This is a genomic window from Streptomyces sp. MK7, assembly GCF_032658145.1.
GTDB lineage: Bacteria > Actinomycetota > Actinomycetes > Streptomycetales > Streptomycetaceae > Streptomyces > Streptomyces spiralis.
This window is the reverse complement of sequence record NZ_JAVACL010000010.1, coordinates 54,795-165,211: the sequence shown is the minus strand read 5'-3', so window position 1 is coordinate 165,211 and position 110,417 is coordinate 54,795. Positions and strand designations below refer to the sequence as shown.

The window sequence follows — 110,417 nt, the reverse complement described above, 5'->3', positions numbered from 1 at the left end:
CATCGGTCCAGTCGCCGCCCGCGCCCGAGTGCACCCAGTGGTGTGCCGCCCGCACCGCGTCCGGGGTCGGGAGGTCCCGGGGCAGCAGACCGCGTTGCAGCGACAGCACGGTGTTGCGTTCGCGCACATAGCGGCGGGCGTTGTCCAGGGCGACGGCGGCGCGGGCGGCGAGGTCCTGGGCCAGGGTGAGGTCGTCGTCCTCGAACGCGCCGCGTGCGGTCCACCGGTAGAAGGTGACGAGGCCCAGCGCGCGGTCCCGGACCAGCAGCGGGACCGCCAACAGCGAGTGGACCCCCTCCTCGCGCATCCGCCGGCCACGGACCGGATCGCTCAGCAACCACGCGCTGTCCTCCCCGACGACAGGCACCAGACGGGGTTCGCGGTCGGCCAGGAGCTGGGCGGCGGGCGCATCGCCGGCGGCGGTGCTGACCTCACCGATCCCGTACGCACCGGAATCGCCGTCGCTGCGGACGGACCGCGACGCGGCGCGCCGCAGGCTCCAGCCCGCCGAGCGCGGCCCGTCGGGCACGTCCTCGCCGGTCAGCACCGGCTCGAGGAGATCCACCGTCGTACTGTCGGCCAGCCGCGGCACCGTCACATCGGCCAGTTCCCCCGCGGTGTCCAGCACACCGAGGGTCGTTCCGATCCGGGAGCCGGCCTCGGCGACCAGAGCGAGGCGCTCCCGGGCCCGGTGCCGCTCGGTGTTGTCGACCACCACGTCGGCCACTCCGAGGATGCGGCCGTCCGGGTCCTCCAGACGGAACGCGGACGCCGCGTAGACGTGCTCACGGCCGGGGTCACCGGGCGGACGACCGCGCTTTTCGAAGGAGAGGACCGGCTCCCCGCTCTTCAGGACGTCGGTCATCACCCGCTCGGCCAGCTCGGCGTTGAAGTCGGGCCACACCTCGGTGGGCCGCAGGCCCAGCCCCTCGGTCACCCGGACACCCTGCATGCCTTCCGCCGCGCCGTTGTACCGCATCAGACGCAACTGAGGGTCGAGGACGAACAGGCCGATCGGAGAACGGGTGAACAACGCCTCCAGCAGCGCCCGGTCGACAGCGGAAGCGGGCGCTTCGTACGCCTCGCTCGGGATCACGTCGACCCTCCAGCAGGCCGCCGCCCGACCCCGCTGTCCGGCACGCACCCGCACCCGGCAGCCGACGTGGTGCCCGTCGTGGTGGCGGAGCACCACCTCGGCGGCCCCTCCGTCTCCCGGCGCGCCGGTGACCAGCAGTTCCGTGGCCGGCCGGCCGACGATCCGCCGCGCGGGATAGCCCAGCAGGCGTTCGGCGGCCGGACTCCACTCGACGACCATGCCCCGGTCATCGACCAGGACAGACGCCATACCCGTCGTGCCCTGCGCGGATCCACCTGTCCGGTGGGTGGCGCCTGTCGACTCGCTCATGATCGTCCCACCGTTCTCGGGGTCCGGTGCGGTCGTCCCTTCCCTCTCACCCGGGGTGAACCCTCACCGGGGGTGAACCGGCGTGAACCGGCGTGTCAGAGCAGGTCTTCGACGGTGACGGGCGCCTCGCGGACACGGCGCCCCGTCGAGTGGTGGACGGCATCGGCGACGGCCGCGGCCGCGCCGATCTGACCGACCTCCCCGACGCCCTTGACCTCCAGCGGATCGACGGCCTCGTCCTCCGCCTCGAGACACGGACATACCACCTCCACATTCACGTTTCATCGTGTTGCACCTGTGAACGCACCGCCAGTCGGCGTGGCACCGGCCGCCCCCGGCGCCTCCGGGGAGTCGCCTCCCACGCCGGGTCCGGGCACGCCCTGGCGCCCGTCCGGTCCCTGATGTTCGCAACGGCGAGCGCCGCCGGCTGGACGACACCTGCCTGATCCCGTCCGCCGTCACCCGCGGCAGGAAGGCCCTCACGATCACCCTGACACCGCCGGCGGGCGCACCCGACTGGTCGGCGGCTTCGTACACCGCGTACAGCCTGAGCTGAGCCGTTCCCCATCCGGACGGACGAGCGGCCCCGGAGACGGAGGCCGCCCGTCCGGTCAGCGCGGAGAACCGGTCCCCCCGTTCAGCGTTCGAACGGGCTCCTGATCGGGAAGTACGCCGGCAGGAACGAGGCGATGATGCGGGCCTGTTCCTGGGCCGGGACTTCGGCGTCCTGGGACTCGCCGAGACAGAAGACGTCGTGCCCGCGGATCGTGAGCAGGCGGGTCAGCTCCGGATGACGTGCGTAGGTGCCCACGTCGATGTAGGCGCAGCGGATGCTGCTGGGCACGGCGGTGCCGGTGACATAGCCGTAGTGATGGTGAAGGGAGGCCGCCATGGAGATGTCCTGACGGCCGCGCACCGGGTTCGCCGCCGTACGGGCCACGTCTTCGCCGAAGTCCGCTTCGATCCGCTCCAGTACGCTCTTGCGGAGTGGGCACGGCGCATGCGCGAATCCGTTGGTCACCGTCACCGCGAAGCGGTCCTGAAGCAGTCTGCGGTTGTTCTTGGCCGCGGCGAAGTAGCCCTCGTCCGCTTCGGTCGGCTCGCCGACCGGTACGGATGTCGGGGTCCAGAAGAAGCGGCTCATGCCGTTCGGCAGGAAGAACTTCTGGGCACTGAGCGGTCTGCCGATGAAGACGTCGTCGTTGAGGTACAGGAAGTGCTCGGACAGGCCGTCGATGTGGTGCAACTGCGTCTCGATGGCGTGGGAGTTGAAGGTCGGCAGGTAGCCGGGGTCGGAGAATATGTCGCGGTGTGACACGACCTCCAGGCCCGGGTGCGTGGTGTCCAGCCACTTCGGGGTCTGGTCGTCGGTGACCACGTAGATCTTCCGCACCCAGGGGGCGAACATGGCGAGCGAACGCAAGGAGTAGCGCAGCTCGTCCCGGTTGCGGAACCTGGCGGATTCGTCGCCCAGGGCCTCGGGCCCGAGCCCGAGGCCCTCGCGTCGCTCGGCCCGCCGCTGCTGCCACTGGGAGTCGGAGTCGTCGACCCACGTGTACACGATGTCGATCGGGAAGGTGATGTCGTTCACCAGCGTCTTGGTGAACGGTTCCAGCGTCGGGTATTCGCGCTCGCGCACCCTCAGCGTGGCATCGGCGGTCAGAGACGGCAGCTTGGGGCCCACGGCGCTCGGGCGCAGCGGCGCGACGAACTGCTCGTCCCCGCCCTCCTGCGCCGGCACCCGGCGCCAGAACTCCACGTCGCAGCCGTAGGCGGGCCCGAAGCGCAGCGTGCGGCTGGAGGTCACGACAGGGCGGAAGACGCGCAGACCGGCGACCTCCCCGACGGCTTCGAGACGTTCGGCGAGGAGCACCCCCGGGGCGTGCGTCCGGGGCTTGAGCAGTTCCGCGTACACCGCCTTGCCCTCGTACGTCGCGGCCAGCGCCTTGTGGACCAGCACCTGGTGCTCGGTGTCCACGGCCACACGGGACCTCGGGGCGTCGTCCTTGTCGCGCAGGACCACGAAGGGGATGCCGTGCTCCCGCAGTGCCGTGACGACGGTCTCGAAGTTGCGCTGGATGACGTCCGCGGCCTGAAGGTCGTCACGGACCTCCGACAGTCTGCCGCCGGACCGGACGAGGGAGCGGTGGGACGCCCCGATGACCACCTCCCGGGCCCGCTGGTCGCCGGAGGACGGTGCGGTGCGGTCCGCCGCGACCGCGGGGTGGAAGCGGCCCGCCCCGCCGTGAGCGAGGCGGTGGGCCATGCGGTCCGCCCGTTCGGTCAGCCGCTCGGGGGAGTCGCGCCGCCCGACGAGGTCGGTGAAGAGCTCCTCCCACTGCTCGACGATCACGTCGGCGGCGAAGCGCGCCGATCCCTCGTAGGCCTTCTCGCCGAAGGAGCACAGGAGCTCCTCGTTCTCCATCAGCTTGGAGATCGCTTCGGCGAGACCGTCGATGTCGTTGGGCGGGACGAGCAGGCCGTCGACCCCGTGCCGGATGATCTCCGCGGGGCCGGTGACGATGTCGTAGGCCACGGCCGGCACGCCGGCGGCGAAGGCCTCCAGGAGGACGAGGGGGAAGGCCTCGCCGTCCTGTGACGGCAGCATGGTCAGGCTCGCCTTGGCCCACTCCTCGGTCATGTGCCGGCTGGGGCCCAGGATCTCCACGGACTCGTGCAGGCCGAGGCCTTGGACCAGGTTGCGCAGCCGGGACATCTGCGGGCCGTCGCCGAAGATGCGCAGCCGCCAGCCGGGGTGCCGGGGCAGCGCCTTGGAGAAGGCGACGATGGCGTGGTCGACCTGCTTGTCGGGGACGAGCCGGCGGGGCATCACGATGCTCTTGCCGGTCAGGCTCGAGCGGGGGCGGAAACCCTCGGGGATCGCGTTCGGGATGGCCGCCAGACGCGGTGCCGCCTGGCCGAGCGACTCCTCCAGCCACTGCCTCGTACGCTCCGTGAGCACCACGACGGCGTCGAACTCGGGAGCCCGCGGCAGCAGCGGCTCGCCCGTGGGCCCGCGCAGCTGCGACGGGCGGTGCTCCTGGTGGACCGTGATCACACGGGACGGCACCAGATCGGCGGCGGCGGACATGAGCGCGGGCGACGTGGTGACGAGGACGTCCGTGTCGAGGGTCCGCAAGGTGCGGTGCATCTCGATGTCGGAGAGGGCGTCGAAGGTGGCCTCCCACCTCGGGTTGATCAGCTCGCTCGGCAGGCCGGCCAGGCGACGGCACTCCTCGGCCCGCAGTTCGCTCTGCCGTACCGGGCGTTCCGTCCGGCCCGTGCGGTCCACCAGGTAGCGCACGGCGACCCGCTCGTCCACGGTGAAGAAGGGACGCTCCCGCGTCCTGAACACGCTGACCACCTCGACGGTGTGCCGGGGCGCCAGGTGTGTCGCCTGGGTGTAGACGGCCTGCTCCGTGCCGCCCATCTCGTCGCCCCAGGTGAGCAGAAAGGTGATCTTCATTGGTGTCAACGTCCCGTTGCGAGGTGGGCGGCGCGGAATGCCAGGCTGCCGATGGGCGTGTAGTAGGGGTGGATGCGGAGCATGGTGCCGTCCTCCGCGGTCAGCAGCCGGTGCGGCATGCGGAAGACGTCTCCGGGGCTGCGTACGTCGGTCCGCCGCCGTGAGATCTTCAGTGGTCTGTGCCGCCCGCGGTGCAGGCGTACGTCCCAGATGCGCTCCTTGTCGCCGAAGGCGCCGAAGTCGGCCACCTGGATCGAGCCCACGAACGTGTCGCCGTGCCAGGTGGCCGGGACGACGCGGGTCGTCCTGCCGCCCCTGCGGGCCAGTTCGACACCGCCGTGGCACTCCTCCGCCGGTGCGTTGAGGAGGCGGCCCTCCAGGGTCAGCTCGGACCAGCCGATGGTCAGGGACACGATCTCCGCCTGGAGGCCGTCCCGGCCCAGGGACACGTAGGCCCGGCCGGTGCCCGACGCGATGAGCCGGCAGTAGGAACCGTCCTCGCGCACCGGCTGCGGATCGGTGGGTCCGTCGGGCATCAACTGCGGTGCCCTGGCCAGGGCGCGGCGGCGGTCCTGTCCGGACGCGTCGGTGAACGCGACCGACAGCGGCCACTGGCCCTCCTTCAAAAGGCGTGCGTGCACCCCCGCGGGCACCGGCACGGCCGTCGCGGCGTCCGCCTCCCGCAGGCCGAGGAGGACGGTGCCCCGGGCCTCGGTCCCTCCGTCGCCGCACCGGACGAGGGCCAGCGGAACGGCACATGACGAAGAGCCCGAGCCCAGCACCAGGGCAGGAACCGATGCCCCGGGCGGCAGGCGGACACAGACGTTGAGGGTCCGGCCGTCCAGGACGGAGAGGTGCTGGGCGCTCAGGCGGGGCCAGTCGTCCGTGCGCGGCCCCACCAGAACCAGAGCGTCCAGGGACGACCGCGCCGAGCGCAGCGTTTCGTAGCCTTTGCGCATCACCTTGTGCGGGGTGGGAAGTTGCCTCATGCGTTGTCCGCCACGCGCTCGAAGGGGCTGGGCACGGGGAAGTACTCGTCCAGGAAACGGGACATCACGCTCTGCTGGTGGCCCTGTTCGTCGTGCGTGGAGGTGGTGTCGTTCAGGCAGAAGACGTGCACGTCCCGGTTGGCCAGCAGCCTGCCCAGCATCCGCTGCACACCTGGTCTGCCGACGTCGCAGTACCGGTAGACCAGTCCCTCCCCGGGGAAGGAACGCCCGGCGTGGAACGCGTAGTAGTGATGCAGGGACGAGGCGACGGAGATGTCGTCGACGCCGCGGAACCGGTTCGCCGCGGTGCGCCGGTGCTCCTCGGGGAACTCCGTCTCGATCTCCCGCAGGATGCTGCGGTGCAGTGCGTGGGGCACGTGCTTCATCTTCCGGACGATGTGGTCGCCGAAACGCTCGGCGATGAGTCTGCGGTTGTTCTTGCCGGCCGCCGCCACGGGCGGGTCCTCGGCGGACAGGTCGCCGAAGGGAACCAGTGCCGGGGAGAGATAGAACTTGCCCAGGCCATTGGGCAGGAAGAAGTGCTGCGGCAGGATCTCCTGCCCGAGGATCACGTCGTCATTGAAATAGAGGAAGTGCTCCGACAGCCCCTCGATGTGGTGGAGCTGGCTCTCTATGGCATGTGAGTTGAACGTCGGCAGGACTTCGGGATCACGGAAAATGTCCTTGTGGCTGACCACCTTGATGCGTGGGTGATCCGTGTTCAGCCACTGCGGAGTCTGATCGGCTGTCACCAGGTATATCGTGCGTATCCAGGGCGCGTACAGATGGAGTGAACGCAGGGAGTAGCGCAGTTCGTCCCTGCTGAGATATCGGGCGGCATTGGCCGCCTCTTCGTGGTACGGCAGGTCGGAGAACCGGGCTCGCTGACGCAGCCAGTGCGGGTCGGAGCCGTCGACCCATGTGTAGACCGCGTCGACGGGGAAGGAGCGGCGTCCCACGGCTTCCACGGCGAAGGCCCGGCGGGTCCGCACCGGTGTCGGACCCCGCTCCTCGGGCAGGGGAGCGAGGTCGGTGAACAGGCTCTCGTCGGCCTCCACCGCCGCCTCGTCCGCCGGGACGGACTCCGCGACCCCGTTGCGTCGCGGGGAGACCAGCCGGTCGTCCTCCTGGCGCCAGAACTCGATGTCGCAGCCGTAGCGCAGGCCCAGGACCAGACGGCCCGAGCGGTCGGTGCGGTACCAGGCGCACCGGAAGACGTCCGAGCCGGAGACGCGCTTCCACTGCCCCGGACCATGGCCGGTCACGGCGGACTCCTTCCGGGCCGCGTTCCCCCGCACCGGCACCACGTATCCCGGCCTGACCCTGCAGGCCTCGCGCAGTGCGCTGAACACGGCCTGCCGGTCCTTCTCGCGGACCGCGACCGCGGCCGAGGTCTCGGACGGCGAGCGCACGCAGAAGTAGTCGACGCCCGCGGCGCGCAGCGCGGCCGCCACCTCGTCGAGATTGGATCTGCGGGCCCGAAGCGGCGTGGCCTCCGGCATGACACGGGCGATGCGCACCTTGCCGTTCACACTGACGACCAGGCTGTCCCGCGCCGCCAGCAGTTGCCTGTGGCGGCGGGCCACGCGGCCGCGTCGTAACTGCCCCCTCATCTCGGTCATGGCGGCGATCCCCGACTTGAACTGCTCCCGCAGATCGGTGTCCACGTGCTCGGCGATCACTCGCCGCGCGCCCACCGGTACCACCCGACGGTATGCACTGATCAATCGGGATGCTTCGGGGTTCCGCATTGCCGGTAAACCCGCTCGGACCGTTCGTGCTTTCACAAGCCCCCCTTCAGAAGGTAACGGCACTATGGCCGGCATCTGAACGCTGACTTTCATGACCGTTCTCGGCTCCGAAAGGTTGTAGGGCGCGAAAGGATCACTGACCGCCGCCTTGCCGGTATTCGTGATACGCATGATTCATGTGTTCTGGATGCTAAATTCGCCGTCATGAGGATGACTCTGTCGGAACGTGTCCGATCAGCGGTGGCGGCGCTGCTGCACGCCACCGGTGAGTCGCAGACCGACCTCGCGGCCGCTCTGGGGGTGAGCCAGGCGCAGGTGAGCCGCCGTCAGTCGGGCGGTGCCGCGTGGAGTCTCGACGACTGCGACGCCGTGGCGGTGCACTTCGGGATCGATGCGCTGGACCTGATGGCCGGCCCGACCCGGGCCGCCGAGGCACTGCCGGACACCCGCCGCCGGGCGGCCGGCCGGCGCGTCTCCCCGCCCGACCGGGCAGTGCGGGAGGAGGCCGCGCGATGACGGACTTCGACGCGATCGACGCCCTGCCGGCCGGGCCCGACAGGAGGTCGCCGCTGCCGGCGGCGGGGGAGCGGCGCGCCCTGCGCGAGGGGCTGAACCTGTCGCGCACGCAGGTGGCGCAGGCTCTCGGGGTCAGTCCGCTGAAGTGGTCGGCCGCCGACCGCTCGCAGGTGGCCGACCCAAGGCCTGCCTGACACGGATCGTGACGAACCTGCTCATGGAGCGACTGCGCTCCACCCGCCACCGACGCCGAGACCTACGCCGGCCCCTGGCTCCGAAGCCGCCGTACGGCGGTTCTTCGCCACCGCGACGGGCGGTGACGTCAACACCCTGATGGAACCGCTGTTCCCGGACGTCGCCCTGTGGACCGGCGGCAGGATCCGCCAGGCGCTGCGCCCGGTCGTCGGCGCCGTCACCGTGGCCGGCTGGTCCGGGGGTCGGCACCGTCACCCGGTGCCGCAGCGGGGCATCGAGCCCGCCGGCATGAGCGCCGCACTCGTCGTCCGGGCGAACTCCGGGCCGTCGCCGTCGAAACCACCCGCAGTATCAGCACCGGCTGAACAGCCTGGCGCAAATACGCCCTAGCTCCTCACCCACCGGGGTGATCGAATCGGTCATCGACTGGACTCGATCAGTGGGGAGCTCGGGTGGCGGCGGTGTCATACGAGGATCTGCATCGGCAGACGGCCGCGCAGATCGAGGCGGAGAGGAGCGCCGCACTCGACCTGCTCGGTCCGGCGGCACCCTCGATTCGCGCTGCGGTCGCCCGCCTCCTGGAGCACCGCACCTTCAAGTACCCGCTGTCCGTTCTGCCGTTGATCGTGCACGCCGCCGAGACGGGCACCGTCCGGCCGGCCGTCCCGCTGGCCGTCGTGCACGAGCTGTGGTGGACCGCGGCCTGCTGCCTGGACGACCGCGCCGACTCGCAGGGCACCTGCACCGCCGGCGATTTCGACGAGAGCGCGGCGCTGCTCGCCACCTTCGTCGCGGGGAGCTCCCTGCCCCTTCTCGTCGTGCAGTCGGAGAGGATTCCGCCGGCGCTGCGCCCCGTCCTGTCGGCCGAGATCCTCAAGTGCTGTGTCGCCGCGGCCGAGGGCCAGCTGAAGGACCTCCACGGACGGGCGGCCACCGCCACCCGCGCCTCGGTGATCGAGACCTACCTCGGCAAGTCGGGCGCCCCGTTCAGCATGATCACCGTCATGGCGGCGCGACTGGCGGGCGCGGACGAGCCGCGCGTGGCGCTGTGGCGCGAGTTCGGCGACGTGTTCGGCGTGCTGTGGCAGCTCTTCAACGACCAGGAGGACATCCTCTCCGGCCGCGACGAGGACCTCCTGAACGGAACCGTGACGCACTTGTTCGCCTGTGCCGTCGAAGAGGCGGCTCCCGATGCCACGGAGCATGTCGTGGCCCTGCACCGCGCGGCGAGCACCTCCGCGCACGCCCGCGCGGAGCTCTCCGGTCTGCTGCGGACGCCCGCGGTCCTGCGGCGCCTCGAGAAGGACATCGACGAGTTCCGCGACCGGGCCCACCGCATCCTGGACGAACTCGGCGGCCACGAGACGTACCTGCCCGTCCTGTGCGATCTCGTGGACCAGTCGTCCCGGATGCTCCTGCGGCCCGGACAGCCTGGGCCCTGTCGTCACATTCCCGCCTGCCCCGCGACGCCGTGCACGCTTCCCCACTGCCTTGACGGCGTGGGAGGTGCCCCCACTCGCCGCACCGGGCCCGGACCCGAGTACATCCAGTACGAGGGTCAGGGCCCGGCACTCCCCCCGGCCTTCGGCCGGGGGGACCCCCAGAGCACGCGCCTGACGCCGCGAGGCCGCCCCGCGGGCGGACGACGGGAATGTGACGACAGGACCTAGCGGAGCAGTGAGTCCGTGATCTCCTCCGCGGTGGCCGCGTCCAACGGCGCGTGGCCCAGCAGGAAGCGGTACCAGAAGAAGCCGTAGAACTGGTCGACGAGGAGGTCGATGTCCCGGTCGGCCGGGAGTTCGCGGCGGTCCCGGCCGCGTGCGAGGATCTGGCGCACGGCTGCCCGGCGCTGCTCCGTGAACGTCCGCATCAGTTCGGCCAGATGAGGGTCGCGGGCCGCCTCCCGGACGAGGGTGCGCAGCGCCGGCGCGGACGGCGGGCGCTGGGACGCGTCGAACGTGGCCGTGGCCAGCGCCCGCAGGTCGCCGCGCAGGCTGCCGGTGTCCGGTGCGGGTACGTCCTGCGCGGCGCGGTCGGTGAGCGCCTCCAGCAGGACGGCGCCCTTGGACGGCCACCACCGGTACAGCGTCTGCTTCCCGACTCCGGCGGCGCGCGCGATGGTCTCCACACTCACCGGGGCGCCGTCGGCGTCCGCGAGCAGGTCCAGGGCGGCGTCGAGGATCGCCCGGCGGGCGGCCTCGTTGCGCCGCCGGCCGGTGTGCGGGCGCGGTTCCTTGGTGTCCACAGGCACATCCTCTCTCAGGTTTTCGAACCCAGGTTCCCGGCCGAGTTCCGTCCGTCCTCCGCGGTCCCCCACGGGAAACGCTTGACGAGACTAGCGGTCTCGGCAATCATTTAACGAGACCGATGTTCTCGACAAGACGTCGGAACCCGGTGACGCATCAGGAGAGAAGCCACTCATGAGCACCCCGAACGCCCCTTTGAACGCCCTGGCCGGACAGCGCGTCGTCGTCATGGGCGGCAGCTCCGGCATCGGCGAGGCGTCCGCCGCCTTCTTCGCGGCGGACGACGCGGAGGTGATCATCACGGGCCGTCGCCAGGACCGGCTCGACGCGGCCGCGTCCCGCATCGGCGGCAAGGTGACGACGTACCGCCTGGACGCCTGCGACCGCCCGGCGATGGACGCCTTCTTCGCCGAGTCCGGCCGTATCGACCACCTGGTGATCGCGCTCAGCGGCGCCAAGGGCGGCGGCCCCTTCGCCGAACTGGACCTCGCGGAGCTGGCGGAGGGCTTCGACGGCAAGTTCTGGCCGCACGCGCACGCCCTCCAGGCGGCGCTGCCGGCCCTGCGCCGCGACGGCTCGGTCACACTCGTCACCGCCGGCTCCGCCCGCGCCGCCCTGCCCGGCACGGCCGGCCTCGCGGCGATCAACGGCGCCCTGGAGGCGATGGTCGGGCCGCTCGCGGTGGAGCTGGCGCCCCTGCGGGTCAACGCCGTCTCCCCGGGCGTCATCGACACGCCCTGGTGGGACTCCGTGCCGGCCGAGCAGCGTCAGGCCCTCTTCGACGGCTTCGCGGCCGTCACCCCCGTGGGCCGGATCGGCCGCCCCGAGGACGTCGCCCGCGCGATCCACATGTTCGCGGCCAACGGCTTCGTGACCGGTGTGGTCCTGGAGGCGACGGGCGGGGTGACCCTGGCGACGGGCCGCTGACACACCGGTCGGGCGCGCCGGCTCCCTCCAGGATCGCCGTGCGCGCCAGGTGGTGACGCGCCCTGCCACCCGTCGCCGTGCGGCCCATCGCCGAGGCGGCTACCGTCGTCGAAGGCGCGTCGACACCACGGGGAGGGCCGGTCACCCCCAGGGAGGCGATGTGAGCCCACGGGAGACACAGGAGCACACCGCGCCGGGGAACGCGCACGGTCCGGGTCCGGCGCGCAGGAGTTTCCTCGGTCTGTGCGCCGGCGCCGGACTGGCCGCCGCGACCGCCTGCGACGGCCCGACCGCGAGCAACCGGCGCCCCGCGCCGCAGAGCCGGCGCCCGGAGGCGGAGCGGGACCGGCCGGGCACCCTCGCCTGGCGGATCGGCTCTCTCGGCACACCGGACGCGGTGGCCGGCTACACCGACCGGGTCAGTGTCACGCCCGGTCAGGAGTGCGGTCTGCACGTGTCCACGACCGCGTCGTCCTTCCGCGTGTCGGCGTTCCGCGTCGGCTGGTACGGCGGGGCACTCGCCCGGCTCGTCTGGCGCTCCGGCCCCGTCGCGGGACACGCCCGGCCCGGCGGCCGGCCGGCGTCCGCCACACGCACGGTCCGCGCGGACTGGCCGCGCACGCTGACCGTGGCCACGGAGGGCTGGCCCGAGGGCGCCTACCTGATCCGGCTCGACGCCGACAGCGGCCACCAGCGGTACGTGCCGCTGATCGTGCGCTCCACGCACGGCACCGGTCGCACCGTGCTGCTGCACGCCCCGGCCACCTGGCAGGCGTACAACCGGTGGGGCGGCTACAGCCTCTACGCCGGTGCCTCCGGCGCGTACGAGACCCGCTCCCTCGCCGTCAGCTTCGACCGGCCCTACGACGCGAACGGCGCCGAGAAGTTCCTGGTGTACGAATGGGCCGCCGTGGTCCTGGCCGAACGACTCGGCATACCCCTGGCGTACACCACCGGGACCGACGTGCACCACGACCCGGGGGTGCTGCACGGCGCCAACGTGGTGGTCTGCCTGGGGCACGACGAGTACTGGACGCCCGAGCAGCGACGGTACGTCACCGCGGCCCGGGACGCGGGCACCAACGTGGCGTTCCTCGGCGCCAACGCCTGCTTCCGCCGGGTCCGCCTGGAGACCGGTGAGGCGGGGCCGGAGCGCACCGTGGTCTGCTACAAGTCCTCCTACCGCGCCGACCCGTGCTATCCGTCCCGCCCGGCCCTGGTCACCACCGACTTCCGGCAGGGCCCGGGCGCCGACCCGGAGTCGTCGCTGACCGGAGTGCTGTACGAGGGCTACCCGGTGGACGCCCCCTACGTGGTGCACGCCGCGGACCACTGGCTGTACGAGGGCACGGGAGTCCGCCCCGGCGAGAGCTTCGACCACCTGGTCGGGGTGGAGTACGACCGGGTCACCCCCGGCGCGCCCGTCCCCGGACCGGGTCCCCTGGAGGTCACCGCGCACTCGCCGCTGGTGTGCTCCGGCACCCGCAGCCACAGCGACTCCGCCTACTACACGGCACCCGGCGGGGCCGGGGTCTTCGCGACGGGCACGATGCGGTGGGTGGAGGCGCTCAAGGCCGGAACCCCCGACGGGGGCCGCGACCACGGCATGGACAGCCGCACCCGCGCCTTCGTCACCCGCACCACCGAGAACCTGCTGCGCGCCTTCGCCGAGGGCCCCGCCGCCCGGCACCGGCCGGCTCCCCGGCCCGACGCGGGGCAGCTGTACAAGGCCGGGTGAGCGGCCTCGACGCCATGAGCGGGTGCTGCGTAGGATCACGGGCACGGCATCGCGTGTCGGTCACCGGCTGGGTGAGGCATGGAGGTGCCCGTGAGATTGCCTTGCGGAGGCATTCCACATATGTCAGTCGAGTTGAATCACACCATCGTCCATGCCCGGGACAACCGGGAGTCGGCCGAGTTCCTGGCGCACATCCTGGGGCTCGAGGTCGGGACCGAGTGGGGCCCGTTCGTCCCCGTGGCCACCGGCAACGGGGTCACCCTGGACTTCGCCGCCATCCCGGCGGAGTCGATCGTCACGCAGCACTACGCGTTCCTCGTCTCCGACGAGGAGTTCGACGCGGCCTTCGCGCGGCTGCGGGAGGCCGGGATCACGTACTACGCCGATCCGCGGCTGAAGCAGCCCGGGGAGATCAACCACCACCACGGCGGGCGCGGTCTGTACTTCATGGATCCGGCCGGGCACGGGATGGAGATCATCACACGGCCCTACGGCAGCCACGAGCAGCGGCCGACGGGATCATGAGGCAGCGGAGGTGAGCCGGCTTCCGGGCGTCCAGGGCGGCGGCGACGTTGCCGCATCCGGCACCCGTGCCGTCACTCGTCCGGGTGTGCTCGCCGGCCGGTGAGAGACGGCTGCCGTCGCTCGGGTCAAGGGCCAACGGGGCGTTTTCCAGAAGCAGTCGGCCGGCCGGGGAGCCGGTGCGGCGGGAGGACGGCCGTCGGGGCTGGTGCGCCGTGCCCGCGGTCCGGTTCTAGGATGGCGTTCGCGGGCGCGTGAGCTGTCGGGCCGCCGCCGACCGCGGGCATGTCGAACGGGTGCTCGTGGACCGGGGCCCGGACGGGAATCCCGGCCCGATTACGGCAGGCCGGGATTCCGTGTCGTGCGCCTGGTTGCAGGGCCCCGGCCCGATTACGGCGGGCCGGGGTTCTGCGTCGTCGGCGAGGTGCGCGTTCAGTCGTCGTCCTTGTCGCCGCCGTAGCCGCCGCCGTAGCCGCCGTCGTAGTCGTCGTCGTGGCGGTCGATGACCCGGAAGCTGCCGACGACTCCGTCCTTGACGTGCACTCCCTTGACGTGCTTGGGGAACACGCCGAAGCTGGTGCTGTGGGGGCCGACGGTGGCGATGGGGGCGCCGTTGTCGCAGGTGAGCCCGCGGAAGACCTCGATGGTCTTGCGGCTGTCGTTGCGGATGTTCAGGCTGGTGGAGCCCAGGCCGCTGACGATGACGGCGCAGCCCCTGGTGTGGGCCGAGAAGGACCGCTCGTTGATGTGGATCCAGCCCTTGTCGAAGTCCCGGCCGCCGCGGCCGTGGTCGTTGCCGCCGTGGTCGTTGCCGCCGTGGTCGTTGCCCTCGTTGCCCTTGCCCCCGTTGCCGTTCTGGGTGCCACCGTCCATGGGGAGCTGGGCGGGGGCCTGCTGGGCCGCGGCGGCCGGGGCGGCCTGGGGCGCGGGGGCTGCGGTGGCGTAGGTGATGCCGGTCGCGGCCAGGGCCGCCGCGGCTGCGACGGCCGCGGTGATTGCGTTGGAGCGGGTCATGATCATGTCGCTTCTCCTGTCTCGACTCGGAGAGAGGGATCGGCTGTGCAGCCGACGCATGATCGAACGTACTGACAGCTCACATGGCTGTCATATCGGGCGTATCGGGCGGGCTGGTTTCCGGGGCCGATCGGGGTACCTGGCGAGCCCTCAGGCGGGATGCCTGACGGGTCGATCGCCCGTCAAATCCCCTGGTCCTCCAGTCGGATTGAATGGCAATTAGGCCTTAAAGGTGATCTTCTGACGCCCGCTCACTCTTCGCGGCAGCCGAGCACCGCAGATTGTCGGCGAGTCGCTGCTTGACATGCGGACAGCAGCCCTGGGCCGAGCGCGTCAGGCCGGTGGTTCCGGCGGCGCGGGCACGGTCGGTCCGCGCAGGCGATCAGGAACCACGATGTGCCCCGGCGGGCGCGGCCCGGCTCCCCGAAGCCCTACTTCGAGGAGACCGGCATCTCGGGTCTGTAGCCGACGAGCAGATTCCGTACCTTGTTCAGCTCTTCGGGGCCCGCGTCGCTGTGCCGGCGTGACGGATCGGCAGGGCGCCGGTCCCACAGCAGCAGATTTCGGGTGGCCGGATCGCTCTCGATCGTGGCCGGGCCTGTCGGCGCGTCAAATCCGATGTGTACGCCGGTCCGGTCGGCCGCGACGACGATGTCGTCGGTTCCGGGTGAGCGCAGCCGCCCTTCGATCCGCTCGTCCGGCCCGAGGCCCCGCAGGGAAGCGCCGAGTCGCAGGAGGGGGCTTGCCCACCTCGCGGACACTGTGCTCCGTCATCCAGGAGTGGGAAAGAGCCTCACGCGCCGTCGAGTCGTCCCCCGTGACATCCCAGCGGTGGAGGATGAGCTCCTCCCGCATGTGCTCCGCGAAGAAGGGAACCTTGACGGTCCTGCCCGTCCACTCGACCTCGGTGCCGGCGGGCAGGTCGGTGGCAGCCGTCTGCGTGACCTCCGCGAGCTCCTCGCATCGCGCCACGAACGCGGCCCACAGTTCCGCGTCGGACAGCTGCCTGTACGGATCCTCGCGTTCAAAACCACGAGTCCCGACGGGATTCCCGGCCAGCCGGGCCGCGAGAACCCGCGCGAGTTCCTCGGCGTTTCCAGCCTGGTGAATCAGGATGTCCCGGGCGGTCCAGGCCTCACACCACGTACCCGAGTCGGGCCGCCGAGCCTGCACGGCACGAACGAATGCCTCCCACTCGGGAAGCACTTCATGGACCCGTTGAGAAACCATGCGACGCAGAGTATGTGCAGGGCACCGGGAGACCGCGGAGCGCCCGGGCGTCGCTTCAAAGTATGAAGAACGGGCATCTGACGTCTGCCGGTGCGTCCCGGCGGGGCGCACCGATCCCCAGGTGCCGCTCACCGCGCGGCGCCTGCTGCTCGCTCGTGCCTGCGCGCACGGGCTCACGTGTGCGGTGTATAGCTGGAGGCGGACACTGGCACTTGACACTGCGATGCTCCGGGAGAACTCATGGCCGCGAAGCCTCCTGCTCCCCCCTTCACCCGGGAGAGCGCGATCGAGAAGGTCCGCCTCGCCGAGGACGCGTGGAACACCCGGGACCCCGAACGTGTTTCCCTCGCCTACACGGTCGACAGCCGCTGGCGCAACCGCGCCGAATTCATCGACGGACGTGAGGAGATCGTCTCCTTCCTCACCCGGAAGTGGGCCAGAGAGCTGGACTACCGGCTCATCAAGGAGCTGTGGGCCTTCGAAGGGAACCGCATCGCCGTGCGCTTCGCTTACGAGTGCCATGACGACTCGGGCAACTGGTTCCGCTCCTACGGGAACGAGAACTGGGAGTTCGACGACGAGGGCCTGATGCGAGTCCGCCTGGCATCCATCAACGACCTCCCCATCAAGGAAGAGGAACGCAAGTACCACTGGCCCCTGGGGCGTCGTCCCGACGACCACCCAGGGCTGAGCGACCTGGGCTTGTAGGTGGTGGAGTGGACATGACACGTTCACTCCTTGTTCGCATGCGGATCTTCTCCGTGCTCGATCCTCGCGATCATGAAATCTCCGAGAACGCTGAGACTGACCGTGCCCACGGTACTCGCCGCCCTCGTGCTCGCCGTCGCGGGCGCCATGTCCACCGCGTCGGCCACGACGTACTGGACGTTCATGAACGACTACGAGGGCAACTGCCTCGTCTCGTCGACCGTGAGCGACAAGGTCTGGTCGGACAGCTGCAACGACTCGCTCGACACCCGTAATTGGTACTACGGCGCCGAATCGGTCACCAATGTCGACGGCCAGGTGTTCCGCCGCCTGGTGAGCCGGGCCAACGGCGACTGCCTCACCACGGACAACAAGACCAATGCCAACGCTGTCTGGATGAGCCCGTGCGGCAGCGCCGGCGGTCAGTTCTGGAGCAACGACTACCACGTGCTGGAGAACTTCAACGGAAACCTGCTCCGTACCTCCGCCAACGGAGACGCGGTCTACACCACCTCGCAGTACGTGGCCGACCCGAACATCGAGCCCGCACGCTACACCTGGTGGGGCTCGCACAGCTGACGCGTGCGGTTGTTGCCCGTGGCGGGCCCGAAGGGTCCCAGCCGCCGCCCGTGGCCGGCCCCCCCGGGGCGGCCACGGGCGGCGGCGCTGCCCCTGCCGGGGTGCGGCCATGGCCGAGCCACGTCACTTCGGATCGATCACGGAACTGCTCCGCACCGGGTGCTTGCTCATCACGGAAACCCGGTTGAAGGCGTTGATGGTGATCGCGACCCAGATCACCGCGGAGATCTCGTCGTCGGACAGCGCCGACCGGGCGTCCGCGTAGGCCGCGGCCTGAGCGGCGGCGTCCGCGGGATGTGTGGTGGCCTCGGCGAGGGCGAGGGCCGCGCGTTCCCGGGGGCTGAACAGCTCGGTGTCGCGCCAGGCCGCCAGGACTCCCAGCCGCTGGGTGCTCTCGCCCGCCCGCAGGGCCGCGCGGGTATGCAGACTGAGGCAGTAGGCGCAGGCGTTGAGCTGGGACACGCGCAGGTTGATCAGTTCGACGGTGATGCGGTCCAGTCCTGCCGTCGCCGCCACGCCTTTCACGGTCTCCGCGGTGGCGGCCAGCGCCCGGTACGCGGCCGGGCTCTGCTTGTCGACGAAGACCCGGCTGTCGGGGCCCACCGCTGTCGTCTCTGTCACATGATCTCCTTGGTCGAGCGATCACCTTTTCTCCGGCTTATCATCGGCGAGTGAATGTTGAATGTCGAACATTTCCTCGTGCGGAGGTCCGGAACCGTGAGTAGCGCTGAAGCCCGTCCCGCCGGTCCGAGGTCGGGCGGGAGCTCCGCCGGCGACCGTTCCGCCGCCGTCGAGGTGCTCACGGCCCGGCAGGTCCCGCTCGGCGGCCCCCGGGCGATGCCGGTACGGCGCACGCTGCCCCAGCGGGCCCGGACCCTCATCGGAGCCTGGTGCTTCGCCGACCACTACGGCCCCGACGACGTCTCCCGTACGGGGGGAATGGACGTGGCCCCGCACCCGCACACCGGGCTCCAGACGGTGAGCTGGCTCTTCAGCGGGGAGATCGAGCACCGCGACAGCCTGGGCAGCCACGCCTACGTCCGGCCCGGCGAACTCAATCTCATGACGGGCGGCTTCGGGATCAGCCACTCGGAGGTGTCGACGGCCCGTACGACGACGCTGCACGGAGTGCAGTTGTGGGTGGCGCTGCCCGACGCGCACCGCAACGCCGAACGGGACTTCCAGCACTATGCACCGACCCCGGTGCCGCTGCACGGTGGCCGCGCCCGGGTCTTCCTCGGCTCCCTGGCCGGCGACACCTCTCCCGTACGCACCTTCACGCCGCTCCTCGGCGCCGAAGTGTCGGTGGATCCCGGCGCGGCCGTGACCTTCGACATCGAACCTGAGTTCGAGCACGGAGTCCTCGTGGACACCGGCGACGTCCGCATGAACGGTACGGCCCTGGCGCCGACGGAGCTCGGATACGCCGCCCCCGGCCACAGGACGCTCACCCTCGCGAACGAGGGGCCGGAACCCGCACGAACGGTGCTGCTGGGCGGGCCCCCCTTCGAGGAGGAGATCGTCATGTGGTGGAACTTCATCGGCCGCACCCACGAGGACATCGTCCAGGCCCGCGACGCCTGGCAGAACGCCACGGACCGCTTCGGCACGGTCGAGGGCTACCCCGGGGACCGCCTTCCGGCCCCCGCGCTTCCCCACTCCGTCCTCACCCCGCGCAAGAACCCCGTCTCCTCTGCGAAGGACTCGCGATGACGAACCCGGCTGCCCCGACCGTCAGGCACGTCCCGGACCGGTCCCGGTACGAGATCGAGGTGGACGGCACGACAGCCGGCTTCACCGCCTACCGCGACCGCGGCGAGCGTCAACGGGTCTTCTACCACACCAAGGTCTTCGAGCAGTTCGCAGGACGGGGGCTGGCGTCCCGGCTCGTGGGCGAGGCCCTGGACGACGTACGCCGTGCGGGCAAGCGGATCGTCCCCGTCTGCCCCTACGTCAAGGGATTCCTGGAGAAACACGGGGAGTTCGCGGACATCACAGACCCTGTGACGCCGGACGCGATCCAGTGGATCGAGGCGCAGCTCACGTAGTCCCGGAACGCCGGCGCCCCGTCCGCGTTCCCCCGTCCGCGTTCCCCCTTTCGCAGCCCCTGTCGAGGCAGGTCGATGCCCGCATGCCGCGAGGCCGTCATTCCGGGATCATCCGCCGTCCACACGGCCGGATCAGAGTCTGAAGGCCTCAGGTGCGCTCATCGCGCACTCATCGACCCTGCCGAGGACCACATGTGTCTTGACGGACATTGCGAGCACAACGCGGAGCTTCTCGCGTCCGACGTCACGAGCACGGACGCCACGAACACCGGTGCCACGAGCACCGACGCCGCGGGGGCCGGACCGGGACGGCGGCGGCTGCTCACCGCGGGGATGGCCGGCGCCGCCGCCCTCACCCTTGCCCCGGTCTCGTTCGCGCAGGCGGCCGACGGCTCCGCCGGCGGCACCGCCCCGACCGGTGGCGACGTGTCCCGGACCGTCACCGGGTTTCTGGAGACCGGGGCAGCGGACTTCGTCTACCTTCCTGTCGAAGTCCCCGAGGGCGTACGGAAGATCGCGGTGTCGTACGCGTACGACAAGCCGGCCGTCCCCGCCGGGACACCGGGCAACTCCTGCGACATCGGCGTGTTCGACGAGCGGGGGACCGCGCTGGGCGGGCGGGGCTTCCGCGGCTGGTCCGGTGGTTTCCGGACCTCGTTCGAGATCAGCAACAGTGACGCCACCCCCGGCTACCTGCCCGGCCCGGTCGACGCCGGAACCTGGCACATCGTGCTCGGCCCCTATCAGGTGGCGCCGCAGGGCATGCACTACCAGGTCCAGGTGACGCTGACCTACGGCGAGCCCGGGCCCGCCCGTGTGAACAAGTACCCGCCGCGGCGGGCCAAGGGGCGGGGCCGCGACTGGTACCGGGGCGACTGCCACCTGCACACCGTCTACTCCGACGGCAAGCGCCTGCCGAACGAGGTCGCGTCCGGCGCGCGCGCCGCCGGACTGGACTTCATCGTCTCCACCGATCACAACACGCCCGCCTCGCACGCGGTGTGGGGCGAGTACGCCGGTCCCGACCTGCTGATCATTCCCGGTGAGGAGGTCACCACCCGCAACGGCCACTGGCTGGCCCTCGGCCTGCCGCCCGGCGAGTGGATCGACTGGCGCTACCGCTCGCGCGACGACGCGTTCGGTCGCTTCGCGCGCCAGGTGCACCGCGGTGGCGGACTCGTGGTTCCCGCGCACATGTACTGCGCGTACGTGGCCTGCCAGTGGAAGTTCGGCTTCGACGACGCCGATGCCACCGAGGTGTGGACCGGACCGTGGACCTACGACGACGAGCACGCGGTCAGCACCTGGGACCAGAAGCTCGGTGAGGCCGTCCGCACCGGCAAGCGCTGGCTGCCGGCCATGGGCAACAGCGATGCGCACAGCGATCCGCAGGTCATCGGCCTGCCGCACAACGTCGTCCACGCGGACGACCTGGCCACGGACTCCCTCATGGAGGGGATCCGCGCGGGCCGCAACTGGATCGCGGAGTCGTCCGCCGTCACGCTGACGTTCACCGCCACCGGCCACGGCAGACAGGCCGGCATCGGCGAGAAGCTGAACGTTCCCGCCGAGGCACCGGTGGACGTCCGCCTCGACGTCCAGGGCGTGCCCGACGGCACGGTCCGCTTCATCACCGACGAGGGCCAGATGCACCAGGAGTCGGTGGGCGCCTCCGGTTCCGGCACGGTGGTGTGGCGGACGACCGCCTCGCTGGCGGCGTACGTGCGCGCCGAGGTGCGTCACCCGATGCCGGACGGCAGCCCGGGGCAGGGCAACACCATGGGTGAGGCGCTGATGTTCGGTCCGATGGCCGCCCTGACCAACCCCGTCTTCCTGGAAGCGACACCTGCACCGCGAAGCTGACCGCCGGCGAGGACGTCGGTGGTGCTGTCTTCAGCGGTCCCGTCTCAGGGGCCGCAGGACGGCGGCCCCTGCGCGCACGAGTGCGTACAGGGGCTGGCCGACCCACTGGCCGAGGTCACGTTGCAGGGCGGGATCCAGTTCGACGACCACCTTGATGTAGCGGGTGGCCAGCGGCGTGAGAGTCGTGGGAGCCGGGGCGGGGGCGGAGGCTCCGGCCGGGGCGGAGGCGGGGGTGTCCGGCCGGCGCTGGAGTGCGGCCCGGTAGGTGTTCTTGCGCTGGTTCACACCCTGTCCTGACGGTTGATGAGCTCCTCGGCGAGGTCCATGTACGCCGTGCCCTTCGCCTCCACGGGGCTGCCGAACGACTGGGCGTACAGGTCGAGCCGCGGAATGTGCGTCGACAGCACGTCGAAGCCCCGCTCGGTGAGGGCCTCGCGGGCGTCGGCGTCGGGGCCGGTGCGCGTGGCGTCGGGACGGTTCGTGCGGTTCAGCAGGACGGCGGCGCGCGCCTGGTGGGCCCGCAGGGACTGCATGTCGTCCATCTCGCGGTCGATGGGTGCCATGCGGTCGAGCTCGATGGGGGCCGGTGTCACGGGCACGATCCACTCGTTCGCGTACCTCATGATGCTCCGGGCGATGGGGGCGTGGTCCTCCAGTTGCGGGGCGTCGAACACCACTGCCTGCCGGTTGTCGAGGAAGTCGTTCACCCGCCGATGCACGTCGCCCACCGGAAGGGCGAGCACGGGAAACGGGAAACCGCCCGCCAGTTCGCTCCAGCGCAGCGCCGAGGACGCGGGATCACTGTCCACGAGCAACGGAGCGAGGCCCGATGCGTGCAGTGCGTGGGCCAACCAGACGGCGCTGGTCGTTTTCCCCACTCCGGGCTTGAGGTTCACGAATGCATAGCTCAGGGGCACGGGAGCCGACGCTAACGGCCCCGCGCCGGCCGCTTTCGTCGGCGCGGAGCCACCACGCACGGTTCACCCTGTGGCGCCGGTGAATCATTCCCACGGGCTAACGGGGAGCGCCCGCCCGTGTCCGGTGCCCGGCGCCGTCAGCGCACGGTGATGGTGACGGTGGCCGTGCTGGTCGCGGCGGCCGGCTTGGCGGTGTCCACGGCCAGGTCCTCGCCGTCGTCCTGCCGGCCGCCGGGCAGGATCACGGCGGACGCGGGGGTGGACCGGTCTGCCGGGGGGATGGGTGGTCGTGATCATGGAAGCGGTGCGCCTCGCCGTCACCGCCGCGGTGTGCGGTCTGGCACTGGCCGGCTGTACCTCGGGTGGCGGCGAGCCGCCCGGACCGGCGCCGCGATCGAGCGGGACAGGCCGGAGCCGCGCACCGGCACGAAGGGCGAGCGCCGATGACCGAGAAGCTCACCCCCTCCGACCCGGCCCGGCGCCGGCGGCATGGGCGTGGTCCACCTCGGCCGCGCCGAGACGGGCGAGCCGGCCGCGGTCAAGGTGATCCTGCCCGAGTACGCCGACCGGCCCGAGTTCCGCTGCCGGGGTCGGTGAAGGGGGTGCCGGACACCCAGTCCTGGCCCGCGGTTCCGGCCTGCTCGCGGACGCGGACCAGGACCCCTGGTGCGCGCCCCGCCGCAACAACTGCCGACCGGGCGGGGCGCGCGACGAGCGCGAGGGGTCTCGGCGGCGCTACGCCGTCGTGCAGGCGCCGAGATCGTCCCAGGGGCCCCACTGGTCGGCGGCCCCGGGCTCCTGGCCCTGCACCCACCACTTCGCCCGCCAGGTGTGGCCCTTCCAGGCGACCTTCTCGCCGCCCGTGTAGATGGCGGCCGAGTCCCAGGTCGGCGAGGTGCACTGGTCCGGGTCGCCCGGGTCGCCCGGGTCGCCCGGGTTGCCCGGGTCACCGGGGTTGCCCGAGCCGCCGATGTTGACGTCGATGCAGGCGTAGAACGCGTTGGCGGTGTCGGCGATGTTCCAGACCGCGAGCACCTTCTGCCGGCCGGTGAAGCCGCCGAAGTCCACCTGGTGGCTGACGGTCGCGGGGGGCTGGGCACCGCCGCCGTCGAACTGCGCCACCTTGGTGCCGCCGATGAAGTACTGCCAGTTGCTGGTGGCGTGACGGGCCGTGAAGTTCCACGTGAAGGTGGTCGAGCTGCCGACATCGGTGGCGCGCCAGGGCTTGCTGTCGTCGTCGAGTTCGGCGAAGTCCGCGTTGCCGCCACTGCAACTGTGCAGGCCCTTCGGCCCCTCGACGCTCTGGGGCTCGTACTTGATGGGGCCGCAGTCGACGATTCCCGCGGCGCACTGGGCCTGGCGGCTCATGGGTGCCGAGACGTAGCCGTGCGCGCCGGCCGTGGCGGCCGGGAGGCTCACCGCGAGGAAGGGAGCGAGCCCTGCCCCGATCACGGCGGCCAGTCTTCGTTTCGTGCGCATGTCAACTCCTTCGCTGGGGGCCGCGCCGAGCAGGGCGGTTGCGGTCGGCCCACCGCAACCCGTGCCGGTGCTCCTGCCACGGCCTCCTCGGTGGGGGCAAGGTCGAGCCGAGGGGACCCCAGGGCCGGATTCGTTGGTCTAGACCTTATCCGCTGCCTGCATCCCGTCAAGAGGGTGGGACGGCTGCTGTCGACGCGAACCCGGCCGGGCGGCCCGGTGTCCGGGCATGACGAAGTCGGCGATCCGGCACGGCGGTTGAGCGCGCCGGGCGCGGGGAGCGCCTGGTGGGAGGGTAGGGCCGCGGGCGGTCGCGGGCATGGGTGTGCCCGACCTCGGTGGTCCGGTCGAGGTGTCGCCGCTATCCGTTCTTCGGGCAGCCCGGTTCGTCCGGCAGGTGGTGCTTGGCCCAGTCGCCCAGTTCCTTCAGGGCGGGCTCCAGGGCGGCTCCCGCCCCGGTCAGCCGGTAGGAGACCCGCAGTGGCGGTCCCTCGTCGACCTCGCGCAGCACCAGTCCCGCGGCGCCGAGTTCGGCGAGCCGGTCGGAGAGCATGCGCTCACTGATGCCGGGGATGGCCCGGCGCAGGTCGGTGAAGTAGGCGGACTGTGCCTGCAGCACCGACAGGATCGGGCCGTTCCAGCGCTTTCCGAGCAGTTGGAAGACGCGCGTGATGCCGTCGTCCACGCGTTTGCACGCCACCACGTCATGGGTCTGCTCCGCCGCCATGCGCCCATGGTACTACCCGGCCGTAGGGGGGTGAAAAAAAGTAAGTCCCTATGTTAGAAATAGTGATGTACGAATCCTCAGCCCGTCGTCCGCGGGCTCGTCCTGTCTGGAGACAGCCATGGCCACCCTCCTCCACATCGACTCCTCCCTCTTCCCCGGCGAGGCTTCCTCCTCCCGCTCCGTGACGGACGCCTTTCGCCGGACGTGGCAGGAGCAGCACCCCGGCGGTGCGGTGATCTACCGGGACCTGGCGGTGAACCCGGTTGCGCACATCACCGCCGACGCCCACACCGCCGGCTTCGCGGATCCGGCCTCGCGCACGCCCGAGCAGGCCGCTGCCTTCGCCGAGCGGGTGCGGCTGATCGAGGAACTGGAGCAGGCGGACGCGGTGCTCATCGGGGCGCCGATGTACAACTACACGATCCCCTCGACCCTCAAGGCGTGGCTGGACAACGTGATCCTGTTCGGCCGCACCGCGGGCGAGAACCCCTCCGCCAAGGGCACCCCGGTCACGGTCGTGGCCAGCCGCGGCGGCTCCTACGCCCCGGGCACCCCGCGCGAGTCGTACGAGTACGTCCAGAACTATCTGACGGCCGTCCTCGCCGACGCCCTCGCGCTCGATGTCGACTTCATCGTTCCGGAGCTGACCATGGCCCCGCACAACCCGGCGATGTCGGAGCTGGTGCCGCTCTTCGAGGCCTCCCGCGAGCGTGCCTTCCAGGACGCGGCGACCAAGGCGAAGGCCCTCGCCGAGCGCCTCGCCGCGTAGGCGGAGACCGGCCGCGGGCATACGGCCACGGTGCGCCGCTGTGCGCACCGTGGCCGTTCGGCCGTCATCCGCCGCGCACCGACCCGCCGCGTCGCCGACGACGCCGGCCCCGTCGTCCTGCCCCGCCGGAACGCCGCTGTGACGTGAGTCATACCCTGCGAATGACCGGAGCCTTGTGACGCATCAGCCGCATCGTGGACATCCCCGACGCCTGCCGCACCCTCTGTCTCCCCACGGGATCTTCGACTTCGACGGCCGCCCCACGGCGGAAGGCCCGAAGACCGCCGACCGGGGCAAGTGCGCCGTGACGTCGGGCTGAGGACCCGGTCCGGTCAACCGCGGCGCCCGGCCGGCGCCGACGGCCCCTGGCCGCCCGGCGTGGGGGGCGCGGGGGAGGAGCCGGTGGGTGTGCGCCCGCTCTTCGGCGGCGCGGTGGCCAGGCCGAACTGCGCCGCCTCGAGGGCGCCCGTGCCGGTGCCCGAGACGCGGGTGGCGGCCACGGAGAGCCGGAGGTCGTTCGTGGTGGCGTAGCGCGTGTACCAGGTCTCGTCGATGCCGAGCCTGTCCAGGGCCGCCTTCTGGGTCTGGGCGGGGTCGGTGACGTACTGCCTGGTGAAGATCAGGTGGTCGGTGTCGGTGAACGTGAAGTCGGCCCCGTCGTCGCCGTCCCGGTACATCCAGTGGACCTTGCTGTAGTAGTCCTTGGCGTAGGCGTCGTCGGGGTGCGGCCGGGGGTCGGACTCCGTGGCCGTCACGGTCCTGGGGTCGAACGCCCCGACCAGACGCCGCCGGTTCCTGGTGTCGTCGACGAGGAAGACCGGGACGACGGCGGAGTCGTACTCCTTGCGCAGGTGGAGGTCGGAGCCGATCACCGAGTACTGCCCGACGCTGCCGCGTGCCCAGCGCCAGTGCTCCACGGCGTACGGGAAGGGCCGGTTGCCCCAGGTGTGGTCGTGGTAGCCGCGGCCGGTGAAGGGCCGCTTCCGTCCGCCGACGGTGACCGTCCCGGTGACGGTTCCGGACGGCACCGCGCACAGCCAGCCGAAGTGGTCCTCCGTGTCGCCGAGGTAGACGATGCCGGTGCCCGGCCGGAACGGAGGCACCAGGCCGGTCAGCGTCAGGTCGACGCCGACATCGCCCGACCGGCCCTTCATGCGGTACGTCTTCAGGTCGCCGGTGCAGGTGAAGAGGCCGAGCCGTATGTCGCAGCGGTCCTTCGCGCTGGTGAACTCGTTCCAGGCACAGATGTGCTCGCCTCCGTGAGCGGTGCCGTCGGGGTCGGTGACGGTGACGGTGGCCTTGGGCCTGCGGCGGGCCTCGCCCGGATCGGGGACGAAGCCGTCGTCGAGCCGGGTGCTCAGGGCGAAGGCCACGGTAGTGCCGTCGTCCCCGGTGAAGGCGGAGTGCCACCCCTCGAACACGTTCGGATCGTCGTTGCCGGCTGCGGTGCGGAAACCGTCCTCCCAGGCCTCGACCATGTCGCGCCTCAGGTTCGCCCGGGCGTGGTCGGCGTTGCTGTGCCCGTAGGCGTTGGAGGTGAGATCGCCCGCGGCGCGGGGCCTGTCCGACCCGGTCGAATCCGGCGCGTCCTCCGTCCGGGTGGGTGGTGTGCACGCCGTGACCGCGAGGCCGGGCACGGCGGCGATCAGTCCGGCGGTGGCGGCGTCGCGCAGGAACGCGCGCCGGGACGGAGCGGGACCTTCGTGCATGGGGCTGCCTTCACGGGTGCGGAGGACTGCCTACAGTCGATCGCTCGCCGACGGGCGCCGCACTCCGGTGCGGTCGAACGAGTGACGTCCTCCCCTCGACGGTGTTGCATGAAAATGCGAACTGGTGCATAGTCTTGCTATGTCCAAGGTCCTCACTTCCCTCCCCGTCGGCGAGCGCGTCGGCATCGCCTTCTCCGGTGGTCTCGACACCTCGGTCGCCGTCGCCTGGATGCGTGACAAGGGCGCCGTCCCCTGCACGTACACCGCCGACATCGGCCAGTACGACGAGCCCGACATCGCTTCCGTGCCCGGGCGTGCCACGGCGTACGGTGCCGAGATCGCCCGGCTCGTCGACTGCAGGGCCGCGCTGGTCGAGGAGGGGCTGGCGGCACTCGCCTGCGGCGCGTTCCACATCAAGTCCGGCGGGCGGCCGTACTTCAACACCACCCCGCTGGGGCGCGCCGTGACCGGCACGCTGCTGGTGCGGGCGATGCTCGAGGACGGGGTGCAGATCTGGGGCGACGGCTCCACGTTCAAGGGCAACGACATCGAGCGGTTCTACCGCTACGGCCTGCTTGCCAACCCGCACCTGCGGATCTACAAGCCCTGGCTGGACGCCGACTTCGTGACCGAGCTGGGCGGCCGCAAGGAGATGTCCGAGTGGCTGCTGGCCCACGGGCTGCCGTACCGGGACCCGACCGAGAAGGCGTACTCCACGGACGCCAACATCTGGGGCGCCACGCACGAGGCCAAGACCCTGGAGCACCTCGACACCGGCGTCGAGACGGTCGACCCGATCATGGGCGTGCGGTTCTGGGACCCGGCGGTGGAGATCGCCACCGAGGACGTGACGATCGGCTTCGACCAGGGACGCCCGGTCACCGTCAACGGCAAGGAGTTCGCCACCCCGGTCGACCTCGTACTGGAGGCCAACGCCATCGGCGGCCGGCACGGGCTCGGCATGTCCGACCAGATCGAGAACCGGATCATCGAGGCCAAGAGCCGCGGCATCTACGAGGCACCCGGCATGGCCCTGCTGCACATCGCCTACGAGCGCCTGGTCAACGCCATCCACAACGAGGACACGGTGGCCGCCTACCACACCGAGGGCCGCCGCCTCGGCCGTCTCCTCTACGAGGGCCGCTGGCTGGACCCGCAGGCGCTGATGGTGCGCGAGTCGCTGCAGCGCTGGGTCGGCGCGGCGATCACCGGCGAGGTGACCCTGCGGCTGCGGCGCGGCGAGGACTACTCGATCCTCGACACCCGTGGCCCGGCGCTCAGCTACCACCCGGACAAGCTCTCCATGGAGCGCACCGAGGACTCGGCGTTCGGCCCGGTGGACCGGATCGGTCAGCTCACCATGCGGAACCTGGACATCGCCGACTCCCGCGCGCGGCTGGAGCAGTACGCGGGCCTGGGCATGGTCGGCACCGGCCACCCCACTCCGATCGGCGCCGCGCAGGCGGCCTCGACCGGCCTGATCGGCGCCATGCCCGAGGGCGGCGCCGAGGTGATCGCCTCGCGCGGCGAGGCCGCGGACGAGGAGACGATGCTGGACCGCGCCGCGATGGAGTCCGGCACGGACTGACACCGCACAGGTCCTGGCCGTACGCCCCGGGGTGGCAGCGCAGCAGCCCCGGTGTACGGCCGGGACCTCGCCCCCCGCTCCGAACCCGCGTTCAGCCGTTCCGGCGCACTGCTCGGCGCGGTGGGAGAGTGAAGGCCCCGGGCGGGTACGCGTAGGGGAGCAAGGGGCCGGCCTGGTCGCCGAGCCCAGGAGCGATGGGTCAGGGCACTGTCCTGAGGCCCGTGCCCGGTGGCCTGGTCGAGGAGAGCCAGGTGACGACCCGGCTGACGTCGGCGCTGGTGACGATGCCGACGACACGGCCCTCCGCGAGCACCAGGGCCCGGCGGGCGGGGCTGGCGTCCAGGGCCGGCAGCAGCTGGTCCAGGGGATCGTCGGGGCCGGCGGTCGGGATCTCGCCCAGGGGCACCATCACGGCTTCGAGCGAGGTCGAGTCCCGGTCCTCCACCGGCACCTGCCCCGCCCGCCGTACGGTCACCAGCCCCACCGGGGACCCCGCGTCGTCCGTGACGGGGAAGGCCGAGTGCCGATAGCGCCACGGCGGACTGCCGAGGAACTCCTCGACGGTCGTGCCGACGTCGGCGGTCACCGGATCCGGGGTCATCGCCTGCCGGACCGGTACGGAGCGCAGCAGTTCCCGGAGCCTGGCCTGGCTGCCCTCCAAGGTCGCCATGGCCACCATGAACCAGCCGATGAGCACCAGCCACAGGCCGCCCGAGAACCCGCCGGTCAGGACCTCGTACAGGCCGACCGCCACCATGATCCAGCCCAGCACGCGCCCGGCCCCGCCGGCGACCTCGGTGGCGCGCAGCCGGCTGCCGGTACGCCACCACACCAGTGCGCGCAGCAGCCGTCCACCGTCCAGGGGCGCGGCGGGCAGCGCGTTGAACGCCGCCAGCAGGATGTTGATGCCCGCGAGCCAGGCCAGTGCCTCCACCACCAGCACCGGGCCGTGCTGCACATGGGCCCACCAGGTGAACAGGGCGAAGACCCCGCCCAGCACGAGGCTCACCAGAGGTCCGACGCCCGCGATGCGCACCTCGGCCGCCGGAGTCGGCGCCTCGCTGTGCAGCCGCGCCACACCGCCCAGCAGCCACAGCGTGATCTCGTCGCCGCCGACCCCGTTGCGGCGGGCCACCAGCACATGACTGATCTCGTGGGCCAGCAGGGACAGCAGGAACACCACGGCCGTCACCAGCCCCGTCAGCCAGTAGGCCCAGAGCGCACCGCCCGGGTGGGCACGGGGCAGGCGCCCCTCGGCCAGCCCGAAGGCGATCAGCGCGAAGATGACCAGCACACTCCAGTGCACGCCGACGCGGATGCCGGCCACCCGGCCGAGCCAGAAGGTCGCGCCCACGGCCGACACCTCCTTCGTCGCCCGTGCACGGGTACCCGGCGGACGGGCACGTACCCGGCCGGAGGCCGTCGGCCGTCCCAGCGGTACCGGCCCGGTGTGCCGCGGCCGTCCCCGCCGGACCCGGCCCCGTGCGCCGGGGCGCTCAGTGCTGCCGACGCGAGGCCACGGTGAACTGGGCGCCGTCCGGATCGCGCAGTACGGCCTCCTGCTCGCCCTCCTCCAGCATGCTGCCGCCGTGCTTCTCCGCGGCCCGGGTGCACGGTTCCACGTCGGCCACCGTGAAGTGGACCTGCCAGTGCGGCCGGACCGAGGGATCGGGCGGCATGTCCACCGCCCCCGACTCGATGCGGGCCACCACGTCGCCCCGGCTGCGCAGCAGGACCTGGTCCCGCGCGTACTCGACCTCGCAGCAGCCGGGCAGGCCCGAGGCCCAGTCGAGGATCTCGCCGTAGAAGATGGCGGCTTCGAAGGCGTCACGGGTGTGCAGGCTGATGAACGTCAGGGCCGCCTGACGCCACGCCTCCCACTCGGTGACGAGCTTTCCCTGCCAGATCCCGAACGCGGCCCCGTCTCGGTCCGCGAGCAGCGCCGCCCTTCCCGGAGGGAAGGAGATGGGCCCCACGGCCGCGGTCGCGCCGCGCTCCCGGACGCGGGCCACGGCCACGTCCGCGTCGCTCACGGCGAAGTACGGCGTCCAGGCCACGGCCATCTGCCACATGCTGGCCACCCCGGCGATCCCCGCGACGGGCACCCCGTCCACCAGCGCGGTCCGGAAGCGGTCGCCCAGTCTGGCGCCGCGCCACTGCCAGCCCAGGACGGCGCTGTAGAAGTCCTCCGTGGCGGTGAGGTCGCGACTGGTCAGGCTCACCCAGCACGGCGCGCCGAACACGGAATCCGTGTAGACGACGTCCGCACCGTCGGAGGAGGAGTGTGTCGTGCCGTGGTTCATGGTCATCGTGCCCTGGTCTCGTGCACCAACAGCCACTGCTCTGAGGTCAGTGTCCGACCTGAGTTCCGGTCCCGCACCTCGCCGCCCGCCGGGCCGGCCTCTGCCCGGGAACCGGCTCGGCCCCACGCCCGCACGCCGGGGTCTCCTCAGGGGCGGACGGTGGATTTATGGTGGTCGTGAAAGGAAGCCGTCCGGTCATCGCGCCGGGTGGGGGGTCCGCTCTTCGCCGACCACGCTGTTCCTGCTCGCGGGGGCCGCCATGCAAGTGGAACTGATCCAACGGGCCGCCGATGTGATCTTCGACGTGCCGGACGTGGCACACGAGGAGATCATCACGCTCATCGACGCCGTCACCCAGGACACCGACACCCGGGCACCGGAGCTGGCCGCGGCGTTCGGCGAGTGGTGCTGGCTGGTCTACACGATCCAGGGCGACGTGATCGAGGTGCTGGACGTCGGCTGCGCGCGCTGAGACCGGGCCTGGCCGCCACCGGGTCTCGGGCCGGAACTCACGGGGCGGCTGGTTGGGACTCACAGCGCGGCGGGCCGGGACTCGTAGTGCAGGCTGTGGAAACGGCCGTTCTCCTCGCGCCCGGCAGGGTCGCCGCCCAGCGCCCGGACCGCCGCGATCGCGTACTGCCGTTCCCTCTCTTCGGTGAAGAGCCGCTGCGGGTAGGTGCGGGAGACGTCGAGGACGGTGCGCAGACCGTGCGCGGCCAGCACCTCGACGATCGGCTCGTACGACACCGTGCGCAGCACGAAGGCGCTGACCCATACCGGTCTGCGGACACCGTCCAGCAGCGCCGCGAACGTCCGGGCGGTGACGTAGCTGCCGCCGCCCGTCAGCGTGACGAGGCCGACGTCGGCGAGCGCGCGGCCGAGCCCGGGACCGGGTGAGCCGCTCTCCAGGTCGTCGGTGAAGGCGGCGTCCAGGAGACCCACTTCGCGCGCGTAGTGCACGGCGTGCGCCGCGATGTCCAGGCCGAACACGGGCATCGCGTCCGGTCGGCGCCGCGCGGCGTAGAACTCCCTGTCCCGTGCCGCGAGTTCCTGCGCCGGCATCGCCTGGCAGGCAGGGGCGGTGTACCGCTCGTACAGGTCCGCCAGCGTGATCTCGTGGTTGAGCAGCGCGGCGTTGATCCCGTACGAGCAGCACACGTCCAGCACCGCCGGTCTTTGGGGCCGGCCGTCGTCGAGCGCGGCCCGTTCGGCGGCGGCGCGGCGGAAGGCCGGCTGGGCGTGGTGCGGTATCTCGTACTCCAGCGGCGCCATCCGCCTGAAGTACGCGCGCGGATCCGGCCGGTTATAGATGTCCTCGAACCGCGCCTTGCCGCCCGCCACGCCCTCGCCGCCACCAGCGCCCGACCCGGCCATGCCGCACTCCTCGCGATCCGTGCCTGTCGTGTCGCCGGTCAGGCCGGCTGGAGGAGCAACGCGCGGATGTCGTGCGGGACTTGCTCCAGCGCCGATTCCAGGTGACCGGGCGAGACATGATCGCGTACGACCGTGGTGATCGCGGGGGCGAACCGGGCGACGTCCTCGGCGGAGACCTTGGCCTCCTGCACGAAACGGTCCACATAGCCCTCGCGGCCGTACTTGACCGGTACGACGCTGGGATCCCAGCCGTCGTAGTAGCCGCCTCGCAGCAGCTCCGGGAGCTGGGCGGCGAAGTGGGCGGCCACGTCGACGGTGAGCCGGTCACGGAATGTGTGCAGCCAGGCGCGCAGGACCCGGTGGGCGAGGTGGCGGTCCTCCGTTCCCAGGGCCTCCGACACCGCTTTGAGCCAGATGTTCGCGCTGTGGATGGCGTGCTCGAAGTCGGGTGGGCGGGTAGAGGGGGGCATGGATCTTCCCTTCCGGTCTGCCTGCGGAATGCGGGATGTGGAATGTGGAACAACGGAATGCGAGAAACGGAATGTGGTACCGGGTGCTCCGCCGGATGCCCGGGGCTCCCCGGGATCCGGCCTCACACGCCCACGGGCCAGGTCTGCTCCTCCCGGCTCTCAGCGGCCACCGGGTGCAGCGGCGTGAGCGCGTGGGTGCGGTCGAGGTAGCAGAAGGCGTCGTAGCGCTGGGCCAGCACGGTGGGGACGTAGTTGCCCACTTGCTCGAACCGCGGCCGGTAGACCACGCCGATCGCGCGGTGCCCGTGCTCTTCATGGAACCACTCGCCCCGGCCGCCGTCCGGCGGCCGCTGGAACTGCACATGCGGGAAGACGAACAGCACCCGCCCGTCGGGCAGCGCCCGGTGCAGCAGATCCTCCAGGCTTCCGGCGTGCGCCGGCGGCACCTCCATGATCCTGGGCACACCGCCCCACGCGTCCGCGGCGATCACGGTCCCTGAGTGCGAGCCGAAGCCGACCAGCACCACGCCCCTGCCCATATGGCGTTCACGCACCAGCTGACCGACGTTGACCAGGCCCGTGTCGGCCATGTCCGTGGCTCGGGCGTCGCCGATGTGGGTGTTGTGCTCCCAGACCACCGCCTTGGCGTCGGGACCGTAGTGCTCCATGAGCCGGTCCAGGGTGTCGGCCATGTGGTGGTCGCGGATGTTCCAGGACTCCGGCCCGCTGCCGAGCATGGCCCGGTAGTAGAGCTCGGCACCGGCCAGCACCTCGGCGTTCTGCCGGGCGGCGAACTCCGCGAGCGAGCCGTCCGCGGTGACCGCCCGCGCGGCCCGCTGCCGCAGCTCCGTCAGCAGGGAGACGACCTGCGGCTCACAGCCCTCCGGCACATAGCGGGTGGCCAGCGCGTAGGACTGCGGATCCTCGGCGTACGGCTCGAAGCAGCGGTACGCCTCCAGCGCGTGCTCCACCCGGTCGGGGTCGTGCTCGCGCAGATGCGCGAGCACCGCGTCCAGCGACTCCCACAGGCTGTACACGTCCAGCCCGAAGAAGCCCACGCGCCGTCCCGGCGGCCGCTGCTCGTTGTGCCGGCGCAGCCACCGGGTGAAGGCGGCCACGTCGGTGTTGCCCCACAACCACGTCGGCCAGCGCCCGAAGCCCTCCAGCACCTCGACAGGATCCTCGGGCGCGCCCGGCGCGGCGACCACGGAGCAGTGCACCGCCTGACAGTCCGGCCAGTCGCCCTCGACCGCGACGAAGGAGAAGTCCTTCTCCTCGATGAGCCGGCGCGTCAGCACGTCACGCACCCGGTAGTAGTCGGCGGTGCCGTGCGACGCCTCGCCCAGCAGCACGTAGCGGGCGTCGCCGATGCGCTCCATCAGCGGGTCCAGGGACGCATCGTCCGTCAGGGGCAGCGCCTGTTCTCTGATGCGGGCCGGATGGATGTCGGGCACGGCGTCTTCCCTTCCGCTAAGTCCCCGCCGGGTTCCCGCCGCACCGCACCCGAAACCGTCCCCGAGCAGCCGTTTCGCCCGGCTGCGGGGCGGGTGGTGCCGTGCGGGCCGGGTACCCGCACGGGTGTCACCCGGCGACGGACGGAGAGTCAACCGACGGTGGTGCGGCATGAAACTGTCGTTCCTGCATCCGCTGGCCAGGGAACCCGGTCCCTGGGCCAGCGCCTACCTGGACACCTCCCGGGACGTCGACGACCCCGACCAGGCCATCAGCCTGCGCTGGCGGCACCAGCGCGACGCCCTGCGCGCCCAGGGCGCCGACCCGGCCACCGTCGCCGCGCTGGAGGCCGCGGTCGGAACGGACCGCGATCTTCCCGGCCCGCACGGACAGGCCCTCTTCGCCACCCACGGGCACATCGCCCTCACCGGCGAACTGGCCGAACCGCCCGCACGCGACACCGCCCGGTACGGCGGCCTGCCCGACGCCATGCCCCTCGCACTCCAGCGCGCGCCGGACATCGCGTACCTGGCCGTCGCCCTCACCCGCACCGTCCAGCCCCGCAGCACCAGTCAGGAGAACGGGCAGGGCCCGGTGGACCAGGTCCTGATCGCCTACGAGGCCGGCCGGTGGCCCACGAGCAGGACCACTCCGGGACAGCGCGCGACGTATCTGGTGCCGCTGGAGGAGTGGCAGCACGCGGCCCGCCGCTACGCCGCCGAGCTGGCGGACCTGGCCGACCGGAACCACGCCGAGGCCGTCGTGCTGCGCCGGGACACCGGTGACGCAGGGCTGTCCGGCGTTCTCGTCAACCGGCTGCCCATCGACCTCCAGAACAGTCTCACGGTCGTCGAGGACGATCAGGACACCGGGATCCGGGGCGGTGACGGCCGCGCTCTCGTCGAAGAGCATGTGGCCGATGTGCTGCGCGGGCGTCTGAGCAAGGACGACCGCCGTCAGGTGGACGTCTTCCACGCCCAGCGGGCCCGGCATCCCACGAGGTCGGAGGGCGCCGGAGCCGTCGTCAGCGCCTTGCAGCGAGGCCAGGCCCAAGCCGTGCTCGTCCGCCCGGCCACGGCACTGCCCGAGCGGTTCTGGACGGCCAGGGAGCCGAACCGGATCGCCTTGTCGGCAGCGGAGCTGGAGGTGTTCGGGGCGAGCGGGTTGCGAGAGGAGCCCGCCGACACGGCACTGCTGCACGCCGCCCTGCGCACCGGAGCCGAACTGGTCGTGCTGCCATCCGACGACGACACGCCCCTGGCCGACGGGGTGGGCGTCGTGCTGCGCTACCGCGATGTCGCGGACCTGATCCTCCTCTAGGCCCCTGTAGGCCGTGTCCTCCAGGTCCCGTCGGATGTCGGTGCGAAGGAGGACGGCATGGGAACGCAGCTCGGTCCGGGCACCCTGGATGTCGCCCCGACGCCGCGTTCCGCGGTGGCGTGGCTCCCGCCGCCGGAGCTGTGGCCGCCCGTCCAGGACATCCGCCGGGAGCACGACCCGCAGGTGCGACGGTGGCCTCCCCACGTCAACGTGCTGTTCGGATTCGTACCCGAGGAGGAGTTCGGGCGGGCGGCCCCGCTGCTGTCCGTGGCCGTGGCGGAGATCGCGCCGTTCGTCGCGCGGCCGGGCGGGGTGTGCTTCTTCCGCCACCGGGCGTACGCCACCGTCCGGCTCGACCCGGCCGCGGCAGGCATGGCGCCATGGGCCCGCCTCCACCAGGGCCTGGTCGAGCGGTTCCCGCGCTGCGCGGGCCGCTTCGCCGAGTTCACCCCGCACCTGTCCCTGGGCCGGACCCGGCAGCCCAGGCCGCTCGCCGCCGAGTGCACCGCCCGGCTGGGCGCGCTGTCCGCCGAGGTCACCGTGGTGGTGCTGCTCTCCCGCAGGGGGAGGGGCCGATGCGCGCCCGCGCGACCGTCGCGCTGGGCGGCGGCGTCCTCAGCCGCCGGTGACCGGGCCGTCGCTCCCCTCGCCCGTTCGGGCGTGGCCCATGGCCGGTGGAGGGACAGTGGCGATCGCTGGTGTCAAGCACCAACGGGGCGTGTTCCGGCAGAAATCGCCGGGTGGGTGAGCCGATGAGTGGGGAAAACGGCCGAAGCGGGCGCGCCGGGCCCGCTGTCCGGCTCTAGGATGGCGTTGCGGGCGCGAGAACGTCGGGCGTCGGCCGGGTCCGGGCATTCCCGAGCAGGGTCGCCTCCGAGCCGAGTCGCAGACGAGAACCCCGGCCCGATTACGGCAGGCCGGGGTTCCGTGTCATGTGCCCTGTCGCGGGGCCCCGGCCCGATTACGGCGGGCCGGGGTTCTGTGCGACGGACGTGGCGGGGTGGGTCTCAGTAGTCGTCCCTGTCGCCCTTGCCGCCGTGGTGGCGTTGCACGACGCGGAAGCTGGCCACGACGCCGTCCTTGACCTTCAGGCCGTCCCTGACGCAGCCGGGGTGCACGCCGTTGCTTTCGCTGTGGGGGCCGACGGTGGCGATGGGGGCGCCGTTGTCGCAGGTGACCCCGCGGAAGACCTCGACGGTCTTCTTGCTGTCGTTGCGGATGTTGAGGCTGTTGGATCCGAGGCCGCTGACGACGGTGATGCAGCCGCTCGGGTGGGCGGAGTAGGACCGCTCGTTGATGTGGATCCACCCGTAGTCGCGGTGGCGGTTTCCGCCGTGGTCGCCGTGGTCGCCGTGGTCGCCGTGGTCGTTGCCCTCGTTGCCCTTGCTGTTGTTGTTGTTTCCGCCCTCGCCGCCCATGGGCGCCTGGGCGGGCATCTGCTGGACGGCGGCGGCTGGGGCGGCCTCCGGCGCGGGGGCGGCCGCGGCGTAGGTGATGCCGGTCGCGGCCAGGGCCGCTGCGGCGGCGACGGCCGCGGTGACGGCGTGGGAGCGGGTCATGATCATGTCGCTTCTCCTGTCTCAACTTCAGAGAGAGGGATCGGCTGTGCAGCCGACGCGAGATTGAACGTACTAACGCCACCCATACCTGTCATATCGGGCGCATCCGCAGCTCTGGCTTCGAGGGCCGATCGGGGTATCCGAAGGGCCCCGCCGAAGAGCTGACTGAGGATCAAACTCGTGGCTGACCTGGCGGATTGAATGACAATTAGCCCTTAGAGGTGATCTTCTGACGGCGCCTCACCCTCCGCGACGGTCGGAGCATCGGCAACTGACGGCGAGTCGCTGCTTGACATGTGGTCAGCGAAGGTTCCAGCCGGGCGCCGCACGGCCGGAGCCATGGGTCTGCGCCGGCCACGGTCGGCGCACGGACGCCCCGGCGGCCCCGGCGCCCTCGTCCCGGCGCACTCTGCGGCCACCGGGGCGTCCGGGCGGGCCTCGGGCGCGGCAGCGCACTCGACCGGCGGGTCGAGCAGCGCCGGCGGCGACGTCCTCCGCGTAGTCGAGCGGCTGGACCGCCGTGGCGATGTCGAAGCGCCGCCCGAGGGGCCGCAGTGCGCGCACTTTGTCCACCTCGTAGCGCACCCCCGTCGGATCGCGCTCCTCCAACTCCCCTGCCAGGGCGGCCATCTCGCCGGAGATGTCGACGCCGAGCACGTCCGCGCCTCCGCGCCGCTTGAGCTCCCTCGGCAGAACCCGGTGCCGGAGGCCGGATCGAGCGCCGACTTGCCTCATATGTCCCCGTCCATGGCCAGGAAGCCGGGTGCCTCGGAGCAGTGCGCCAGCGGCAGGAACTTCAAGCCCTCGAACGCCTCGCCGATTGATCGAACAAAGGGTGAGTTCGCGACGGTGTCACGGAACACGGAATCGACCCCTTGTCGGATCGTTCAACAATCGTCTACGTTCTGGGTCGTGATCGACCTCAACGCAGACCTCGGTGAGGGCTTCGGCCGCTGGAGCCTCACCGACGACGAAGTCCTGCTCTCCGTCGTCACCAGCGCCAACGTCGCCTGCGGCTTCCACGCGGGCGACCCCTCGGTGATGCGCCGCGTCTGCGACCTCGCCGCCGAGCGGGGCGTACGGATCGGAGCCCAGGTGTCCTACCGCGATCTGGCCGGCTTCGGGCGACGCGCCATGGACGTACCCGGCGACGAACTGGCGGCCGAGACCGCCTACCAGATCGGGGCGTTGCGGGTCTTCGCCGAGGCCGCCGGCGCCGAGGTCGCCTACGTCAAACCGCACGGCGCGCTCTACAACCGCACCGTCCACGACGCCGAGCAGGCCGCCGCCGTGGTGGCAGGCGTCCGACTGGCGGGCGGGCGGCTGCCCGTGCTCGGCCTGCCCGGATCGCACCTGCTCGCCGCCGCCGAGGAGGCGGGACTCACCGGCGTACCGGAGGCCTTCGCCGACCGCGCCTACACGCCTCACGGCACGCTCGTGCCACGCCGTGAGGCGAACTCCGTGATCAGCGACGGCGACACGGTCGTCCGTCGTGCGCTGGAGTTCGCGGTGAAGGGCTCGGTCGAGGCCGTGGACGGTACGACCGTCGAGGTCGCCGCCCGCTCGCTGTGCCTGCACGGCGACACCCCCGGCGCGGCCAGGATCGCGGCCCGCGTGCGGGAGGCGCTCCGGACGGCCGGGGTCGGCGTAGGGGCCTTCGCATGACGGAAGACCGGTTGCTTCAGGTGCGGCCCGCCGGGCGGCACGCGCTGCTCGTCCAGCTGCCCGACGCCGAGCGCACCGCGGCCTTCCACGCCGAGCTCCTGCGGCGGCGCGCCGCGGGGACCCTGCCGCCGGTCGCGGAGATCGTGCCGGGGGCGCGCACCGTCCTGCTGGACGGAGTGCCCGACCCCGGGGAACTGGCCCGCCGTCTCGCCGACTGGGACGTGCCGCCGCGCGCCGCCGACGACGGGGGAGTGGTGGAGATACATGTGCGCTACGACGGCCCGGACCTGGCCCGCGTGGCCGCCCTGTGGGGGACCGGCCCCGATGAGGTCGCCGCCCGGCACTCCTCGTACACCTACCGGGTCGCCTTCTGCGGTTTCGCACCCGGCTTCGGCTATCTCACCGGACTGCCCCCGCACCTGCACGTCCCACGCCGCGACACGCCCCGGACCCGGGTCCCGGCCGGGGCGGTGGCGCTCGCGGGTCCCTACAGCGCGGTGTACCCCCGCGCCACGCCCGGCGGCTGGCAGCTCATCGGCACCATGCCGGACCCGGCACCGCTGTGGGACCTCACCCGGGACGAACCCGCCCTTCTCACGCCGGGAACGTGCGTGCGGTTCGTCCCCGAGGACGGTGCGGCGTGAGCGCCAAACTCACCGTCGTACGCTCGGGCGCCCTCACCACGGTCCAGGACTCGGGCCGCCACGGGCACGCCCACCTGGGCGTTCCGCGCTCCGGCTCCCTGGACGCGCCCGCGATGACCCTCGCCAACCGGCTGCTCGGCAACGACCCTGACGCCGCCGTCCTGGAAACCACCCTGACCGGCTGCGCCCTGCGGCCCGACCACGGCGTCACCGTCGTGGTCGGCGGTGCGCCCTGTCCGGTGACCGTCGACGGCCGTCCCGTGGCCTGGGGCGCGCCGGTACGGGTGCCCGCGGACGCGGTGCTGAACGTGGGTACGGCGACCGCCGGGGTGCGCTCGTACGTGGCGGTCGCCGGGGGCATCGCCACCGAGCCGGTCCTCGGCAGCCGTTCGACGGACCTGCTCTCCGGGCTCGGCCCGGCGCCCGTGCGCGACGGGGACGTACTCCCGCTGGGCGCCCCCGCCCGGCAGCCGGCGCTGCCCTTCGCCGCCCCCTGGCCCGCGCCGCCCGCAGCGCTGGTCCTGCCGCTCCGGCCCGGTCCCCGCGCCGACTGGTTCACCCCGGCGGCGCTGCGCACCCTCACCTCGGCGACCTACCGTGTGTCCCCGCACAGCAACCGCATCGGCCTGCGCACGGAAGGCCCGGCCCTGGAACGCCGCTCGACGGGCGAACTGCCCAGCGAGGGTATGGTCCTCGGTGCGGTTCAGGTGCCCCCGGACGGGCGCCCCGTGGTGTTCCTCCACGACCACCCCACGACAGGCGGCTACCCGGTGATCGGAGTGGTCGTGGAAGCCGCCCTCGCCCAGGCCGCGCAGGCCTGCGCCGGGACGCCCGTACGCTTCACGCCGGGATGACCGGCCGGCGGCCAGGACACCCACCGCCCGGCCGGACGGCCCTGCGGGCGGGGAGAGGACGTCACCCCATGCTCTTGGCGCCGTCCAGGGACTCCCGGATGATGTCGGCGTGGCCGGCGTGCTGCGCGGTCTCCGCGATGATGTGCATCAGCACCCGGCGGGCCGACCACCGCGCGTCCGGCTCGAACCACGGGGCCTTGGGCAGCGGCTGCGCGGCGTTCAGGTCGGGCAGGGTGCGGACCAGTTCATCGGTCCGGCCGGCCACCTCGGCGTAGTCGTCGAGCACGCCGGCCAGCGTCTCGCCGGGCAGCATCCGGAACTCGTCGACCCGCCGGGCCCAGTCGGCCTCGGTCATGGTGGTGAAGTCGCCCATCGCCGAGGGCCCCTCCACGATGAACCGCGCCCAGTTCCGCTCGGCCGCGGTGACATGCTTGATCAGGCCGCCCAGACACAGCTCACTGGCGGTGGTCCGGCGCCCGGCCTGCTCGTCGTCGAGGTCGCGGGTGGTGAGACGCAGGAAGTGCCGGTGCTTGGCCAGTGTCTCCAGCAGGTCGGCACGCTCGCCGGTGACGGGCTGTGCATCGCCGAGGTCGCGGGGGGTGGCGGGCTCGTGGACGGGCGTGGTCTCGGTCATCGTCGTCGCCTTCCGGGGTGGGTTCCTCTGGTGAGGAAGACGCTAACCGTGCTAGCGGTCAGATCTTGACCTAAAGACGAAAGATCGAGGAGGCCTTCTGCTCGCCGACCGGGCCGATCGATATGACCTGCGCCACACGTCTATGGGGCTTCCGTTCCGGCGGGCGGAGGGTTAGGTTCCGTTTACCCCGCGGCAGCGCCCACTGAGGCGTCGGTCCGCCGGTCCCGGGACGGCGGACCACGCGGGGGCCAATATCGCGCGGAACTCCCGCATGAGGGTGTCACTTACGGGTGTCACTTGGGACGGCCGGCCGTGGCGGGACTGCCGGCGGGCCGGATGCCGTCGGTCGCGGCCCAGGCGGCGAGGAGCCGCAGGGCGTCGTGGCCGGGTGTGCCGGGGGCGGCGCTGTAGGCGGTCAGGGTCAGGCCGGGCCGGGCGGGCAGCTCCATCGCGTCGAAGTCGAGGGCGAGAACACCGACGGCGGGGTGGCGGAAGGACTTGCGGCCGGTGTGGTGCAGGCGCACGTCGTGCCGGGCCCAGGCGATCCGGAACTCCTCGCTGCGGGTGACGAGTTCGCCGATGAGGCCGGTCAGCTCGGTGTCGTGCGGGGCGCGGCCGGCCTCGGTGCGCAGCAGGGAGACCGTGGTGTTCACCGACTCCTCCCAGTCGGGGAAGGAGTCGCGGCCGTCCGGCGTGCGGAACTGCGAGCGGGCGATGTTGACCGTCTGAGCGGTGCCGTCGGGGAACAGCGGGTCGTACAGCGCGCGGCCGAGGGTGTTGGTGGCCAGGATGTCCAGGCGGCCGTTGCGGATGAAGGCCGGGGAGTCGGTCATGGAGCGCAGGACGCGCAGCACGCTGTCCGGGAGCGGTCCGCGCAGGCGTCCGGTACGGCGGGCCGGGCGCCTGGCGGCGGCGCGGGCCAGGTCGTGGAGGTGGGCGCGTTCGGCGTCGTCGAGCCGGAGGGCGTTCGCGACGGCGTCGAGGACCTCCTCGGAGGCGCCGGCGAGATGGCCGCGTTCGAGGCGGACGTAGTAGTCGATGCTCACACCGGCGAGCAGGGCGACTTCCTCGCGGCGCAACGCCCTGGGCCAGGTCCTGCACATCACCGACGGTGTCGGCCTGGTCGGCACCCGCGACGGCAACGTCGTCCGCGTGAGCGCCGGCGAGACCGTCAGGTGCCCGGCCGGCGAGGAGCACTGGCACGGCGCCATCGACACCAACCTCATGGCCCACATCGCCATGGTCGTCGGTGCCGGCGACGGCGACGGCACCACCTGGCTGGAGCCGGTCACCGACGAGCAGTACGCCGCGGCCCTCACCGCCATCGGCCGCTGACGGCCACCGTGGTACCCCGGTGGTCCAGGGTCTGGTGATCCGGGTCCGTTGGTGCGGGCGACAGGCGCGGGTGATCCTGGGAGACGGACTCCTGAGGGAAGGCATGACCATGCACGCTCACCTAGGCGATCGACTGGTCGTGGAAAGCCCGGTCACCGGGGTCACCCGGCGCGACGGCGAGATCGTCGGCCTGCACCACGACGACGGCACACCGCCCTACGACGTGCGCTGGTCGGACACGGGCGAGGTCTCGCTGGTCTTTCCCGGACCGGACGCGCACGTCCAGCACCTGGGCCACGAAGCGGACCTCCGGGACACGGGCCACGAAGGCGGCGCCCGGCGCCCGGGCCGGGAAGGGACCCCGGCCGGTGGGCCGACCCCCGCCGAACCCGCCGTCGGCGTGCCAGGGAAGCCGGGGGACTTCGGACGACGTCTGGCGGCGGCCCGCCGGCGTCAGGGGCTCAGTCTGGAGGAGACGGCCGGCCGTGCCCGCATGTCGCCGCACTACCTCGCCTACCTCGAACAGCACCCGTCGGAGCCGGGCATCACGACCATCCTGCGCCTGGCCGACGCGCTCGGCACCACGCTCCTCGCGCTGCGGGGCGGCGACCAGGAGTTCCCGCCGGGACAGGGACGGGCGCTGCTGCACCCCCGGTTGACGGACCTGAGCCGGGACGAGTGCCGGGCGCTGCTGTCCACGCACGGAGTGGGGCGCATTGCGTTCACCGGCCCGGACGGGCCCGTCGCGTTCCCGGTCAACTACGACGTGCTGGGCGAGGCCCTCTACTTCCGCAGCGTGCCCGGCTCCGCCCCCGCCAGGGCCGTCGGCTCCGACGTCGCCTTCGAGGTCGACCACCTCGACGAGGCGATGAGCCAGGGCTGGAGCGTGCTCGCGGTGGGCCGTGCCGAGGTCGTCGACGATCCGGACATGGTCCGGCGGCTGGAGGAGCGGGCCTACTCCGAACCATGGGCGGGCGGCTCGCGCCTGCTCTGGGTGAAAGTGCCTCTCACCCGCCTGACAGGTCGCCGCATCACCGCCGCCGACCGGTGAGACCGAGGGCGGCGGCCGAACAGTGGGGACAGAAGGGGCACGGGCGTGTGGCCGGCCAGATTCTGGCCGGGAGGAGGCCGAGGTTCCGGCGGGGCGAAGGAGGACGTGATGAGTCACCCTGTGCTGGCGGGTGTCGACGGGTCCGAACGCAGTCTGGCGGCAGTCGGCTGGGCGGCGCGGGAGGCCGCGTCGCGCGGTCTTCCGCTCCGCCTGCTGCATGCTTCCCCGCCGCTTCCGGACCCTGCCGTGCCCGCCCCGGCCGCGGACCGGCTGCGTCACCTGGGGGAGCGGACGCTCCAGCGGGTGGCCGCCGACCTCGGCGACCGCTGTCCGGACGTGGAGGTGCTGTGCGAGCAGACCGATGACGACCCGGCCGCCGCCCTCCTCGCCGCGGCCCGCGATGCCGGGCTCCTCGTCGTCGGGACGCGCGGGACGGGCGGGTTCGACGGTCTGGCGGTCGGCCGGGTCGCGCTGCGCGTGGCGGCGGCGGCCCCCTGCCCTGTCGTGCTGGTTCCCGAACAGCCCGGCGCCTTCGGGGAAGGGCTCCGCGCGGCACTTGGCGCGGACCAGATCGTGGTGGGGTTCGACGCGCACCACCCGGTCGGTGAGGTGGCGGATTTCGCGTTCTCGGCCGCCGAGGCGCGCGGCGCGGGCCTTCGGGTGGTCCGGGCATGGGCGCTTCCCGCCGAGGCCGTCTCCGCGCGGATCCTGGTGGTGACCGAGGAGGACCGCGCCACCTGGGAGGACCAGGAGGTCCTGCGGCTCTCCGACGCGCTGCGCCCCTGGCGTGAGAAGTACCCGCACGTCGCGACCCGCACCGAGGTCCTGCTGCTCCACCCGGCGGAAGCGCTCCTCAACACGTCCCAGGGCGCGGCTCTGCTCGTCGTCGGCCGTCGCACCGACCCGCGGGCACGGGCGGCCGGGGGCCGACTGGGCCCGATCACGCATGCCGTGCTGCACCACGCCCGCTGCCCGGTGGCGGTCGTACCGCACGCCTGATGACAGCCGAGCGGTCGCACCTCGCCGGAGGGGGCCACGCGGAGGCCGCGTCAGCCGAAGAACACCTCGAACTCGTCGTACAGCGAAGGGTCGACCACCTTGGCCTTCGCGGTGGCCTCGGCCAGGGGGATGCGGACGATCCGGGTGCCTCGCAGGGCGACCATGGCGCCGAAGTCACCGTCCTTGACCGCCTCGATGGCGTGCAACCCGTAGCGCGTGGCCAGCCACCGGTCGAAGGCGCTCGGTGTGCCGCCGCGCTGGATGTGGCCGAGCACCGTGGTCCGGGCCTCCTTCCCGGTGCGGTCCGAGATCTGCCGGGCCAGCCACTCACCGATCCCGGACAGCCGCACATGCCCGAACTCGTCCAGCGACTGGTCCTTGAGGACCATCTGCCCCTCCTTGGGGACGGCACCCTCGGCGACCACGACGATGGGCGCGTAGTTGATCTTGAATCGGCTCTTGACCTGTTCACAGACCTGATCGAGGTCGAACGGCCGCTCCGGGATGAGGATCACATTGGCGCCGCCCGCGATGCCGGCGTGCAGGGCGATCCACCCCGAGTGCCGCCCCATCACCTCCACCACCAGCGTGCGCATGTGCGACTCGGCGGTGGTGTGCAGACGGTCGATGGCCTCGGTCGCGATACCCACGGCGGTGTCGAAGCCGAAGGTGTAGTCGGTGCCGGAGACGTCGTTGTCGATGGTCTTCGGCACGCCGACCAGAGGGACTCCCCGCGCGTTCAGCTCCGTCGCCACGCCGAGCGTGTCCTCACCGCCGATCACCACCAGCGCGTCGACGTCGTGTGCGGTCAGGGTGTCCCGTACGCGTCGCAGCCCGTCCTCGTGTTTGAACGGGTTGGTGCGCGAGGAGCCGAGGATGGTCCCGCCGCGGGGGAGAATGCCGCGGACGCCGGGGATGTCCAGCGGCACGACGGCGTTCTGGATCAGGCCCAGCCAGCCGTCCCGCACCCCGGCGAAGTCGAAGGCGTATTCCTGGACGCCTTTGCGGACGACACTGCGGATCACGGCGTTGAGGCCGGGACAGTCGCCGCCGCCGGTCAGCACTCCGACCTTCATGAGTTGCCTCCCTCGCGCTGGTCAGCCGGTTTGCTCACGGCCCTCTCGGCGATCGGGACCAGCTGCCGGACCACCTCGGTCGCCTTCCTCCAGCCTCCCTCCGTTCGATCCGCGGTGGCCACTCGCGCGGCCCCGTGGGCGGTGCGACCGTGGCAGTGCGGCCTCCTGCCGCACGAGGTGGCAGCCGGGCGCCGGTGCGGCGGGAGTGCGCCAGGAAGTGGGTGGTGAGGATGTTCTGGTTCCCGCACGGCGCGCCCGGTTGGGGCTGGTTCGCCATGAGCCTGGGGATGCTGCTGTTCTGGGTCCTGCTGATCGCCGTCGCGGTGCTGCTCTTCCGCGCACTGAACCGCGGCGCCGGACAGCCGGGGGCGCACGGCGGCACCGGACGCCCCACCGCCGAACGACTGCTGGCCGAACGCTTCGCCCGCGGCGAGATCGACGAGGACGAGTACCGGCGCCGGCTGGACGTCCTCCGGCAGGGCTCCGGATGGCCCGGGCGCTGAACCCCGACCGCACGCCCGCGCCGCCGGTCCGCACACCGATGGCACGGAACCGCGTCGGCAACTCGCCCGGCGGGGGAACCCGGCGACAAGGCCCGATGACAGGAGGCTGGTGATCGGTATGAAGGGCTACGTCTTCCACGGTCCCGGGCAGGCCGCCTGGGAGGAGGTCCCCGACCCGGACCTCCAGGACCCGACGGATGCCGTCGTGCGCGTCGACACCGTCACGATCTGCGGCACGGACCTGCACATCCTCCAGGGCGACGTGCCGGAGGTGCGTCCCGGCACGGTGCTGGGGCACGAGGCCGTCGGCGAGGTCGTCGAGGTCGGCGCCGACGTGCGCTCCGTACAGCCGGGGGACCGGGTGCTGGTGTCCTGCATCAGCGCCTGCGGCCGGTGCCGGTTCTGCCGGGAGGGCATGTACAGCCAGTGCCTGGGCGGCGGAGGCTGGATCCTCGGCCATCGCGTCGACGGCACACAGGCCGAGTTCGTCCGGGTGCCGTTCGCCGACCTGTCGGTGCACGCGCTGCCCGCCGCGGTCACCAGCGAGGACGCGGTGCTGCTGGCCGACATCTTCCCCACCGCCTACGAGGTCGGCGTCCTCAACGGACGGGTGCGGCCCGGGGACACCGTCGTCGTGGTCGGGGCCGGCCCCGTCGGTCTCGCGGTCATCGCCACCGCACGGCTGTTCGCCCCCGAGCGCGTCATCGCCGTGGACCTGGCCCCGGCCCGTCTGGAGGCCGCGCGGAAGCTGGGCGCCGAGGCCGTGGCCGACGCCCGCGAAGAGCCCGAGCAGCTGGTCGCCGACCTCACCGGAGGGTTCGGCGCGGACGTCGTCGTGGAGGCGGTGGGCGTGCCGGAGACCTTCGAGCTGTGCACACGCATGGTGCGGCCCGGCGGCCATGTGGCCAACGCCGGGGTGCACGGCAGGCCCGCGACCCTGCACCTGGAAGAGCTGTGGATCAAGAACGTGACCATCACCACCGGTCTGGTCGACACCCGCACCACGCCCACGCTGCTGAAGATGGCCGCCGCCGGCAGGCTGCCCGCCTCCCAACTGATCACCCACACGTTCCCCTTGGAACGCATCGAGGAGGCGTACGACGTCTTCGCCCACGCCGCCGAGACGGGCGCGCTGAAGGTCGTGCTCGGAGGGCCGCAGCGCGAGGTCGTGCCCGTGGCCGAGGCCTGAGGTCGTCACCGTGGCCGGGGCCTGAGGTCGTGCCGGTGGCCGGGGCCTGAGCCGTGCCCCTGCCCGTGGCCTGAGGCCTAGCGGTGCTCGGGGTTCTCGTAGTCGTTGCGGCAGCCGGCGTTCCAGGCCGTGCGCTGGTTGCCGTGGGCGGGGATGCCGCCGAGGTCCTTCAGCGCCCGGGCCAGGTGGAGCAGGTTCCAGGTCATGAAGGTGGTGTTGCGGTTGGTGAAGTCGTTCTCCGGCCCGCCCGAGCCGGGGTCGAGATACGACGGGCCGGGGCCCGCCTCGCCGATCCATCCGGCGTCCGCCTGGGGAGGGATGGTGTACCCCAGGTGCTGAAGGCTGTAGAGGACGTTCATGGCACAGTGCTTGACGCCGTCCTCGTTGCCGGTGATCAGACAGCCGCCGACGCGGCCGTAATAGGCGTACTGCCCCGCTTCGTTGAGCAGACTGGAACAGGCGTAGAGGCGTTCGATCACCCGCTTCATCACGGAGCTGTTGTCACCCAGCCAGATGGGGCCGGCCAGTACGAGGATGTCCGCCGCCAGGACCTGCCGGTACAGCTCGGGCCAGGCGTCCGACGCCCAGCCGTGCTCCGTCATGTCGGGCCACACCCCGGTGGCGATGTCGTGGTCCGCCGCCCGCACCACGTCGACCTGCACCCCTTGGGCCTCCATGATGGTGGTGCTGCGGTGGATCAGCCCCTCGGTGTTGCTCGGCTCCGGTGAGCGCTTCAGGGTGCAGTTGAACACCAGCGCGCGCAGGTCGTCGTACCGGGCCGGCGGCGCGTCCGTGGCGGGCGAGGGGGCAGTCACACGGTCCTCCAGGAGCCTGCCGCCGCACGCGGGGCGCGGCGGAGCGTTCACATCCGGCTCCAGCGTGGGAGCGGCGCTGGGCAGGCGCTACCGCAACGCATCCGAATGGCCCTGTCGATGCTCCGGGTGGCACTCGGGCTCAGCCGCGGTCGCCGGCCTGCCGTCCCGAGTCCTGGTCCGGTCGTCGGTGCACGGCGTCGGCGATGACCGATGTCACGAACCCGTCGACGACTGCCGTGGTCGGCGGGCCGGGGTCGCGGTCCGCGAACAGGAGATGCCCGCCACCGACGAGGGAGAGGGTGAGCACGTCGATGTCGGCGTCGGCCGCGATGCGGCCCCGAGCACGCTCGTCGGCCAGATAGGCGGAGATCGCGGTGGTGGCCTCGGCGAGGATGGCGATGCCGCCGCCGGACCGGGCCTGCCGCAGCCGTGCGCGCAGCTCGTCCCTGAAGGTGATCAGCGGGATGATCGCCACGGGAACCGGGCCGAACAGGGTGGTCAGCGCGCTGGTGAGGTTGCCGGCCACCGTGCCGGTGCCCGCGGACCCGCGCAGCGCGCTCGCCTGCGCCTCGATCCGCGCGGCCCGGTCGAGCACGAGCTCGGTGAGGAAGGCGTCGAAGTCGCTGAAGTGCCGGTGCAGGACGCCCTTGGCGCAGCCTGCCTCGTCGGTGACGGCCCGGCTGGTCAGCCCGCTCGGCCCGGCGCGCAGAAGCACGCGTTCGGCCGCGTCGAACAACTGCTGTCGCGCATCGCGCAGGTGCACCCCAGTCGGCACTCGCAGATCCTCTCGTGCGTCGCCCCGGCATCGTATCCATGGTCCAGTGGGCGCTTGCCCACTAAGGTGGGCGCATGCCCACTTCATCGCGAGGACCTTCTCCTGCGCAGCCGCACGAAGCCCGCCGGATGGCCGAGTCGTTCGGCGTGGACGCCCAACGCTACGACCGGGCCCGGCCCGGCTACCCCGACGCTCTGGTGGCGCGGATCGTCGCCGGGAGCCCCGGGCCCGACGTCCTCGACGTCGGCTGCGGCACGGGCATCGCGGCCCGCCAGTTCCAGGCCGCGGGCTGCGCCGTGCTCGGCGTCGAGCCCGACGCGCGCATGGCCGACTTCGCCAGGGCCCGTGGCCTGCGGGTCGAGACGGCGGCCTTCGAAGCCTGGCAGCCGGAGGGCCGGACGTTCGACACGGTCGTCGCCGCCCAGTCGTGGCACTGGGTGGATCCGGTGGCGGGAGCCGTGAAGGCGGCACAGGTGCTGCGTCCGGGAGGACGGCTGGCGATCTTCGGGCATGTGTACGAGCCGCCCGCCGAGGTGGCCGGCCCGTTCGCCGCCGCCTTCCGGCGGGTGGTGCCCGACTCCCCGTTCAACGGCGGGCCGGCCCGCCGGCCGCTCGACGCCTACCAGGCGGTCTACGCGAAGTGCGCGGACAAGATCCGGGAAACCGGCGACTTCACCGATGTCGAACAGTGGCGATTCGACTGGGAGCAGTCCTACACGCGCGATCAGTGGCTGGACCTGCTGCCCACCACCGGCGGCCTCACCCGGCTCGGCCCCGATCAGCTGGCCGGGATACTGGGCGCGGTCGGGAGCGCCATCGACGCCCTGGGCGGACGCTTCACGATGACCTACACCACCCTGTCCGCGACCGCCGTACGCACCGGGCCCTCCTGAATCCGCGTCCGACGGAACCGTATTGCGGCATGAGCACATCCGGAACACCGTTCGGCCACATGACGACACGGCCGGCCCGTCAGCGGGGACCGTGTCGTCATGCTGGCATGTGGATGCATGAACCCGATGGGCGTCGTGGCGACCCTGGCCGGATACGGCCTGCTCGGCCTCGCCCTGCTCGCAGTCGGCACGGTCTGCCTGGTCGGCCTGCTGCTCGGCGCGCTCGTCGCCCTCGGACACCTGATCCGCCGACGCCGGCACGACGACGACCCCGAACCGGAGAGACCCGGTGCACCCGGGCAGGGCTCAGCCCTCGCTTCCTTCCACTGGGAGGACTCGACGGAGTAGAGAGAGACCGGTTCTCGCCTTGACCGGCCTGCGGCGCGGCTGACCGCCTGCGACGAGGGGTCGGGGCGAACGGGGTGGTCTTCTTCACCCGGGCGGGGCGCTCGGCGGGCGCGATCGGGCGCGCTGATTTTAGCGTCGTAGTGCCTTGCGCTGTGACAGGACCGTGAGGCCCGGGCGGCCCCAGCACTCTGCGCCCTGGGCAGGGGCCGCCCGGCAGATCACCGGCCGGGGGAGGGCCGGCCGGCGTGTGCGTGCGTGCCTACTGCATGAACTGGGACGAGACGGCGTCCTCGGTGCCGGTCGCGGTGATGCCCTTCGAGGTGCCGCGCAGGCGCATGTAGTCCGTGAAGAGGTCGGCGTAGCCGTCGCGGTCGGAGTCGCGCAGTCGCAGGTGGTCGCCGAAGGATCCGTAGGCCTCCAGCTCTCCCGGCACCCCCGTGCTGGAGCGGTCGAAGTACTGCGATCCGGAGCCGGTCAGCCCGGAGGCGCTGCCCCGCAGGATGTGGACGGCGCCTGCGTCGACGCGTCCGTCGACGTCCTCTCCGGGGCTGGCCACGGCCAGGTCGGGGTAGCCGTCGTGGTTGACGTCTCCCACGGAGACGCGTGCGCCGAATCGGTCGCCGTACTCGGCGGCGCCGACGACGCCGGGAGAGGCCTGATTGATACGGGTGACGCTGCCGGGGCCGGTCGAGGTGCCGCGCCACAGGAGGACGCCGCCCTTGCCGGTGGCGTTGGGGTGGCCGAAGGCTATGTCGCCGTAGCCGTCCTTGTTGAAGTCGGCGATCTGGGTGTCGACCTCCCAGCTGGTGTCCTCGCCGCTGCCCAGCTTGAAGGTCGCGCCCCGGGCGAGCGTGCGGCCGCCTCGGAAGAACCAGGCGCCCGTGACGGTGTGCTCGCTGCCGTCGACCGCGCCGACGACCACCAGATCGGTGGCGCTGTCCTTGGTGACCTTCCCCGCGGCCAAGTGCTCGGCGAACATCTCGTCCTTGTGGAGTTCGGTGACGGTGCCGCTGAATCCCGACTTGGTGAACGATCCCAGATAGACGTAGGCGGTGTGGTGGTTGAGGGCGGCCAGGTCGGGTCTTCCGTCGCCGTTGAAGTCGCCGACGGCGAGGTCGAGGCCGAACTGCCCGAACTTCTGAGGTGCCTTGTTGGGGACGGAGGTGCCGCCCGACAGACCGGACGCGGACCCCCAGAGGATCATGATCGCGCCTTCCGCCGTGCGGGTTCCGACGTCCTCGCCGTACGAGGCCACGGCGAGGTCGGCGTACCCGTCGCGGTTGAAGTCCGCGCCGGCCATCGCGTTGCCGAAGCCGTCGTCCCACTCGTCGACCCCTGGAACGCCCGGGCTGTTCTGGGTGATGTCCTGTCTGTGGGTGCCGGGTCCGGTCGCGGTGCCGTAGATGATGCCGACCGTGCCGGAGCCGTCGTCGCCCGCTCCGGTGACGCTGGTGCCGTAGGCGTAGTCCCGGTACCCGTCCCCGTTGAAGTCGTCCGCGTACTTCGCGGGGGCGGCCGTGGCCGGGGAGGCGAGCGTGAGCGGAGCGAGAGCGCCGACGAGCAGGGCCGCCGAGACGGTGGCCGTGGTTCTGGTGTGCACGGTGCGTGTACTCCTTCGAGTCTCCCGAAGATCTTGATCAGGAGACCGTCCATGGGACGCGAGGGTTGTACGTCCGCAGTGGGATTCTCGCCCTCGCCGGTGTGTGACGTGTGCGGGCGGGTAGGCGCGCGGACCGGATGCTTTCCGGCCGAAGGAGGACGTACTCCCTGCCGCTGAGAAGCGGCTCGCTCATGAGGCAGTTCGCTCGCGGCCGCGGAGCGGTGGCCGCGGAAGGAGGGATCACCGTGAAGAAGCTGATGCGTCGGATCGCCACCGTGGGTGTGTCCGCCACGGTCGCCGGAGGGGCCCTGCTCGCCGCGGGCAGCTCCGCGACGGCGGCCACTGCTCACACCACCCGGCACGTCCCCGCCCGGATCACCACGGTGAACACCGGTGCCGGCCACGGCTGTCACCACCGTCACGCCACCCGCGCCACCCACCGGCTCCCGGATGCCTGGGTCGCGGGCCAGCTGGCGATGTTCGAGCCCGCGGCCGCGAGGCGGCTGGCAGTGTTCGACCCCTGGGTCAAGGACCAGCTGGCACTGTTCGCCGGTACCGCTCGGTAGGCGTGGGAACGGCCGGGCGCCGCGTCAAGCGGCCTCTCCGAGGAGACCGACCAGACGGTCCAGGACGTGGGGCCAGCCGTTGCCCATGCCGTCGTAGGCCTGTCGGCCCATCGGCGAGTCGAGGTCGAAGCCGGCGTGGGTCAGGTACAGGCGGGTGCCTTCGCCTTCCGGCTCCAGCCGCCAGGTGACGGTGGTGTCGAGCGAGCCCTCGGCGAAGCGGTAGGCCAGCAGCCGCCGCTCCTCCACCTCGGTCACCTCGCAGGGCTGCTTGCCGAAGTTGCCCATGTCGAGAGTGAAGCGGTGGCCCACGACGGGCTTGACGTCTCCCGCGGCCCACCAGCGGGCGTGGAGCTCCGGATCGGTCAGGGCGTTCCAGACCGCGGCTGGGGGATGGGGCAGAAACCTCTCGAGGTTGATCGTGTTGTCCTCGGTCACTTCTCGTTCTCCTCGTCCAAGAGATCGGCCAGCGCGTCCAGGCGCTGGTTCCAGTAGTGCTCGAACGGCCGCAGCCACTCGCTCACCTCGGCCAGCCGGGCCGCCCGCAGGTGGTAGAAGCGGTGCCGGCCACGCGGCTCCTCGCGCACCAGTCCTGCGGTGCGGAGCACCGCGAGGTGTTCGGAGACCGCCGGCCTCCCGAGCTCGAACATCCCGGCCAGCTCGCCCGTGGAGCGTGGCCCTTCACGCAGGCTTTCCAGCAGTTTGCGACGCACTGGGTTGGCCAGAACGCCGAACACGTCGGCAGGCATGACGAAATTATAGGTCGGAGATTCCCGACGCGTCAAAGATTTCCGACGGATTTGGACGAGGGGCCTCACGGAATCGAGGACCGCGAGCGCCGGCCGCTCCGTCCCGGCCGGCCGGCGAGGCGCGGCGTGGTCAGCCGCTGATCGTGTGACCGTGGTTCCGGCGCTTCACGTAGAGCCGATGCTGCGCCGGCCCGGTCCATTCCAGCCGTACGACGCCGGGCACGGCGGCCTGGCCGATGCGTGAGGCGTCCGACCAGTAGCCGAAGTTCGGGTTGCGGAAGAAGGTCGCCCACAGCCCGCCGTGATGGTCCGTGAAGAAGTTGTTGTGGCCGATGCCCACGCCCGCCGTCCACCGCTCGGAGTACGGGCCCTCCAGGGTGTCCGCGACGGCGACGACCGCGTCGTACTGGTACTGCGTCCGGCCCGGGCCGCCGGTGTCGTAGGCGTACCTCGAGCTGCCGTCGGGATTGACCGACGTCCAGTCCCATGCGGTCTGGACCAGGAAGTACTTGCCCGCGTGCTTGAACACGTACACGCCTTCGCGGTACGGCTCCGGTGAGTAGGGCGCCTGCTGGAACGTCGGCAGGTTCGTCGTCGGGACGATGTCCTCCATGTCGTCCCGGAACCTGGCGTACAGGTCGTTGTGCAGCACCAGCCAGGCGTCGTCGCCCTCGGAGTAGAGGCTGCCGTCGATGTGGTGGTAGGCGCCGGGCTCGATGAACTTGGGTCCCCCGATGAACGGGTCGCCGAAGGGCTTGTCGTGGTTGCCCTCGACGAGCCGGTACGGACCCTCGATCCCGCCCTCGCTCACGAGCAGGAACGAGCCGACCTTGCGGGAGTGGTCGCCCATGCAGGCCACGATGTACCACGTGCCGCGGAAGTAGTGCAGCTCCGGGGCCCAGACCTCGCCGCGCTTGCCGAACCGGTCGTCGTACCAGTACTCCTGCCACGGAGCCACGACCATGCGTCCGGGCCGGTTCTCACCGGCGAACTCGGGCGACCACACCTTGCCCCGCTCGGCGCCGGGCCGGATGCCGGTCGTGTCGGCCAGCCTCCACGGCCCCTTGAGGGAGGGGGACACCCAGACGAAGATGCCGTCGTTCCAGGGGGCGGCCGCCTGCAGTCCCGGCACGCGCGTGGTGCCGGTGGCGACGTAGACCGGGCGGCCGTCGACCACGAAGCAGTTGACGTAGGTGTCCCGCATCCAGACCTGGCCGCGCTCCTCGTCGCGGGGGCGCAGCTCGAGCGGGAGGACGAAGGAGTTGTCCTCACGCGGCCACAGGTCCAGCCGGGTGTCGGCGAGGCCGTAGGGCTCCGGGTCGGGCCAGTTCGACGGGTGGCGGCCCGTCGACGCGGCCTCCGCCGGCCCGGGCGCCGCCTGCGCGACGGCCGCGGGCAGGGCGGCCGCCGCTCCGAAGCCCGCGACGCCGGCCAGCAGAGTCCGTCGGTGCAATCCGCTCTCGGTGCTGGTCATCAGTCATCTCCTTCGCCGTCCGGGATGCCGGTGCCATGCCGGCGTGCCGTCCCTGGTCGGCACGCCGCACAGCATGTGAAGGGACATTTTTTCCGTCAACACCCCGAACAAATTGTCCGGGGGCCCGGTGGCTCGACGTCCGCGTGCGGCACGGTGTTTCCGCTGGTCCCGCCGGGACTCGGTCGACCGGCCGGGAGGGTCACGATTGGGTAACGCGTGGCTGGTGTGGCAGGTCGGGGACGTGCCGACGGCAGCACCCGGACTCGTCCTCAGCCGCCTCCCGGTCCGGGACGGAGGAGAAACGTACAGGCCAAGCGCCCTTCGTGGGCGACGATCCATGGCCAGGCGGCAAGAGCGGTCAGGTGCACCAGGGCGGGGCTCGCAAGTGTCCCCATCCCCGGCCCGACGCCGGCACCTCCCCGCACTTTTTTCTGTCGGAGTGTTGACGGAATTTTCCGGCCTCCCTACGTTGACCGCCATGCAGATGCCCACCGGAGTGCACGCACTGGTCAGGCGGACCCATGAGGACCGCGTGCTGCGCGCATTGCAGGAGAACGGAGCCATGAGCCGCGGCGAGATCGCCCGGGTCGTCGGCCTGTCCCGCACCACCCTCTCCGAGATCACCGGCAGCCTCCTCCAACGAGGCGCCATCGTCGTCGTGGACACCGACGCCTCCCGACGCGAGGGCAGCGGGCGGCCGGCCGAGCGGCTGGCGCTCGACCCGGCGTCGGCGCAGTTCATGGGCGTCGACTTCGGCCACCGGCGCGTCCACGTCGTCATCGCCGACGCCTCGCACGAGGTCATGGCCTCGGGGTCCGTCCGCTACGACGACACGGCGTCCTGGCCGACGCGGACCGAGCTGGCACTCGGCCTGGTCGACCGGTTGAGTGCCGAAGCCGGCGTCCACTTCGGGGCGCTCCAGGGCATCGGTATCGGCGTGCCGGGGCCCTACCCGGCGCCGGACGGAACGGCCTGGCCCCGCGCGGCGTCAGGGACCACCGTGCTCCGCCCGGCCCCGGACGGCGTCGACGTGGCCTTCGCCGAACGCTTCGACGCGCCGGTGATCGTCGACAACAACACCCGTCTCGCCGCCCTCGCCGAGGCCATCAGCGGCACCGACAGCGTGGCCGACCTGGTGTACGTACGCCTGTCCGACGGCGTCGGAGGCGGACTCGTCGTCGGCGGCCAGCTGGTCACCGGCTCGGCCGGGCTGGCCGGCGAGCTGGGCCACGTCACCGTCGAACCGGCGGGCCGGCCCTGCCGGTGCGGCAAGCGCGGCTGCCTGGAGACCGTCGCCTCGGTCCCCGGGATCCTCGCCGCCTGCTGGGAGTTCGGTCTCCGCCTGGAGAACCTCCAGCAGCTGGCGGCCGCCGTGGCCGGCGCACACCCGGTCGCCGACCGGGTGCTGCGGGAGGCGGCCGCCGCGCTGGGACGCGTCGTCGGAGCGGCGACGATGACCCTCAATCCGGCGAAGGTCGTCATCGGCGGCGAGATCACCCGGCTGGCGCCCGTCATCGTGGAGCAGGTCGCCGCCACCCTCGCCGGTGAGCTCTTCCCGATCGTGTCGGCCGGCCCCGTGGTCGAGGCGGCACGGCTCTCCGACGACGACGGCGCCCTCGGCGCGCTCGCCGCGGTCTTCCACAGTTCCCCCCTCCTGGCGAGGTATCCGGAAACCGCCGAAGTCAAGGGCGGTTCCCGCGTACGCAACTCCACCGACGAAGGAGCCGCCCATGTCCGTCCTTGACAAGCAGGGCGCCGGCCGGCGAAACCCCGTACCCGAGAAGACATCCGCAACGTCCGCCGACTCCGACGGCGCGGACGGCACCAGGACGGCACCGCGGCGTTCGCCGTCGGGCCGGCGGTGGCGGTCCGTGGCCCTGAACGCCGTGTCCGTCGCCCTGGGCATCGCGATCTGGTGGACCCTGGCCGCCGCGGGCTTCAAACTGCCGACGCCGCCGGAAGTCGTCGAGCGGGCCGGGACCCTGATCGACAACGGGACGCTCGGCAAGGACGTGGTCGCCAGTGTGACCCGCGTACTCATCGGCTTCGCCCTCGGCACCGCCGTGGCCGTCCCGGTCGGCTTCCTCATGGGCTGGTACGGCGTGCTGCGCAGTCTGATCGAGCCCTGGATCCAGTTCTTCCGGACCATTCCCCCGCTGGCGATCATCCCGCTGGCCGTCGTGGTCATGGGTATCGACGAGACACCGAAGATCTTCGTCATCTTCCTGGCCGCGTTCCTCGCCTGTGTCATCTCCACGTTCCAGGGCGTGGTCGACGTCGACCGCACGCTGATCAACGCCGCCCGTGTCCTCGGAGCCGGGGACGCGGTCATCTTCGCCCGGGTCGTGGTGCCCGCCTCCACGCCGTTCATCCTCGTCGGCATGCGGGTGGGCCTCGGCTCGGCCTGGGCGACCCTGGTCGCCGCCGAACTGGTCGCGGCACAGCAGGGCCTCGGCTACCGGATGCAGAACGCCGAGCTCTACTACGACCTTCCGACGATCTTCGTCGGACTCATCTCGATCGGGATCCTCGGTCTGCTCATGGACCGCATCCTCCTCCTCGCAGAACGCAAGCTCACCGGATGGCAGGAACGCCGATGACCACTACCGCGGCCAAGATATCCGTCCAGGGCGTCACCAAGACCTTCGCACTGGGACGCGCCACGTTCACCGCTCTCGACGACCTCTCCCTCGACATCGCGGACAACGAGTTCGTCACCGTCGTCGGCCCCTCGGGCTGCGGCAAGAGCACCCTGCTGAACGTCCTCGCCGGCCTGGAGGAGCCGACCACCGGCCGGGCCTTGGTCGACGGCGTGCCGGTCTCCGGGCCGGGACCCGAGCGCGGTGTGATCTTCCAGCAGTACGCCCTCTTCCCCTGGCTGACCGTCCGGCAGAACGTCGAGTTCGGCCTGCGGACCGCGGGCGTGCCCAAGGCCGAACGCCGCAGGCGCGCGGAGCACTTCATCAACCTGGTGGGGCTCGAGCAGTTCGCCGACGCACTCCCCAAGACGCTCTCCGGCGGCATGCGGCAGCGCTGCGCCATCGCCCGCGCCTACGCCGTGGGCCCCTCGATCCTGCTGATGGACGAACCGTTCGGCGCGCTCGACGCCCTGACCCGGGTCAAGCTCCAGGAGCAGCTCCTCGACACCTGGAGCAAGGAGAAGCGCACCGTCCTGTTCATCACGCACGACGTCGACGAGGCCGTCTTCCTGGCGAACCGCGTGATCGTCATGGCCGCCCGGCCGGGACGCGTGTACGACGTCATCGACGTCCGCTGGGACGGCGCGCGTGACGAGGAGTTCCGCCTCAGCCCGGAGTTCGCCGCCCTGCGCAACCGCGTGTGGCACTCCGTCTACCACCAGGACGGCCGCACGGCCGCCCCCCAGCCATCGACGACGATCTGACCGGAAGGACATCCCACCCATGCCGCTCACGACCTCCCGCAGAGGGTTCACCGCAGCGGTCGCAGGCCTTGCAGCCGCCGCTCTCCTGACCGGCTGCGGCAGCGACTCCTCATCAGGCAAGGGCGGTGAGAAGGTGCGCATCGGCTACATCGGCGACTTCAACGGCACCAGTCTGATCGCCATCGCCGACGCCAAGGGCCTGTGGGCCAAGCACGGCCTCTCCGCCGAGAGCAAGGTCTTCACCAACGGACCGCTGCAGATCCAGGCCCTGGGCACCGACAACCTCGACCTCGGCTACATCGGCCCCGGTGCGATGTGGCTGCCGGCCTCCGGCAAGGCCAAGGTCGTCGCGATCAACACCCTCGGCAACGCCGACCGCGTCATCGCCCAGCCCGGCATCACCTCGATGCAACAACTCAAGGGCAAGACCGTCGCCGTGCCCGAGGGCACCTCCGGCGACATGATCCTCACCCTCGCCCTGGAGAAGGCGGGGATGAAGAAGAGCGACGTCAAGACCGTGCCGATGGACCCGTCGACCATCGTCTCGGCGTTCTCCTCGAAGAAGGTCGACGCCGCCGGCTTCTGGTACCCCGCGGCCGCGACCATCAAGAAGCAGGTGCCGGGCATGGTCGAACTGGCGAAGAACTCCGACTTCGCCGACCGGGTCTCCTTCCCGACGGCCTTCGTCGCCGGCAACGGGTTCGTCTCCAAGCAGCCCGAGAAGGCGAAGAAGGTCCTCGCCGTGCTGCGGGAGGCGATCGCCTACCGCTCCGCGCACACCGACGAGGCCATCAAGCTCACCGCCGACAAGCTCGGCATCCCCGAAGCGCAGGTGAAGGCGGACGCCGCCAACGTCGAGCTGCTCGACGTGAACAAGCTGGACGCGCTGACCAAGGACGGCACCATCGACAAGTGGCTGAAGGGCATGAACGACTACTTCGTCCAGGCGGGCAAACTCGATCACCCTCTCGACCCGAAGGACTACTACACCGGCGACCTCTTCACGGGAGCGGGCCAGTGACCGCTGCCGACACGTCGAGCCGGTCCAGGAAGAACGTCCTCTTCCTCATGACCGACCAGCACCGGGCGGACACCCTCGGTGCCTACGGCAACCGCCTCGCGCACACTCCCGTCCTGGACGAACTCGCCGCCACGGGAACCCGCTTCGACCGCTGGTACACCCCCACCGCGATCTGCACCCCGGCCCGGGCCAGCCTGCTGACCGGTCAGGCACCCTTCCGGCACAGACTGCTCGCCAACCACGAACGCAACGTCGGCTACCTCGAGGACCTGGCCGAGGACCAGTTCACCTTCTCCCGGGCACTGCGGGAGCACGGCTACAACTGCGGGCTCATCGGCAAGTGGCACGCCGGCAACCGGCGCACGGCGGCCGACTACGGCTTCGACGGCCCCGAACTGCCCGGCTGGCACAACCCCGTGGACCATCCGGACTACCTGGCCTACCTCGCCGAACGCGGTCTGCCGCCCTACGAGATCAGCGACCGCATCCGCGGCGTCCTGCCCAACGGCGGCCCCGGCAACCTTCTCGCCGCCCGGCTGCACCAGCCGGTCGAGGCCACCTTCGAGCACTACCTGGCCACCCGGGCCATAGAGCAGCTCGAGCAGTACGCCGCCGACTCCCAAGAGCACGGCCGGCCGTTCTTCCTCGCGCTGCACTTCTTCGGGCCGCACCTGCCCTACATCCTGCCCGACGAGTACTTCGACCTGGTCGACCCGGCGGACGTGGAACTGCCCCGGTCCATCGCGGAGACCTTCCACGGCAAGCCTCCGGTGCAGCGCAACTACAGCGCGCACTGGACCTTCGACACCATGCCCATCGAGACGACCCGCAAGCTGATCGCGGTCTACTGGGGATATGTGGCGTTGATCGACCGGCAGATCGGCCGCGTCATGGAAGCCATGGAGCGGCTGGGACTCGTCGACGACACCGCCGTGTTCTTCACCTGCGACCACGGCGAGTTCACCGGCTCCCACCGGCTGCACGACAAGGGCCCGGCGATGTACGAGGACATCTACCGCACACCCGGCCTGCTCCGCGTCCCGGGCGCGCCCGGCGGTGTCGTACGGTCCGAGTTCGTCAGCCTGCTCGACTGCACCGCGACCATCCTCGACCTGGCGGGCATCGATCCGAAGCCGGCGACCGACTCGCGCAGCCTGCTCCCGCTCGTCCACGGCGAGGCGGTGGAGTGGGAAGAGGACATCGTCTGCGAGTTCCACGGCCACCACTTCCCGTACCCGCAGCGCATGCTGCGCGAGGACCGCTACAAGCTCGTGGTCAATCCCGATTCGGTCAACGAGCTCTACGACCTGCGGACCGACCCGGACGAACTCCAGAACGTCTACGCCCATCCCGAGCACGCGGAGGTCCGCTCACGGATGATGCGCCGTCTGTACGACGTCCTGCGGGAACGCGGCGACAACTTCTACCACTGGATGACGTCGATGTACGACGTCGGCGAGGTGGCTCACGACCCGACCCTGAGCGGGCTCGACGAGTCCACCTACCACAGGCAGCAGCCGTGACGGCCGGCCCCGCGATCGAGGACTTCGACCCATGACCCGCGAGCACCACTCCTGCTGCACGCCGTCCGGCGCACCGGCAGCCATCGCCGTGCCGTCTCCGGCAGCGCCGCCGGCGCCGGGCCCCGCCGTCGGCAAACGCTCGACACGCGGACAGGTCCGCCTGCCGGGCGGTGAGTTCGCCATGGGCGACGCGTTCGGCGAGGGCTACCCCGCCGACGGCGAGACACCCGTCCACACGGTACGTCTCCGGCCCTTCCACATCGACGAGACCGCTGTCACCAACGCCCAGTTCGCCACCTTCGTCAAGGCCACCGGCCACGTGACCGACGCCGAACGCTACGGCTCCTCGGCGGTCTTCCACCTCGTGGTCGCCGCCCCCTCGGCCGACATCCTCGGCACCGCCGCCGGAACGCCCTGGTGGATCAACGTCCGCGGTGCCCACTGGCGCCGCCCCGAGGGGGCCGGCTCCGACATCACCGGCCGCCAGAACCACCCCGTCGTCCATGTCTCCTGGAACGACGCGACCGCCTACGCACAGTGGGCCGGCAAGCGCCTGCCCACCGAGGCGGAGTGGGAGTACGCCGCACGCGGCGGCCTGCCCGGCCGCCGCTACGCCTGGGGTGACGAACTCACCCCCGACGGCCGGTGGCGCTGCAACATCTGGCAGGGACGCTTTCCCCACACCAACACGGCCGAGGACGGCTACGTCACCACGGCGCCGGTCAAGTCCTACCGTCCCAACGGCTTCGGCCTGTGGAACACCGCCGGGAACGTCTGGGAATGGTGCTCGGACTGGTTCTCGCCCTCCTACTACGCCCAGTCGCCCGTGGAGGACCCGCACGGCCCGGACACCGGCGCCGCACGGGTCCTGCGCGGCGGTTCCTATCTGTGCCACGACTCCTACTGCAACCGCTACCGGGTCGCCGCCCGGTCCTCCAACACCCCGGAGTCCTCCTCCGGCAACCTCGGCTTCCGCTGCGCCAACGACGCCTCTGGACGCTGACCGAAACAGCCGTTCCCGACAAGGACGTGACGAACGTCAGCCACGAGGCAGGAACAGGCGGGAGAGGCCGGTGGTGACCAGGAGGAGAGCCCCGACGGCGAGGAGGCCGACGCGCATGCCGGCCAGGGAGAAGCCGCCGCCGGGGCCGGCGAGCAGGCTGCCGAAGAGGGCGACGGCGAGCGCACCGCCCGTCTGACGAAGGGAGTTGAGCAGCCCCGACGCGGTCCCCGCGCGCTCCCCGGGGACGGCGTCCATCAGCAGCGCGGTCAGCGCCGGCACCGCCACGGCCCCGCCGACGCTCAGCGGCAGCAGCAGGACCAGCACCAGCCACAGCGGCGTGTGCGCGGCCAGCGGCAGCAGGGCCACCATCGCTCCGGCGAAGACCAGCTGACCGGCGACGATCACCGCCCGCCGCCCGATCCGCTCCGCAAGGCGCGGCGAGACCAGGTTGGTCCCCGTCACCACCGCCGACATCGGGACGAACATCAGCCCGGCCGCGACCGCCGACATCCCGCGCAGCTGCTGGTAGTACAGACCGAGGAGGAAGATCCCGCCGTAGAAGGCGGCGTTGACGGCGAATCCGACCGCGAGCGCGATGGCCACCCGGCGGTCCCCCAGCATCGCCAGGGGAACCATGGGCCGGCGGCGCCGGGCCTCCACCACGACGAAGGCGTACCCGGAACCGACGGCGAGCGCGGCGGCCGCCAGTACGGGGATGCTGGTCCAGCCCAGGTGGCCGCCCTCGATGCCCGCGAAGGCCAGCCCGGCCAGGGCCAGTACGGCCGTGAGCTGCCCGGCGCCGTCCAGCGCGGCCGGCCGGCGCGGGGAGCGCGGCACCCGGACCAGCAGGCCCAGAATCACTGCGCCCACCGGGAGGTTGAGCAGGAAGACCGCCCGCCAGCCGGCCCAGTCGGTGAGCAGTCCGCCCAGCACCGGGCCGGCGGCCATCGCCACCGAGCCGCCGACCGTCCACAGCGCGATGGCGCGGGCGCGGGCCCGGGCGTCGTCGTAGGCCTGCCGGATCAGCGCCAGCGAGGCGGGCATCACCACCGCGGCGGCCCCGCCCTGCGCCACGCGCGAGGCGACCAGCACGCCGATCCCGGGTGCGAGCGCGCAGCCGAGGGAGGCGACGGTGAACAGGGCGACGCCCCAGACGTAGGCACGGCGCGCACCGGTGCGATCGGCGAGGGCACCGGCGGAGAGCATCAGCGCCGCGAACATCAGCGTGTAGGCGTCCACCACCCACTGCAGTCCGGCCATGCCACCGCTGAGCGAGTCCCGGATGGCGGGCAGGGCGATGTTCACCGCCGAGACGTCGATGGTGATCACTGTGAAGCCGAGCAGCGCAGCGACCAGTTCGACGCCGCTGCGCCGCGGCGCGGCGGGGACGTCGCGGGCCGGCGCGGATGGTCGGGCTCGGCCCGGTCCGCGTCGCCGTGGCGCGGACGTGTGCGGCTCGGCGCCGCGCTCGTCGGCGGACACGGTGCCGGAGGACGGGCGGGAGGCGATCGGCATGGTGAGCTCCTCGGAGGCGGCAGGCCTGGTCGACGTTCGTCAGGGATCGTCGGGCGGGCGGTCGCGGCCGTCCGGGGCCGCGGTCCGGTGTCAGTCACCCCCTGGGCCCCGGCGGCCGGGCCGCCCGCTCCGGAATCAACTCTCCGCCCGACCGCGGCCACCCGGCAGACCGCGCCGTTCCCGGGTGCCGCGTTCCAGGCCCTGACACGGCCCCCCACGTACCTGGCGCGCCTGCGACAATGGGCCCATGGCAGCAGCGGACGCGCGGGGCACCGAGCTCGGCAGGTATCTGAAGGCCCGCAGGGCACAGGTGCGACCGGAGGAGGTCGGACTCCCCGCCGGCGCGGGCCTGCGCCGCACACCGGGTCTGCGCCGGGAGGAGCTGGCCGCGCTGGCCGGGGTGAGCGTCGACTACTACATCCGTCTGGAGCGCGGCCGGGAGACCAACCCCTCACCCGCCGTCGTGGACGCCCTCGGCCGCGCCCTGCGGCTGCGCGGCGACGGCTACGAGCGTCTGCACGAGCTGGCGGAACTGGCCTCCGGCCGGGTCTCCGAGCTGCCTGCCTGCTCGGACCATACGGTCCGCGGGTCCGTACTGCGGATGCTGGAGTCGGTGCGTCCCCTGCCCGCCTACGTGGTCAGCCGCTACAACCGCGTACTGGCCGCGAATCCGCCCGGCCGGCGGCTCCTGCCCGGCCTCTGGGACTGGCCGGAGGAGCAGCGCAATCTGACCCGCTACCTCTTCCTCCACCCCGTGGGCCGCACGCTCTACGAACCGTGGGAGGAGACGGTCGCCCACTCGGTGGCGCATCTGCGGGCGGTCGCCGGGGCCGACCCGGACGACCCCGAGCTGACCGCGCTGGTCGGCGAACTGGTCCTGAAATCACCTGACTTCGCGCGGCTGTGGGAGCGGTACGACGTCTGTGAGCGCGGAGGTGGGGAGAAGACGTTCCGGCATCCGAGGGCAGGGCGGATGACCCTGACGTACGAGGTCATGCGACTGGCCCGGACCGGCGGCCAGCGGATGGTGGTGTACCAGGCGGCTCCCGGCACCGCGGACGAGGAGGCCATGCTCCGCCTGGAGTCCGCGGACGCCCGGCCGGAGCTCCCCGCAGGCCACCCGCAGCAGCTCACCGAGCCACGCCCGGCCCCGGAGCCGTCCCTGTCGCCCACCGTGGTCCGCGCCGGATAAGGATCCGGGCGCTTCCTGGTGGCGCGGTGGCCGCCAGGACCGCATGCGGCCGCCGCGCTCGCTCGCGCCGGTGCCGGGTCAGTGAAGCGCGGGCTGCGCGTCCGCCGCGACGCGCGCGACCGACCTCCTGACCGCGTCCAGTGCCGCCGCTCGCTGCTGTTCGGTCATGTGGGCCGGCCCGTAGGTGACCACGGGGTCGAGGACCTGGTAGCCGACGAACTCCAGCATGCCGCGGTGGATGTGGAACAGGAACTCGTTCATGGGGCCGAGGGTGCCGCCGGGCCGGAACGACTCACTGGAGCCACCGGTCGTGAGCAGCAGCATCGCGCGCTTCCCGGCGAGCGCCGCGTCGTCGAAGAGACCGTGGTCCCCGCCGAAGACCCCGCCCATCACGAAGACCCGGTCGATCCACCCCTTGAGGATGGCGGGCAGCGAGAACCACCACATCGGGAACGACAGCACGAGCAGATCGGCGGCGAGCAGCCGGTCGAGATGTTCCCTGACGGTCGTGTCGAGCGACCCGTCCCTGACCGCACGCATCTGCGCGGCCTGCGGCTTGAAGGGGCCGTCCACCGGTGCGAACTCCCGGCGGTCGAGGACCGGGGCCCATCCCTCGGCGTAGAGGTCGAGGACGTCGACCCGGTATCCGGCCTCACGCAGGGTCTGAGCCGCGGTGGTCTTCTGGGCGGTGCTGAACGAGTGGGGCTCGGGGTGAGCGTGGACGATCAGGGCAACGGGAACAGCATCGAAGGTCGGCATGAGCCGATCGTATCGACATATTGCGATGTGTCAATCAGATGATGGCGCCGAACGCCTGCGCCACCTGCGCCAGCCGCTCCTCGTCGCGCCGGTAGTGCGTCCACTTGCCCACCCGGGTGGGCCGAACGAGCCCCGCCCGCTCGAGCGTGCTCATGTAGCTGGAGACGGTCGACTGCGCGAGCCCCGACTTCGCCTGGATGTGCGTGACGCACACGCCGACCGACCGGCGGTCCGCGATCGGCTCGTACGCACCGAAGTGCGCGTCGGGATCCTTCAGCCACTGCATGATCTGCAAACGGGCGGGGTTGCCGAGGGCCTTGAAAACCTCGATCAGATCACCCGCACCCGATTCCGCCGTCGCGGTCACGCGCCACCCCTCTCGCCCTGTACTCCGACACACCACGATATCTCGATATCGGATGGCGGCAGCGGCCGAGGAGGAGCGCCCGGCACCTGCCCGGTGGCGGCCGTGCTCCCCGGAAGGTGCGGGACATCCCGGGGGCAGCCTGTCAGCGGCCCCGGCGGGCGTTGAGCCGGGCGGCCTGGCGCGTCAGGTGGTCGCGCTCGGCCAGGTTGGGCGCCTTGTGGGCGGCCTCGGCGTACAGCCGTGCCGCCGTCGCCAGGTCGCCGTCGCGTTCGTGGAGGTAGGCCGCCACCGCGGCATGGCGGGGCAGTGTGGCGTCCAGCGCGGCGAGCGCCGCCAGCCCGGCGCGCGGCCCGTCGGCCTCGCCCACGGCGACCGCGCGGTTGAGCCGGACGACCGGGCTGTCGGTCAGGCGGGCCAGCTCGTCGTACCACTCGACGATCTGCACCCAGTCCGTCTCCTCGGCGGTGGGCGCGTCCGCGTGGAGAGCCGCAATGGCCGCCTGGGCCTGGAACTCGCCCAGCCGGTCGCGGGCGAGGGCCGCCTGGAGGATCCCGACGCCCTCGGCGATCAGCGCCGTGTCCCACCGGCCGCGGTCCTGCTCGGCGAGCGGCACCAGGCTGCCGTCGGGCGCGGTCCGGGCGGCGCGCCGGGCGTGGTGGAGCAGCATGAGGGCGAGCAGCCCGGCCACCTCGGGGTGGTCGATCGCGGCCGCGAGCTGCCGGGTGAGCCGGATGGCCTCGGCGGCGAGGTCGACGTCGCCGGAGTAGCCCTCGTTGAAGACGAGGTAGAGGACGCGCAGCACGGTGGCGACGTCGCCGGGCCGGTCGAAGCGCACGCCGGAGACGGTGCGCTTGGCCCGGCTGATCCGCTGCGCCATGGTCGCCTCGGGCACCAGGTAGGCCTGGGCGATCTGCCGGGTGGTCAGCCCGCCGACGGCTCGGAGTGTGAGCGCGGCGGCGGAGGAGGGTGTCAGCGAGGGGTGGGCGCACAGGAAGTAGAGCTGGAGCGTGTCGTCCACGGCGGGCGCGGGCCCTGGCGCCGGCTCCTCTTCCACGCGGTCCTCACGCCTACGGCGGGCGGCGTCCGAGCGCGTCGCGTCGAGGAACTTGCGCCAGGCCACGGTGACCAGCCAGCCCTTCGCGTCCCGCGGCGGGTCGGACGGCCAGACGCGCAGCGCCTCGACGAGCGCGTCCTGCACGGCGTCCTCGGCCGCCGCGAAGTCGGCTCCGCGGCGGACGAGGACGGTGAGCACGCTCGGCGTGAGGCTCCTCAGCAGGGCCTCGTTCATCAATGGCACTCGGCGATGCCGGGCGTCGCGGTCAGGAACGGGCGCAGCTCCAGCCACTCGTGGATCGGCTTGCCGCCCGCCCCGGGCGCGGCCGACAGCTCCCCGGCCAGCTCGACGGCGCGCTCGTAGCTGTCGACGTCGATCACCATCCAGCCGGCGATGAGGTCCTTGGTCTCCGCGAACGGGCCGTCGGTGACCGGCGGGCGCCCCTCACCGTCGTAGCGGACCCACGCGCCCTCGGGCGCGAGCGCCTGACCGTCGACGAACTCCCCGGTCTTCTCCAGCCGTGCCGCGAAGTCGTTCATGTACTGGATGTGCGCCGAGATCTCCTCCGGCCTCCACTGGTCCATCGGCACGTCGTTCACGGCAGCCGGGGCGCCGCGGTAGTGCTTGAGCAGCAGGTACTTGGCCATGGTGGTACTCCTCGGTCCTGGTGCGACCCATTGTGGCCGCGTTCACTCCGGGGACGGAGCCGGTCACGGATTCTCGACATCGCCGACCGAAGTTTTTTCGACCGGCAGGTTCCGGGGGCGTTCGGTTCCGTCGGTCGCGGCGCGCCCACTCGACGACATCGCGCTGACGCGGGCCCCGGCTGCCGGTCGACGGCGGCGAATCCGCGATCTTCGTCCACCGCGACGCCGCCCCGACGAACCCCCTGTCCGCACCCGGGCGCGACATCTACGGCTGACCCCCTCGAGGGCTCCTCGGGGCCGTCGTCGGGGGCGGGGTGCGGGCGCCCGGGATCTGTACGACGGCCTCGGTGCCCTGAGTCTCAGCGGCCCGCAGGGTCACCGTGCCACCGGCCTCCCGGACCGCTTTCGCCACGATGGCCAGCCCCAGGCCGCTTCCGGGAAGGCTCCGGGACGTAGGCGAGCGCCAGAAGCGGTCGAACACGTGCGGCAGTTCCTCGGAGGCGATCCCCGGCCCTTGGTCGCGTACCGTGAGCCGGCCGTTGCCGAGCCCGAGACTCACGACCGCTTCCGGCGGTGAGAACTTCACCGCGTTGTCGAGCAGGTTCACGACGGCTCGCTCAAGGGCAGCGGCATCAGCGATGACGTACCACTCTTCCAGGTCAGCGGTGAACCGGACCTCGTTTCCCCGCGGTTTGACCCGCTCCAGGGCCCGCCGGGCCACCTCGTGCAGGGGAACGACAGCGTACGTCGCCTTGCCCTGCCGAGCGTCGGACCGGGACAGCTCCTGGAGGTCGGCGATGAGGACGGCGAGTTCCCCGATCTGAGACTCCACGGAGTCGAGCAGGTCGTCCAGTGCCCCTTCGGGGAGTTTCCGGCCCGATCTGAAGCTTTTCGCCAGGAGCTGGACGTTCGCCCGGAGCGAGGTCAGCGGGGTGCGCAATTCGTGTCCCGCGTCGGCGATGAGCTGCTGCTGGCTCTCCCGGGAGGCCGCAAGGGCTTCCGTCATGTCGTTGAAGCTCCGGGACAGCCGGGCGATCTCATCACCGCCGTCGACAGGTATCCGCACCGTCAGGTCCTGAGTGTGAGCGATGAGCTCCGCCACTCGCGTCAGATGCTCCACCGGCCTCAGGCCGCCGCGGCTGATCGCGACGCCGGCGGTGGCCGCACCGACGACGCCGACCCCCGCGAAGCCCAACAGCGACAGCGCGAGATTGTTCAGCGGTTTGTCGACCACATCGAGAGGCTGCGCGATGGACACGGCGTACCCTCCGGAAAGCCTTGCGGAGATGGTGGGCCGGGTCGTCGAAACCCGCATTCTCTGTCCGCCCTCGGACACCGTGTCGTGTATCCGGCAGGCCGCCGCCCGGCTCGGCTACCGTCCCGACCCCGTGGCACGCGGCCTGCGTCGCCGCCGTACGGCCGTGATCGGCCTGGTCACCGACGAGATCGCCTCCTCGCCGTTCGCGGGACGGCTTCCTCAGCGGACCCCGAGGCGTTCGGTCAGCTCGGTGAGCGCCTCGCCGAGCGGCAGCGCCACGTGCGCGTGCGCCATGTCATCGCCGCGCGTGGGACCGAGGTTGATGATGGAAACGGGCTTGCCGTCCTTCGCGGCGCGCCGCACGACCCGCAGTCCCGACAGCACGGCCAGCGACGAACCGAGGACCAGGAGCGAGTCCGCGGCGTCGACCAGGTCGAAGCAGCGCTGCGTGCGGTGCTTGGGCACGTTCTCCCCGAAGAACACGACATACGGCTTGAGCACGCCGCCGCATCGCTCGCACGGCACGACGCGGAACATGCCGACGAGCTCGTCGGGCAGCTCGATGTCGCCGTCGGGGTTGACCGGCAGCCCGGCGGCACCCTGCGCGGAGAGGAACTCCCCGTTGGCGGCGAGCAGTCGGGCGTCGAGTTCGTCGCGGGGGCCGGTCGTCCCGCAGTCGAGGCAGACGACACGGTCCAGGCTGCCGTGCAGTGCGACGGCGTCACTCGTCCCGGCGGCCTGGTGCAGCCCGTCGACATTCTGCGTGATCACGGCGCCCACGTGCCCGGAGGCGCGCAGCGCCTGCACGGCGTGGTGCCCGGCGTTGGGCCGGGCGGCCGCGATGACGCGGCGCCCGACGTAGCCGCGAGCCCAGTAGCGGCGCCGGTTCGCCTCGTCCGAGACGAAGTCCTGGTACGTCATGGGGGAGTGCCGTCGGTGCCGCCCGGTCACGCCCCGGTAGTCGGGGATGCCGGACTCGGTGGAGATCCCGGCTCCGGTCAGTACGGCCACCCCGCCGGCGGCGAGTTGCCCGGCGATCTCGTCCATCCCGCCGGCGGGACGAACGCCGGTGTCGGGTAGCGGGCCGACGATCGGACGCATGCGCATACACGCAGCCTAGGCGTGTCCGGGTGCGTCGTCCTCGGTGGGGGAGTCGGCGAGCGGCGACAACGTCGCCGAGGGTCCCCGATGTCCTTGAGGCAGTGGGGGTGCATACCGCACCCCGCCGCTGCGCCGTGATCGACGAGACACCCCCTAGCATGGCCTGGCAGGCGCGTGGGCTCCTCCGGTCAGGGCCGGCTGTGGGCATCCCGGGCGGGGTGCTCCAGGGCGGGGTCCCGGGGGTGGGGCCCAAGACGAGAACCCCGGCACGATTACGGCGTGCCGGGATTCCGTGTCGTGTGTCTGCTTGCAGGGCCCCGGCCCGATTACGGCGGGCCGGGGTTCTGCTTGGCAGCCCTCGTGCGATGCGGCTGGATCAGTCGTTGTCGTTGTCGTTGTCGTCGCCGTGGTCGCCGCCGCCGCCGTGGTCGCCGCCGTGGTCACCACCGCGGTCGCCGCCGTAGCCGCCGTCGTAGTCGTCGTCGTAGTCGTCGTCGTGGCGGTCGATGACCCGGAAGCTGCCGACGACTCCGTCCTTGACGTGCACTCCCTTGACGTGCTTGGGGAACACGCCGAAGCTGGTGCTGTGGGGGCCGACGGTGGCGATGGGGGCGCCGTTGTCGCAGGTGAGCCCGCGGAAGACCTCCACGGTCTTGCGGCTGTCGTTGCGGATGTTCAGGCTGGTGGAGCCCAGGCCGCTGACGATGACGGCGCAGCCCCTGGTGTGGGCCGAGAAGGACCGCTCGTTGATGTGGATCCAGCCGCGGTCCTCGTGGCGCTTGTGGCCGTGGTTCTCGTGGTGGTTGTTGTTGTTGTTGCCTTCGTTGCCCTTGCTGTTGTTGTTGTTTCCGGTGTCGCCGCCCATGGGGACCTGGGCGGGGGCCTGCTGGACCGCGGCGGGGACGGCCTCGGGCGCGGAGGCGGCCGAGGCGTAGGTGATGCCGGTCGCGGCCAGGGCCGCGGCGGCCGCGAGACCCGCGGTGATCGCGTGGGAGCGGTTCATGATCATGGCACTGCTTCTCCTGTCTCCAAGTCAGAGAGTCCGGCATTGGCGGCCGGTGTGATCGAACGTAATGAGGCCCCCCGTGGCTGTCATTTCGGGCAGAGCGGAAGTGCTGGCGAGAGGGGGCTGATCGGGGTATTCCGGGCGCCCGCACATAGCTGGGTCGTGAACTGACGGGAACTCAAATACGCGAGGGATTTGGCAGATTGACTGATAATTAGCCCTTTGGGGTGATCTCCTGACGCGTCCTCATCCCTCGCCGAGGCGGGTCGCTGCTTGACACGTGGAGTGCCGTACGTCTCAGGAGGCAGCGCGCGACCGGCGGCCCCCCGCTCGCAGGCGGGCCGGGGGCAGCGGTGGGATTTTTTACTCGCTCTCGGTGCGGCATGGCCCCGGGACACCCGATTGAGCAGGTCGGCGAGGCGTTGGAGAATGTTCAGGAACAGGGGAAGGAGCGGCAGGGCCGGGCCGCCTTTGGCGGTGGGGCCCGACGGCGCACGCTCCCTCCGGCCGGCGCGCGGAAGGCAGCGGACATGACCGAAGCCGCCCCTCCGTCCGAGGAACTCGTCCGGGCCGTGCGAGAGGCCGGCGTCACCGACGGGCGTCTGCTGCGGGCCCTACGAGCGACGCCCCGCGCGGCATTCGTCCCCACCGGCCACCAGGAGCAGGCCTACGACGACGTACCCCTCCCCATCGGGCACGGGCAGGTGACCACCCAGCCCTCGCTCTCCGCCATGATGATCGAGGGCCTCGGCCTGAACGGGGACGAGCACGTGCTGGAGATCGGTACCGGCCTCGGCTTCCAGACCGCGCTGCTCGCCCGGTTGGCCGCGGATGTCGTGACCATCGAGATGTGGCCGGACATCGCGGAGGAGGCCCGGGGCAACCTCGCCCGGCAGGGGATTCGCAACGTCGAGCCGCGCGTCGGGGACGGCAGCGGCGGGGTGCCGGACCGCGCCCCGTACGACGCGGTCATCGTGTCCGCCGCGTTCCCGGAGGTACCCGTGCCGCTGGCCGGGCAACTGCGCCCGGGCGGCCGACTGGTACAGCCCATCGGGCCGGGCGGCCGCGACCAGGTCGTGTCCTTCCTGCGCACGGCGACGGGGCTGGAGCGCGAGCACCTCCTCACACCCGCGCATTTCGTCCGCCTGCGGGGGCGGTACGGTTTCCCCGCCTAGGCCCCCCGCGCCGTCATCATGGCCGCCCCGCGTCACGGGCCTGTGCGACAGGGCTGTGCGACGCGCGTGACAGCGGCCGACGGGCGGGTGCCCGGGCGGGACCGGGCACCCCGAAGGGTCATGCGGTGGCGGCGGGTATCCGTTCCCGGACCAGGGAGTAGAGCACCACCGAGACGGCCATCACACCGGCCGCGGTGAAGACGCCCGGGGCCCAGCTGCCGGTGGCGTCCCGCAGGACACCGCTGACCACCGGGCTCGCCACCGCCCCGATCTCGGCGACGAGGTTGAACAGGCCGAAGAGGGAACCGCGGTGCTCCTCGGCGGCCAGGTCGCCCAGCATGCTGTGCACGATGGGCTGCAGGGCGTTGAAGAAGAGGCCCGAGCAGAACAGGCACAGGCCGAGCAGCAGCAGGGACGGCTTGTCCGCGAGCAGACTCGCGCCGAACGCGCCGGCCAGCAGGGTGTGGACCACGGCGCACGTCACCGCGAGGGGCTTGCGGCCCTTGCCCGCGCGTACTCGGCGGTCGGCGATCCAGCCGCCCACGGGGAAGCCGATGATGCCGGCGCCCGCGTTGAACGCGGCGGTGAGGGCCGCGGAGGTCAGGCTGCTGTGCGCGGCCTCGGCGACGATCTGCACCGACCAGAACGAGAAGAACCACAGGTTCCACATGACCGCTATGAAGCCGATGTAGACCAGCCACACATTGCGGTTGAGCAGGGCCGCCGCATGGCCGGCCCGTACGATGCCGCGGACCACGATCGTGACCATCGCCGCGAAGAGCAGGCCCGAGCCGATCGCGGTGAGCCACGCGGACCAGCCGAACGCGTCGGCGGCCAGGAAGAGCGCGATGATCGCCACGGCGGCCGGTATCGAGTAGGCGATCAGCCGCCGCACGGGCGCCCCGAGCAGGAGCGGACTGTCGCCGCGGGCCCGGAAGAAGGCCCAGGTCGCCGCCGCCACGAGCAGGGAGCAGACGCCGAACACGTACAGCGGCATGCTCCATGCCCGGCCGCCCATGCCCCACGAGCCGGCGCCCCAGTCGATGAGATGGGGAGTGGCCAGTACGCCCACGGTCAGGCCGATCGACAGACCGGACAGGACCACGCCGAGACCCAGGGTGCGACGTGCGGGCGGGGTGTGGGTGATGATCAGCACCCGGTCGTTGGAGTAGAAGACGCCCTCGCCCAGCCCGGTGAGCACCCGGGCCACCACGAACCCGATCAGCCCGCCGGCCAGCCCCGACGCCAGGGTCATCAGCCCGGCCCAGAGCAGCGAGACGACCAGCATCTCCCGGTGCCCGTAGCGGTCGCCGAGGCGTCCGCCCGCGTACTGGGTGAGCATGTAGCCGGTGAAGAACATCGACCCGATCAGGCCGCCCAGCGCGGCCGGATGCGAGGTGTCGCCGATGAAGCCTGCCTTGTTCTCGATCATCCAGGAGATCACCGGGCCGGTCACCGTGCGGTCGGCGTAACTGACCACCCAGCCGAAGAGCAGGAAGCCCCACAGATGGGTGTGGTGCCCGGAGAAGAGCGGCCGGCGGTCGGTGTCGGCCGACGGGCGGGCCGGCGCGGCGGTGCCGGCGCCGTTGGGCAGGGTGGGATCCGTCATTGCGTCCCCCTTGACGCGGAAGTGCCGACCGTGCAACAGGGTCGGAAAGCGCTTGCTACGAGCTTGTTGCCCGCCAAGATTGCAGCAGTGACCCCGCAGGTCAACGGTTGACTTCACGGCCACACGGAGATAGGGCACACGGACGTGCCGGATGCGGAAAGCCCGGCCGCCCGTGCTTCCGCGTCGAACCAGTGGCGTCCCCGTGGCCGAACCGCATAGTTTGTGTGCTCATGCCCGGTGACCCGAAGACGCCGCCGAATCGACACGACCTCGGCCGGCTGTTCGACGAGGTGCCGGAGCTCTACGACCGGGTCCGGCCGGGATACCCCGACGAGCTGTTCGCGGACCTTGCCCGCGTCACCGGCCTGGACGAGACGTCGTCGGTGCTGGAGGCGGGCTGCGGTACCGGTCACGCGACGCGCGCGCTGGCAGCGCTCGGATGCTCGGTGACCGCCGTCGAGCCGGGCGTGGGAATGGCCGCACTGGCTCGCCGGAGGACCGCCGCCTTCCGCGACGTCCGCCTCGAGACGTCCACGTTCGAGGAGTGGGACGACCGAGGCCGGCGCTTCGACGTCCTGGTGGCCGCGTCGTCATGGCACTGGGTCGCCCCGTCGATCGGCTGGCGGCGAGCCCACGACGTGCTGCGTCCCGGAGGCTGGATGGCGCTGCTCGGCAACGTCGTCGTCCGCCGGCCGGGAGAGCCGGAGGTGTACGCCGAGACCGCCGATCTCCATGAGCGGTTCAGCCCCGGAAATCCGGGCTGGGGGCATCCGCCGCCGGAGGACGACGTGCGTGGCACCGACGAGGGCTGGGGACCGGTCGACGACCCCGGCGGCCTGTTCGGACCGACGATCGTGCGCTGGTACCCGACCGTCCAGTGGCTCGACGGAGCCGGCTTCGCCGATCTCCTCCGCTCGACGTCCCTGTACCGAGGACTCGACCGGGACGTCCGCGAGCCCCTGCTCGACGCCGTCGCCGAGCGGATCCGCACTCGGATGGGCGACCGGGTACCGCGTCGGTATCTGAGCGTCCTCCGTGCCGGACGGCGCGCCGGGTGAGCAGGGGCCGCACCCGTGCTTGGCGGGCCGGCCGCGTGACCACGCCCCTCTACGGTGTCAGGGCGGTGGTCCGGCGTTCCTGGGCCTGGGCGTAGGCCATCAGGCCGAGCAGGACGGCGAGCAGGACCGCGGACGATCCAGTGGTGCCGAGGTCCAGGCCGCCCTGGGCGGCCGGCTTGGTGAGGAAGTCGCCGGCGGTGGCGCCCAGCGGACGGGTGAGGACGAAGGCGATCCAGAACAGCAGCACGTTCGGGACCGCGGGCACTTTCATCAGTACCGCGAGGACGGCGAGCATCCCGGTCACGAGCAGGGCACCACCGGCGTAGCCGAGGCCGGAGCTGTCGGACAGATAATCGCCCATGGAGGTGCCGAGAGTGTTGGACACGAGGATCGCCGACCAGAACAGGGCCTCGCCCTTGAAGGTGACGATGTCGCGGATCTGGAACGTCATCCCGCTCAGCTTCCAGGCCAGGAAGACGGCCAGGAGGATCGAGACCAGGATCGCCGCTCCGGCCGGGTAGCCCAGGCCGAGGCCCTGTGGGCCCCAGCCGAGTGACGTGGCCCCCTCCCGCAGGTACTTCGCGCTGGCGTCGCGGTTCATGAAGTCGGACATCGTGGTGCCGGCCATGCTGGTCGACAGGATCACGGTCCAGTAGAAGAACGGGTTGTAGCGGCTCGAGCGCAGCTGGACCACCAAGGTGACCACGAAGATCAGGAACAGGGCGATCGTGGTGAGGAAATAGCCGAGCTTCAGGGTCTGAGCGAAGAGGTCGCCCGCCGTCTCGCCCAGGGTGGTCGCGGCGATCTTCATGATCCAGAACGCCACGGTGACCTCGGGCAGCTTCTTCATCACCGACTTGGCCGCACTCGACGTGCCCGCCGCGTCGAGGCCGGTGAGAACCTCCGGTTTCGCCACTTCACCAACTCCTGTCCGGTCGTACGGCGGACAGGGCACCCGCTCGCACGAGCGGATGCCCTGGGATGAACCGGCCGTCAGGTGCGGCCGGGACCGTCGCCCCCGGCAGAGCGGCTCTGCACGGTTCCTGAACGCCATTGTTCCCGCGGCTCAGGCCGCACCTTGCGTTGCTTGCTCCGGTCCGGTGACGTCCTTACGGGTGGTGGACACGGAGACGACGGCCGGTCGGCGCCGACCGTCTCTCCCCGGGTCGGTCCCCGGACGGAACGGGCCACAAAGCGCCGACCGTACGGCCCGGTGCGGCCCCCTGCGGCACTCTTCGTCACTCGCGGTCGATCTCCGGTCGTATCTCCACCGTGAAGACCGCATCCGCGTCGGGGCCCTCCTCGCCGCGCCAGACGAGGATCCGCACGTGCCGGACGTCAGGGGCGGCGTTCGTCTTCCACTCGGACACCAGGGCCGTGGCGACGAGGGCGGCGGCGTACTTGGCATCCTCGGCGGGATCGTCGGCGGTGATCCTCCCGCGCCATCGTTCGGGGTCGCGGCTGTAGGGGCGCCAGCCCTCCGAGCCGTGCGGTTCGTCCACCCGGTACACCCAGTCCGTCTCGGTGCCCATACACCGATCCTGCCACCGAGCCCGCAAGGCGGTGCCGGGGGTGGCCCAGGGGGTCGAGCGCCCGCCGGTGGCACCCGCTGTTCTCTCGCAGGCGGGTGCCGTCGTGTGTGGTCGGGTCCGCACGGGTCTAACCGGCCATGGACGGGGTGTAGGGAGACGGCGCCGGAGCGGGCTGCGCTCCGGGGGTCAGGCCGAGGGCGACGAGAGCATCGGGCAGGCCGCGTCCGACGCGGGCCGCGTCCATCGTTCCCGGTGCGGCCAGGGGACGGCAGCTGGCCGAGATGATGTCGAACAGGTGCTGCACCCGGCCCGGCCCGCGGGGCAGCAACTGGCCGTGGAAGTTCTCGTGGTGGGCGAGGACGAGGGCCGCGAGACCGGCGACGTGGGCGGAGGCCGTGCCGGTGCCGTCGAGGGCCGTGTATCCACCGTTCGGCGCGCAGGAGATGACCGCCACGCCAGGGGCGGCCGCGTCGACGCCGGGGCCGTAGCAGCTGAACGGGGCGGCGCACAGTCCTTCCGGTGTCAACTGCGGTCCGCAGTGGGTGGCTTGGGAGGTGTGCTGCGGGTAGGAGCCGTAGGCGCCCAGCGCGCCCACGGCGAACACGGTCGGCAGTGAGCCCGGGAACGTGGTCGGCCCGCCGGTGTCGCCCGCGGGAGCGACGCAGGCGATGCCCGCCGCGGCCGCGTCGGCGAGTTTGCGGGCGACCAGCGCCGAGGGGTACGGGGCCGCCACCGCGATGTGGGCGATGTCGACCTGCCGCTCGATGCAGTAGTCCAGGGCGGCGATCAGGTCGCTGAAACGCCCGTCGGGCAGCACCTGGCAGACCTCGATCTCCGCGTCGACCGCGATGCCGATGACACCCCTGCCGGTGTCCGCCCCGGCGATGACGCCCGCCGCGTGGGTGCCGCTGCCCACCCTGTCGTTCGCCCAGCCGTCGTCCGTCCCGCGGACGAAGTCGGCACCCGCGTGCACCCGCTCCTTGAGATCGGGGTGCTCGTCACTGACGCCCGAGCCGATGAGCGCGATCCTGATGCCGAAGGCGCGGAACGTGGGCGGCATCCGGTCGAGCCGCATGGCCTGCTGGCCCCAGCCGTACTGCTGCCGCTGCTCCAGCTCCGGGTACACCTCGGCCAACGGGGTGAGGGTGACCAGGTTCTCCTTGGTCGCCGAAAGGTCGGGCCGAGCGATCCAGCGGTCCGCGTACCCGCTCGCGGGGCGCACGTACAAGGACTGGACGGACTTCTCGGTCTCCGTCGCCAGTGAGACGGTGACCTTGCCGTCGGCCCCGGTGACGCCCTGGCCCGGCCAGGCCGACCCGATCAGGAACACCCCCGCACCGGCCAGTGGTTCACCGTCCGGGCCGCAGACCCGCATTGAGATCTCGACGGGCCGGTCCAGCGGCATGACCAGTCCCGGGTCGCCCAGCGGCAGCGTGCCCGGGATCTGCGTGGTGACGGGGCCCGTCGCGGACAGGGGCAGAGTCGCGGACAGGGGCAGATCGGGTTCGATGTGCACCGGCAGCGATCCGATCGCCGGCACCTGGGCCTCGGCCGCCTCGACGACCGCGATCTCCGGGCAGGAGGGGTGCACTCCGGCCGACCGGAGCTTCTCGGGCGTCCGGAGTCTGCGGACCACCGTGACCTCGGGCATCCGCTCCAGCGCGTCGCGCACCGCGTCCATGCCGAGTTCGGGGACCCCGGGTGGGAGCAGATGCTGCGGCAGCGGTGTCACCATGTACCGCTCCCGGCGCGGCCGCACCGCGATCGGTGGCGGCGCGCCCTTCTCACGTGGCCCTGCTTCTTTGCCCTCGGGTCCCGGCCCACCGGCCCCCGCGCCCCCGGACCCGCTCTCGCGGTTGTTCCCGGGCCTTTCCTTGACCATTGCGTCCACCTTCACCACGGCTATGTCGTCCTTGTGCTCCTGATCAGGTGCGGGGCGGCTCGCGCTTCCACGGTGATGCGGTGTGCCCGGGAACCGGTCCTGGGCACACCGCATCGCGCGCCGCCGGGTGTCAGCCGATGCCGAAGGGCTGGCCGCCCATCGGGCCCATGCCGTAGCCGGACTGCGGGTACTGCGGGAACGGCTGGCCGAAGGACTGCGGGCCGTACCCGCCGGCCCACGGGTGCTGACCGCCCTGCTGACCGCCCTGCTGGCCGTGCTGGCTCTGCTGGAGCAGAGTCACGATCGCGACCGGCAGCGCCTGCTGTACCGACTGCTCCACCGCGTGGCGGATACCGGTGTTCAGCGTGTGGTGCAGCGCGAGGGCGAGGTACGGGTGCGCCTGGTGGGCCAGGCCCTGCTGCTGCAGCTGCTGCTGGACCTGCTGGATCTGCTGCAGCGTCTGCTGCATGCGCTGTGCCACCTGCTGGCTCGCCTGCTGGCAGGCCTGCTGGATCGACTGCTGGACCACCTGCGCGATCTGCTGCTGCGGGCCGCCGATCTGCTGGCCGTACTGCTGCAGGGGTTGGCTACCGGTCATGACCGACATGAATGCTCCGTTCAATGCCTGGGATGGCCGACATAAGACCTATGTCGGCTTTGTCGGAGAACTCCGACGCCCTGAAGCTAAGTTGGCCGCGCCCGCTCCGCAATCGGATGGCCGCCTCTGTGGGCGACGGGCGGGCCCCCGACCTGCCAGGAGGCGGGGTCCGGCCTCCTGGGACACGCCGCCGGTCGGGTGAATCCGGGCCGGCCGCGCGCCGTACCGCGGAGGGCTGTGCCACTCCGCATCCGTCGCGTGATGCGTACGGTGAGCCATCCCTGGGAAATGTCTGGAACGTGACGGAAGTCCGTGAGGCGGCCGTACGGATGAGGCACGGGGCAGGAGAGGCTGACCACTCCCTGGGACGGAGAGGGTCGCCATGGTGGCGAGCGAGGAGAGCGGTGCCGCCTTGGGGCGATTCGACGTGGCGGATGCCGCGCCGCTGGTGCTGGACGCGCAGGCGGTGGTGGTCGGCTGGGGCCGGGACGCGGAACGGCTGCGTGGCGGATGCCGCGCCGCTGGTGCTGGACGTGCAGGCGGTGGTGGTCCGCTGGGGCCGGGACGCGGAACGGCTGCTGGGGTATGCGGCCGCCGAGGTGCTGGGCCGGAGCGCGGCGGAGCTGCTGGCCGGTGACGACGCCGCCCGTCTCCCGGAGTTGAGGGAGCGGTGCCGCCGCGACGGCGGCTGGGCGGGCCCGGTGTCGGTCCGGCGCCGGGACGGATGCCCCCTGGCGGTGATGGTGCGGGTGGTCCCGGTGCTGGAGAGGGGCGGGTCCCCGCGCCGGGTGGCGCTGGTCGCCGGCATGGCCGGCGCCGCGGGCTGGGACATGAGCCGCGCTGTGCTGGAGCGGATGGTCGAGCATTCGCCGCTGGGCATCGCCGTCGTGGACACGGATCTGCGGTTCGTGTGGTCGAACGCCGCCCTGGAGCAGTACGGCGGCGGCCCGGCTGCCGGCCGGATCGGACGGCGACTCGCGGAGATCCAGCCGGGTCTGGCCACCAAGGCGATCGAGGCGCAGATGCGGCGGGTGCTGGAGACCGGGGATCCGGTGGTCGCCCACGAGCACGTGGGGCGGATACGGTCCAGCCCGCACCGGGAGACGGCGCACGCGATGTCGTTCACCCGGCTCGACGACGACCTCGGCCACCCGATCGGAGTCTCGTACACGGTCGTCGACGTCACCGAGGGCTACCGGGCACGAACGCGGCTGGCCCTGCTGGACCGGGCAGGACAGCACATCGGCAGCACGCTGGACGTCACTCGGACCGCGCAGGAACTGGCCGACGTCGCGGTGCCCGAACTGGCCGACTTCGTGGCGGTCGACCTGGTGGAAAGCGTCCTCAGCGGGGGCGAACCGGCCCCCGGCGCGGGCACGGTGGCGTTGCGGCGTGCCGGGCACCAGTCGGTGAACGACGGCGTTCCGGAGGCCGTCGTCGCCGTCGGCGACGTGGCCCGGTACCTGGCGGGGTCACCCCCCCGTGCGCTGTCTGACCAGCGGCGAGTCGTGGCGTGCGGAACGCCTGGATCCGCTCGCGAAGGAGTGGGCGACCAACATACCGGGCGGCCGGGAAGCCACGTTCCTCGAACTCGGCCTGCACAGCGTGATGATCGTGCCGATGCGTGCACGAGGCGCCACCCTGGGAGTGGCCACGTTCTTCCGGCGCCGCCGCCAGGAAACCTTCGACGCGGACGACCTCAGCCTGGCGGACGATCTCGTGGCCCGTGCGGCCGTGTGCGTGGACAACGCCCGCCGCTACACCCGGGAACGGCACCAGGCCCTGGCGCTCCAGCGCGGCCTGCTGCCGCACCGCCTGCCCGACCTGAACGCCGTCGAGGTCGCCGCCTGCTACCGGCCGGCCGACGAACTGACCGGCCTGGGCGGCGACTGGTTCGACGTCATCCCGCTGTCCGGGGCCCGCGTCGCCCTGGTGGTGGGGGAGGTGCCCGGCCACGGCATCGACGCGGCCGCCGCGACGGGCCGGCTGCGCAGCGCCGTCCGGACACTCGCCGGCCTGGACCTGCCGCCCGACGAGGTCCTCGCCCACCTCGACGACCTGGTCGGCAGAGCCGCGCACGAGCACGGCAGCGGCACTCCCGGTCCCAGCGGCACTCCCGGCCAAGGACCGCAGGCGATCGGGACGAGCTGCCTCTACGTGGTGTACGACCCGGTCACCGGGCAGTGCGGGATGGCCACCGCGGGCCGTCTCGCTCCGCTGGTCGCCGCCCCGGACGGCACGGTCGCCCGCACCGGCCTCCCCCTCGGCCCGGCCCTCGGCACCGGCGGTCCGCCGTTCGAGGCCGTCGAGCTCACCCTGGCCGAGGGCAGCGTCCTCGCCCTCCACACCGACGGCCTGCCCGGCGCCGAGACGACCCGCCCCGGTGACATCGAGGCGTGCCTGGGCGCCGCCGTGGCACAGGCGGGGGAGTCCCTCGACGACCGGTGCCGGGCCGTGGTCGACGCCCTGGCCCCGGCGCGCCCCCGCGACGACGTCGTCCTGCTGATGGCCAGAACCAGGCGGCTGGACACCGGGCGGGTCGCCTCCTGGGATCTGCCGACCGATCCGGCCGCGGTCCCCGAGATGCGCAAGGCGGGCCACCCGGCAGCTGACCGCACGGGGCCTGGACGAGCTGTCCTTCGCCACCGAGCTGGTCGTCAGCGAACTGGTCACCAACGCCATCCGGCACGCCACCGGACCCGTGCGGCTGCGCCTGATCGTCGACAACGTTCTGATCTGCGAGGTCTTCGACGCCGGCGCCACCGCTCCGCACCTGCGCCATTCGAAGACCACCGACGAGGGCGGCCGCGGCCTGTTCCTGATCTCCCGGTTCACCCGGCGGTGGGGCACCCGCCCCACCCGCGACGGCAAGGTCATCCGGGCCGAGCAGTCCCTCACGGAGCCGGCCGGGTACGTCACCGGGTCCGCCGGGTCCCTCACGGAGCCCGCCGGGTAGCGTCCCCGTGCCACACCCTCTGCTCCCGCGTGCGCGGTCAGGGTCGGCACGTACGCGATCAGGCGGCCGAACAGGCCTGCCGCGAGGCGGCCTGTTCGGCCCGCGGCCGGCCACGGTCGCCCGCGAGAGCTGTCCGGCCCTGTCCCGTCGGCGGCACACTGGAGACACGGTGCGGCCGCCGCGCAGCCTCCGGGCGGGCCGAGGGCCGCCACCTGCAGGCAGCTTCCCGGTCGCCCAGCCGGGAGGCGGACCAGTACGGCGGGAGCGGAGATGGCTGAGGCTTCCCGAGCGGCCGCGCGGGACGGATCCACGAGTGCGGCCTGCCAGATGGACGAGGCCGGGTTGCACCGCCTGCTCGCCGGTCTCACCGCGGTCCGGGACGGCGACTTCCGCACCCGGATCCCCGAGGACGGCGGCGGGCTGCTCGGTGAGATCGCCACCGTCTTCAACGGCATGCTGGAGCAGCTGTCACGGTTCACCTCCGAGGTGACCCGGGTGGCCCGCGAGGTCGGCAGCGAGGGCCGCCTCGGCGGGCAGGCCCAGGTGACGGACGTGTCGGGCTCGTGGAAGGACCTCACCGAGTCGGTCAACGCCATGGCGGGCAACCTCACCACTCAGGTGCGGAACATCGCCCAGGTGGCCACCGCCGTGGCACGGGGCGACCTCTCCCAGAAGATCACCGTGGACGCCCGCGGGGAGATCCTCGAGCTGAAGGAGACCATCAATACGATGGTCGAGCAGCTGTCGGCGGTCGCCGACGAGGTCACCCGGGTGGCCCGCGAAGTGGGCACCGAGGGCGACCTCGGCGGCCAGGCCACCGTCCGCGGGGTCTCCGGCACCTGGAAGGACCTCACCGACAACGTCAACGTCATGGCGTACAACCTCACCGGCCAGGTGCGTTCCATCGCGCAGGTGGCCACCGCCGTCGCCCGGGGCGACCTCTCCCAGCGGATCGTCGTCGAGGCCCAGGGGGAGGTCGCCGCTCTCGCCGGGGTCATCAACACCATGGTCGACACCCTGTCCGCGTTCGCCGACGAGGTGACCAGAGTGGCCTGCGAGGTGGGGACCGAGGGCATCCTCGGCGGCCAGGCCCGGGTACCGCACGTGGCGGGCACCTGGAAGGACCTCACCGACAGCGTCAACTCCATGGCGAACAACCTGACCGGCCAGGTGCGCAACATCGCCCAGGTCACCACCGCCGTCGCCGAGGGCGACCTCACCCGCAAGATAGACGTGGACGCCCGCGGCGAGATCCTGGAACTCAAGACCACCATCAACACCATGGTCGACCAGTTGTCCTCCTTCGCCGCTGAGGTGACCCGGGTGGCCCGCGAGGTCGGCAGCGAGGGCCGCCTCGGCGGGCAGGCCGAGGTGGAGGGCGTCTCCGGCACCTGGAAGCGGCTCACCGAGAACGTCAACGAGCTGGCCGGAAACCTGACCCGGCAGGTCCGCGCCATCGCCGAGGTCACCAGTGCCGTGGCCGAGGGCGACCTCACCCGCTCCATCACCGTGGACGCCTCCGGCGAGGTCGCCGAACTCAAGGACAACATCAACGCCATGGTGAAGTCCCTGCGGCAGACCACCCGGGCCAACCAGGAACAGGACTGGCTCAAGACCAACCTGGCCCGGCTCTCCCGCCAGGTGCAGAGCCGCCGCGACCTGGACGACGTCGCCCGGCTCGTCATGGACGAGCTGGTGCCACTGGTCTCCGCGCAGTACGGCGCGTTCTTCCTCTCCGAGGGCACCCGCGAAGGGGTACGGCTGTGCCTCATCGACTCCTACGGACGCCCCGAGAACTCCCCTCGCCCCACGCGGTTCCGGCTCGGCGAGTCACTGGTCGGCCAGGCCGCCCGCAGCCGGCGCACCATAGCGGTGGACGACGTCCCGGCCGACTACGTCACCGTCTCCTCCGGTCTCGGCAGCGCGGCCCCCGCCAGCCTCATCGTGCTGCCCGTCACGGCGGAGGAGCAGGTGCTCGGCGTCATCGAGCTGGCCTCCACCGGGTGCTTCACCCCGCTGCACCGGGACTTCCTGGACCAGCTGATGGAGATCATCGGGGTCCACGTCAACACCATCATCGCCAACGCCCGCACCGACGAACTCCTGGGCGAGTCCCGGCGCCTCGCGGGCGAGCTCCGGGCCCGTTCGGAGGAGCTCCAGGCCCGCCAGGAGGAACTGCAGCGCTCCAACGCCGAGCTGGAGGACAAGGCCGCGCTGCTGGCCAGCCAGAACCGCGACATCGAGACGAAGAACCTGGAGATCGAGCAGGCACGGCAGGAGATCGAGGACCGGGCCCGGGAGCTCGCCCGCGCCTCCAGGTACAAGTCGGAATTCCTGGCCAACATGAGCCACGAACTGCGGACCCCGCTCAACAGCCTGCTCATCCTCGCCCAGTTGCTGGCCCAGAACCCCGGCCACAACCTCACCCCGAAGCAGGTGGAGTACGCGGAGGTCATCCACTCCGCCGGGTCCGACCTGCTCCAGCTGATCAACGACATCCTCGACCTGTCCAAGGTCGAGGCGGGGAAGATGGACATCAGCCCCGAACGCTTCCGCCTGCGTCAGCTGCTGGACTACCTGGAGACGACCTTCCGCCCCCTGGCCTCGCAGAAGGGCCTGGAGTTCCAGGTCGTCACGGCCACCGAAGACGCCTGCGAGCTGGTCACCGACGAGTCCCGGCTGCGCCAGGTGCTCCGCAATCTGCTCTCCAACGCGGTCAAGTTCACCGAGGCAGGCCGGGTCGAGCTGCGGATCGAACCCGCCGACACCGCCGACGCCGATCTGCCCGACTCCGTCCGCCACAGCGGGCCGGCCCTGGCCTTCCGGGTCAGCGACACCGGCATCGGCATCCCGGACCAGCATCTGGAGAGCATCTTCGGCGCCTTCCAGCAGGCCGACGGCACCTCCAGCCGCAAGCACGGAGGAACCGGACTGGGCCTGTACATCTGCCGCGAGATCGCCTACCTGCTGGGCGGCTCCATCCACGCCCGGAGCACCCAGGGCGAGGGCAGCTGCTTCACCCTGTATCTGCCGACCGTGCATCCCGCGGTCCAGGGCGCTCTCCACCTCACCGCGGAACCCCCCGCCGAGGGCACGCTGGTCCCCGCACCGGACACCGGTCCGGAGCCCACCGCCGAAGAGGCCGATCCGCTGGCCGGCCGCACCGTGCTGGTCATCGACGACGACGCCCGGAACGTCTTCGCCGTCACCGGCATCCTGGAGCTGCACGGCATGCGGGTCCTGCACGCCGAGAACGGCCGCGAAGGCGTGGAGACAGTGGCCGACGAGGACGTCGACCTGGTCCTGATGGACGTGATGATGCCGGAGATGGACGGCTACGCCGCCACCGCGGCGATCCGGGCCCTGCCCGGCCCCCGCCGTGTGCCGATCATCGCGGTCACCGCCAAGGCCATGTCCGGTGACCGGGAGAAATGCCTGGCCGCGGGAGCCGACGACTACGTGCCCAAGCCCGTCGACGCCCAGCAGCTGGTCCACTGCATGCGCCGCTGGCTCGACGTGTGATGTGCTGGTGGGGGGCACGCGGCGGGCAGTCGCCCGCGGCGTACCCGCCCGAGGAGCAGTGCCATGGCGGAGCAGCAGCACGAGCCCGAGCGGCAGCGGTCCCCCTCCGGACCCGCCGCGCCTCCCACGGGACGCGGTGAGACAGGGGTGGCCGGGCTGGCGGCCACCGTCCACCGGCTGAGCGCCGAGAACCGCGCCCTGCGGCAGGAGAGCGAGGCCCGGGTTCTGGTGGAACTCGCCCAGGGCGTCCTGGTGGAACGGCTCAAGTGCGCTCCGGCCGAAGCCGCGCGGCAGCTGCGACGGCTCGCCTCCGACGCCCGGACGGCCCTGCCCGAGCTCGCCGCCGACATCGTCGGGGAGGCCGCCTCGGACACCATCGCCTGCGCCGCCGCCGAAGTCCACGCCGCGCAGACCCCGGCCGGCACCGGCCGGACAGCGGAGGAAGCCGCGGAGCCTCAGAGCCAGGGGACCGCCCTGCGGCTGCGCACGACGGAGGCCGCGGCCATCCTGGCCGGTGACGACACCCGGGCCCTCGCCCGTGCCCTCCTCGACCGCGCCCTGAGGCCACTCGGTGCCACCGCCGCCGCCGTCTGGTCGGCCGCCCCCGACGGCTCGCTCACGCTCGCCGGAGAGGCCGGGTTCGGGCCCGCCGAGGCCGCCCGCTGGCGCTACGTCCCGCCCGGGGTCGGCACCCTGGCCCAGCGGGCCGTCACCGAGGGCCGAACCCTGTGGACCGCCGAGTCCGGCGGCTCGCTGCCGCCCACCCTCGGCGGTGGCACCAGTGGCACACGAGCAGTCGTGCCGGCCCGGGACGGCGGTCAGCGCGTCGGAGTCCTGGAGATCCACTGGCCCGGCCCCACCGGCCCCGGCACCTACCCCGCACTGCCCCGGCAGCTGGACGCCCTGGCGCAGCTGTGTGCCCTGTCGCTGTCCGGCCACGGTGCGGAGCCGGGCAGCCCGGCCGACGCGACGGCCGGCTGCCTCGTCGCCCTGCTCGACGGCGTGCTGGACTCCGCCGCCCTGCTACGGCCGTTGCGGGACCGCGACGGCCGGATCACCGACTTCGTCATCGAGCACACCAACGCGCGCTTCACCGACCCCGCCGGCCGTCCCCCCTCCTCGCTGACCGGGCTGCCGCTGCTGGAGGCATATCCTCTGTTCGCCGCGGACGGCGGGCTGTTCGAGCGGATCGAGCGGGTGCACGACACCGGGACCCCCTACCGCGACCAGAGCACGGTGCTCACCTTCCCGGGCAGTCCCGCCCCACCGCCCATGGTCGCCGCCGTGGGGCTGGCCCGCTTCGGCGACGTGGTGCTGCTCAGCTGGCGGCTCCCGGACGGCGACGCCCGGCGGGCCGACCTGCTTCAGCACGCCCAGCGAGTCAGCGGGATCGGCGCCTTCGAGGAGAACCTGACCACCGGTGAGATCACCTGGACCGAGCCGCTGTCCACCCTGTACGGGCTGCCGCCGGGCACCTCCCCGGTCGCGCTGCACCGGCTCCCCGGACACGCGCACCCGGACGACGCCGGCGCCGTGAGGCGCTTTCTGCGCACCGTGCTCCACCAGCGGGAGGAGAGCGCGGTCACCTTCCGGCTCCGGCGCGCCGACGGGGTGGTCCGCCACCTGCGCGTCGTCGCCGAACCCGTCTGCGACGCCTCCGGGCTCCTGGTCGCGGTACGCGGCGCCTACCAGGACATCTCCCGCCTCTCCTGGACCGAGGTCGCGCTGGCCGCCACCCAGGACCGACTGGCCAGCGCCGAGGAGCAGGCCGCGGAGCGGCGCCGCCTGGCCCGGCAGCTGCAGCGGGCGATCATGCCCCCGACGGTCCAGCCGGTCTCCAGGGCAGGCCTGCGGGTCGCCGTGCGCTACCGTCCGGCGGAGGAGGACCAGCGGGTGGGCGGAGACTGGTACGACGCCGTCGTTCTGCCCGACGACCGGGTGCTGCTCACGGTCGGTGACATCGCCGGTCACGGCATCGCCGGCGCGACGGGCATGGTCGTCCTGCGCAACGCCCTGCGCGGCCTGGCCATCACCGGTGCGGGGCCGGGCCGGCTGCTCTCCTGGCTGAACACCGTCGCCTGCTGTCTCACCGAGCAGGTCACCGCGACCGTCGTCTGCGGCCTGTTCGATCCCGTCGCCCGCACCCTGTGCTGGGCCAATGCGGGACACATGCCCCCGGTCCTGGTCGGCCGGGAGAAGGCCGAAGCCCTCACACCGCCGGACGGAGTGCTGCTGGGCGCCGTCGACGACGCCGCGTACGAGGAGACCCAGCACGAGCTGCGGCCGCAGGACATCCTGCTGATGTACACCGACGGCCTGATCGAGCGCCGCGACGGGAACATCGACCAAGCCCTCCGAACGCTGCTCACCGCCGCCGGCCGCGCGGTGGACGGCCTCGAGGACTACCTGGACCATCTGCTGTCCTGCGACATCGCCGACACCGACGACGACATCTGTCTGATCGCCGTCCAGCCGACCTGATCACGACGGTCACCGGTCCGCGGCGGCGGGCACAATGCCACCATGCATCCGAACCACCAGGTCATCGTCGCCCTGGACTGCGACAGCCGCGAGACGGCCGAGGAGATCGTCGACCGACTGGGCGACGCATGCCGCTTCTACAAGGTCGGCCTCGAACTGCTCACCGCGGCCGGCCCGGCCTTCGTCGAGCACCTTGTCGCCCAGGGCAAGGAGGTCTTCCTCGACCTCAAGCTTTTCGAGATTCCGAACTCCGTCGCCGGTGCGGTCCGGGCCGCGGGGACTTTGGGCGTCTCCATGGTGACCGTGCACAGCATGGGTGGTACGGGCATCATGACGGCCGCCGTCGATGCGGCGCGGGACTTTCCCCACCTGCGGGTCCTTGCCTTGACGGTGGTCACCAGCATGACCGACGAGGACCTGGCCGACATCGGCGTCGGCGAGTCGACCGAGGAGCAGGTGCTCCGCTTGGCCCGCCTGGCGGCCAAGGCCGGCTGCCACGGCGTGATCGCCTCGCCCCAGGAGGTCGCTGCCCTGCGCGGCGTACTCGGCAGCGACGCCCTGATCGTCACTCCTGGCGTCACGCCGCACGGTGATTCCCCGGCCGAGCACGCCCGTCCCGGCACACCGCGTGCGGCCATCGCCGCGGGCGCGTCCCATGTCGTCGTGGGACGAGCGGTCACACGTGCCACCGACCCGGCAGCCGCGTTCCGTCGGGTCCGGGCCGGTCTGGTCGTGTAGTCGACGCTGTACGTCCGCTGCGCGGAGCATCCTGGGCACGGCGAGGCCGCCCGCGGTCAGGTTCCTGACGGCGGGCGGCCTCGTCTGTCGTAGGGTCAGCGGCGCCAGTAGCGGTCACAGTCCCGGTAGTTGTGGTGGTTGTCGTACCGGTCCCAGTCCCGGTAGTCGCTGTACCGGTCCCAGTCCCAGCTGTAGTAGCGGCAGTTGTCGCGGTAGCCGTGACGCCAGTAGTCGTTGCGGTAGTTGTAGCAGTGCCTCCGCAGTTCACCGGTGTGGTGGTAGGTGTAGGCGCGGTGGCTGGGGGCGTGGTTGTGCATGCCCAGGTGGACGGCGGGCGCCACCGCCTTCACCGTCGGCAGCGGGGCGGCGGCTGCCTCCATGGAGAGGGGGGCCATGACAGCGCCGGCCGCCAGGAGCGTGCCTACTGCTGCCTTAGCAATGGTCTTCACCTGATCTCCTTTCGAACATCAGGGCCGGTTTTGCCCTGGTGCGGAACGTGACGCTACATCAAATTCGTCGCAATTCCGGGGCTGGATTGAGTCGTCGTCCATGCGTGAGAACTGAGCGTGAGACGTGAAAAGTTGCAGCTCAGCGGACGTTTCCGGGGAACTTTCACGGGAATGCGCACCGGTCTGTGAGTTCTGCATCCGACCAGGTGAATTCACGGCCGGCCAGGGGCGTTTGTAAGTACGCAGAAAAACAGACCCGACGGTGTTAATGCATTCTTTGAAAATGCCCCATTTCTTGTGGAGCGGTGCGGTGAGAAAGCGTGCCGTGGCCTTGCGGGCGGGAGCGAGGGGGTGTGTGGGTGCTGCCCTGGTTGTCGTGGAGCGCCTTTCTCGACAGGAGAGGGGTGCCGGCCGGCCGTGGTGGCGGTGGTGCAGAGCTGGTTGCGTGTCGCCCTGTGTCGGGTGCGCGGTGTGCCGTGTGCCGGCGGTCCTCGCGCCTGTTCGGTGATGGGAACGGGCGCACGCTTCTGAACGAATGTCGGAAATGGAAGGTTTGCGGTGACGGTTCCCTTTCGGCTACTGTCCAGAATCTCTGGACGAACCGTCCGGAGACTCTGAACGGCGGGGCCGGCGCAGCGACTTCCGCCCGTTTCCCATGACGGGCGTGGACGGACGCGACAGCGCGTGTTCCGCCCGTCCTTTCGGCAGTGTTCGTGAACGAGTGGGATCCGGTGAGCAGTTCGTATCCGGCGGCACTGCGTGTGCGTGCTGAGCAATTGGTCGGTGAGGGGCATTCGGTCCAGGAGGTGGCACGGCAGCTGGGCGTTTCCGTGCAGACCGTGTACCGGTGGCGGCGCGTGCGCGTGTCCGCATCGGAGCTGGCGCGGGCCCGTGCTCGTATCGGTGAGTTGGAGGGCGAGGTTGATCTGTTACGGGAGGCGATCGCCGTGATGAAGCAGGTGGTGCCCCCAAAAGGCGGTACGAGGTGATTGCCGGTGTGGTGGCGCGGGGCTTTCCGGTGCGCAGGGCGGTAGCGCTGCTGGATGTGTCTGAGTCCGGGTATTACGCCTGGCGGGCACGCACTCCCTCCGCGCGGGAACTGCGCCGGGCCTGGCTGACCGACGTGATCACCGACATCCACCGGGAATCCGGCGGCGCGTTCGGGTACCGCCGGATCGGGCAGCAACTGCTGTGCCGTTACGGCATCAGCGTCAGCCACGCGACCGTGGAGTCGTTGATGAAGCGAGCCGGGATCTGTGGGAGGACGGGACGGCTGCACGCACCGGACCGGCGGCCGGGACCCCGTAGTCCAGGAGACCACTGGATCGTCGACGTGCAGGCCTTCACCACCCGTCGGCGTCCCCTGTACTCGGCGGTGGTCCTGGACGCCGCGTCGCGCGGCCTGATGGGCTGGAGCACCGCGGAGTCGGCGGACCGGCCACTCGTCCACCGCGCTGTCATGGCGGCGATCACCCGGGCCGCCGGCACGGTAGGAGCCGACGGGAGTGACGGGACCGGCCTCAATGCCCAACGCTCCCCTCTGGCCTGCTCCTTCACCCAGCGTGCGCGTGCGCTGGGATGCGCACCCGCGCACGGAGCAGTGGGCAACTGGTACGACCACGCCGTCGTCAACGCCTTCTGGGACAGCGTCCACCGCGAACTCGACGAGGCGTCACCCCGGCCGGACCCAGGAGCCCTCGAGGAGCGGCTCGGCAAGACCTTCGACCACTTCGCCCGGCCAGCGTGAGCCACCGGCCGGCGCAGCTCCACCCACTTCAAAGGGGGGATCACTTGGACACGACATCATCTCTGCCCACCGATGGAGCCGGCCTCCACAGCGGGCAGCACGCCTCCACCACCCAGGCCCATCGGGTACGCCTCTACGGCGTGTTGGACTCGGTGTGCCGGCCGCTGGACGCCGCTGATGTGCAGGCCGTCTTCCAGCTGGCCGAGCTCGACGGCGTCACCGTGCAGGCGGTCATCGACTGGATCAACGCGGCACGGATGCTTCCGCGTCCGCTGTGACGTGCCTGACTGAAGGCACCCGCCCGCCCGGAACGCTCGCGCGCCCCTATCGGGTCTGGTCGGCGCGCAGCAGCGATTCGACGAGGACGGCCACATGCCGACGGTCGGTCCGGCTGAGTTTGTGGACGCTGGCGATGAGAATGGCCACTTCGGGGTCGGCGGCCTCAGGCGCGTCGTGGAGGTAGAGATTGACGCCGGCGGCTTCGGCGGCGGCCCGCTGCACCGGCGGGAGGGGGATGCCCAGGCCCTTGGCCAGGCCTTCCAGGGTGCTCTGCTGGGGCATCTGCGCCAGTCGCGCGGAGGTGGCCAGGTGGTGGACCGTTGAACGGGAGATGCCGCCGCGACGCGCCACATCGCTGTAGGACCAGCCGTTCTGGTCCAGCTTGTGTTTGATCATTTCCTGCAGTGTGTTGGGCACGCCGGTTCTTCCTGTGCAGAAGCAGTCACCGCCTGTCGTTGAGTCTAACGGCGCTGCCGCCGGGACGTTCTGCACCTTTTTCCGGTCCGGGACCGTGCGCTACCCTGCCGTCCGGCTGTGCCCCGTGGGGGGCGTGGGGGGTGTCTCGTGCTGTGATGGGTGTTCAGCAGCCGTTCGCCGTGTCCCGGTCCGCGGAGGCGGGGCTCGGGATGAGGGGCCCGTTGGCGGTCAGGATGGACGTCAGGGGGTAGGGCGGGCTGCCGGTGCCGTGGAGGGTGAGCAGGGGTGTGTCGTCCTCCTGGCGTTGGCCGTGGTACTGCCATGTCTGGCCGTGGCGGTCGGTGTGGGGGAGCGCGAGGTCGTAGACGCGGCCTGCCAGGCAGTACGGTTCGGTGGCTTTCCGCGCCGCTTCGTCCAGCAGACGGGGTACGGCGTCGGCGGTGAGGTGGATCTCCACGCCGTCCAGCTGCCCGGTGGCGGTCTGGGCCCCTCCGGCGGGGTGGGTGGGTGCGTTCACGGGTGCGCCGATCGCGCTCAGCCAGTACTCCCAGTCGGCCAGTGAGAGGGCCTCGATGTGGACGGTGACGCGGTCGTGATCCGCGGTGATCCGGGTGACGTCGAGGCGGCCGGCGTGTTCGGCCCGCAGGCTGGCCGCCGTTCGGGCGGCCGCCGACTGCTCCGGCTCCTCGCGGCCTGCCTGCTGCCCCTGCTCCTCGTGGCCGGCGCGCTGCCCTTGGTCTTCAGGGCCTGCTTGCTGCCCGTCGCCGTGGCCGTCGTGGGCCATGGCGCTCTCGTGAGTGCCGTGCGATTCCTCGGTGCCGGTGCCGTGTGCGGCGGCCGGGGCGTTGTCCGGGGCGTTGTCCCGCTCGGGCATGTGCGGGCTGTTGTGGGGGGCGTAGAGGAGGTGCAGCGGGTGGGATGCGTCAAGGGTGCTGGGTGGGATCCGGCTGGTGGCGGGCGTGGTGATCGCCTCCCACAGGGCGGCGGGTGCCCGCGGTACCAGGTGCGCCGCGGTGTCGGTGGCCTCCGCGCCACCGGGATGGGTCCGTGGCGGGGCCTGCCGCGTGTCGTGCTGCTCCCGCAGATGCCTGAGGGCTTCGGCGCCGCCGATCTCGACCAGGCGGCCCTGTGCGTTGAGGTCGGCGATGAAGGCGCGGGCGAGTTCGCCGAGCCGTGTCATCAGTTCCTGCTCGACGTCCATGTTCTTGCCGAAGGCGGGGCTCATGCGGCGGCTCCCGCGTAGGCCTTGCGGAGGGAGCCGAGGGCGCGCCATTGCAGTGTCTTCACGGCGGCGTCGGTGGTGCCGAGGGTGCGGGCGGTCTCGCTGACGGACATCCCGCCCAGGAACCGCAGCCGGATGACGGCCTGTTGGCGGGGTGTGATCTCGGACAGGGCGTTGTGCAGGTCGTCGAGGGCGAGCGAGGAAAGGACGGTGTCCTCGGGGTTGCTCACCAGCGGCGCCCAGGCGTCTGTCAGCAGGGTGATGTGGTCGACGAAGGTGAGGTGGCGTGCCGCGGCGGTCTTGAAGTGGTCCGCGACCACATTGCGCGCGATCGTGCACAGCCAGGCACGGATCGACTTACCGGTCCAGGTGAAAGTGGCGATCTTGGCCCATGCCTTCATGAAGACGTCCGCGGTGAGGTCCTCGGCCAGGGCGGAGTTGGATCTGACGCGCTGGCCGATGAGCGTGGCGATCAGTCCGTAGTGCCTGCGGTACAGCTCGGCGAACGCCTCGCGATCGCCTTGCTGGGCCCGGATGATGAGTGCTTCTTCCCCCGTGGTGCCGCCGTCCGGGGCGGGGTGAACCTGAGTGGTCAAGGGTGCTCCTGATCGTGGGTGCATGGGATTTCTCGGGCGGGCTGCGTCGGTGCGACGCCCCGTCTTCGGGCCGCCGGTGGCCGAGGGCGGGCCGGCGCCGGTCGCCGTCATGGCGGGGTCGCCGGTACGGCTGGGTCGGCGGGGCCGGCTCGCCTCCGGCTGCGGGCCGGCCGCTTTCCTGACGTCGTGGGCGGTGCCCGTCCGGTCAGGGCGCGTGGTGTGGTTGCGAAAGACTGCTGTGCTGGAGGGTCTGTATGTCGTCGTAGACAAGCGCGTCGAGCCGGACGCGATAGGCGTCGCGCAGCGTCCACAGTGTGGCCAGGCTGGGCTGTTTCGTTCCGGCCGCCAGCCGGTGGAGCGTCGATCTGCTGATACCGGTGCGCTGCGCCATGTCGGCGACACTTTGGTCACCGAGCTCCCCGGCCTTTGCCAGGAGCGTGGCCATGTGGAGGCGGAGCATGGTCAAAAGACCCCCTCAGCAACGTGCAGCCGTGTGGCTAACCCACACGCGTGCAACATATGCAAGTTGCCGGGCATAAGTGACGCAAGGGTATTTTGATTCGCACACAGATACGAGATTCGCGATGTGGCCTGCACAAATGCCGATCTAGGTTGTGACCTGCAAAGGTGCACGCGTGCAACTGGCGTGTGCCATCATGCCTTCGCGCTACTCTCCGGGCATGCGGAGTGTGGAAGATTCCCCCCACGAAAGCCGGACCGACCGGCAGGCCCAGGCGCGGCGGGTCGGCGCGTATCTCACCGGAGCGGCGACAGCGGCCGGATATGACGTTCGCCGGCGACAGGGCGGCCGGGCACAACTGGCGGTCGCGACCGGCCTGAGCCTGACCACCATCAGCCGGACACTGGACGGCAAAACCCTGCCGCTGCCCTCGCAATTGACGACCTGGGCAACGGTCCTCAACCTCGATCACCGCAGGATTCTGGTGGAGAGCGGCCTCATTCCCGAACAACGCGGGCCTCAAGCGCCGCGACGGGAGATCAAGGAGACCGGCTCGCGGACACTTTCTCCGGAGGAGGCCATGACCGCATGGGGCATCACCGATCCCATCATCCGCCGGACATTGAACGGGAGCATCGTGCACGCGATCGAACTCCAGGAGGAGATCGACGCGGCCGAGGACCCAGGGCCCCTGCCGGTGAGCAAGCACACCTGGCGCGGACGCGGATGACCCCGCTTCTCGCACACATCGTCTTTTCGCGGATCTTCGGATACCGGCCGGCCGTACCCGGCACGAAGTCACCGTCCCGGTACGGGACGTCAACGCCCGGCTGACCTGGCACGGCGAGCCGTGCGGGCCGTACGGTCCGTGTCCTGCGGGCCGTACGGCCGGCGGCCGCCAGGCATCCGTGTCCTCGCCGGCCCGGGTATTCGAGCATATGCACACCCGCCAGGTGCGCCCACTCGGCGGTGGCTCTCCCGCTAAGCTCGGCGGAATCTTCTCGAAATCCGGTGGCTGCGACGCGGTTCACGGTCGCGGGAAGAGCCGGAAGAAGAGCCGGAAGAGCCAGAGAATCCTCCTGCCGTGCCAGGATCCGGTGCCTTGGAAAGGCCATGCTGGCGAGAGGGGTAGCAGGTGCTTGTCGTCCAGGGGGCCCCCGTGACCGCTGCCGTGCGCAGCAGCTCCGGCGAGGCGGTGGTTCTGCTTTCCTCGGACGCGCTCCGGCGGGTGCCGGAGGCGACGTTGGCCGACATGTTCAAGGCAGCCGCCGCCGTTCTCAGTACCGCGGAACTTCAGGCCGTCCACAAGGCCGTTCCCGAACTCGGCACAGGTCTGCCCGATTTCCATGTCCGTGTCGAAGGAAGCCTGCTGACGGTCTACAGGCTCGCCGTCGGCTGAGGATCCGAGTGCGGCTGACGGAACAGGATCTTTCTCACCTTTGCGCTGCCTGACGCCGCCACCGTGCCATGGCCGGCTGGGAAAGTCGTACAAGAACCGGCGCCAACGGCGCGAGAACTCAGCCTCCGTGCAGCCCCGTTGGGGCGATCGTTGCTGGTGAGGGCGGGGGACTGAACAGCAGTGCGACTCTGAACGAATGTCGGAATTGGATTGTTTGCGTTTTTCCTTCCCTTTCGGCTACTGTCCGGGACCTCCGGACAAACTGTTCGGAGACTTTGGACGGCGGACGGTTCTCCCCCCATACCGCCGTTCCCGACTCCGCAGCCGGGTTTCCGCATGACCTGGCTGCGGAGGAAGGGATTTCGGTGCCGTCCGCTTCCTGACGGCGTGATGGTGGCAGATGGATCGCTGCTCACTCACTGTCAGCCGGATTCGCGCCGGCAGGTGCGAAATGAGGCACTGAGTGCGGCTCGGCGGACGCGTTCGGACCGTAACTCACCGGTGCTCGTTTTGCTCACACACCCATTGAATGGCATGGAAGGAGATTTTCATGAACATGGAACAGCTCGAGGCCGAGACCGCGGAACTGCTGCCGGGGCGTGAGGCGCTGGGCAAGTTCTCGTTCAACTTCGCCAAGTGGTCCACCGTCACGAGGAAGGTCGCGCACGTGGACGCGCACAACGAATCGGCCGCGCTGAACCAGTGCTCGCCGTACGCGGTCGCGCAGTCCGAGGCCGCGCAGTCCATCAGCGTGCAGCAGTAACGGTCAGGGCCGGGCAGGGGCCGGGTCCGCACAAGGACGGACCCGGCCCCGCCCGGCCCACCAGCCAGAGAGCCACTGATCCACGCCCGCTTCTCGCCGGCGGCCCGTCCCGCAGGGCATGCGCACATGTGCCGGAACGTCAGATGCGCCCAGAAGGAAAACCGATGACGGCGTTGGAAGACAACAGCAGACTCACCTCGCTGCCTGCCCGTGTCCCACCCCCGGGGCCGTGCCCGGAGCCGGCCGCCGCCACCATGGCGCCGGACCCGCCCGCCGACGCCGGACGCACGGCCGCCCCGGCGACCACCGTGACCGCCGCATGCGCCTCCCCGAACGCCGCGCCCGTGCCCCGGCTGAGCCAGGGGCTGCAGTTGCTCGGCGAATACCAAGGATCGGGTTTCACCGAGCGCCGGTACATCGTCCGCCGAGGTGACGGGCAGGTCATCCAGCTCTCCCGGTTGCTGTACCTGGTCGTCGCCGGAGTCGACGGGGTCCGGGACGCCGAGGCCATCTCCCACCGCGTCAGCGGCCGCTACGGGGCCGAGGTCAGCACCGAGAACATCGTCCACCTGGTGGAGCGCAAACTCACCCCGCTCGGAATCACCGTCCCCTTCGACGGTGACCCCCAGGAGGTGTCGGCGCCCCGCTCGGATCTGCTGCTGGCGCTGCGCGGCCACAAAGTGATCTTCCATGAGGCGCAGGTGGCCCGGATCGCCGCCGCGCTGGCATGGCTGCACCATCCCCTGGTGGTGGCACTGGTGCTGGCCGGCGCCGTCGCCATGGACGTGTGGCTCTTCGCCGTCCACGGAGCCATCACCCCGGTGCTCCAGGTGCTCGAACAGCCGCTGTGGATGCTGATCCTCTTCGCCCTCACCGTGGCGAGCCTGCTCTTCCACGAGTTCGGGCACGCCTCGGCCTGCCGGTACAGCGGGGCAGTGCCCGGGAAGATCGGCTGCGGCATCTTCCTGATCTGGCCGTCCATGTACACCGACGTCACCGACGTGTACCGGATCGGGAGGACCGGTCGTCTGCGCACCGGGCTGGGCGGCGTCTACTTCAACGTCGTCTTCATGCTGGTCCTCACCGCCGGCTACCTCCTCACCGGCCAGCCCTTCTTCCTGGCCGCGGTCTACCTCGCGCATTTCGAGGTCCTCGAGCAGCTCTTCCCGGTGGTGCGGCTGGACGGCTACTACATCCTGGGCGACATGGCCGGGGTGCCCGACCTGTACGGCAAGGTCAAGCCCATCCTCCTGAGCATGCTGCCCGGTCGCCGCCAGACCGCCGCACAGGTGGCCGGCCTCAAACGCTCGGCCAGGACCGTCGTGACGCTGTGGGTCCTGACCATGGTGCCGCTGCTGCTCGCAGAGGCGGCCTACGTCCTGTGGAACCTTCCGCGCCTGCTGGCCACCGCGGTTCGCGGCCTGAAAGGCCAGTGCCTGGGAACGTATGCGGCCTTCACCGACGGGCACATCGCGGCCGGACTGGTCGCGGTGATCGGCACGCTGATGCTGCTGTGCCCGCTGGCGGGGGGCGCCTACCTCGCAGGAAGGCTCACCGCCCGCATGTGGCGCGCCGCCGTGAGGGCGAGTGAGGGAAGGCCCGTGGTGCGTGTGTCCCTGGCCGGAGCGGTCGCCGCGGCCTGCGCCGTACTCGTCACGGCCTGGGTACAGGGCCTCACCCCTCAACCCCTGCCCGAAGCAGCGCCCGTGACCCCCGCCCTGCAACCCGGCAGGTCCACGCCGCCGGCCCCGCACCCCTCCCCGGCACGCCCCGCCGTCGGCGGTGTGCCCGGACAGAGCCGGCTCGCGGAAGGCCATCACCCTGCCACGCCCGGCCGGACCACCCCGACAACCCCACCGCCGTCCGCCTCCAGGTCGGCCCAGGTGCCCGGCACCGGCACACCGTCCCCCGCAGCGGAACGGACCGGGGCTCCCTCCCCGACTCAGGACGGCCCCGCTCCCACCACCCCCGCATCCGATCCGTCCCCGAGCCAGAGCCGGAGCGCGTCCGCATCCCCCTCCGCCTCTCCCTCCGCCACCCCCTCCGACACCTCCTCGCCCTCGCAGCCTCCCCCCACCTCGCCCCCGCCCCCGCCCTCGGCGACCGGGCCCTCGTTCCCCAGTCAGTCCTGAACCACGTACCACCCCACCTCTCGCAGGAGCAGACCATGCACCACCGCAAGCCCCGCACCCCCAGCGCCACCCGGTCGGCCGTCCGTGTCGCCGTCACCGTCACCGCCGGTCTGGTCATGACGGCCGTCACCACCTCAGCCCGCGCAAGCACCCCCGGCCGTATCGGCACCTCCCACGGCGTCGCCATCGCTGTCGACGGCGCACACAGCCACGCCGACCGGGCTCATGTGAGCCAGTTCGACGAGTCCTTCACGCTCCACACCTACGGCCCCTCCATCGCGGTGACGGCCAACAACCGGGCCACCGCCGTCTCGGCAGGATGCTCCCTGGCGCGGCCGTGCCGTTCCGTCGCCCTCTCCTACCAGATCGTCACCACGGCCGGCCGGAACGCCCGCCTGATCAACGCCACCAACCTCAGCAGGTCCGTCAACGAGCACTGCCCGGCCTGCCAGACCTTCTCCGCCGCCTATCAGTTCGTGGTGGCCACACCCCGGCAATTCAGCCTCAGCCGGCAGGCACGCGACGAACTCGCCGACATCGAGGGCAAGGTGGAGGCACTCAAGGCGTCCCGTTCGCCGATCGTCGAGGTCGCACGGCAGGCCGAAGAACTCGCCGCGCACGTCAAGGCCGTCCTCGACCGCGAAGTGGCCCGCGCACCACGCACCAGCGGAACCGACGACCCGTTGGCCGACTTCGCCCCGAAGGTCACCATGCACCGCTACGTCCGCTGAACACCCCGGCAGTCGGCAGGCATCACGCTCCACGAGAGTCCGGGCGGGCCGGGGCATGGCTCGGCGGACGGTGGATCGTGGAGAGGCCCGTCGGCCGCTGCCGGAGTCTGCCGCACGAGGTCGGATCAGCGGTGGGCCGTCGTGGTCAGGCGTCGCAGGGCGGCGTGGGCGGGTGGGCCCCAGGTGGACTTGCCGCCGGGCCGCCCCTGGATGCCGGCGTGTCCGATGAGGATGCCGCTGAGGGCGCGCAGCACCGCCCAGCCACGGGCGCGGCGCAGGGTCGCGGTGTCGGGGGCCGGCCGGTAGGCGTCGTAGAAGCGGCCGACGGCGCCGTCCGGCAGCAGTATCCAAGGGGCAGCCAGATCACAGGCCGGATCGCCCGCGCAGAGGTCGCCGAAGTCGATCACTCCGCAGAAAGTGCCCTCCCCGGTCAGGACGTTGGCCGGGTGCAGGTCGCCGTGGAGCCACAGCGCCGGGCCCGCCCACTCGGGGGCGGCAACGGCGTCGTGCCACACCGCGCGGACGGCGTCCGGGTCGGGGATCAGCCCCAGCCCGGTGGCCGAGGCGAGCTGCTCGGCGAACTGCTCGGCGAGGTCCGCCAGCGGCCGTCCACGGCCGTAGCCGCCCGCGGGCGCCGAAGCGGGGGCGGCCCGGTGAAGGGCCGTCAGGAAGGCGGCCAAGGTGTCGGCAGCGTGTGCGGCGCGCGTGGCGGGGGCGCGGTCCGCGGGCGCGCCCGGCACCCAGGTGGTGACCGTCCAGGGCCGCGGAAACCGCTCGGAGGGCTCGCCGAGGCGCAGCGGTACGGGAACCGGCAAGGGAAGGTGCGGGGCCAGCAGAGGCACCCAGGCGTGCTCTGTGCGCAGCAACTGGTCTGCCCGCTGTGTCGCCCAGGGCAGTCGGACGGCGAGGTCGTCGCCGAGCCGCCACAACTGGTTGTCCCAGCCCCGCGCGCCGAGCCGGAGGTGGCCGTCGGCCAGGTCGGGGTGCTGGTCGTGGAGCAGATCCCGGATCAGCTCCGCGGTGATCTCGATCTCGGTGTGGGTCACGCCGGGCCACGGTAGCCGCGCGGGAGCCCCTCGGTCCGAGGATCACGTCACCCGGGCCCGGCAGGGGCCGGTGACCTCCGGGAACATCGTCACGGACATGCGGACGGCCGAAGAGAGACCCTACGCCCGTGCGGGGCGGGCCGACCGGATGATGAGGGAGCGGAGTTCTTCCACGGCCCGCACGCGCGCCGCGCGCAGTTCGGGTGCGGGCAGTGTGGCCGCGGTGACGGGGACGGGGCGCGGGGTTCGGCCGAAGTGCTGCTCGATGTCGCGGATCAGGGTCGGACTCAGCCCCCATTCGCCGCCGATGACGATCACCCGCGGGTCCGCCGGCGAGACGAGTGCGCACAGTACCCCGCTCACGGCCCGGGCCAGAGCGGTGCGCATCCGCTGCGCGTGCTCGTCGTGGCCCGCGAGGATCTCGTGGATGACGAGCGCCGGCACGGACCGCGGACCGGAAGCACGAGCGCGCCGCGCCGCGCACCGGCGGCACCACCGGGTGCGCGGCTGACCCGCCGTGGCAGGAGGTCCCTCAGTCGCCGGAGCCCGGGCCGTACAGCGCGGCGATGTCCTTGGACGTCGCCCAGCGGCTGTAGGTGGGGGACTGAGGCCAGCCCTCGGGCACGTCCTGCCATTCCTCCTGCCGCCCGTAGGGCAGGAGGTCGATCAGCGCGAAGGTGTGACTGAGCTGCTCGGTGCCCCGGCCGTTGGTGTGCCAGGTGCGATAGACGGTGTCGCCGTCGCGCAGGAACACGTTGACCGCGAATCCTCCGTCCGGCGGTGCGCCGACGTCGGCGCCGAAGGAGCTGTGGGCGGTCGAGTACCACGTCATCCGGTTGCCGACCCGGTGCTTGTAGGCGAGTGCCTCCTCGATCGGGCCCTGGGTGACCACGACGAAGCGGGCGTCGTAGTTGTCCAGGAAGTCCAGGCGCGTGTACTGCGAGGTGAACCCCGTGCAGCCCGGGCACTGCCATTCCTGGCCGGCGAACCACATGTGGTGGTAGACGATCAGTTGCCTCTTGCCTTCGAAGACGTCCACCAGCCGAACGGGGCCGTCCTCGCCTTCGAGGGTGTAGTCGGGCATCTCGACCATCGGCAGGCGACGGCGCTCCGCGGCGATGGCGTCAAGTTCCCGCGTCGCGGCCTTCTCCCGGGCGCGCAGCGCCTCGAGCCGGCGCTCCCACGTCGCGGCGTCGACGACGGGGGGCAGAGCGTGGCTGGTCATGGTTTCCCTCACAGAGCTCGTACGCGGCTGGTGCTTGTACGGATTCAGACCCCGCCGGGCCCCGAAACTCATCGGCGCCGGCTGCTGACGCGCCCGGAGATCGGCGGCGGGCCCCGGTTGACGTGGATCGGTCCGGCCCACTATGTTCCTGAACGTGTTCAGTGAACGTATTCAGGAATTGCTGGCGTGATCTCGCGCAGAGAGCAGCGGGAAGCTACCCGCGAGCGGGTTCTGGGTGTGGCGGAACGCCTGTTCGCCGCCCGGGGGTTCGAGTCCACCACCGTCCGGGAGATCGCCGCGGACGCCGGCGTGAGCGTGGGCACCGTGATGGCGGTCGGCGACAAGGCGGCGATCCTGGTCGAACTGTTCGACCGGCGCATCTCCGCCCTGCACCGGGCTCGAGAGGAGCGGGGCGAACCGCGCCCGACGGCCCCTGCCCCCGGCACTCTCGTCGAGGAGATTCTCGCCCTGTTCGCGCCGTTCGTCGATCTCTTCACCAGCGATCTCGATCTGGCCCGTCACTACGCGGCGACGCTCGTCACCGGTAAACACCGGGCGGGCGTCTTCGACGAACTCGCCGCGGTGCTGCGGCGCGAGATCGGCGACGTCCTCGCCCGCGCCGGATTCGCGCCCGAGGCCGCGGCGCGGGGCGCGAGCGCGATCCATCTCGCCTACCTCGGCACGCTCTTCGTCGCTGCCGGCACCGGCGGGGCCGATGTGAGCGGACCGATCGAGGACTTGGTCCGCGTCGTGGAGTTCATCACCGAGAGTCAAGGAAGTGAGCGGCGATGACCATGATCCCGGGACCTTGGTGGCCGCAGGCCGTCCTCGCCGGAGTCGTCGCCGTGGACGCTGTGATGTCCATCCGCCCGCCGGCCTTCATCCGTGCCTGCCTGAACGGGGTCGAGTTCCCCGAGGACTGGTGGTGGACGCTCATCGTGATCAAGTTCCTCGCGGCCGCGGGCCTGATCACGGGCATCTACGTGGCAGGGATCGGCGTGGCCGCCAACGTGGGCGTCGTCTGCTACTTCCTCGCAGCGGCCTACGCGCACATCCGGGCACGCTTCCTCAAGTCCGAGTTCTGGCTCAACTGCCTTGGCCTGCTCGCACTCTCGGCGTTCGCCCTCATGGTGTCCTACGCCCCCGGCCTGTGAGCGCCGGCGCGATGTCCCCTGTCCAGACGGTCGGGCGCTCGTGCCCAGTGCCACGCCCACGGCTGGTTCCGGGCGAGGGCACCTGGAGCCCATGATGCGGGCATGAAGATTCCCGACCGACGGATCGAACTGTTCACCGGCACCGGCAGCGAGGACCGGTTCAGCGGCCCCGCGACCGGCGACGAGCGGAGCATGCTCGCGGCTGTGCTGGACGCACAACGCGCGACCTTGAAGCTGAAGTGCTCCGGAGTGGGACCGGAGTTGGCTCAGCGGTCCGTGGCTCCGTCCTCGCTCTCGCTGCTGGGACTCGTCCGGCACCTCGCCGACGTGGAACGCCGCTGGTTCCGGGCCGTGCTGGCCGGACACGACGTCGAACTGCGGTTCTCCTCCACGGACGTCCCCGAGGGCGACTTCGACGGCGCCGTCCCCGACCCCGAGGTCGTCGCGGCGTCCTGGGCGGCCTGGCACGCCGAAGTCGCCTTCGCGGAGGCGTTCGTCGCCGAGGCTCCGCACCTCGGCATCGAGGGCCACGACGCCTGGCGGGGCACGGTCTCCCTGCGCTGGGTCCTCATCCACATGATCGAGGAGTACGCCCGTCACAACGGACACGCCGACCTGCTCCGGGAACGCGTCGACGGAGCGGTCGGGGTGTGACCGCCTCGTCCCCGCCAGATCCTGCTGCGAGGCGAAGGTGCCCTGGGCGAGGGCCGTGAGCGGCCCGACCGGATCCACCGCGCACGCGCTGATCGGCGTGCTCGTCGCGCTCGTCGTGCTCGTCTCCGCAGTCTCCAGGGCCATACGGCTGACCCGGCCGGCCTTGGCAACGACCGCGGAGGAGTCCGTCACCTCCGGAGTCGTCCCGTACGCGCGGGCCCATGCCGCCCGCGCCGTCCCGCTCAGCGCGGTGATGCCGGTGCTCCTCGCCGCGGGCTCCTGCATCCGGTGTCGGCCCGGTGGCTGCTGACCCACCGACCGGGCCCGTCCCTACTCGGTGCCGGAGCGCAACTCCCGGATGCGGACCAGGTTGCCCGCCGGATCACGGAACGCGCAGTCGCGCACGCCGTACGGCTGGAGCATCGGCTCCTGGACCACCTCGGCGTCGGAGGCCTGCACCTTGTCGAAGGTGGCGTCGAGGTCCCGGGTGGCGAGCAGGATCCACCCGTAGGTGCCCTTGGCCATCATCTCCAGGATGGTGCCGCGCTCCGCCTCGGTGATCCCCGGGTCGGCGGCCGCGGGCGCCAGCAGGATGGACGTCTCCGGCTGAGAGACGGGGCCGACCGTGATCCAGCGCGCCTTGCCGTGCCCTACGTCGCTGCGGACCTCGAAGCCGAGGATGTCGCGGTAGAAGGCCAGGGCGGCGTCCGGGTCGTCGTGCGGCAGGGAACTCGTATGAATCGTCAGGTCCATGGCCGTCACGGTAGCCGCAATCCCCTTGCGGGACTTCTCGATTCCTGATCCCGTCGGCCGGAGACGCGGCGGCGGTCTCACGCCGTCAAGAGCGCACTTCCGGGTGTTGATCGGTGTGGTCGGCGGAGGGGGCGGTCACGTCGCCCCGACCGGCTCGGTCGGATACGTACGCCTGTGACGGGCAGGGGGATTCGGAGCGTTCAGCGGGCGTCCGACGAGGGAGTCGAGGATGTCGCGTGCGGCGATCAGGTCGTCGATCGCCGCGTCGATCCGCCGGCGCTCGTTCGCCAGTCCGTCGATGAGTTCCGGGCACCGTCCCGACAGCACCACGGTGTCGTCGATGGTGCAGGGGAGGATCTCCGCGACGGCGGATGTGCCGAGTCCGGCGGAGAGCAGGATCTGGATGCGCCGTACGACGGTGACGCTGTGTTCGTCGTACTCGCGGTATCCGTTCGGCAGGCGCGTGGGAGCGAGCAGCCCTTGTTCTTCGTAGTAGCGCAGCGAGCGCCGGCTCACGCCGGTGCGCCGTGACAGTTCACCGATCCTCATGAGAGGGAGTCCAGCAGCGACTTGACCTTCTCGTCAATGTGAAGGTTTAGCGTGCGAGGCATGACCTCACACGTTGACGAAACCACCCGTCCGACGCCCGTGACCGTCCTCGGCCTCGGCCCGATGGGCCGCGCCCTGGCCTCCGCCTTCCTCCGAGCCCGCCATCCGGTCACCGTGTGGAACCGCACGCCCGGAAAGGCCGGAGACCTTCTCGAACGGGGCGCGGTGGCCGCCGGATCGGTGCGGGACGCGGTACAGGCCGGACACGTGGTCATAGCCTGTCTCATCGACTACGACGCGGTGCGAGCCGTGCTCGAACAGGCGCCGGCGGATTGGGGGAACCGTCGCCTGATCAACCTCACCAGCGGCGAACCGGCCCAGGCCCGCCAGATGGCCCGGTGGGCCTCCTCACGCCGCATCGACTATCTGGACGGTGCGATTCTGAGCCCGGCCCCCGCCATCGGCACTCCCGCGGCCGCCGTCCTGTTCAGCGGCGCCCGCCACGTCTACGAGGCCGTCGAGGAGACGATGGCTGCCGTGGGCGGCACCGCGATGCACCTGGGCGACGATCCCGGCCGGGCATCCGCCTACGAGGTCGCGCTCCTGGACATCTTCGCCACCTCGGTCAACGGCGTCGTCCACGCCTTCGCCCTGGCGTCGGCCGAGGGCATCGAGCCCGAACGGTTCGCCAGCTTCGCCACCGGGATCGGCGGACTTCTCCCGGAGATGATCACCCGTTTCGCCGAGCAGATCCGGACCGGCCGGTATCCCGGAGACCGGTCTACGATCGCGTCCGCGGCGTCGGGGATCACGCACATCATCAACACCGCCACCAGCCACGGCATCGACGCGGGCATGCTCACCGCGGCCAAGAGCATCCTCGACCACGCCGTCACGGAAGGCTACGGACCCCAGGGCCTGGCGCGCCTGACGACCGTCCTGGCCAAGACCGGCCGCCTTTGAAGCTGCCGCCTGGACCGGCAACGCGGCGCGCCGACGACTCCCGCCGCGCCGGTGACTGAGGAGAGTGCCACTCCGGGTGCCTGGGCCGGGGCCGGCTCCCGCCCTTCTATGTCCAACCTGTGTTGTTCCTAGAATGGCCGGGTGAAGGACATCGACGCGATCGCGGCGTTGCAGGATCCGGTGCGGCGCCGCCTGTACGAGTACGTGGCGGCACAGGGCCGCGAGGTCGGCCGCAACGAGGCCGCCGAGGCGGCCGGGGTGACGCGCACGCTCGCCGCGCACCATCTGGACAGGCTGACCGAGGCCGGGCTGCTGGAGAGCGGCAGCCGCCGGCTGACGGGGCGCTCCGGGCCGGGGGCGGGCCGCCCCGCCAAGGTGTACACGCGGGCACGGGCCGAGTTGGCGGTCTCGCTGCCCGCCCGCGACTACCGCACCGCCGCCGAACTGCTCGCCGAGGCCGCCGAGCAGGCGGGGCTGGACGCCGGGCTCTGCGCGGCCGCACGCCGGCGGGGCGAGGCACTGCGCGGCCCTGCGGCGCCCTGCGGCAGCCTCGAAGAGATCATGCAGATGCTGGCCGCCCGCGGCTACGAACCGCGCCTGGAAGGCGTCGAAGGGGCGACCGGGGCGGCCGCGCGCGTCGTCCGCATGCGCAACTGCCCCTTCCACGCCGTCGCGGAGCGCTTCCCGCCGCTCGTCTGCGGCATGAACCTCGCGCTGCTGGAGGGGCTGCTCGGCACGGACGGTCCGCTCCGGGCCCGTATGGACGCCCGACCGGGGGAGTGCTGCGTGGTGGTCGAGGACTCTAAAAACAATATCTATTGACATAGAAACCCCGGCCTGCTGGGATGACGCCATGACCGCGTCCACGCATGCCGCCCACCTCGCCGAGCTCAACATCGCCACGCTCCGCCACCCCCTCGACGACCCGCGCATGGCGCCGTTCGTCGAGATGCTCGATCCGGTCAACGCCGCCGCCGACGACGCGCCCGGCTTCGTGTGGCGCCTCGTGGAGGACGGGGCGGCCGACGCCACCGGCCTGCGCCCGGCCGGGCAGGACGTCATCGTCAACCTGTCGGTCTGGGAGACGCAGGAGGCCCTGTGGGACTTCACCTACCGCAGCGGGCACCTGGAGGTGATGCGGCGGCGCCGAGAGTGGTTCGAGCGGCACGTCGAGTCCCACCTGGTGCTCTGGTGGGTTCCCGCCGGTCACCTCCCGACCGTCGGCGAGGCCCTGGAGCGGCTGGCGGATCTGCGGGCGCACGGTCCGTCCCCGCGCGCGTTCACCTTCGCCTCTTCCTGCACCGCCGCCGAGGCCGCCCGGCACCTTCGAGCCGACGCCGCCGGCGCAGCCTGATCCGGCCGTCCGGTACGCCCGGCCGGCTCCGGCCGGGGTGCCTTCCGGGTGCGCCTGGCCGAATGCGCCGGGTCCGTCCGGGACTTCTGCGCCTGTCTGGGCACGTGTCGGCCCGATACGACCCCGACTCGGCTCAGCCGGTCAACGTCCCCTGGTGGAAGTACATCCGCCAGCCCGCCTCCGTCAGACGCCACAAAGAACTCCGCCATGCCCGACGGCCCTGGTTGTCGGCGAAGTAGGTCAGGTGAACGATGCCTGGAGCGAGGACCACTCCCGACATGTCGCTGACCTTGACCGGAGAATCGGGGGACACCGAACCACCGCTCGTCACCGTGAGGATGGACTCCGCGTCCCAGCGGCGCCCGGAGGCGCCGATCTCGGTGAACTCCGGATCCAGAAGTTCCAGTACACGGGCCGGCGAAGCCCGCACCTCGGGGTCGAGCAGCCGCATCTCCCCATCGATGGCCGCTTGAACGGCCCGCTCACTCTCATCCGTCATGCGGAAACCCTACGGACCCGTCGTCTTCGCAGGGGACGCCCGGCGAGGCCTTTCGGCGGTCCGGCGTACTGCCGCGCATGCCCGCCGCGCAGGCGGGTACGACCGTACGAGGTGTCGCGGAAGCGGCCGAAGAGCGAGGAGTGTCGGAAGTGATTCGAAAGCTGCAGGCGGTCGCGCTGGACTGCGCCGATCCGGCACGGCTGGCGCAGTTCTACGCGGATCTGCTCGGCGGCCGTGTGGTCCCGAACCCGGAGGATCCCGACTGGATCGAGGTGCACGGGTTCGAGGGGACGCCGCTGGCCTGCCAGCGGGTGGACGGCTACCAGCCGCCCGAATGGCCCGGCCAGCAGCGCCCGCAACAACTCCACCTGGACTTCGACGTGGACGACCTCGACGGGGAGGAGAAGCGGGCGCTCGCCCTCGGGGCGACGGTGCTGGAGCGGACGGATCAGCTCCGCCGGGAGGCCAACTGGCGGGTCTACGCGGACCCGGCCGGCCATCCGTTCTGCCTCTGCTTCCACTGAGTCCACCGAGACGAACCTCACGCCCGCGGAGGCGGCGTGGCCGCGGCGCCGTCCGGCCGGTGGCCGGGCGTTGCCGCCCTGCGCCGCGAGGGAGCGGACATGGTCCGCCGAGAGCCAGGCTCTTTCCGGATTCGGCCGCTGGGGTGGTGGCCTCGTCCATGAGGGGCGGGTCTGTTCGCGCGCCGACGATGGATCGATGACGATGAGCTCAAGGATCCCTCATCCAGGAGGACGACCTGATGCTGTCGCTTCGTCGTGGCCGCCCCCGCCGTCTGCGACCTCTCGCCGTGGCCTCGGCGGCCCTGACCTGTTCCCTCGCGGCCGGCGTGCTGACGGGGTGCGGCGGCGGTGGTGGTAACGGCTCGACGGGCAGCGGAACTCCCAGCACACCGAACACGGCGTCGTTCAGCGGTTCGCCGCCGTCGGCGCTGGCCTCCTCCGCCTCCTCCGCCGCCGCTTCCGCCCGTGCTTCGGCCTCGGCGGCCGCCTCCTCGGCATCGGCGCGGGCTTCCGAGTTCGAGGCGTCGGTGTCAGCCGAGAGCGCCCGTAGGGAGACGACGGCGGAGAAGAAGCTCAAGGGCGTCGAGGGACGAGGAAACGCGCTCTCCGAGGTCGGCATGTCGGGCATGCCCAAGGCCCAGACGGGTGGCGTGCTCGCCGTCCTGGTCAACATCACCAACAAGACGGACCGCAAGGCGTCCTACGCCGTGCAGATCGACTTCGAGGACAGCAACCATCACGTCGTCGAGACCAGGTACACCGGCGCCGAGAACCTCGAACCGGGTCAGAAGCAACAACCCATCGTCTTCAGCCGCCAGCCACCGGAGCGGAAACTGACACCTCGTCTGGCCAAGGCCCAGCGCTACTGAGTGGTCCAGGCTTCACCGGCTTCCAGGACACAAGCCGTTGATCACGAGTGTCGGAGTGCGGGCACGGCCGTGGTGCCGGCGCCCGAGGCGACCAGGCGGTCCTCGAGCCGAGCGACGAAGGGCCCGGCGTGGGATCGTTGTGCCACCGCGTCGCGTCGAGGGGGTCCGGGGTGCCGTCCGTCGAGCTGAAGCACATGTTCCAGATCGCAGCGCCGCCGGAGGAGGTCTTCACGCACCTGGCCGAACCGTCGCACTACATCGGCCTGTCGCCGCTCCTCGTCGACGTCCGCGACGTGCGCCGCAGCGGCAGGACCGTGCACTACACGGCCGTGGAGCGCTTCCGGCTTCTGGGCATCCTGCGGCACGACAACGTCATCGACGTCACGCTCGTCCCCGACCCGGACGGCCTCCCGCGCTCCGCGGAGATCTTCGGCGAGGTCCGCAGCCCAGGCCGGGTCCGCATGAGCTACCGCTTCGTCATCGACCGCCACGACGCCGGCAGCGTCGTCACCGACACCTTGCACCTGCGCACGCCCCCGGGTCTGCTGCGCTTCGCCGCCTCCCGGGCGGGAGCGGTCCAGCAGGCCCGCGCCCGTGTACTGGCGGTCCGCCTGGGGCGGCCGGCCTGACGGTCTCACGGGTGATCGGCCGCTTCGTGCGGCCAGGTCGACGGCCCCTCAGCAGCCGTCCGAGCGCCCGGTACACGTGGGTGGTCAGCGCGGCCGGCGTAGTCCTGCGACGAGGAGTGCGACCACTCGGCGCGCGTCGTAGCGGGGGTCGCTGTCGGCGCCGATGCAGAGGTTTCCGATGCCGCGCATGAGGTGGTAGGCGTCGATGCCGGAGCGGATCTCGCCGGAGGCGGCAGCGGCGTCGAGGAGCTGGGTGCACACCGGCAGGAGGCGGTCGAGGAAGTAGGCGTGCAGCGTCTCGAAACCGGCGTTGTCGGTCTGCAGTGCGGTCGCGAGGCCGTGCTTGGTGGTGAGGAAGTCGATGAAGAGGTCGACCCATCGTTCGAGGGCGGCCTGAGGGGTGGGGCCGGCCGTCAGCAAGGTGGGCCCGGCCTCGGCGCAGGCGTCGACCTGGTGGCGGTAGACGGCGATGACGAGGTCGGCCCGGGTGGGGAAGTGGCGGTAGATCGTCCCCATGCCGACGCCGGCCTTGGCCGCGATGTCACGTACCGGCGCCTCCACGCCCGAGGTGGCGAAGACCGCGGCGGCCGCGTCCAGGAGGGTCTGCTGGTTGCGCCGGGCGTCCTTGCGCTTGGGTCCGGACGCGCTTTTCGGGCTCTGGCCGCTGTCGTTCACGGCGACGTTCCTTCCGTGCGGCTTGCGAAGCGGAACACTGCTCCGTATTGTTTGCGGAGCGAGGTTCCGTTTCGTTCATGATGGCAGACCGATGGGCCGGCGACCAAGCCGTCCACCGGCGTCATCCCCCACCCGGAAGCCGCGCGGTCGCCCGGCCCCTCGATGTCGATGTGGCCGCGCGCAACGTTCCTCGCTCACCGCTCGGCCCGGCCTTCGGCGCCACCGACCGCCGGACCTGCGAACCATGAGTGCGATGGAAACCCTACGGAAGGTACGTCCATGCCCGACTCGAACACCGCGCAGGCCCCGAAGAGCCCCGGTGCCCCCGCCATGGTGATATCCGCGAAGCCGGTCGTCCTGCCCGCCCCGGGCCGCGGTGAGGACCTCCAGGTCCGCGTATCGGCCCCCGCGATCGGCGACGATCTGCCCGTCATCGTCTTCTCGCACGGCTTCGGCTGGTCGATGAACGGCTACGCGCCGCTGGCGGACTTCTGGGCGGCTCACGGCTTCGTGGTCCTGCAGCCCACCCATCTCGACTCCAGGACGCTCGGCCTGCCCGCCGACGACCCCCGTACGCCCAGGATCTGGCGGTTCCGGGTCGAGGACCTCAAGCGCGTGCTGGACGGACTGGACGTTCTGGAAGCCTGCGTACCGGGCCTGAGCGGGCGGCTCGACCGCGGCCGTACGGCGGTGGCCGGCCACTCCTGGGGAGCCCAGACGGCGAGCATGCTGCTGGGCGCGCGTGTCCTCGGCCCCGACGGCCTTCCCGGGGAGGACATGTCCGACCCCCGTGTGAAGGCGGGTGTACTGCTCGCCCTGACCGGCCTGGGCGACGACCTGACACCGTTCGCCGCGCAGAACTTCCCCTTCATGAAACCGTCCTTCGACGCCATGACCCCGCCGGCTCTGATCGTGGCCGGCGACAACGACCAGTCCCATCTGTCCACTCGCGGGCCGGACTGGTTCACCGACCCCTACACCTACAGTCCGGGAAACAAGAGCCTGCTCACGCTGTTCGGGGCGGAGCACTCCCTCGGAGGCATTCCCGGGTACGAGGTCGCCGAGACGACGGACGAGAGTCCCGCGCGCGTCGCTCTGATCCAGCGGCTCACGTCGGCGTTCCTGCGCAGCGCCCTGTATCCCGAGGACACCGCCTGGCAGGCGGCGGCCGCCGCACTGGAGGACGACCCCCGCCCGTTGGGGAAGCTGCAGAACAAGTAGGCGGGCTCCCGCCGTGTGCCGGATGACCGCAGGACGGCGGCCGGGTGGCCGGACACAATGCGGCCATGGTTGATCACCTTCGCGGTGCCCCGCACCCCGACTTCCTCGACAAGCCCACACTGACCGGGGAACGGGTGCTTCTCCGTCCGGTCACCGTGGACGACGTGCCCGCACTGATGCCGATGTTCCGGGACGCGGAGGCATCGAGGCTGACCGGCAGCCATGACGAGGGCGAGCCCGACGAGGCGCGGATACGTACCTGGTACGACACTCGCCGGGACCAGAAGGACCGGCTGGACCTTGCCGTGGTCGAGCGGGCGACGGGGAACGTCGTCGGCGAGGCGGTTCTCAACGACTGGAACCCGGGCAACGAAAGCTGCGGCTTCCGCATCTGCCTGGTGCCCGGGGCCCATGGGCGCGGTCTGGGAACGGAGGCGACCCGGCTGATCGTCGGATACGGCTTCGAGCGGCTGGGGCTGCACCGCATCTCGCCGGAGGTCTACGCCTTCAACCCGCGGGCTCGACGCGTCTACGAGAAGGTGGGCTTCGTCCCTGAGGGCGTTCTGCGCGATGCGCTGCTCTGGGAGGGCGAGCGGGTGGACGCGGCCGTGATGTCGATTCTCGCGCCGGAGTGGTCGCAGCACCGGGGGCGGGCGGAGGCAACCGGCCATGTGCCGGC

The 110,417-nt window shown here is 71.5% G+C and carries 112 protein-coding genes and 6 pseudogenes (2 of these 118 cut by a window edge); 61 read left to right on the top strand and 57 right to left on the bottom strand.

Annotation, left to right across the window (positions count from 1 at the left end; all coding sequences use genetic code 11):
• From R2S09_RS14905 to R2S09_RS14885, 5 genes are all read right to left on the bottom strand, one after another.
• Window positions 1-1,405, bottom strand: the 5' portion of a protein-coding gene (locus tag R2S09_RS14905) for a SpoIIE family protein phosphatase (RefSeq protein WP_306189738.1). 977 nt of this gene lie to the left of the window's left edge; the window shows 1,405 of its 2,382 coding nt (coding positions 1-1,405); its start codon is at window positions 1,403-1,405; its stop codon lies beyond the left edge, outside the window.
• Between the two features lie 95 nt (window positions 1,406-1,500).
• A complete protein-coding gene (locus R2S09_RS14900) occupies window positions 1,501-1,677 on the bottom strand; it encodes a hypothetical protein (protein WP_316741438.1) in 177 nt (58 codons plus the stop codon).
• A gap of 365 nt (window positions 1,678-2,042) precedes the next feature.
• On the bottom strand, window positions 2,043-4,871 hold the full coding sequence (locus R2S09_RS14895) for a stealth conserved region 3 domain-containing protein (protein ID WP_316741437.1): 2,829 nt from the start codon (window positions 4,869-4,871) through the stop codon (window positions 2,043-2,045).
• 5 nt (window positions 4,872-4,876) lie between these two features.
• Complete coding sequence (locus R2S09_RS14890) at window positions 4,877-5,860, bottom strand: hypothetical protein (RefSeq protein WP_316741435.1); 984 nt, start codon at window positions 5,858-5,860, stop codon at window positions 4,877-4,879.
• Window positions 5,857-7,611, bottom strand: a complete 1,755-nt coding sequence (locus R2S09_RS14885) for a stealth family protein (RefSeq protein WP_316741434.1) — start codon at window positions 7,609-7,611, stop codon at window positions 5,857-5,859. Before R2S09_RS14885 ends, R2S09_RS14890 begins: the two co-directional genes overlap by 4 nt.
• A 204-nt stretch (window positions 7,612-7,815) precedes the next feature.
• Here R2S09_RS14885 and R2S09_RS14880 point away from each other — a divergent pair, with 204 nt between their 5' ends.
• From R2S09_RS14880 to R2S09_RS14870, 3 genes and pseudogenes are all read left to right on the top strand, one after another.
• The gene (locus R2S09_RS14880; protein WP_306189733.1) at window positions 7,816-8,127 is read left to right on the top strand and encodes a helix-turn-helix transcriptional regulator; all 312 of its coding nucleotides are present in this window, start codon (window positions 7,816-7,818) and stop codon (window positions 8,125-8,127) included.
• A gap of 140 nt (window positions 8,128-8,267) precedes the next feature.
• Window positions 8,268-8,649, top strand: a pseudogene (locus tag R2S09_RS14875) (hypothetical protein); the annotation flags it as partial.
• Window positions 8,650-8,774: 125 nt separating this feature from the next.
• On the top strand, window positions 8,775-9,992 hold the full coding sequence (locus R2S09_RS14870; RefSeq protein ID WP_316741433.1) for a polyprenyl synthetase family protein: 1,218 nt from the start codon (window positions 8,775-8,777) through the stop codon (window positions 9,990-9,992).
• Here R2S09_RS14870 and R2S09_RS14865 read toward each other — a convergent pair.
• Window positions 9,989-10,567 carry a TetR/AcrR family transcriptional regulator gene (locus R2S09_RS14865; RefSeq protein ID WP_316741431.1) on the bottom strand — a complete coding sequence of 193 codons (579 nt, stop codon included), beginning with the start codon at window positions 10,565-10,567 and terminating at the stop codon, window positions 9,989-9,991. The two genes, R2S09_RS14870 and R2S09_RS14865, sit on opposite strands and share 4 nt — an antisense overlap.
• Before the next feature lie 175 nt (window positions 10,568-10,742).
• Here R2S09_RS14865 and R2S09_RS14860 point away from each other — a divergent pair, with 175 nt between their 5' ends.
• From R2S09_RS14860 to R2S09_RS14850, 3 genes are all read left to right on the top strand, one after another.
• Window positions 10,743-11,495: an SDR family oxidoreductase gene (locus tag R2S09_RS14860; protein ID WP_306189730.1), complete on the top strand. Its 753-nt coding sequence runs from the start codon at window positions 10,743-10,745 to the stop codon at window positions 11,493-11,495.
• 160 nt (window positions 11,496-11,655) lie between these two features.
• A complete protein-coding gene (locus R2S09_RS14855; protein ID WP_316741430.1) occupies window positions 11,656-13,233 on the top strand; it encodes a N,N-dimethylformamidase beta subunit family domain-containing protein in 1,578 nt (525 codons plus the stop codon).
• A 120-nt stretch (window positions 13,234-13,353) separates the two neighbouring features.
• Window positions 13,354-13,758: a VOC family protein gene (locus tag R2S09_RS14850; RefSeq protein WP_316741428.1), complete on the top strand. Its 405-nt coding sequence runs from the start codon at window positions 13,354-13,356 to the stop codon at window positions 13,756-13,758.
• 429 nt (window positions 13,759-14,187) lie between these two features.
• Here the strand turns inward: R2S09_RS14850 and R2S09_RS14845 are convergent, their stop codons facing one another.
• The 3 genes and pseudogenes from R2S09_RS14845 to R2S09_RS40565 form a co-directional block, all read right to left on the bottom strand.
• Window positions 14,188-14,775 (bottom strand): hypothetical protein, encoded by a 588-nt coding sequence (locus R2S09_RS14845; RefSeq protein ID WP_306189727.1) that lies wholly within the window; start codon window positions 14,773-14,775, stop codon window positions 14,188-14,190.
• A gap of 425 nt (window positions 14,776-15,200) precedes the next feature.
• Window positions 15,201-15,530 (bottom strand): hypothetical protein, encoded by a 330-nt coding sequence (locus R2S09_RS14840; RefSeq protein ID WP_316741426.1) that lies wholly within the window; start codon window positions 15,528-15,530, stop codon window positions 15,201-15,203.
• A gap of 70 nt (window positions 15,531-15,600) precedes the next feature.
• Window positions 15,601-15,999 (bottom strand): annotated as a pseudogene (locus R2S09_RS40565) (maleylpyruvate isomerase N-terminal domain-containing protein); the annotation flags it as partial.
• A gap of 240 nt (window positions 16,000-16,239) precedes the next feature.
• On the opposite strand from R2S09_RS40565, the gene R2S09_RS14835 reads away from it, so the two are divergent.
• Together R2S09_RS14835 and R2S09_RS14830 are read left to right on the top strand one after the other, a co-directional pair.
• A complete protein-coding gene (locus R2S09_RS14835) occupies window positions 16,240-16,707 on the top strand; it encodes a nuclear transport factor 2 family protein (RefSeq protein ID WP_306189725.1) in 468 nt (155 codons plus the stop codon).
• Between the two features lie 72 nt (window positions 16,708-16,779).
• On the top strand, window positions 16,780-17,286 hold the full coding sequence (locus R2S09_RS14830) for a hypothetical protein (protein ID WP_306189724.1): 507 nt from the start codon (window positions 16,780-16,782) through the stop codon (window positions 17,284-17,286).
• A 123-nt stretch (window positions 17,287-17,409) separates the two neighbouring features.
• On the opposite strand, the gene R2S09_RS14825 is transcribed toward R2S09_RS14830, so the two are convergent.
• A complete protein-coding gene (locus R2S09_RS14825; protein WP_306189723.1) occupies window positions 17,410-17,907 on the bottom strand; it encodes a carboxymuconolactone decarboxylase family protein in 498 nt (165 codons plus the stop codon).
• 96 nt (window positions 17,908-18,003) lie between these two features.
• Between R2S09_RS14825 and R2S09_RS14820 the strand changes: the two genes are divergently transcribed.
• The 3 genes from R2S09_RS14820 (at window position 18,004) to R2S09_RS14810 (ending at window position 21,197) form a co-directional block, all read left to right on the top strand.
• A complete protein-coding gene (locus R2S09_RS14820) occupies window positions 18,004-18,999 on the top strand; it encodes a pirin family protein (protein ID WP_399143948.1) in 996 nt (331 codons plus the stop codon).
• The gene (locus R2S09_RS14815) at window positions 18,996-19,334 is read left to right on the top strand and encodes a GNAT family N-acetyltransferase (protein WP_316741424.1); all 339 of its coding nucleotides are present in this window, start codon (window positions 18,996-18,998) and stop codon (window positions 19,332-19,334) included. Before R2S09_RS14820 ends, R2S09_RS14815 begins: the two co-directional genes overlap by 4 nt.
• Window positions 19,335-19,667: 333 nt before the next feature.
• On the top strand, window positions 19,668-21,197 hold the full coding sequence (locus R2S09_RS14810; protein WP_316741461.1) for a CehA/McbA family metallohydrolase: 1,530 nt from the start codon (window positions 19,668-19,670) through the stop codon (window positions 21,195-21,197).
• Between the two features lie 30 nt (window positions 21,198-21,227).
• Here the strand turns inward: R2S09_RS14810 and R2S09_RS14805 are convergent, their stop codons facing one another.
• The 4 genes from R2S09_RS14805 to R2S09_RS14790 form a co-directional block, all read right to left on the bottom strand.
• Complete coding sequence (locus R2S09_RS14805; protein WP_306189721.1) at window positions 21,228-21,482, bottom strand: hypothetical protein; 255 nt, start codon at window positions 21,480-21,482, stop codon at window positions 21,228-21,230.
• Complete coding sequence (locus R2S09_RS14800; RefSeq protein ID WP_306189755.1) at window positions 21,479-22,093, bottom strand: ParA family protein; 615 nt, start codon at window positions 22,091-22,093, stop codon at window positions 21,479-21,481. Before R2S09_RS14800 ends, R2S09_RS14805 begins: the two co-directional genes overlap by 4 nt.
• A 756-nt stretch (window positions 22,094-22,849) precedes the next feature.
• Window positions 22,850-23,593: a lytic polysaccharide monooxygenase gene (locus R2S09_RS14795; RefSeq protein WP_316741422.1), complete on the bottom strand. Its 744-nt coding sequence runs from the start codon at window positions 23,591-23,593 to the stop codon at window positions 22,850-22,852.
• 358 nt (window positions 23,594-23,951) lie between these two features.
• On the bottom strand, window positions 23,952-24,317 hold the full coding sequence (locus tag R2S09_RS14790; protein WP_306189719.1) for a helix-turn-helix domain-containing protein: 366 nt from the start codon (window positions 24,315-24,317) through the stop codon (window positions 23,952-23,954).
• 118 nt (window positions 24,318-24,435) lie between these two features.
• On the opposite strand from R2S09_RS14790, the gene R2S09_RS14785 reads away from it, so the two are divergent.
• The gene (locus R2S09_RS14785) at window positions 24,436-25,086 is read left to right on the top strand and encodes an FMN-dependent NADH-azoreductase (RefSeq protein WP_306189718.1); all 651 of its coding nucleotides are present in this window, start codon (window positions 24,436-24,438) and stop codon (window positions 25,084-25,086) included.
• 332 nt (window positions 25,087-25,418) lie between these two features.
• Here R2S09_RS14785 and R2S09_RS14775 read toward each other — a convergent pair whose 3' ends face one another.
• A complete protein-coding gene (locus tag R2S09_RS14775; RefSeq protein ID WP_306189717.1) occupies window positions 25,419-26,795 on the bottom strand; it encodes a lipocalin-like domain-containing protein in 1,377 nt (458 codons plus the stop codon).
• 139 nt (window positions 26,796-26,934) lie between these two features.
• Between R2S09_RS14775 and argG the strand changes: the two genes are divergently transcribed.
• Entirely contained in the window at window positions 26,935-28,383 is a 1,449-nt protein-coding gene (argG, locus tag R2S09_RS14770; RefSeq protein WP_316741419.1) for an argininosuccinate synthase, read from the top strand.
• A 199-nt stretch (window positions 28,384-28,582) separates the two neighbouring features.
• Here argG and R2S09_RS14765 read toward each other — a convergent pair whose 3' ends face one another.
• Window positions 28,583-29,737, bottom strand: a complete 1,155-nt coding sequence (locus R2S09_RS14765; RefSeq protein ID WP_306189715.1) for a site-2 protease family protein — start codon at window positions 29,735-29,737, stop codon at window positions 28,583-28,585.
• A gap of 142 nt (window positions 29,738-29,879) precedes the next feature.
• Window positions 29,880-30,686, bottom strand: a complete 807-nt coding sequence (locus R2S09_RS14760) for a VOC family protein (RefSeq protein WP_306189754.1) — start codon at window positions 30,684-30,686, stop codon at window positions 29,880-29,882.
• Window positions 30,687-30,945: 259 nt separating this feature from the next.
• Here R2S09_RS14760 and R2S09_RS14755 point away from each other — a divergent pair, with 259 nt between their 5' ends.
• Entirely contained in the window at window positions 30,946-31,158 is a 213-nt protein-coding gene (locus tag R2S09_RS14755) for a hypothetical protein (RefSeq protein WP_306189714.1), read from the top strand.
• A 59-nt stretch (window positions 31,159-31,217) separates the two neighbouring features.
• Here R2S09_RS14755 and R2S09_RS14750 read toward each other — a convergent pair whose 3' ends face one another.
• From R2S09_RS14750 to R2S09_RS14740, 3 genes are all read right to left on the bottom strand, one after another.
• Window positions 31,218-32,060, bottom strand: a complete 843-nt coding sequence (locus tag R2S09_RS14750) for a hypothetical protein (RefSeq protein ID WP_316741417.1) — start codon at window positions 32,058-32,060, stop codon at window positions 31,218-31,220.
• A gap of 38 nt (window positions 32,061-32,098) precedes the next feature.
• Window positions 32,099-32,530, bottom strand: a complete 432-nt coding sequence (locus R2S09_RS14745; protein ID WP_306189712.1) for a DUF2267 domain-containing protein — start codon at window positions 32,528-32,530, stop codon at window positions 32,099-32,101.
• Between the two features lie 122 nt (window positions 32,531-32,652).
• Window positions 32,653-33,984, bottom strand: a complete 1,332-nt coding sequence (locus R2S09_RS14740) for an erythromycin esterase family protein (protein ID WP_306189711.1) — start codon at window positions 33,982-33,984, stop codon at window positions 32,653-32,655.
• A 169-nt stretch (window positions 33,985-34,153) separates the two neighbouring features.
• On the opposite strand from R2S09_RS14740, the gene R2S09_RS14735 reads away from it, so the two are divergent.
• Window positions 34,154-35,302, top strand: a complete 1,149-nt coding sequence (locus tag R2S09_RS14735) for a hypothetical protein (RefSeq protein ID WP_316741415.1) — start codon at window positions 34,154-34,156, stop codon at window positions 35,300-35,302.
• Between the two features lie 57 nt (window positions 35,303-35,359).
• Window positions 35,360-36,058 carry a 2'-5' RNA ligase family protein gene (locus R2S09_RS14730; protein WP_316741414.1) on the top strand — a complete coding sequence of 233 codons (699 nt, stop codon included), beginning with the start codon at window positions 35,360-35,362 and terminating at the stop codon, window positions 36,056-36,058.
• A 251-nt stretch (window positions 36,059-36,309) separates the two neighbouring features.
• Here R2S09_RS14730 and R2S09_RS14725 read toward each other — a convergent pair whose 3' ends face one another.
• From R2S09_RS14725 to R2S09_RS14715, 3 genes are all read right to left on the bottom strand, one after another.
• The gene (locus R2S09_RS14725; RefSeq protein ID WP_316741413.1) at window positions 36,310-36,867 is read right to left on the bottom strand and encodes a hypothetical protein; all 558 of its coding nucleotides are present in this window, start codon (window positions 36,865-36,867) and stop codon (window positions 36,310-36,312) included.
• 294 nt (window positions 36,868-37,161) lie between these two features.
• Window positions 37,162-37,518 (bottom strand): class I SAM-dependent methyltransferase, encoded by a 357-nt coding sequence (locus R2S09_RS14720; RefSeq protein ID WP_316741412.1) that lies wholly within the window; start codon window positions 37,516-37,518, stop codon window positions 37,162-37,164.
• 74 nt (window positions 37,519-37,592) lie between these two features.
• Window positions 37,593-37,724 (bottom strand): hypothetical protein, encoded by a 132-nt coding sequence (locus R2S09_RS14715; protein WP_306189706.1) that lies wholly within the window; start codon window positions 37,722-37,724, stop codon window positions 37,593-37,595.
• Window positions 37,725-37,773: 49 nt separating this feature from the next.
• Between R2S09_RS14715 and R2S09_RS14710 the strand changes: the two genes are divergently transcribed.
• The 3 genes from R2S09_RS14710 to R2S09_RS14700 are packed head-to-tail and all read left to right on the top strand — an operon-like array spanning window position 37,774 to window position 40,024.
• Complete coding sequence (locus R2S09_RS14710) at window positions 37,774-38,526, top strand: 5-oxoprolinase subunit PxpA (protein WP_316741411.1); 753 nt, start codon at window positions 37,774-37,776, stop codon at window positions 38,524-38,526.
• Window positions 38,523-39,170 carry an allophanate hydrolase subunit 1 gene (locus tag R2S09_RS14705; RefSeq protein ID WP_306189704.1) on the top strand — a complete coding sequence of 216 codons (648 nt, stop codon included), beginning with the start codon at window positions 38,523-38,525 and terminating at the stop codon, window positions 39,168-39,170. The genes R2S09_RS14710 and R2S09_RS14705 overlap by 4 nt, the downstream gene beginning before the upstream one ends.
• Window positions 39,167-40,024, top strand: coding sequence for a biotin-dependent carboxyltransferase family protein (locus tag R2S09_RS14700; protein WP_306189703.1), 858 nt, complete (start codon window positions 39,167-39,169; stop codon window positions 40,022-40,024). Before R2S09_RS14705 ends, R2S09_RS14700 begins: the two co-directional genes overlap by 4 nt.
• Window positions 40,025-40,085: 61 nt before the next feature.
• Here the strand turns inward: R2S09_RS14700 and R2S09_RS14695 are convergent, their stop codons facing one another.
• The gene (locus tag R2S09_RS14695; protein WP_316741409.1) at window positions 40,086-40,658 is read right to left on the bottom strand and encodes a DinB family protein; all 573 of its coding nucleotides are present in this window, start codon (window positions 40,656-40,658) and stop codon (window positions 40,086-40,088) included.
• A gap of 293 nt (window positions 40,659-40,951) precedes the next feature.
• A pseudogene (locus R2S09_RS14690) lies at window positions 40,952-41,737 on the bottom strand (helix-turn-helix transcriptional regulator); the annotation flags it as partial.
• On the opposite strand from R2S09_RS14690, the pseudogene R2S09_RS14685 reads away from it, so the two are divergent.
• From R2S09_RS14685 to R2S09_RS14675, 3 genes and pseudogenes are all read left to right on the top strand, one after another.
• Window positions 41,703-41,993, top strand: a pseudogene (locus R2S09_RS14685) (cupin domain-containing protein); the annotation flags it as partial. The pseudogenes R2S09_RS14690 and R2S09_RS14685 sit on opposite strands and share 35 nt — an antisense overlap.
• Window positions 41,994-42,102: 109 nt before the next feature.
• Window positions 42,103-43,044, top strand: a complete 942-nt coding sequence (locus R2S09_RS14680; protein WP_306189753.1) for a pyridoxamine 5'-phosphate oxidase family protein — start codon at window positions 42,103-42,105, stop codon at window positions 43,042-43,044.
• Between the two features lie 108 nt (window positions 43,045-43,152).
• A complete protein-coding gene (locus R2S09_RS14675) occupies window positions 43,153-44,043 on the top strand; it encodes a universal stress protein (protein WP_316741407.1) in 891 nt (296 codons plus the stop codon).
• Window positions 44,044-44,093: 50 nt separating this feature from the next.
• Here the strand turns inward: R2S09_RS14675 and R2S09_RS14670 are convergent, their stop codons facing one another.
• On the bottom strand, window positions 44,094-45,119 hold the full coding sequence (locus R2S09_RS14670) for a 6-phosphofructokinase (protein WP_306189700.1): 1,026 nt from the start codon (window positions 45,117-45,119) through the stop codon (window positions 44,094-44,096).
• Between the two features lie 230 nt (window positions 45,120-45,349).
• On the opposite strand from R2S09_RS14670, the gene R2S09_RS14665 reads away from it, so the two are divergent.
• Entirely contained in the window at window positions 45,350-45,622 is a 273-nt protein-coding gene (locus R2S09_RS14665; protein ID WP_306189752.1) for an SHOCT domain-containing protein, read from the top strand.
• A gap of 118 nt (window positions 45,623-45,740) precedes the next feature.
• Window positions 45,741-46,811, top strand: coding sequence for a zinc-dependent alcohol dehydrogenase family protein (locus R2S09_RS14660; protein ID WP_316741458.1), 1,071 nt, complete (start codon window positions 45,741-45,743; stop codon window positions 46,809-46,811).
• Window positions 46,812-46,888: 77 nt separating this feature from the next.
• Here the strand turns inward: R2S09_RS14660 and R2S09_RS14655 are convergent, their stop codons facing one another.
• Both R2S09_RS14655 and R2S09_RS14650 read right to left on the bottom strand, forming a co-directional pair.
• Window positions 46,889-47,626 (bottom strand): flavodoxin family protein, encoded by a 738-nt coding sequence (locus R2S09_RS14655; RefSeq protein WP_306189699.1) that lies wholly within the window; start codon window positions 47,624-47,626, stop codon window positions 46,889-46,891.
• A gap of 139 nt (window positions 47,627-47,765) precedes the next feature.
• Window positions 47,766-48,401 (bottom strand): TetR/AcrR family transcriptional regulator, encoded by a 636-nt coding sequence (locus R2S09_RS14650; protein ID WP_306189698.1) that lies wholly within the window; start codon window positions 48,399-48,401, stop codon window positions 47,766-47,768.
• 74 nt (window positions 48,402-48,475) lie between these two features.
• Here R2S09_RS14650 and R2S09_RS14645 point away from each other — a divergent pair, with 74 nt between their 5' ends.
• Complete coding sequence (locus tag R2S09_RS14645; protein ID WP_372337741.1) at window positions 48,476-49,294, top strand: class I SAM-dependent methyltransferase; 819 nt, start codon at window positions 48,476-48,478, stop codon at window positions 49,292-49,294.
• A 99-nt stretch (window positions 49,295-49,393) separates the two neighbouring features.
• The gene (locus R2S09_RS14640; protein WP_316741404.1) at window positions 49,394-49,642 is read left to right on the top strand and encodes a hypothetical protein; all 249 of its coding nucleotides are present in this window, start codon (window positions 49,394-49,396) and stop codon (window positions 49,640-49,642) included.
• 259 nt (window positions 49,643-49,901) lie between these two features.
• Here the strand turns inward: R2S09_RS14640 and R2S09_RS14635 are convergent, their stop codons facing one another.
• Window positions 49,902-51,242 (bottom strand): FG-GAP and VCBS repeat-containing protein, encoded by a 1,341-nt coding sequence (locus R2S09_RS14635; RefSeq protein ID WP_316741403.1) that lies wholly within the window; start codon window positions 51,240-51,242, stop codon window positions 49,902-49,904.
• Between the two features lie 245 nt (window positions 51,243-51,487).
• On the opposite strand from R2S09_RS14635, the gene R2S09_RS14630 reads away from it, so the two are divergent.
• Window positions 51,488-51,808 carry a hypothetical protein gene (locus R2S09_RS14630; RefSeq protein ID WP_316741402.1) on the top strand — a complete coding sequence of 107 codons (321 nt, stop codon included), beginning with the start codon at window positions 51,488-51,490 and terminating at the stop codon, window positions 51,806-51,808.
• Between the two features lie 24 nt (window positions 51,809-51,832).
• Here R2S09_RS14630 and R2S09_RS14625 read toward each other — a convergent pair whose 3' ends face one another.
• The 3 genes from R2S09_RS14625 to R2S09_RS14615 form a co-directional block, all read right to left on the bottom strand.
• Window positions 51,833-52,243: an SRPBCC domain-containing protein gene (locus R2S09_RS14625; RefSeq protein WP_316741401.1), complete on the bottom strand. Its 411-nt coding sequence runs from the start codon at window positions 52,241-52,243 to the stop codon at window positions 51,833-51,835.
• Complete coding sequence (locus R2S09_RS14620) at window positions 52,240-52,554, bottom strand: helix-turn-helix transcriptional regulator (protein WP_306189691.1); 315 nt, start codon at window positions 52,552-52,554, stop codon at window positions 52,240-52,242. The genes R2S09_RS14625 and R2S09_RS14620 overlap by 4 nt, the downstream gene beginning before the upstream one ends.
• Window positions 52,555-52,684: 130 nt before the next feature.
• Window positions 52,685-54,028: a family 43 glycosylhydrolase gene (locus tag R2S09_RS14615; protein ID WP_316741399.1), complete on the bottom strand. Its 1,344-nt coding sequence runs from the start codon at window positions 54,026-54,028 to the stop codon at window positions 52,685-52,687.
• A gap of 478 nt (window positions 54,029-54,506) precedes the next feature.
• Between R2S09_RS14615 and R2S09_RS14610 the strand changes: the two genes are divergently transcribed.
• The 6 genes from R2S09_RS14610 to R2S09_RS14585 are packed head-to-tail and all read left to right on the top strand — an operon-like array spanning window position 54,507 to window position 60,978.
• Window positions 54,507-55,772, top strand: coding sequence for an ROK family transcriptional regulator (locus R2S09_RS14610; RefSeq protein WP_306189689.1), 1,266 nt, complete (start codon window positions 54,507-54,509; stop codon window positions 55,770-55,772).
• A complete protein-coding gene (locus R2S09_RS14605) occupies window positions 55,759-56,628 on the top strand; it encodes an ABC transporter permease (RefSeq protein ID WP_306189688.1) in 870 nt (289 codons plus the stop codon). Before R2S09_RS14610 ends, R2S09_RS14605 begins: the two co-directional genes overlap by 14 nt.
• On the top strand, window positions 56,625-57,431 hold the full coding sequence (locus tag R2S09_RS14600; RefSeq protein ID WP_306189687.1) for an ABC transporter ATP-binding protein: 807 nt from the start codon (window positions 56,625-56,627) through the stop codon (window positions 57,429-57,431). Before R2S09_RS14605 ends, R2S09_RS14600 begins: the two co-directional genes overlap by 4 nt.
• A 19-nt stretch (window positions 57,432-57,450) precedes the next feature.
• Entirely contained in the window at window positions 57,451-58,452 is a 1,002-nt protein-coding gene (locus tag R2S09_RS14595) for an aliphatic sulfonate ABC transporter substrate-binding protein (RefSeq protein ID WP_306189686.1), read from the top strand.
• A complete protein-coding gene (locus R2S09_RS14590) occupies window positions 58,449-59,975 on the top strand; it encodes a sulfatase-like hydrolase/transferase (protein WP_316741398.1) in 1,527 nt (508 codons plus the stop codon). Before R2S09_RS14595 ends, R2S09_RS14590 begins: the two co-directional genes overlap by 4 nt.
• Before the next feature lie 31 nt (window positions 59,976-60,006).
• Window positions 60,007-60,978, top strand: a complete 972-nt coding sequence (locus R2S09_RS14585; RefSeq protein WP_316741396.1) for a formylglycine-generating enzyme family protein — start codon at window positions 60,007-60,009, stop codon at window positions 60,976-60,978.
• A 36-nt stretch (window positions 60,979-61,014) separates the two neighbouring features.
• Here the strand turns inward: R2S09_RS14585 and R2S09_RS14580 are convergent, their stop codons facing one another.
• Window positions 61,015-62,307, bottom strand: a complete 1,293-nt coding sequence (locus R2S09_RS14580; RefSeq protein ID WP_399143949.1) for an MFS transporter — start codon at window positions 62,305-62,307, stop codon at window positions 61,015-61,017.
• 433 nt (window positions 62,308-62,740) lie between these two features.
• Between R2S09_RS14580 and R2S09_RS14575 the strand changes: the two genes are divergently transcribed.
• Window positions 62,741-63,685 (top strand): helix-turn-helix domain-containing protein, encoded by a 945-nt coding sequence (locus tag R2S09_RS14575; RefSeq protein WP_306189682.1) that lies wholly within the window; start codon window positions 62,741-62,743, stop codon window positions 63,683-63,685.
• A gap of 78 nt (window positions 63,686-63,763) precedes the next feature.
• On the opposite strand, the gene R2S09_RS14570 is transcribed toward R2S09_RS14575, so the two are convergent.
• The 5 genes from R2S09_RS14570 to R2S09_RS14550 all read right to left on the bottom strand — a co-directional run bounded on the left by R2S09_RS14570 (window position 63,764) and on the right by R2S09_RS14550 (window position 67,770).
• The gene (locus tag R2S09_RS14570; protein WP_306189681.1) at window positions 63,764-64,444 is read right to left on the bottom strand and encodes an NAD(P)H-dependent oxidoreductase; all 681 of its coding nucleotides are present in this window, start codon (window positions 64,442-64,444) and stop codon (window positions 63,764-63,766) included.
• Window positions 64,445-64,478: 34 nt separating this feature from the next.
• Entirely contained in the window at window positions 64,479-64,811 is a 333-nt protein-coding gene (locus R2S09_RS14565; protein WP_306189680.1) for a helix-turn-helix transcriptional regulator, read from the bottom strand.
• 142 nt (window positions 64,812-64,953) lie between these two features.
• Entirely contained in the window at window positions 64,954-66,099 is a 1,146-nt protein-coding gene (locus R2S09_RS14560) for a DUF6596 domain-containing protein (RefSeq protein WP_316741393.1), read from the bottom strand.
• Window positions 66,099-66,512 (bottom strand): YciI family protein, encoded by a 414-nt coding sequence (locus R2S09_RS14555; protein WP_306189678.1) that lies wholly within the window; start codon window positions 66,510-66,512, stop codon window positions 66,099-66,101. Before R2S09_RS14555 ends, R2S09_RS14560 begins: the two co-directional genes overlap by 1 nt.
• Before the next feature lie 265 nt (window positions 66,513-66,777).
• Window positions 66,778-67,770 (bottom strand): HAMP domain-containing sensor histidine kinase, encoded by a 993-nt coding sequence (locus tag R2S09_RS14550; protein ID WP_316741390.1) that lies wholly within the window; start codon window positions 67,768-67,770, stop codon window positions 66,778-66,780.
• Window positions 67,771-67,858: 88 nt separating this feature from the next.
• On the opposite strand from R2S09_RS14550, the pseudogene R2S09_RS14545 reads away from it, so the two are divergent.
• Window positions 67,859-67,987: pseudogene (locus R2S09_RS14545) on the top strand (transcriptional regulator); the annotation flags it as partial.
• 2 nt (window positions 67,988-67,989) lie between these two features.
• On the opposite strand, the gene R2S09_RS14540 reads toward R2S09_RS14545, so the two are convergent.
• Both R2S09_RS14540 and R2S09_RS14535 read right to left on the bottom strand, forming a co-directional pair.
• Entirely contained in the window at window positions 67,990-68,877 is an 888-nt protein-coding gene (locus R2S09_RS14540; protein WP_306189674.1) for an NAD-dependent protein deacetylase, read from the bottom strand.
• A 370-nt stretch (window positions 68,878-69,247) separates the two neighbouring features.
• Window positions 69,248-69,880: a hypothetical protein gene (locus R2S09_RS14535; protein ID WP_316741389.1), complete on the bottom strand. Its 633-nt coding sequence runs from the start codon at window positions 69,878-69,880 to the stop codon at window positions 69,248-69,250.
• A 527-nt stretch (window positions 69,881-70,407) separates the two neighbouring features.
• On the opposite strand from R2S09_RS14535, the gene R2S09_RS14530 reads away from it, so the two are divergent.
• On the top strand, window positions 70,408-71,052 hold the full coding sequence (locus R2S09_RS14530) for a protein-L-isoaspartate(D-aspartate) O-methyltransferase (protein WP_306189672.1): 645 nt from the start codon (window positions 70,408-70,410) through the stop codon (window positions 71,050-71,052).
• A gap of 118 nt (window positions 71,053-71,170) precedes the next feature.
• On the opposite strand, the gene R2S09_RS14525 is transcribed toward R2S09_RS14530, so the two are convergent.
• Window positions 71,171-72,661 carry an MFS transporter gene (locus R2S09_RS14525; RefSeq protein ID WP_306189671.1) on the bottom strand — a complete coding sequence of 497 codons (1,491 nt, stop codon included), beginning with the start codon at window positions 72,659-72,661 and terminating at the stop codon, window positions 71,171-71,173.
• Between the two features lie 230 nt (window positions 72,662-72,891).
• Between R2S09_RS14525 and R2S09_RS14520 the strand changes: the two genes are divergently transcribed.
• Entirely contained in the window at window positions 72,892-73,719 is an 828-nt protein-coding gene (locus R2S09_RS14520; RefSeq protein ID WP_306189670.1) for a bifunctional 2-polyprenyl-6-hydroxyphenol methylase/3-demethylubiquinol 3-O-methyltransferase UbiG, read from the top strand.
• Between the two features lie 49 nt (window positions 73,720-73,768).
• Here R2S09_RS14520 and R2S09_RS14515 read toward each other — a convergent pair whose 3' ends face one another.
• The 4 genes from R2S09_RS14515 to R2S09_RS14500 all read right to left on the bottom strand — a co-directional run bounded on the left by R2S09_RS14515 (window position 73,769) and on the right by R2S09_RS14500 (window position 77,731).
• On the bottom strand, window positions 73,769-74,635 hold the full coding sequence (locus tag R2S09_RS14515; RefSeq protein ID WP_306189669.1) for a hypothetical protein: 867 nt from the start codon (window positions 74,633-74,635) through the stop codon (window positions 73,769-73,771).
• A gap of 322 nt (window positions 74,636-74,957) precedes the next feature.
• Window positions 74,958-75,251 (bottom strand): hypothetical protein, encoded by a 294-nt coding sequence (locus R2S09_RS14510; RefSeq protein ID WP_306189668.1) that lies wholly within the window; start codon window positions 75,249-75,251, stop codon window positions 74,958-74,960.
• A 127-nt stretch (window positions 75,252-75,378) separates the two neighbouring features.
• Window positions 75,379-76,986: a S8 family serine peptidase gene (locus R2S09_RS14505; RefSeq protein WP_316741386.1), complete on the bottom strand. Its 1,608-nt coding sequence runs from the start codon at window positions 76,984-76,986 to the stop codon at window positions 75,379-75,381.
• 277 nt (window positions 76,987-77,263) lie between these two features.
• Window positions 77,264-77,731 carry a hypothetical protein gene (locus R2S09_RS14500; RefSeq protein ID WP_306189666.1) on the bottom strand — a complete coding sequence of 156 codons (468 nt, stop codon included), beginning with the start codon at window positions 77,729-77,731 and terminating at the stop codon, window positions 77,264-77,266.
• 434 nt (window positions 77,732-78,165) lie between these two features.
• Between R2S09_RS14500 and R2S09_RS14495 the strand changes: the two are divergent.
• The 4 genes and pseudogenes from R2S09_RS14495 to pyrF all read left to right on the top strand — a co-directional run bounded on the left by R2S09_RS14495 (window position 78,166) and on the right by pyrF (window position 87,428).
• Window positions 78,166-80,687, top strand: a pseudogene (locus R2S09_RS14495) (SpoIIE family protein phosphatase).
• Window positions 80,688-80,957: 270 nt separating this feature from the next.
• Window positions 80,958-84,209 (top strand): HAMP domain-containing protein, encoded by a 3,252-nt coding sequence (locus tag R2S09_RS14490; RefSeq protein WP_399143947.1) that lies wholly within the window; start codon window positions 80,958-80,960, stop codon window positions 84,207-84,209.
• A gap of 63 nt (window positions 84,210-84,272) precedes the next feature.
• Window positions 84,273-86,690: a SpoIIE family protein phosphatase gene (locus R2S09_RS14485; protein WP_316741384.1), complete on the top strand. Its 2,418-nt coding sequence runs from the start codon at window positions 84,273-84,275 to the stop codon at window positions 86,688-86,690.
• A gap of 42 nt (window positions 86,691-86,732) precedes the next feature.
• A complete protein-coding gene (pyrF, locus tag R2S09_RS14480) occupies window positions 86,733-87,428 on the top strand; it encodes an orotidine-5'-phosphate decarboxylase (RefSeq protein ID WP_316741382.1) in 696 nt (231 codons plus the stop codon).
• Between the two features lie 95 nt (window positions 87,429-87,523).
• Here pyrF and R2S09_RS14475 read toward each other — a convergent pair whose 3' ends face one another.
• Window positions 87,524-87,877, bottom strand: coding sequence for a hypothetical protein (locus R2S09_RS14475; protein ID WP_316741381.1), 354 nt, complete (start codon window positions 87,875-87,877; stop codon window positions 87,524-87,526).
• A gap of 707 nt (window positions 87,878-88,584) precedes the next feature.
• On the opposite strand from R2S09_RS14475, the gene R2S09_RS14470 reads away from it, so the two are divergent.
• From R2S09_RS14470 to R2S09_RS14460, 3 genes are read left to right on the top strand one after another with little or no spacing between them, the layout of a single operon-like run.
• Window positions 88,585-88,866 carry a helix-turn-helix domain-containing protein gene (locus R2S09_RS14470; RefSeq protein WP_306189661.1) on the top strand — a complete coding sequence of 94 codons (282 nt, stop codon included), beginning with the start codon at window positions 88,585-88,587 and terminating at the stop codon, window positions 88,864-88,866.
• A 56-nt stretch (window positions 88,867-88,922) separates the two neighbouring features.
• Window positions 88,923-89,624: an IS3 family transposase gene (locus tag R2S09_RS14465; RefSeq protein ID WP_316741377.1), complete on the top strand. Its 702-nt coding sequence runs from the start codon at window positions 88,923-88,925 to the stop codon at window positions 89,622-89,624.
• Window positions 89,625-89,668: 44 nt separating this feature from the next.
• Window positions 89,669-89,902 carry a hypothetical protein gene (locus R2S09_RS14460; RefSeq protein WP_306189659.1) on the top strand — a complete coding sequence of 78 codons (234 nt, stop codon included), beginning with the start codon at window positions 89,669-89,671 and terminating at the stop codon, window positions 89,900-89,902.
• A gap of 46 nt (window positions 89,903-89,948) precedes the next feature.
• On the opposite strand, the gene R2S09_RS14455 is transcribed toward R2S09_RS14460, so the two are convergent.
• The 4 genes from R2S09_RS14455 to R2S09_RS14440 form a co-directional block, all read right to left on the bottom strand.
• The gene (locus tag R2S09_RS14455; protein ID WP_306189658.1) at window positions 89,949-90,299 is read right to left on the bottom strand and encodes a helix-turn-helix transcriptional regulator; all 351 of its coding nucleotides are present in this window, start codon (window positions 90,297-90,299) and stop codon (window positions 89,949-89,951) included.
• 184 nt (window positions 90,300-90,483) lie between these two features.
• On the bottom strand, window positions 90,484-91,545 hold the full coding sequence (locus tag R2S09_RS14450; RefSeq protein WP_306189657.1) for a BN159_2729 family protein: 1,062 nt from the start codon (window positions 91,543-91,545) through the stop codon (window positions 90,484-90,486).
• On the bottom strand, window positions 91,542-92,138 hold the full coding sequence (locus R2S09_RS14445; protein ID WP_306189656.1) for an RNA polymerase sigma factor: 597 nt from the start codon (window positions 92,136-92,138) through the stop codon (window positions 91,542-91,544). The genes R2S09_RS14450 and R2S09_RS14445 overlap by 4 nt, the downstream gene beginning before the upstream one ends.
• Window positions 92,139-92,343: 205 nt before the next feature.
• Entirely contained in the window at window positions 92,344-92,583 is a 240-nt protein-coding gene (locus tag R2S09_RS14440) for a helix-turn-helix domain-containing protein (protein ID WP_306189655.1), read from the bottom strand.
• 235 nt (window positions 92,584-92,818) lie between these two features.
• Here R2S09_RS14440 and R2S09_RS14435 point away from each other — a divergent pair, with 235 nt between their 5' ends.
• From R2S09_RS14435 to R2S09_RS14415, 5 genes are all read left to right on the top strand, one after another.
• Complete coding sequence (locus R2S09_RS14435) at window positions 92,819-93,328, top strand: transcriptional regulator (RefSeq protein ID WP_306189654.1); 510 nt, start codon at window positions 92,819-92,821, stop codon at window positions 93,326-93,328.
• A gap of 429 nt (window positions 93,329-93,757) precedes the next feature.
• The gene (locus R2S09_RS14430) at window positions 93,758-93,997 is read left to right on the top strand and encodes a hypothetical protein (protein WP_306189653.1); all 240 of its coding nucleotides are present in this window, start codon (window positions 93,758-93,760) and stop codon (window positions 93,995-93,997) included.
• A 550-nt stretch (window positions 93,998-94,547) separates the two neighbouring features.
• Window positions 94,548-94,760 carry a hypothetical protein gene (locus tag R2S09_RS14425; RefSeq protein ID WP_030176057.1) on the top strand — a complete coding sequence of 71 codons (213 nt, stop codon included), beginning with the start codon at window positions 94,548-94,550 and terminating at the stop codon, window positions 94,758-94,760.
• A gap of 164 nt (window positions 94,761-94,924) precedes the next feature.
• Entirely contained in the window at window positions 94,925-96,892 is a 1,968-nt protein-coding gene (locus R2S09_RS14420) for a hypothetical protein (RefSeq protein ID WP_306189652.1), read from the top strand.
• Window positions 96,893-96,927: 35 nt separating this feature from the next.
• Window positions 96,928-97,623 (top strand): hypothetical protein, encoded by a 696-nt coding sequence (locus R2S09_RS14415; RefSeq protein ID WP_306189651.1) that lies wholly within the window; start codon window positions 96,928-96,930, stop codon window positions 97,621-97,623.
• Window positions 97,624-97,748: 125 nt separating this feature from the next.
• On the opposite strand, the gene R2S09_RS14410 is transcribed toward R2S09_RS14415, so the two are convergent.
• From R2S09_RS14410 to R2S09_RS14400, 3 genes are all read right to left on the bottom strand, one after another.
• Window positions 97,749-98,669, bottom strand: coding sequence for a phosphotransferase (locus R2S09_RS14410; protein WP_306189650.1), 921 nt, complete (start codon window positions 98,667-98,669; stop codon window positions 97,749-97,751).
• Window positions 98,670-98,789: 120 nt separating this feature from the next.
• The gene (locus R2S09_RS14405; RefSeq protein WP_316741376.1) at window positions 98,790-99,113 is read right to left on the bottom strand and encodes a hypothetical protein; all 324 of its coding nucleotides are present in this window, start codon (window positions 99,111-99,113) and stop codon (window positions 98,790-98,792) included.
• An 88-nt stretch (window positions 99,114-99,201) separates the two neighbouring features.
• The gene (locus R2S09_RS14400; protein ID WP_306189648.1) at window positions 99,202-99,894 is read right to left on the bottom strand and encodes a DUF899 family protein; all 693 of its coding nucleotides are present in this window, start codon (window positions 99,892-99,894) and stop codon (window positions 99,202-99,204) included.
• A 186-nt stretch (window positions 99,895-100,080) separates the two neighbouring features.
• Between R2S09_RS14400 and R2S09_RS14395 the strand changes: the two genes are divergently transcribed.
• From R2S09_RS14395 to R2S09_RS14380, 4 genes are all read left to right on the top strand, one after another.
• Window positions 100,081-100,686, top strand: a complete 606-nt coding sequence (locus R2S09_RS14395; RefSeq protein ID WP_306189647.1) for a TetR/AcrR family transcriptional regulator — start codon at window positions 100,081-100,083, stop codon at window positions 100,684-100,686.
• Window positions 100,683-101,048, top strand: coding sequence for a DoxX family protein (locus R2S09_RS14390; RefSeq protein ID WP_316741375.1), 366 nt, complete (start codon window positions 100,683-100,685; stop codon window positions 101,046-101,048). The genes R2S09_RS14395 and R2S09_RS14390 overlap by 4 nt, the downstream gene beginning before the upstream one ends.
• 102 nt (window positions 101,049-101,150) lie before the next feature.
• Window positions 101,151-101,702, top strand: coding sequence for a DinB family protein (locus R2S09_RS14385; RefSeq protein WP_306189748.1), 552 nt, complete (start codon window positions 101,151-101,153; stop codon window positions 101,700-101,702).
• A gap of 55 nt (window positions 101,703-101,757) precedes the next feature.
• Window positions 101,758-102,012, top strand: a complete 255-nt coding sequence (locus R2S09_RS14380; RefSeq protein ID WP_306189646.1) for a hypothetical protein — start codon at window positions 101,758-101,760, stop codon at window positions 102,010-102,012.
• Window positions 102,013-102,032: 20 nt separating this feature from the next.
• Here R2S09_RS14380 and R2S09_RS14375 read toward each other — a convergent pair whose 3' ends face one another.
• Together R2S09_RS14375 and R2S09_RS14370 are read right to left on the bottom strand one after the other, a co-directional pair.
• Window positions 102,033-102,455, bottom strand: coding sequence for a VOC family protein (locus R2S09_RS14375; protein ID WP_306189645.1), 423 nt, complete (start codon window positions 102,453-102,455; stop codon window positions 102,033-102,035).
• Window positions 102,456-102,590: 135 nt separating this feature from the next.
• Window positions 102,591-103,004 carry a MerR family transcriptional regulator gene (locus R2S09_RS14370; protein ID WP_316741374.1) on the bottom strand — a complete coding sequence of 138 codons (414 nt, stop codon included), beginning with the start codon at window positions 103,002-103,004 and terminating at the stop codon, window positions 102,591-102,593.
• A gap of 60 nt (window positions 103,005-103,064) precedes the next feature.
• Between R2S09_RS14370 and R2S09_RS14365 the strand changes: the two genes are divergently transcribed.
• From R2S09_RS14365 to R2S09_RS14355, 3 genes are all read left to right on the top strand, one after another.
• Window positions 103,065-103,967 (top strand): NAD(P)-binding domain-containing protein, encoded by a 903-nt coding sequence (locus tag R2S09_RS14365; RefSeq protein WP_316741373.1) that lies wholly within the window; start codon window positions 103,065-103,067, stop codon window positions 103,965-103,967.
• A gap of 141 nt (window positions 103,968-104,108) precedes the next feature.
• Complete coding sequence (locus R2S09_RS14360) at window positions 104,109-104,789, top strand: metalloregulator ArsR/SmtB family transcription factor (RefSeq protein ID WP_306189642.1); 681 nt, start codon at window positions 104,109-104,111, stop codon at window positions 104,787-104,789.
• A gap of 31 nt (window positions 104,790-104,820) precedes the next feature.
• A complete protein-coding gene (locus R2S09_RS14355; protein WP_306189641.1) occupies window positions 104,821-105,321 on the top strand; it encodes a DUF3291 domain-containing protein in 501 nt (166 codons plus the stop codon).
• Window positions 105,322-105,454: 133 nt separating this feature from the next.
• Here the strand turns inward: R2S09_RS14355 and R2S09_RS14350 are convergent, their stop codons facing one another.
• Window positions 105,455-105,820, bottom strand: a complete 366-nt coding sequence (locus R2S09_RS14350; protein ID WP_306189640.1) for a DUF4440 domain-containing protein — start codon at window positions 105,818-105,820, stop codon at window positions 105,455-105,457.
• 149 nt (window positions 105,821-105,969) lie between these two features.
• On the opposite strand from R2S09_RS14350, the gene R2S09_RS14345 reads away from it, so the two are divergent.
• The 3 genes from R2S09_RS14345 to R2S09_RS14335 all read left to right on the top strand — a co-directional run bounded on the left by R2S09_RS14345 (window position 105,970) and on the right by R2S09_RS14335 (window position 107,842).
• Window positions 105,970-106,344: a VOC family protein gene (locus R2S09_RS14345; RefSeq protein WP_306189639.1), complete on the top strand. Its 375-nt coding sequence runs from the start codon at window positions 105,970-105,972 to the stop codon at window positions 106,342-106,344.
• A gap of 239 nt (window positions 106,345-106,583) precedes the next feature.
• Complete coding sequence (locus R2S09_RS14340) at window positions 106,584-107,213, top strand: hypothetical protein (protein WP_306189638.1); 630 nt, start codon at window positions 106,584-106,586, stop codon at window positions 107,211-107,213.
• A 170-nt stretch (window positions 107,214-107,383) separates the two neighbouring features.
• A complete protein-coding gene (locus R2S09_RS14335; RefSeq protein WP_306189637.1) occupies window positions 107,384-107,842 on the top strand; it encodes an SRPBCC family protein in 459 nt (152 codons plus the stop codon).
• Window positions 107,843-107,926: 84 nt separating this feature from the next.
• Here R2S09_RS14335 and R2S09_RS14330 read toward each other — a convergent pair whose 3' ends face one another.
• Window positions 107,927-108,517, bottom strand: a complete 591-nt coding sequence (locus R2S09_RS14330; RefSeq protein WP_306189636.1) for a TetR/AcrR family transcriptional regulator — start codon at window positions 108,515-108,517, stop codon at window positions 107,927-107,929.
• Window positions 108,518-108,796: 279 nt separating this feature from the next.
• On the opposite strand from R2S09_RS14330, the gene R2S09_RS14325 reads away from it, so the two are divergent.
• Window positions 108,797-109,738, top strand: coding sequence for an alpha/beta fold hydrolase (locus R2S09_RS14325; RefSeq protein ID WP_306189635.1), 942 nt, complete (start codon window positions 108,797-108,799; stop codon window positions 109,736-109,738).
• A 65-nt stretch (window positions 109,739-109,803) separates the two neighbouring features.
• Window positions 109,804-110,417, top strand: the 5' portion of a protein-coding gene (locus R2S09_RS14320) for a GNAT family N-acetyltransferase (RefSeq protein ID WP_306189634.1). Its footprint extends 4 nt past the window's final position; only the first 614 of its 618 coding nucleotides appear in the window; its start codon is at window positions 109,804-109,806; the stop codon falls past the right edge of the window.

Excerpts from the sequence above, each read along its gene's own strand:
- R2S09_RS14895 (WP_316741437.1), bottom strand. The coding sequence starts at position 4,871 with ATGAAGATCACCTTTCTGCTCACCTGGGGCGACGAGATGGGCGGCACG.
- R2S09_RS14890 (WP_316741435.1), bottom strand. The coding sequence starts at position 5,860 with ATGAGGCAACTTCCCACCCCGCACAAGGTGATGCGCAAAGGCTACGAA.
- R2S09_RS14885 (WP_316741434.1), bottom strand. The coding sequence starts at position 7,611 with ATGCGGAACCCCGAAGCATCCCGATTGATCAGTGCATACCGTCGGGTG.
- R2S09_RS14880 (WP_306189733.1), top strand. The coding sequence starts at position 7,816 with ATGAGGATGACTCTGTCGGAACGTGTCCGATCAGCGGTGGCGGCGCTG.
- R2S09_RS14860 (WP_306189730.1), top strand. The coding sequence starts at position 10,743 with ATGAGCACCCCGAACGCCCCTTTGAACGCCCTGGCCGGACAGCGCGTC.
- R2S09_RS14850 (WP_316741428.1), top strand. The coding sequence starts at position 13,354 with ATGTCAGTCGAGTTGAATCACACCATCGTCCATGCCCGGGACAACCGG.
- R2S09_RS14845 (WP_306189727.1), bottom strand. The coding sequence starts at position 14,775 with ATGATCATGACCCGCTCCAACGCAATCACCGCGGCCGTCGCAGCCGCG.
- R2S09_RS14835 (WP_306189725.1), top strand. The coding sequence starts at position 16,240 with ATGGCCGCGAAGCCTCCTGCTCCCCCCTTCACCCGGGAGAGCGCGATC.
- R2S09_RS14830 (WP_306189724.1), top strand. The coding sequence starts at position 16,780 with ATGAAATCTCCGAGAACGCTGAGACTGACCGTGCCCACGGTACTCGCC.
- R2S09_RS14815 (WP_316741424.1), top strand. The coding sequence starts at position 18,996 with ATGACGAACCCGGCTGCCCCGACCGTCAGGCACGTCCCGGACCGGTCC.
- R2S09_RS14810 (WP_316741461.1), top strand. The coding sequence starts at position 19,668 with ATGGCCGGCGCCGCCGCCCTCACCCTTGCCCCGGTCTCGTTCGCGCAG.
- R2S09_RS14795 (WP_316741422.1), bottom strand. The coding sequence starts at position 23,593 with ATGCGCACGAAACGAAGACTGGCCGCCGTGATCGGGGCAGGGCTCGCT.
- R2S09_RS14790 (WP_306189719.1), bottom strand. The coding sequence starts at position 24,317 with ATGGCGGCGGAGCAGACCCATGACGTGGTGGCGTGCAAACGCGTGGAC.
- R2S09_RS14785 (WP_306189718.1), top strand. The coding sequence starts at position 24,436 with ATGGCCACCCTCCTCCACATCGACTCCTCCCTCTTCCCCGGCGAGGCT.
- R2S09_RS14775 (WP_306189717.1), bottom strand. The coding sequence starts at position 26,795 with ATGCACGAAGGTCCCGCTCCGTCCCGGCGCGCGTTCCTGCGCGACGCC.
- argG (WP_316741419.1), top strand. The coding sequence starts at position 26,935 with ATGTCCAAGGTCCTCACTTCCCTCCCCGTCGGCGAGCGCGTCGGCATC.
- R2S09_RS14760 (WP_306189754.1), bottom strand. The coding sequence starts at position 30,686 with ATGAACCACGGCACGACACACTCCTCCTCCGACGGTGCGGACGTCGTC.
- R2S09_RS14755 (WP_306189714.1), top strand. The coding sequence starts at position 30,946 with ATGCAAGTGGAACTGATCCAACGGGCCGCCGATGTGATCTTCGACGTG.
- R2S09_RS14750 (WP_316741417.1), bottom strand. The coding sequence starts at position 32,060 with ATGGCCGGGTCGGGCGCTGGTGGCGGCGAGGGCGTGGCGGGCGGCAAG.
- R2S09_RS14745 (WP_306189712.1), bottom strand. The coding sequence starts at position 32,530 with ATGCCCCCCTCTACCCGCCCACCCGACTTCGAGCACGCCATCCACAGC.
- R2S09_RS14735 (WP_316741415.1), top strand. The coding sequence starts at position 34,154 with ATGAAACTGTCGTTCCTGCATCCGCTGGCCAGGGAACCCGGTCCCTGG.
- R2S09_RS14730 (WP_316741414.1), top strand. The coding sequence starts at position 35,360 with ATGGGAACGCAGCTCGGTCCGGGCACCCTGGATGTCGCCCCGACGCCG.
- R2S09_RS14725 (WP_316741413.1), bottom strand. The coding sequence starts at position 36,867 with ATGATCATGACCCGCTCCCACGCCGTCACCGCGGCCGTCGCCGCCGCA.
- R2S09_RS14705 (WP_306189704.1), top strand. The coding sequence starts at position 38,523 with ATGACGGAAGACCGGTTGCTTCAGGTGCGGCCCGCCGGGCGGCACGCG.
- R2S09_RS14695 (WP_316741409.1), bottom strand. The coding sequence starts at position 40,658 with ATGACCGAGACCACGCCCGTCCACGAGCCCGCCACCCCCCGCGACCTC.
- R2S09_RS14680 (WP_306189753.1), top strand. The coding sequence starts at position 42,103 with ATGCACGCTCACCTAGGCGATCGACTGGTCGTGGAAAGCCCGGTCACC.
- R2S09_RS14675 (WP_316741407.1), top strand. The coding sequence starts at position 43,153 with ATGAGTCACCCTGTGCTGGCGGGTGTCGACGGGTCCGAACGCAGTCTG.
- R2S09_RS14670 (WP_306189700.1), bottom strand. The coding sequence starts at position 45,119 with ATGAAGGTCGGAGTGCTGACCGGCGGCGGCGACTGTCCCGGCCTCAAC.
- R2S09_RS14665 (WP_306189752.1), top strand. The coding sequence starts at position 45,350 with ATGTTCTGGTTCCCGCACGGCGCGCCCGGTTGGGGCTGGTTCGCCATG.
- R2S09_RS14660 (WP_316741458.1), top strand. The coding sequence starts at position 45,741 with ATGAAGGGCTACGTCTTCCACGGTCCCGGGCAGGCCGCCTGGGAGGAG.
- R2S09_RS14645 (WP_372337741.1), top strand. The coding sequence starts at position 48,476 with ATGCCCACTTCATCGCGAGGACCTTCTCCTGCGCAGCCGCACGAAGCC.
- R2S09_RS14640 (WP_316741404.1), top strand. The coding sequence starts at position 49,394 with ATGCTGGCATGTGGATGCATGAACCCGATGGGCGTCGTGGCGACCCTG.
- R2S09_RS14620 (WP_306189691.1), bottom strand. The coding sequence starts at position 52,554 with ATGCCTGCCGACGTGTTCGGCGTTCTGGCCAACCCAGTGCGTCGCAAA.
- R2S09_RS14615 (WP_316741399.1), bottom strand. The coding sequence starts at position 54,028 with ATGACCAGCACCGAGAGCGGATTGCACCGACGGACTCTGCTGGCCGGC.
- R2S09_RS14610 (WP_306189689.1), top strand. The coding sequence starts at position 54,507 with ATGCAGATGCCCACCGGAGTGCACGCACTGGTCAGGCGGACCCATGAG.
- R2S09_RS14605 (WP_306189688.1), top strand. The coding sequence starts at position 55,759 with ATGTCCGTCCTTGACAAGCAGGGCGCCGGCCGGCGAAACCCCGTACCC.
- R2S09_RS14600 (WP_306189687.1), top strand. The coding sequence starts at position 56,625 with ATGACCACTACCGCGGCCAAGATATCCGTCCAGGGCGTCACCAAGACC.
- R2S09_RS14595 (WP_306189686.1), top strand. The coding sequence starts at position 57,451 with ATGCCGCTCACGACCTCCCGCAGAGGGTTCACCGCAGCGGTCGCAGGC.
- R2S09_RS14585 (WP_316741396.1), top strand. The coding sequence starts at position 60,007 with ATGACCCGCGAGCACCACTCCTGCTGCACGCCGTCCGGCGCACCGGCA.
- R2S09_RS14575 (WP_306189682.1), top strand. The coding sequence starts at position 62,741 with ATGGCAGCAGCGGACGCGCGGGGCACCGAGCTCGGCAGGTATCTGAAG.
- R2S09_RS14570 (WP_306189681.1), bottom strand. The coding sequence starts at position 64,444 with ATGCCGACCTTCGATGCTGTTCCCGTTGCCCTGATCGTCCACGCTCAC.
- R2S09_RS14560 (WP_316741393.1), bottom strand. The coding sequence starts at position 66,099 with ATGAACGAGGCCCTGCTGAGGAGCCTCACGCCGAGCGTGCTCACCGTC.
- R2S09_RS14555 (WP_306189678.1), bottom strand. The coding sequence starts at position 66,512 with ATGGCCAAGTACCTGCTGCTCAAGCACTACCGCGGCGCCCCGGCTGCC.
- R2S09_RS14540 (WP_306189674.1), bottom strand. The coding sequence starts at position 68,877 with ATGCGCATGCGTCCGATCGTCGGCCCGCTACCCGACACCGGCGTTCGT.
- R2S09_RS14535 (WP_316741389.1), bottom strand. The coding sequence starts at position 69,880 with ATGATCATGAACCGCTCCCACGCGATCACCGCGGGTCTCGCGGCCGCC.
- R2S09_RS14530 (WP_306189672.1), top strand. The coding sequence starts at position 70,408 with ATGACCGAAGCCGCCCCTCCGTCCGAGGAACTCGTCCGGGCCGTGCGA.
- R2S09_RS14525 (WP_306189671.1), bottom strand. The coding sequence starts at position 72,661 with ATGACGGATCCCACCCTGCCCAACGGCGCCGGCACCGCCGCGCCGGCC.
- R2S09_RS14520 (WP_306189670.1), top strand. The coding sequence starts at position 72,892 with ATGCCCGGTGACCCGAAGACGCCGCCGAATCGACACGACCTCGGCCGG.
- R2S09_RS14510 (WP_306189668.1), bottom strand. The coding sequence starts at position 75,251 with ATGGGCACCGAGACGGACTGGGTGTACCGGGTGGACGAACCGCACGGC.
- R2S09_RS14505 (WP_316741386.1), bottom strand. The coding sequence starts at position 76,986 with ATGGTGACACCGCTGCCGCAGCATCTGCTCCCACCCGGGGTCCCCGAA.
- R2S09_RS14500 (WP_306189666.1), bottom strand. The coding sequence starts at position 77,731 with ATGACCGGTAGCCAACCCCTGCAGCAGTACGGCCAGCAGATCGGCGGC.
- R2S09_RS14490 (WP_399143947.1), top strand. The coding sequence starts at position 80,958 with ATGGCTGAGGCTTCCCGAGCGGCCGCGCGGGACGGATCCACGAGTGCG.
- R2S09_RS14485 (WP_316741384.1), top strand. The coding sequence starts at position 84,273 with ATGGCGGAGCAGCAGCACGAGCCCGAGCGGCAGCGGTCCCCCTCCGGA.
- pyrF (WP_316741382.1), top strand. The coding sequence starts at position 86,733 with ATGCATCCGAACCACCAGGTCATCGTCGCCCTGGACTGCGACAGCCGC.
- R2S09_RS14455 (WP_306189658.1), bottom strand. The coding sequence starts at position 90,299 with ATGATCAAACACAAGCTGGACCAGAACGGCTGGTCCTACAGCGATGTG.
- R2S09_RS14450 (WP_306189657.1), bottom strand. The coding sequence starts at position 91,545 with ATGAGCCCCGCCTTCGGCAAGAACATGGACGTCGAGCAGGAACTGATG.
- R2S09_RS14440 (WP_306189655.1), bottom strand. The coding sequence starts at position 92,583 with ATGGCCACGCTCCTGGCAAAGGCCGGGGAGCTCGGTGACCAAAGTGTC.
- R2S09_RS14435 (WP_306189654.1), top strand. The coding sequence starts at position 92,819 with ATGCGGAGTGTGGAAGATTCCCCCCACGAAAGCCGGACCGACCGGCAG.
- R2S09_RS14425 (WP_030176057.1), top strand. The coding sequence starts at position 94,548 with ATGAACATGGAACAGCTCGAGGCCGAGACCGCGGAACTGCTGCCGGGG.
- R2S09_RS14420 (WP_306189652.1), top strand. The coding sequence starts at position 94,925 with ATGACGGCGTTGGAAGACAACAGCAGACTCACCTCGCTGCCTGCCCGT.
- R2S09_RS14415 (WP_306189651.1), top strand. The coding sequence starts at position 96,928 with ATGCACCACCGCAAGCCCCGCACCCCCAGCGCCACCCGGTCGGCCGTC.
- R2S09_RS14400 (WP_306189648.1), bottom strand. The coding sequence starts at position 99,894 with ATGACCAGCCACGCTCTGCCCCCCGTCGTCGACGCCGCGACGTGGGAG.
- R2S09_RS14390 (WP_316741375.1), top strand. The coding sequence starts at position 100,683 with ATGACCATGATCCCGGGACCTTGGTGGCCGCAGGCCGTCCTCGCCGGA.
- R2S09_RS14385 (WP_306189748.1), top strand. The coding sequence starts at position 101,151 with ATGAAGATTCCCGACCGACGGATCGAACTGTTCACCGGCACCGGCAGC.
- R2S09_RS14375 (WP_306189645.1), bottom strand. The coding sequence starts at position 102,455 with ATGGACCTGACGATTCATACGAGTTCCCTGCCGCACGACGACCCGGAC.
- R2S09_RS14370 (WP_316741374.1), bottom strand. The coding sequence starts at position 103,004 with ATGAGGATCGGTGAACTGTCACGGCGCACCGGCGTGAGCCGGCGCTCG.
- R2S09_RS14365 (WP_316741373.1), top strand. The coding sequence starts at position 103,065 with ATGACCTCACACGTTGACGAAACCACCCGTCCGACGCCCGTGACCGTC.
- R2S09_RS14355 (WP_306189641.1), top strand. The coding sequence starts at position 104,821 with ATGACCGCGTCCACGCATGCCGCCCACCTCGCCGAGCTCAACATCGCC.
- R2S09_RS14350 (WP_306189640.1), bottom strand. The coding sequence starts at position 105,820 with ATGACGGATGAGAGTGAGCGGGCCGTTCAAGCGGCCATCGATGGGGAG.
- R2S09_RS14340 (WP_306189638.1), top strand. The coding sequence starts at position 106,584 with ATGCTGTCGCTTCGTCGTGGCCGCCCCCGCCGTCTGCGACCTCTCGCC.
- R2S09_RS14325 (WP_306189635.1), top strand. The coding sequence starts at position 108,797 with ATGCCCGACTCGAACACCGCGCAGGCCCCGAAGAGCCCCGGTGCCCCC.